We start from the raw sequence: 114,242 nt of genomic DNA on the forward strand, positions 1-114,242 counted from the left end.
CATGACGTTCTCGATCGAGGGCGACGCCAACGACTACGTCGGCAAAGGCCTCTCCGGCGGCAAGATCGTCATCTATCCGCCGGCGAACGCTTCGTTCGATCCGTCGGAAAACATCATCGTCGGCAACGTCGCCCTCTACGGCGCCACCGCCGGTGAGCTCTACCTGAACGGTCGCGCCGGCGAGCGCTTCGCCGTCCGCAACTCCGGCGTCAACGCCGTCGTCGAGGGCGTGGGCGACCACGGCTGCGAATACATGACTGGCGGCCGCGTCGTCGTCCTCGGCAGCACCGGCCGCAATTTCGCGGCCGGCATGTCGGGCGGCGTCGCCTACGTGCTGGATGAAACCGGCCAGTTCAAGCAGGACGTGAATCCCGCGATGGTCGGCATCGAGTCGCTCGAATCTCCGACCGAGATCGCCGAGCTTCGCACGCTCATCGAAAACCACCTCACCTACGCGAAGAGCCCCCGCGCGAAACAGGTCCTCGACCAGTGGACCGCGATGGTCCCGAAGTTCGTGAAGATCCTGCCGAAGGACTACAAGCGCATGCTCGCCTGCATCGAACGCGCCCAGGCGCAGGGCCTCACCGGCGACGAAGCCATCATGGCCGCCTTCGAAGAAAACGCCCGCGACACGTCCCGCGTCGGCGGCAACTAAGCGGCCGGGCGCTCTGCGCCCGCCGCATTTCAAATCTCAAATTTCAAATCTCAAATCCCCCCATCCATGGGCAAACCCACTGGCTTCATCGAATACCTGCGCGAACTTCCCGTCGACCGCCCGCCGCTCGAGCGCGTCAAGGACTGGAAAGAGTTTCACCACCACATGGAGGAGAAGAAACTCCGCACGCAGGGCGCGCGCTGCATGGATTGCGGAGTTCCGTTCTGCCATACCGGCAAGCTCATCAGCGGCATGGCCTCCGGTTGCCCGATCAACAACCTGATCCCGGAGTGGAACGACCTCGTCTATCGCGGCCTCTGGAAGGAGGCGCTCGATCGTCTGCACAAGACGAACAATTTCCCCGAGTTCACCGGCCGCGTCTGCCCCGCGCCGTGCGAAGGTTCCTGCGTGCTCGGCATCAACAACCCGCCGGTCACGATCAAGAACATCGAGGCCGCCATCACCGACCGCGGCTGGGCCGAGGGCTGGGTCAATCCCGAACCGCCCAAGGTTCGCACCGGCAAGAAGGTCGCCGTCATCGGCTCCGGCCCCGCCGGCCTCGCCGCCGCAGAACAGCTCAATAAGGCCGGTCACACCGTCACCGTCTTCGAACGCGCCGACCGCCCCGGCGGCCTGCTCATGTATGGCATCCCCAACATGAAGCTCGATAAGAAGGAGGTCGTCCTCCGCCGCATCAAGTTGATGGAAGGGGCCGGCATCAAATTCATCTGCAACGCCAACGTCGGCGAAAACGTCGAGCCGCAGATCTTCCTCAAGGAATACGACGCCACCGTCATTTGCACCGGCGCCACCCAGCCGCGCGATCTCCCGATCGAGGGCCGCAACTTGAAGGGCGTGCACTTCGCGATGGAGTTGCTCACCGAGAACACCCGGGCCCTCCTCAACGGCGGCGCCGAACACTGCCCGATCCACGCGAAGGGCAAGGACGTCATCGTCATCGGCGGCGGCGACACCGGCACCGACTGCGTGGGCACCTCGATGCGTCATGGCGCCAAGAGCATCACGCAAATCGAAATCCTGCCGAAGCCGCCGATGGAGCGCGCCGCCGACAATCCCTGGCCCGAGTGGCCGAAGATCTACCGCATGGACTACGGCCAGGAAGAGGCCGCGGCGAAATTCGGCGCCGACCCGCGCGCCTACGTCACGACCGTGAAGAAGTTCGTCGGCGACGAAAACGGCGCCGTGAAGGAGCTCGTGACAGTCGAGATCAAGTGGGAGAAAAACGAGAAGGGCCAGTTCGTGCCGAAGGAAGTTCCCGGCACGGAAAAAACCCGCCCCGCCCAGCTCGTCCTTCTCGCGATGGGCTTTCTCGGACCCGAGCAGGCGCTCCTCAAGGAGCTCAATCTCGAGACCGACCCGCGCTCGAACATCAAGGCCGAGCACGAGAAATACACGACCAACATCAAGGGCGTGTTCGCCGCCGGCGACTGCCGCCGCGGTCAGAGTCTCGTCGTCTGGGCCATCAACGAGGGCCGCGGCGTCGCGCGCGAGTGCGACCGTTACCTGATGGGCACGACCGACCTGCCGTAAACGCCGCCGGGTGGTTCACATCTCCCTCGCTCTTCCGGGCCGGTCTCACGACCGGCCTTTTTATTGGCCTGAGTTGGCGACGCGCCGGCGTCACTCCGCCCGAAACACGACCGCTTCCTGCGTCGTCGTGTCCGCCCGCAAATAGACGTCGCCGACATCCGCGCAATCGATCACGCGCACCACGTGCTGCAGCGCTGCGCCTGACGGCTCGAGCTCGAGCAACCGGCTCGGCGCCGACTTGAACCATTCGATATCCAGCACGTTGCCCGTCTTCTTCGGAAAATACGCCAGATAGAGCACGTCGTGCTCCACGAGATCGTTGAAGAAATGCGTGCCCAGCGACACGTCCGGGATGAGCCGTTCGTGCATGGCCACGATCTCGCAGATCACCGACACGCGGCTGATCTCGCCGAAGCCCACGGGAATTCCCAGCGCGGGACTGTGTGTCCCCCAGCGGCCGGGACCGATCAGCATCAACCCGCGATCGCCCACCGGATGATGCGGATTCAACCGGCCGATCAATCGCGCCACCGCGTAGCGATCCTGCTCGCCGAGTTTCGCATATTCGTCCTGCACCACATACACGATGCGGGTGAGCTTCTGCTCCCGACTCACGCCGATCACCGCTCCGTTGGCCGCGAGCAACCGGTTCTGCGCCGCCGCCACCGCCGGCCGCGTCAGCGTGCTCTCCCGCCGCACCTGGAAGGTCCGGCATTGCAGCAAGTGAATCCGATACGTGCCGTCCGCGATGAAGTTCAGCGCAAATTCGATGTCGACCGGCTGCTCATACGCGGCCTCCAGCACCTGGAGCATCTGCCTCAAGTCCGACGCCACCGCCGTTTCGCGCAACAGCCGCTCGAACGTGAGACACGGATAACCTTCGGCCGTGTTCGTGACGTAATAATCGGCCGGAAAATCGACCGGCTCCGCCAGCACTTCCCCGAAGGGCTGCGACACGAATCTCCCGTCGATCAAGTCGAGACAGTCCATCCGCCGCTGCGAATGATCGCGCACCTCCTCGAAGCTCGCCTCCGGCCGCCGCGTCGGCGCATTCAACGCCACCAGTCGCGTATAGTCGTCGTCCGCCCGGTCCACCGCGCGTGTTCCCAAACCGAAGACCAGCCGCACGACGCCGGCATGCGGATCGATGTCGCGATGCCAGACGAAGGGATTGTAGGACAGCCCGACGCCCGCCGCCTGCGGATAATAATAACGTCCGTGCGCCGCGCCTGACACCCGCATGATCAGCAGCGCCATGCGCTCTTCGCTTTCCAGCAATCCGCGCCGGCGCCGGTAGCGCAGAGCCTCCTCGTCGAGCACGCTCGCATACACCCGTCGCACCGCCTCCAGCAGCTCGGCCATGCGTTCCTCGCGCGAGCCGCGGTTCACCACGAAGACGCTTTCGTATTTTCCGGAAAACGCATTTCCGCGCGCGTCCTCGAGGATCGAGCTCGATCGCACGATATACGGCGACTCGCCGAAGTAATCCAGCATGCCGCGAAACTGCTCGTTGATGTGCTCCGGAAATTTCCCCGCGAGCACCCGCCGGCGGCCTTCCTCCAAACCGGCCAGAAACGTCTCCGGATATTTCTGCTGCTCGCGCAACCACCACACGCCGTTCTGCACGAGGAAGGTGACGAACACTTCCGCCCCGACGAAAAACGAGTCGTGCGCCTCCAACCGGCTCGCGAGATCCGGATCCCGATCGCGCAGGATCGCGCGCGACACCAGCATCCCGAGCGTCTTCCCGCCCACCGAACCGATGCCGATCATCCGATCCCGCACCGCCAGCATGTCCTCGAGCGTGAGATAACGTCCCACCAGCGGCGCGATGCCCGAGCGATGCACGCGCAGCGCGGCGAACACCTTCTTCGTCATCTCCGTGCGGCGCTCCACCGTGCCGCGCTCCTCGCGCCACTCCTGCGCGACCTGCGCAGCCTCCTGAAACAGCCGCCGCCAATAGCCACTGCGCCGGTCGCTCTGCAAACGCGGCCACTGCGTGCGCGACAGGATCTGCGCCAGCACCGCGCTGTCCTTCACCGGCAGGAACTCCCCGCCGTGCTGCACGTGGATCGTATTCATCGCCTCGCGCGAGCGATGCTGCACCTTGACCGGCCGCACATAGAGGCGCAGGTCCAGCCGGAACACGTCGAGGAAGAACTGTGTCGTCTGGCGGATCGCCTCCAGCGCGTAAAGCGAATGCTTGTCCCGGTAGATCGCGAAGTAGGTGACCGTATCGAGATCCCGGAGACGCGGGCACGTCAGCATGAAGAAGTTGCCCAGGCTCTGGTCCGACATCCACCGGTCCGCCAGATGCGACAGGCAGTCGAAAACGTAGATCACCCGCGTGCCAGCCCGCTCGATCACGTCGTGCACCTGCCGCACGACGGCCTCGAATCCGGCCCCGGCATCCACCTCCCGGATCTCCGCCCCGTCGTGCTCCTCCACGAGCGCATGATGGTCGGCAAAACGGAAATAGATCACCGTTCTTCCCGCCGCCCGTGCCGCCGCCACATACGGCGTCACCAGCTCCTGATACTCCTCGATCGTGTCGACCTCCCACACGATGTTGTCGCCGGGCTCGATGCCGTGAAGCACCCGGTCGATGCCGACGAGACCGGTGGTCTCGCGCCGCGGGTGAGACCCGGCGTTTCCGCCGGGCTTTTGACCCGTCGCCGCCGTTTCAGACCGACGAGGGCGCCGGGCTCCGCCGTCGCGCTCCTCGTCGTCTGAAATCCGGCTCATCGCTGCTCCGCGTTACAACACGCCCTGCTCGATCATCGCGTCGGCCACTTTCGTGAAGCCTGCGATGTTCGCGCCCAGCACATAGTTGCCCGGCGCGCCGTAATCCTGCGCCGTCGCGCGGCAGCTCTCGTGAATGTTGACCATGATGCGGTGGAGCCGCTGGTCGACTTCCTCACGCGACCAGTTCAGGCGCATCGAATTCTGGGACATCTCGAGGCCTGACGTCGCGACGCCACCGGCGTTCGCCGCCTTGCCCGGACCGTAAAGGATCTTCGCCGCGAGATACGCGTGCACGGCGTCCGGCGTCGACGGCATGTTCGCGCCCTCCGACACCAGCTGGCAGCCGTTCTTCAGCAGGGCCTGCGCGTCGGCGCCGTCGATTTCGTTCTGCGTCGCACTGGGGAAGGCGCAGTCGCAGGGCACCGACCACGGGCGGCGTCCGGCCATGAACTCGCCGCCGAATTTTTCCGTGTATTCGCGGATTCGGCCACGACGGGCGTTCTTCAGCTGCATCACCCACGCCAGCTTTTCCGTGTCGATGCCCGCCGGATCGTAGATGCTGCCGTCGGAGTCGGACAACGTCACCGGCTTGGCGCCGAGTTGCAGAAGCTTCTCGATCGTATACTGCGCCACGTTGCCCGAACCGGAAACCGTGCAGACCTTCCCGGCCAGCGAATCGCCGCGGGTCTTCAGCATCTCCTCCGCGAAATAGACCGCACCATAGCCGGTCGCCTCCGGACGGATGAGCGAGCCGCCCCACTTGATGTTCTTGCCGGTGAAGACGCCCGTGAACTCGTTGCGCAGGCGCTTGTATTGGCCAAAAAGATACCCGATCTCGCGTCCGCCCACGCCGATGTCGCCCGCCGGCACGTCGGTGTCGGAACCGATGTGGCGGTAGAGCTCGGTCATGAAGCTCTGACAGAAGCGCATCACCTCGTTGTCCGACTTGCCCTTCGGATCGAAATCCGAGCCGCCTTTGCCGCCGCCCATCGGCAGCGTCGTGAGCGCGTTCTTGAAGATCTGCTCGAAGCCCAGGAACTTCAGGATGCCGAGGTTGACGCTGGGGTGAAAACGCAGGCCGCCCTTGTAGGGGCCGATCGCGCTGTTGAACTGCACGCGGAAACCGCGGTTCACCTGCACCCGGCCGGCGTCGTCCGTCCAGGCCACCCGAAACACCACCTGTCTTTCCGGCTCCACCACGCGCTCGAGAATGCGGGCGTCGCGGTATTTCTTCTGCCGGGCAATGACGGGGCTCAGCGATTCGAGCACCTCCTGCACGGCTTGCAGGAATTCCGGCTCGCCGGCATTGCGGCGGGCCACCAGGTCGAGGACTTCAGCGATGTAGGGCTCCATAAAAAACCGATTCGCGGGCGCGGTTTCGTTTCACCGGTCGTGCCGCCCGCCGCACAAAACGCGCCCATTACGGGCAACTCCGGCGCGGAGAACAATACGGAATCCCGTTTCGCGAAAAATCGTGCTTGCCCGCCCCGAGGCCAAACTTGCAAGTGGCTCGCCCCTCCGCGCGGCGCACCGCCTCAATCCGCGTCCGTGCCGTTGGAGTCGGACAAATGCCCGCTCAGGTAGGCGTCATACGCCGCGAGATCGAGCAACCCGTTGCCGCTGAGATTGAACACGAGCACGCGCTTCCGATCCTCCTCGCGGCACCGGATCGCCTCGTCGACGACCGCCGCGATCGCGTGCGCCGATTCCGGCGCCGGCACGAGCCCCTCGCTGCGCGCGAACAACACGCCCGCCTCGAACACCTTGGTCTGCGGCACCGCGACGGCCTCGATCAAGCCGAGCTTCTTGCAGTGGCTCACCATCGGCGCCATGCCGTGGTAGCGCAGCCCGCCCGCGTGGATGCTCGGCGGCATGAAGGCGTGCCCCAGCGTGTGCATCATCATCAGCGGCGTCGTCTGCGCCGTGTCGCCGAAATCGTAGCGCAGCTCGCCCTGCGTCAGCGACGGGCAGGATGCCGGCTCGACCGCGACGATGCGCGTCTTCTTTCCGTCCTTCAACTTGCCACGCACGAAGGGAAACGCGATGCCCGCGAAATTGCTGCCGCCGCCGGCGCAGCCGAACACCACGTCCGGCTCCTCGCCGGCGAGCGCCATCTGCCGGATGGTCTCCTCGCCGATCACCGTCTGGTGCAGGCACACATGGTTCAACACGCTCCCGAGCGCGTATTTGGTTCCTGGATGCGTGACGGTGTCCTCGATTGCCTCGCTGATCGCGATGCCCAGGCTGCCGTTGCTGTCCGGCGTTTCGCGCCGCACCTTCCGCCCGAACTCGGTCCGGTCGCTCGGGCTCGCGAACACGTTCGCCCCGTAGGTTTGCATCAGCAGCTTGCGATACGGCTTCTGGTGAAAACTGACCTTCACCATGTAGACCGTGCACTCGAGGCCGAACACCTGGCACGCCATCGACAGCGAGGAGCCCCACTGGCCGGCGCCGGTTTCGGTCGCGAGCCGTTTCGTCCCCGCGACCTTGTTGTAGTAGGCCTGCGGGATCGCCGTGTTGGGCTTGTGACTCCCCGCCGGGCTCACGCCTTCGTATTTGTAGTAAATGTGGGCGGGCGTCTGCAGCGCCTTTTCGAGCCGCACCGCCCGCAGGAGCGGAGTGGGACGATACAACGCGTAGACCTCGCGCACCTCGGCCGGAATCTCCACCTGCCGCTCCGCACCCATTTCCTGCGCGATAAGATTCTCCGGAAAAATCGCCGCCATGTCCTCCGGTTTCGCGGGCTCCCTCGTGCCGGGGTGCAGCGGTGGCGGCAGCGGCTCGGGAAAGTCGGCGAGAAGATTATACCAATGCGCCGGCATCTCGTCGGCACGCAACAGGAACTGAACAGGTTGGCTCATGGGGTGGAGGAGGGTAAACGCCCCTCAGAGCTAAGCTCCCCCAAAAGGCTTCGTCACGAGCGAATCGTCCGCCGGCCAAAACCCACGCGGATAATCGCAAAATGTGCACGCCTGCGCCGAACCTTCTTCCCTCGGCCGTCCCGCGGGCCGCTGAAGCGATACTCGCCGGCCCGTAATTTCCGGGCGGCCGACGCGTGCCTTGCACAAAGTCTGCTAGTCCACGGGCTGCCATGCTCAACGCTCCCGCTTCCCCGCTGCCCGACTTTCGCTCTGCCAGCGCGACCGCTTCCGACGACGCTCCCGCCCGGCTCGCCGCGATCGCGCGCGCCTCGATCGACTTGGGCGCGCTCGGGCCGCAACTCGCCCGCCTCGCCGCCGAAATCGAGTCCCGCGCACAAGCCCAGGCCCGCCACGCCGCGGAGGTGGCGGCGACGATGGACGCGCTCGCCCGCGACCTCGCCGGCGCCGTCGCGGAGCTGCGGGCCTCGTCCGGTCAGATGCACGGCGCACTCGCAACCGTCGAGCGCATCGCCGATCACACGCGCCTCCTTTCGGTCAACGCCAGCATCGAGGCCGCTCGCGCCGGCGAAGCCGGACGGGCGTTCGCCGTCGTAGTCGACGAGGTGAAACGGCTCGCCGACACCTCCGCGGAATCCACGCATCTCATCGCCGACCGCATGCAGGAGATCGACATCAGCGTGACGCGCGTCGCCTCGGTCGCCGCCGATTCCGCGGCGGAACCCGCCGGCGGCCGCACCGTCTCCGCCGTCAACCGCGACATCCGCGATATCGCCGGCCACGCCGCCGCCCAGCTCGACACGGCCAGATCCGTCCACGGGCTCGGCGGCCGGATCAACGCGCTCACCGACCTGCTCCTGGTCACCGTGGGCCGGTTCCGTTTCGACGCGCATGCGCGCGCCCGCGAGGATGCCGACCGGCTCCGACCCGAGCTCGCCGCCGCGATCGGCAGCCGCCCGCAGCTCGAACGGCTCCTCGAGCGCTGGCTCGGCCGGCACCGGTATTTTGAACTCGGATACGTCACCGATGCCCAGGGCCGCCAGCTCGTCGACAATCTGGTCTGCCGCGACGGCAAGATCACGCGCGATCCCGCGGGCCTGGGCCGCCGCTGGGGCGAGCGCGCGTGGTTTCGCGACGCGCTCCGCGCGCGCGCAACCGTCTGCAGCGATCTCTACCGTTCGAGCGCCACCGACGATTTCTGTTTCACCGTTTCCACCCCGCTCTGCGACACGGCGGGCCGGATCGTCGGCGTGTTCGCGTCGGACGTGAACTTTCAGCGGCTCGTCGCCGCCTGATCGTCCGCCGGCACCAGGCGCACGATCCGGCCCGGCTTCCCGATCAGCTCGAGCGCGAGGTAAATGAGGCCGTCCGGGCCGGTTTTGATGTCGCGAATGCGTCCAAGTTTGTTGAATACCTCCTCGCGGTGCACGACGCGGCCGCCATCGACCACCACGCGGAGGAACTTCTGCTGCGCGAGCGAGCCCACGAAGAGGTTTCCCTTCCAGCGGGGAAAGCGGTCGCCGCGGTAGAATTCGATCTGGCTCACCGCGATCGACGGCGTCCAGTCGATCACCGGCTGCTCCAAACCCGGCGCCTCCGTTCGATCCGAGAGCGGCCGGCCGTCATAGCGCATGCCGCGGGTGATCACCGGCCAGCCGTAATTCCGGCCGCGCTCGATCCGGTTGAGCTCGTCGCCTCCGCGCGGACCGTGCTCCGTCTCCCAGAGCCCGCCGTCCGCCGGATTGACCGCCAGGCCCTGCGGATTGCGCACGCCGAGCGCCCAGATGCTCCCGCACCAGCCGGGGATGTCCGCATACGGATTGTCCGGCGGCACGCGGCCGTCGTGAAACACCCGGTGAATTTTTCCGTTCGGCACCGTCGGATCCTGCGCCTGGCCCGTGGTGCCTTCCTCCATTCCCCGCTCGCCGACGCTGATGAACAGGTAATCGCCCTGGAACACCAGTCGTCCGCCGAACAGCACGGAGCTCGGTTGATAGCACTCCGGCGGCATCGCGAACACCACCTGCTCGTCGACCCAGCGGCCGTCGCGAATGCGTCCGCGCACGACCTTCGTCATCGCCGTGTCGCCCGGTCCGGGATCGCTAAACGAAAGATAAATCCAACCGTTCTTCGCGAAGTCCGGATGCGCGACGACCGACATCAAGCCCGCTTCGTCACGCACCAGCGCGCGGGGAATTCCTTCCACCGCGTCCGGCCGGAGCTGCCCGTGCTCGATCACCCGCAGGCGGCCGACCCGTTCGGTCACGAGCATGCGACCATCGGGCAGAAACGCGAACGACCACGGGACGTCGAACCCTTCCGCCACGTTCTCGATCCGGAACGCATGCTCCTCGCTCTGCAGCACTGCGCGCGGCAGCGGCAACTCCTGTTGCGGCATGGGTTCGCGACGGCGCGTCGCGAGCTCATGGATGTAATTGGTCAGCGCGCCGATCTCGCTTTCCGTGAGCGTCGCGGCGAAGGCGGGCATCCCGCTCTCCGGATAACCCTGGCGAATGCTCCGGCGCAAGCTGCGGTCGTCCCCCCCATGCTTCCAACTTTCGTCGATCAGACTGCCAGCCTTGCCGCCTTCCATCTGCGCCCCGTGGCAGCCGCTGCAAAATTCGGCATACACCGCCGTCACGTCGCGCGCCACCGTCGCATTTTCGGCGGCGGCCGTCGCGCCGGGCAGCGCGACCGCGGCCGCCAGCAGACTACGGGAAATTTTCAATCGCATGGAGAAGACGAGTCGGGCGCGCGCTCGGACCACGAGCACCGCCGGGCGTTCCCCGGAGCGAACGTTGACGCACCGGCGCGGGCACGAACACTCCCCGTCATGCCTTCCAAGCCCATTCCCGGTTCGTCCGGCGATGTCCTCACGTGCCTGCCTTCTCCCTACGAAGCGCACCCGCGAACGGGCCTGCTTTACCTGCCCCGTTTTCTCGCCAAATGCCGCTACGTGAAACAGCACGGCGCGCTGCCGCCGAGCTATGCGAAGAATTACAAACGCGGCATCGACCGCTTCCTCTGCCTTCACCTCGGCATCGATCCCGCCGCGGTGGAGAAAATCGTGTTCGAATCCAACACCGACGAAGAGGTCGAAACCAAACTCCAGACGCTGCTGCCCGCGGACGTTCGCGCCGCCAAATGGAATCGCGAGCTGGCGCAAAAAGGCATGACCGACGCGGGTCAAGACTTCATCAAATCCGCGCTGACCGCGATGGGTTGCGCCGACCGCGTGGACGAGATCAAAAGCGTCCCCGACCTGATCGATTTCGACGAAGGCCGGATCGATTGATCCGCCGCGCGAGAAACGCCGCCGGGTGGCGTTTCCCATGGCCGTCGTGAGACGTCGGATAAAATCGTCGAAAAAACATCGGGGCGGAGCGCAAAGGCTTCCCCGAGGGTTGAATCGGCGTCGCCAACACGCACACTTCTCACATGGTCAAAGGCCAGAAAGTCGTCTGCATTAACGACACCTTCACTCCCGTCATCCTCGCGCTCTACAAGCAGCTGCCGAAGAAGGGCGACGTGTATACGATTCGCGAGGTGTTTCTCGGTCGCGAAAAAATCGTTCGTGGCGGAGACAGCGCGACGGTTGGCCTCCTGCTCGAGGAGCTGAAGAATCCGCCGGATCCGTTCCACCAGGGAAAGCAGGAACTCGGTTTTTCCTCGGAACGTTTCGCCCCGCTCGAGGAACTGCCGGCCGAGGAAGCCCAAGCCGAGGAAGTCGTCGCCGTGGGCGCGTGGGCTCCGGCCTGAAGCGAATCTTTTTCAACCTGCAGACGACAGGCGGCGGCAACCCCTCATGAAACTCCTCGCCCGCTGCCTCCTGTTTCTCGCCACCGCGTTCAGCCTCTTCGCCGCCGACGCCCGCGTCTTCGAACTGCGCACCTACACCTCGCCTCCTGGCAAACGCGAGACGCTGCTTGAGCGCTTTGCCGGTCATACTCTCGCGCTGTTCGAGAAGCACGGGATGACCAACATCGCCTACTGGCTGCCGGTCGATGCCGCGGACGGCGCCGACGACAAGATCGTTTACCTGCTCGCGCACGCGAGCCGGGACGCGGCGAAAGCGTCGTGGGCGGCGTTCAACGCCGATCCCGAATGGCGCGAGGTCGCCAAGGCGAGCGAAGCGAATGGCCGCATCGTCAGCCGCGTCGAATCGACCTTCCTCACCGCCACGGACTACTCGCCCGCACTCACCCCCAGCGTCGCCCATCCCCCGCGCATGTTCGAGCTGCGCACCTACACCACGCCCGAGGGAAAACTCGCCGAACTCGACGCGCGTTTCGGCGGCGGCGAAACCGATCTGTTCGCGAAAGCCGGCATGACCGGCATCGGCTATTTCCATCCGCTCGATGCCGACAAAGGCGCCGGACATACCTTGGTTTACATCCTCGCGCACAAGGACCGCGACGCGGCGAAGGCCTCGTGGAAGGCCTTTTCGCAGGATCCGGAGTGGGTGAAGATGAAAGCGACGACCGAGGCCAATGGACGGCTCACCAGCAAAATCCAGTCGGTCTTTCTGACGCCGACGGAGTTTTCGCCGCTGAAGTAACGCCGCCCGTCCGGCGCGCCGCGGCCGCTCAGGCCACGCCGGCGATCTTCTCCAGCGGCGCCGGCGCGCCCGGCCCGATCCGGCGACGGATCGACTCGAGATTCTCGCGCACCAGCGCGCCCATCGACTCGCATTTCAAATAGCTGCCCCGCTGGAAATGCTCCGCGAGGCTCGCGCGCAACTCGTGAACCTTGTCGATCGGCGCGATCGGATCGCGCGCCATCTCCTCCAGCAAATAAATCAACCGGTCGGCGATGATGCCGGCGCGCTGCAGCATCACCGCATGCTCCTCGCGCTGGTATTGCCACGCGGTCTGCGGATTCAGGTGCGTGATGCAAAACTGGGCGAGGGGAGCGTTATCGAGGAAGAACTGCGGCAGGTAAAAATTCTTCCGGCCACTGTAGGATTGCTGGTCGAAATCCATCGCGCGAATTCGCAGCTGCGCCTCCTCGAAATCCGGCGTGATCACCGCCACGAAGTTGTAGGAGCGCATGTCGCCGAGCAGCCGGATGAAGCAGCGCTCGTTGAACTTCACCAGTTCCTTCGCGATCCGGATCGGCTTGATCTGCCCCGCGTGCAGGTGCTTCGCGATGAACACGTCGCCGGGAATCCCCACGATGTGCTCCTCGATCAGCGTGTTGCCGAAGGTGAAATAGTTGATGCGGTTCGGCGACAACAGGTGCTCGAGCTCGAGCCCGTAGACGCGCGACGCGTCCGCCTTTTTCACGTAAAAATAGTCCTGGTTGTCGTTGAACGCATTGACAATCCGGATACGAAACGGCGTGGAGTTGCCAAAGCTGCAGAAATCCACGCGGTCCACATAAAGGTGCTGCATCACGCTCAGGTCGCCGTCGACGCGCAGCAACGCGTAGATCCGTTTCAGCCCTTCGTAGAGATCGCTCATCTCCTCCGCGCGGTAGATCACGCTGTCCCACAGCGTGGGTTTGCCCTGCGCGTCGTTCAGCGGCACCGCCTCGATGAAGTCGAGCAGCCGTTCGTAAGTGACGGGCAGCTCGCGATCCCGTCGGTAGCGCCGCAGATAGCCGCGCAATCCGCTGCGCACCGGATAGCTGGGCTTCTTCGGCGTCGGCGGATGATGGATCTGCGTCGGGTCCACGCGAGCAACGTAGCCCGCGGCCTCGTTCGCGCGAGCCCCTTTCGCAGCTAGGCGCCCGGCACCTCGAACCAGAACACGCTGCCGCCGCCCGTCGGAAACTCCGCTCCGACCGCGCCGCCCTGCGACTCGATCAGCTGCTTCACGATCGCGAGCCCCACACCATGGCTGGCCTCGCCGGCCGTCGGTCGCGGCGAGAGCCGCGCCCGCTCGCAGAACAATCGCTCGCGCTCGGCCACCGGCACGCCCGGCCCGGAATCGGACACCTCCACGCGCACGCACCGCCCCGCCGCCTGCGCTCGCAAGGATACGCGGCCGCCGGCTGGTGTGAATTTCAACGCATTGCTCACGAGATTCGTCAGCGCCTGAAAGAGGAAACCCGCATCGCCGGCCGCGAGCGCATCTCCCTCGTTCTCGTCCGCCGCCAGGACGATCTCCTTGTGCTCGGCGGCAAGCGTATGTTGCCGCAACACCGCGGCGATCAGCATGCGCACATCCACGCGCCCCGTTTCCCCCGCGCCGCGCAACTCGAGAAACGTGTCGATGATCCGCCGCATCTCCACCGCGGATTCGAGGATGTTGTCCAGACACAGCCGCACCTTCTCGGACAGCGATTCCTCGCGCCGCGCTACGCCGCACGAGATCATCATCAGGCAGAGCGGACTGCGCAGGTCGTGTCCCGCGATCCGCATGAAACGCTCCTTCAACGCGAGCTGCGCCTCGCGTTCGCGCTGCAGGCGCCGGAGCGCCAGGTGCGTGCGCACGCGCGCGAGCGCCTCCTCGTGCTCGATCGGCTTCGTGATGTAATCCACTCCGCCCGCCGCAAACGCCCGCACCTTGTCGGCCGTCTCGCCCAGCGCCGTCATGAACAACACCGGCACGTCGCGCGTCGCCTCGCGGCCTTTCAGCCGCCGGCAGGTTTCGAAGCCGTCGATGCCGGGCATCATCACATCGAGGAGGATCAAATCCGGCAGCGTCTGCTCCGTCTGCGCGAGCGCTTCCTCGCCGTCCTCGGCCACCATGAGCCGGTAGCCCGCGGCACCGAGCGTTTCCACCAGCACGCCGAGATTCGCCGGCGTGTCGTCGACCATCAAAATCGTCTCAGGCATGTTCGCTCGAAGTTGGAGGTTCGCGAAGGCCCGCCCACGCACCGACGCCACGGCGACGCCCGTTCATGCGCGCTCCTTCGAGGTTGAAGGTTTCCGATCGAGATACCGTTCCACGAACTGCCGGATCGCTTTCATCTTAAACCGCCCCGCCAACTCGAGCACGCCTTGCGCGAACAGCTGGTAGCTCGCGTCACGCTCGACCAGCGCCTGCGCCCGCGCGCGGATGCCGACCACATCGCCTTTCGCCGCGAGATCGTAAATGGCCTGCGCCTCCTCCACGGGCGGCGGTTCCACCGCAAACGGAAACGGCGTGCGCGTGTCCTCCGCCTCGGTCGTCCGCCACGAAAGCCCCAACACGCGTCCCATCACCGCCCACAGCGCTTCCTCGTTGAACGGCTTCGCGAGAAACGCATCGCAGCCCGCCGCCAGACACTCCGCGCGATCCAGATCGTAGGCGCTCGCCGACACCGCGACGATCGCGCGCCGCGGCGCCCCGATGGCCTGTTCCCGCGCCCGCAGCCGACGCGTCGCCTCCAATCCATCCATCCCGCCGGGCAGCCGCAGGTCCATCAACACGAGATCCGGCGAGAACCGCTCCGCCTCCTGCACCGCCGCCAAACCATCCGCCGCTTCCGCCAGCTCGAAACCGAGCGGCGCGAGCAACTCCAGCAGCAGCGAACGGTTCGTCAGGTTGTCGTCGACAATCAGCACGCGACGCCGCGGACCGTCGTAACCCGTCACGCGGCGCATTCCGCTGCTGACGCCCGGAGCCGACGCCGGCGCGACGATAGGCAGGTCCACGACGAACCAGAACCGGCTGCCCCAGCCCGGCTGGCTCTCCACCTGCAGCTTGCCGCCCATGCGCTCCACCAGACTCCGGCTGATCGCCAGCCCGAGGCCCGTGCCACCCGCACAATGCGAGCCCACCTGGGTAAACGGTTCGAACAAACGCCCGAGATCCTCCGGCGCGATGCCCGGTCCGGAATCGCTGACGGAAAACCGCCAGCCGCCCGTCGGCTCCCGCTGCAGCGACAATACCACGCCGCCGCGCTCGGTGAACTTCACCGCATTCGCCACCAGATTGTAGACGATCTGCCGCAGCCGGGCCTCGTCGCCGCGCACCCAGTGCGCCTCGCCCGCGTCCACCTGCGTCTCGAGCATCAGTCCTTTTTCCCGCGCCCGCGGAACGAACACCCGCTCGACGCCCGCCATGAAGTCGACCACATCGAAGTCCACCGGCTGCAGTTCGATCCGGCCCGCCTCGATCTTCGAAAGGTCCAGCATGTCGTTGATCAACACGAGCAGGTGCTCGGCCGATTCGTGGATCACGCGCACGCCCTTGCGCTGCTTCTCGCCCAGCTCGGGATCCCGGCGCAGGATCTGCGTGTATCCAAGAATCCCATTCAACGGCGTCCGCAGCTCGTGGCTCACGCTGGCGAGGAAGTAGCTCTTCGCGCGGCTCGCGGCATCGGCCGCGTCCTTCGCGGCCTGCAACGCCAGCGCCGCCTCCCGCTGCTGCGTGATCTCCACCGCCACACCTTCGAAATGGCTGACGCCGCCCTGCGAATCGCGGATGACGCGCACCGATTCCGCGATCCAGATGCGCGAGCCGTCGCGCCGGTTGATCTCGGATTTGAAATCCGTCACCTCGTCCCGCTGCTCGATCATCCGCATGAACTCCGCCCGGCGGCCGCGCTTCACGTAGAGCTGGTGCTCGATGTCGTTGACGCTCTGGATCAGCTCGGTCGGCGACGCATAACCGAACATCCGCGCCAGTGCGGGGTTCACCCGGAGGAACCGGCCGTCCGGCGTGCTTTGATAAAGTCCTTCCAGCGCGTTTTCGAAGATCCCGCGATACTGCAGCTCGGCGCGCCGTAACGCCTCCTCCGCATTCCGCCGGCGCACCGCCGCCGCCGCCTGGTCGGCGACGAACATCAGCAGCCGCTTGTCCTCTTCCGTATAGGCGCGCGGGTTGCGGTAATCCTGCAACGCGATCACGCCGATCGCCCGACCGTCGATGCACAACGGCGCCCCAAGCCGCTGCGCCGCCGGCCGCGGCAGCTTTTGGTAATAGCCGCGCCGCGCGAGCAGCACCGGAATCTCCTCGGCCGTCGCCAGCAACGGCGCCGCCGTTTCCAGAATGTATTCGCTGAAGCCGTTGCCGCGCGGCCGGGGCGGCGGTGGCGGCACGAACTCGTCGAGGAAGAAAGGAAACGACACCTGCGTGCCGTCGGCGCTGAGCAGCGCGATGTAGAAATTCCGCGCCGACATCAGCCGGCCGATGATCGCGTGGATCTCCTTGAACAAGGTTCCGAGATCGCCGCCGGCGAGGACCACCTGCGAGATCCGGTAGGTCGCCTCCTGCACGCGTTCGCGCCGGCGCCGCTCCGTGATGTCGATCCCGACCGTCAGCATGCACGGCGGTCCGTCGATCTCGATCACGTCCGCATTGAGCAGCAGCGTGCGCACCTCGCCGGACTTCGCGCGAAAGTTCGCCTCGAAGTCGCGGACCACACCCTGCGCCTGCATGCGCCGCAGAAACTCGTCCCGCTCGTCGCGTCGCTCCCACAGCTTGAGCTCGAGCGTCGACCGGCCGAGCGCCTCCTCGCGCGAATAACCCGACCCGCGCACGAACGCCGGGTTCACCTCGAGCAGACAGCCGTCGGCGATCCGCGCGATCGTCATGAACGCCGGATTCGCCTCGAAGCTCTTCTCGAAAAACGTCCGCGATTCGCGCCGGCCCGCCTCGCTCACGCGCAACGCCTCTTGCACGCGCGCCAGTTCCGCGTGCGCCGAGTCGGACGCATGCGGCGGATCGGGGAGCGGATCGGGCCCGGCCATGGGGAAGGCCAAGGCGATAAACAGAAACCGCAGGCAGGCAACGGCGAACCTCGCCATCGCCCGCCTGCGGGTGAGGTTGGGTGTTACTTAGCGATCGAGCGTGCGCAGGTAGGCGATCACCGCCCGTGCGTCGGACTCGGAGAAACGATAGGGTGGCATCGGCGGCCGCGGGTTCGACCCGTCCGGTCGCACCCCGGTCGTGAGAAACACGAGCGCCTGCTCGTCGTTCATCGACGGCAGTCCCGCGATCGGCGGCGCCGCCTCAGCCCACGGCATCGGGAACTTCGGCGCGAACCCGATCGGCGCACCCTGCAACCAGAGCGCGGAGAGCAGTTCGCCCTTTTCGCCCCGCGGCGTGTGGCAGTCGGCGCACAGGCCGACGTGATCGACGAGGTAGCGGCCGCGTTCGATCAGGAGTCCATTCGCGTGCTCGGCCACGCGAGCCACCGTCGGCTCGTTTGCACGCAGATTGAAGGCAAACACCAGCGCCGCCGCGAGCACGCAGCCGGCGAGGGCGAGGGATGTGAGTTGGGTTTTCATGGGAGGGGAAAGGGGGTTCAAGCCACGGCCGCCAGCGCCGCCACCGTCACGGCGGTCAACGCGAGCGAGAAACCGAGTTGGGCAAGACGGGCATTCATGGAGGATCGGCCACGAGGTGGGCTCAGGCCGCAAGGCCCAGACGCTCACGGGTCTTCGTGCGCCGCACCGGGCTGGCGGCCAGCGGCGTCCGCCGGCGGTAATCCGTGCTCAACAACACCAGCAGTCCGGAGACGGCGATCGGCGACACGGCCGCTTCGAAGCTCAGCGGCAACGCGAGCAGCGCAAAGAAGCTCGCGGCAAACAGGATCAGGAGAAAGGGCGGTTTCATGGGAAGGAAATGACGTGAGGCCGCATCTTGCCGGAAAATCGCGCCCAGCGGTATGGGCCGGCCGGGGATGGGCCAACCGGCCCACTCCAGGCCACCCCCGCGGCATGACCGTGCGCCGGCTTTACTTCCCCGCGCCTTCCCCCACGCTCGCCGCCGTGAAGCGGATCCTCGTGATCGACGACGAACCCCGGCTGCGCAAGCAGTTCGCCGCCCTGCTCGCGGCGGAGGGATTCGGCGTGATCGAGGCACGCAACGGCCGCGAGGGCGTCGAGCTCGCGCGGAGCGAACGACCCGACCTCGTCGTCTGCGACATCACCATGCCCGAGATGAACGGGCACCGTGTATTGGAAACCCTGCGACACGAGGCCGCCACCGCGCACCTCCCGTTCATCTTTCTCACCGGCTGGAGCGAGAAAGGCGATATCCGCACCGGGATGAATCTCGGCGCCGACGACTACCTCGTGAAACCTGTCGATCCGGACGACCTGATCGCCGCCGTCCACGCCCGCATGCGCCGGGCCGGCGCCGCCGTGCCCCGGCTCGCCGCCAACGTGGCGAATGCAGGTCCGGAAAAACTGCTCCTGCTGGGACTCACGCCGCGGGAGGCCGAAATCCTCCTTTGGGTTTCCCGGGGGAAAACCAACCCGGAAATCGCCACGATTCTCGACATCGGCCTCACGACCGTGAAGAAGCACCTCGAATCGATCTTCGGAAAACTGGGCGTCGAGAACCGCACCTCCGCCGCCGCGCTCGCGCTCGAGCAACTCGGCTCCGCCTGAGCAGCCGCCTTATTTTTCCGGCGGCATCACCTTCGCCGGCGACTGCAGCGAGAGCTGAAACTTGCCATACTGCAGGAGCTCACCCGGCACCGCCGCGGTGTAGGTGCCGCGGAAATCGCGCGCATTGCACGCGCCGCGAAACTCGATCGCGAAACCTTCCTCCAGCTGGCCTTTCAACTCACACCAGCCGCCGATCAGCCTTCCCTCGAGCCGGCCCGAACCCGCGAGCGGCGCTTCCGTCTGCATCTGGCCGACCACTTTTTCGCCATCGATCGCCAGCACCAGCAACACATTGGCCGACGCCTCCGCCGTCGTGTTCGTCGCCAGTCCATAAAACACCCGCACCTCCGGCTCGGCCGCGCGCAGCGCCCCCGCCAGACCTGCGAGCAGAAATAAGATTGCGCTGACCCGCCTCACGACTTCCCTCCGCCCGGCTTCGCCGGCTTCAGCTTGTTCACTTGGTTTTGAACCTGGCGCATTAGAAAACCCCACGTGCCTTTCGAGCCCACGACCGCCTTTGCCAGCAGGTCATACAACGGCCGCGTGTCCGGCTCGCCGGCCTTGCCGCCGAGCACGAAGGTCTCCCGCAACGGCCGATAACCGTCCGCCCGCGGCTTCTTCTCGATCAGGCTCATGCCGCCGAGGATCACCGCCATCTCGTCCTTCGCCGCGAGATCGATCGACAGCTCCAGCGGCCGGTTCATCAACGGCTCGCCCGGCACCGCCGGGATGCGCCCCCGCGCACTCAGCCGCGCCTGCGGCGAATCGATCCGCAACTCGCTCAGCTCCACCTCGCCGGTCGCGGTGCGCTGGCCGGCAAGGCGAATCTGGTCGACCGGCATCTCCGCAAATTTCTTCAACAGCCGCCCGAGCGCGCGCAGCTCCGGCGACAACAAGATCGTCCCGCCAAACACCGCCGCCGTCGCCGCGAGTTCCTGTTTCGGCACCTTCAACCGCACCACGCCGCCGGACCCTTCGGCCGTAAATTCGCCTTCCGTTCGTTCGATCAACTCCACCAGCGCATTGCCGCGACTGCGCACCGTCGACCGCACGTCGATCTTCGCGTCGAGTGTCGACAGCTCCTCCGGAAACACGGTCTGCACGACGCGCGCCGAATCGAATTGCTCGATCCGAAACTCACCCGCCAGCGCATGGTCGCCGGCCTGATTCTCCGGCTGATAATCGATTCGCACCCGACCGCCCCAGCGCCCCGCAAACATCGACCCGCTGAGATGGCTCAGCTCCAGTTCGCGGTCGCGCAACTCGAGCCGGCCGCCGACGCGCTCGATCCGATACGGCGCAAACTGCAGCGTGCCGATATCGAGGTCGAAATGGCCGCGCAGGGTCGACCAGAACGGCACGCCCAGCTGCGCGTAACGCGATCCGCCCTCCGCCCGCGGCGTCGCGCCGTCCGGATCCTTCACCGGCTCCGTCGTTCTCGGCTGAAAGGCTCGCAGCATTTCGAGCGCCTCCCCCGCATCGAGAAAAGCACTACGAAACGCCGACGCGATCTCGAGATTCCCTTCGCGCAGGTTCAGTCCCAGTTCGAACTTCGCCTCCGTCGGCCGGGGAGTTGTCTCCAGTTGCACGGCGACATCCGCCGTGAAGCTCTGCGTCAGCGAAACTTTGCCATGCGCTCCGATTTCCAATGCGGGCAGCACGCGCGAGCCGTCGGCAGCCGGCACCCCATCGACCCGCGTCCAGAATTCGATCGGCTCGTTGCCCAGCATGTCGCCGTTCACCCGGGCGACGATCGTCCCGTGGGTCGGCAGACCCCGGCCCGCCAGCGCCGGCGTGTCGCGCAACGCCGCCAGCTCCACGCGGGTCGTCAGTTCGATTCCGCTCGGCAGCAGCGCGCGATCGTTGCCGAGGAACGAAAAGGCCGCATCGAGATCGAGCGCATGACGCCCGGCGATCTCCAGCGCTCCACGGGTGACGTGCGCCGTGCCGGACAACGCGAGTTGGAACTCCGGCAACGGGATGCAGATCAGCGTCAGGTCTAGTCCCGGGTGAAACGAAAACTCCGTTTCACGGACCAGGTCGCGGTCTTCCCAACGCGCAGCGAGGTCGCGCACGTGCACCGGCTTGACCGGACGCACCTGAAACTTCGTCAGCTGCGCCGCCGCCACAAACTCCGCCGGCTGCAAGGTGCCCTCCAGCTCCAGCCCGGCCGACCAGGGACGCAGCCAGGCGAGCGGAATCTCACCGGTGCGCAGCGCGAGCGGCGCGATCGTGCCGACCGTGAACATGCCGCTGTTCGAAAAACCAAAGAGAAACGGCTGCGGCGCCTCGACCGCGAACAACTCGCGCCCGGCGCTGCGCACCTGCACCGCCAGTTCGTCCATCACCACGATCTTGTCCGTCTCGTTGTGCGCCTTCGCGCGGATGTCCGCGTCCAGCGCACCGAACGTTCCTTCGCTGTGCGGCAACGCCGGCAGCGAAGCCGCCAGCGTGAGAGCCGCGGTGACCTTCCGCTCCGCGATCTCCGCCGACAACTCCACGTCGCCCGCGACGCGATTGCCGGCCTGATCCTCGCCGGAAAACTCCGCGAGCGTCGCCGCGACACGGTTCTCCGCGAGCTCCGCCCGCGGCGCAAAACGCATCCGTCCTTGCGCGAGCTGACGCCCGCCGACCGTCAGCCCCGCGTCGTCGATCGTCCACGGAGTCTGCGTCGAGAAGGTCAGTTTTCCTTCCGCATCGGCGCGAAGTACGGACACGCCGCCGGCAAGCGTGCCGTCGATCGCCACGTCACCGCTCCATCGCGAAATCCAGCCGAGCGGCAGGCGGTCGAAGCTCAGCCGCATCAGCTCGGCCCCGCCGGACGCGACCGGCACTGTCAACTTTTCCAAATCGATTGTCGTCGGCCGGAGGAGCGCGAGTCGCACGGCCGGATTCGTCGCGTCCGGCGCGCGGGCTTCGAGCGAGAATTCGTTCAATGCGAGCGTTTGTCCCGCCAGTTTCGCGGTCCAATCCGCGGAGACGACAAATGGGAGCGTCGGCACGACGCCCTCGAAATGCCCGTGCGAACCGAGCGCTCCGCTCGTAAAATCGTAGTTCGCCGCCAGCCGCGCCATCATCCGTTCGCCGGCTTTCGATTCCGCCAGAAAGTCTGGCACGTCGAGCGTCACCCCCGTCTCCGAAAGCTCGATACGCGGACTGAACGCGAACCGCCCCGGCGGCAGCGGCGAGGGCGTGAAGATCACCGGCTCGATCACGCACGCGCGCACCGGCGAGAGCACGAGTTTCCTCTTGTCCGCGAGCGCAACCTGCCATTCGCCCCCGAACTCCGCGGGCTCGAGCTGCACGCCCGCCGCGACGAGCCATGGATTCGCCCACGCGATCGGCAGATGCGCCAACACGAGCTTCGCCAATGGCGACGACGACGACAGGTCCGTCACATCCACCGGTGCCAGCGAATCAAGCCGGATCGTCGGTCGGTCGGGCTCCGCGCGATTCGCCGCGAGCTCGAAATCGAAATGCTGCGCGACGATCGCGTCGCCTGCTTTCACGAACTTGGCCCCGAAGCGCCCTTTGAACGCGTCCACGCCGGCGAGCTCCGGCTGCAGACGCCCAAAATCCCGCACGTCGAACTCGCCGCCCGCGTCGGCGCGAAGCGTATTGGCATCGAGGCCGATCTCGAAATCGACCGAGCTCGTCGCCGTCACGTGCGGCAGCGGCGAACCGAGCGTCGCCGAAAGTAGGTCTCCCTCCTCGACTCCCAGCGTCAGCCGTCCGCCCAGCCGCTTCGCCGCCGCGTCGAGCGCGGCGTGCAATTCGCCCGCGACCGCGGTTCCCAGCTTCACATCTCCGCGATACTCTTCGCCCTTTTCGGTGGCGACGACTGCGAACGAGAACCGCCCCGCCGGCAGTGCGAGCGCACCATACCGCGGCAGCGTCAGATCGCCCGCGATCTCGATTCTCGCGACGCCGTGGCGCCGGTTTTGCGTCAGGCGAATCGTGCCCCGGCTGCGGACCTTGTTATCGGGCCCGAGCGGCAGCAGCGCGGAGTTCACCGTCAGCTCGTAGGTGAATTCGCCGGGCGTGGTCGCCGACAGCTGGCCGCCCTCGAGTTTGAACGAGCCCACCACGACCGCCGTGTCGCCATCGCGCACCGCGATCTCGCCGTCGATCCGCGCTTCGTCGAGGAGCCACGGGAGCGGCGATTGCAGCAGTGTGAGCAAGCCGGTGAACGGTTCCGCCGAGTCGCCGGACGCGAGCTGTGCCGGAGTGATCGTGACGCGCACCTTCTGCGCTTCGACGCGCTCGATCTGCAGCTCGCGTTTGGTCAGGAGCCGACCCGGTGCGATCCGCACCGCGAGCGGTTCGGCCTGCGCCTGGAGTCCCGGCATCGCAAACTCGAGCCCACGCGCTTGGACGCCGGTCGGCGCAATCCCGAACGTTTCGAAATTCAGCCGCCAGCCGGGCTGCGTCGCGATCATGCGCCGCAACAACCAGCCCTGCACCGGCGGCGCGAACAACAGGCCCGCGGCCACGCCGCTGCCGCCGAGAAACCCGACGACCAACCACGGCCAGCGCCGACGTTTCGCCTTTGGGGGATTTTCCTGTGAAGCCGGACCGCTCACGAAAGAGCGAAGGCTGCCGGCTCCGCTGTATCCGCCAAGCGGAAACACACGCATCCGCTCCGTCGCAGGCCGTTTGCCAAGCGGCCGCGGGCTTGCGGCCGGTCGACGCCGGACGATGATATCGGCGCATGTCCGTGCAGAGCGCGTCCGCCGTCGAAGTCCTTTCCGAGCCCGTCTGGCGGGCCCGGCAGGCGGCGCATGAGGCGCGGGTGCGACGGTGGACGGATCCCCAGCAAGCGCGCGCGGCGCGAGGCGAGAAGCACCCGGTTTACGATTTCCTTTTCAACTATTACGCCTTCCGCCCCGCGTGGTTGCGACGCTGGCATCCGGGTCCGGACATCGCGCTCGCTGGCGACAGCGCACGAGACTTTCTGCGCTGGCCGGAATACGCGGAAACACCGCTCGGCGTGGCGATCGACGCCGCCGCGCTCCCGGCCCACCGGCGCGAGTTTGTGAGCTGGTTGCGCGATCTGCTCGCGGGCATGCGCGACCGACCGGCGTTCTTCGGCTGCTTCGGGTTGCACGAATGGGCGATGGTTTACCGCCAGTCGCCTGAGGAGATCCGGCACCATGCGTATCCGCTGCGTTTTTCGCCGGACGAGATTGCGCGGATTGTCGAGGGCAACGCGATCTGCTGTTCGCATTTCGACGCGTTTCGTTTTTTCACCGCACCCGCCCGGCCGCTGAACCGGCACCAGCCGACGCGCGCCGCGGCGCTGCAGCTGGAGCAGCGCGGCTGCCTGCACGCGAACATGGATCTCTACAAGTGGGCGTTCAAACTCGCGCCGTTCACGCCCGCCGACCTGGTCGCCGACTGCTTCGAACTCGCCCGCGATATCCGCGAGATCGACATGCGCGCCAGTCCGTATGATTTGCGCGCGCTTGGTTTTGCTCCGATCCCGATCGAGACCGTCGCGGGTCGCGCGGAGTATGAGCAACACCAGCGCAGCTTCAGCCGCCGCGGCGAGCCGGTGCGTGCGCGCCTGATCGCGGTGTGCGAGCGGTTGCTCGCGGCCGCGCGCGCGGACTGACGTCGCGCGCGCCGACGCCTGGGCCGATCGGCCCACTCCCGGCCGGCCCGTGGCCGTAGCGGCGATTCCGTGGCAGAATCCGCTCACGCCACCGATCTCCTCCGCGTGGCGCATCCCGTCGCTTCAACCGTGAACCAGCTCGAAATCTTCCTCGTCAAAAACTCCTTCCGGCGCGTCGCGCCCATCGCCGATCAGGCCGCCGCGCTGTTCTATGCGCGCTTGTTCGACCTCGATCCTTCGCTGCGGCCGCTTTTTCGCGGCGACCTCGTGGAGCAGGGCCGCAAGCTCATGCACCTGATCGGAATCGCGGTCGGGACACTCGACGAGTTCAACGTCATCCTGCCCACCCTCCGCCGGCTGGGCGCGCGACAGGCCGCCTCCGGCGTGCGCGAGGACCACTACGCCACGATCGGCGCGGCGTTGCTGTGGACGCTGGAAAAAGGCCTCGGTCCGTCGTTCACGCCCGAGGTCAAGGCAGCGTGGTCGACCAGCTACGCAACGGTGGCAAACGCCATGATCGAGGGTTCCCGGCAATCGGAGCTCACACCCTCGACCCGCTAACCGATTTCTTCGCGCCCTCTGACTCCAACGGCAAATGCGACGCGTAAACCCAGTCACCATGAAACTCGTGCCCGCTCCCTTGCCCAAGAGCCGTCTCCGCCCACTCCCGGCAAACGCCCCCGCCGGCGAAGGGGCGGAAGACTCATCGCTGTTCGTCCGCGTCATCGATATCCGGACGGAGCGCGCGTCCGGCACGCCCGCCACGGACCGCAAGCTCGCGCGCCGCCCCGCCGCAGCGCCGCCGCGCGCCGAAGCAGCGGGCAACACCGGGATCATCCTGCTGCACCTCTGACACGATCCGGCACCTGTCCCGTGAAGTCCATTTCTCGCTTCGTCTCCGTGAGCGCGCGGCTCGTGGCGCTCGGTTGCACCGCCGCCGCGCTCACCGTCAGTGCCCGTGCCGCCAATCAACCGGCACCGATCCGGCTCTACGAACTTCCGGTAGTGAAGTTCATCACCGTCGACGGAGCCCACCGGCTCCAGACCGGACATCTCATCGCCACCGGCGGCTTCCGCCTCGAAAGCGAGCGTTCGACCGCGACGGCCGCGCCTGTGGCCTACCGCGACAAGCCGCTCATCTACACGGAGGCCTGGACGGCGTTTCAATCCCTGAGCGTCGATGCGGTCGCGAACTTCGAATTGCGCAGCGGTGCGATCACGATCGCGGGTCTGATCTACTTCGAAGTCGGTGCGCGCGAGGACGCGATCTACAACGTCGGCAAACTCGTCAACCTCTCCGCGCGCAGCCTCGTCAGCGCGAACGAGCCGCTCATCGCCGGCTTCGTGATCGACGAATCGCATCGTCGCGTGCTCATCCGCGCGCTCGGTCCGTCGCTCGTCGCCGGCGGTGTCGCGAATCCGCTGCCCGATCCCTACCTGACGATCTACCACGGCAACATGGCCTATTTCTACAACGACAATTGGGGCGAACGCCCTGACGCGAACGAGATTGTGGAAGCGTCCGCCCGCGTTGGCGCGTCTCCGCTGCCCGCGAATTCGAAAGAATCCGTGCTCCTGGTCGAACTGCCGCCGGGAATCTACACCGCGCACGTCCAGCCCGCCGCCGGGGAGGGCGGCGTGGCGCTCGTCGAATTCTACGTCGTGCCGGAATGATCGCTGGCGCTCAGCGAAAATACGCTCGCCCGCGTCGCAGCGCTTCCGCCGCGAAGTAGACGATCACCGCCATCGCTGCGCCCACGATATGCGCGAGCGGCACAGCCCGGACCGCGGTGTCGTCGAAGCTCACGAAGAGCGGCGTCTGCCACGCGCTCTCCACGATCATTTTCACGAACACCACCGCGAGCACGCCACGCCACAGCACCGTGTCGGCTTCGGGTCGCCCGAGCTGCACGATCGCCAGCAGCGTCAACACGCTCGTCGAAATCCCCGACAAACCGGCGAAGCGCACCAGCGCCGCATCGATCGCGAGCACCGTGAGACTGATCGCCGGCGGCGCAAGGACGAGGAGAGCGCGAAAGCGGCCCCGCGCCAGCCGCTCGCACCATACGCCCGCCGGCACGAACACCGCGAGATTCCACAGCAGATGACCGGCACCGAAATGCACCAGATGCGCGGTCCACAACCGCCAGAATTCGCCGCGATCCAGCGCCGAGCGTTCGAGCTCGAGGTCGGCGCCGAGCGAGGGCGTCGCCCGCACCGCCACGATCACAAAGGTCACCGCGAGCGTGGCCCACGGCACCGGTGCGGAGACCGAACGATTTATTTTCGCCGCCACAACCACCGGCCGAAGCCGAGCAGCGCCAGCAGCCCGACCAGCACGCCGTCCATCGCCCCACCGCCGGTGTAGCCAGGCTTGTGTTCGATCTGCACCTCGCCCGGTGCGTTCTTCACACGCTCCCGAAACGCATCCAGCTGCGTCTTCAGATTCGCGATCAACTCGCCCGTCGCCACTTCGAAGCCATGGCCGCTGTCGTCGCGGAGGCTCTTGTCCAGATACATCGCCTGCGAATTGGCCTGGACGCGGCTGATGCCCGGCGCGCGAAACAGCAGGTGCCGGCTCGGGATGTCGTAGACCGCCGCCTCCATCATCGTCTGTGTATCGTTCTTGTTCCCCTGGAAAATATACGCGCCGACGATCGTCCAGTAGCTGAGCGAAAGAAAATTCTCGTCGGTGAACTGCACCTGGTCGTAAGCGACGAGCGCGATCACATCGATGCCAAGCATCGTGCGCACCTGATCGAGATTCGTGAAGCCGCCCTGCGCTCGGAGATACGTCGACGGAATCACCTCGATGGATTGCACGAACGGATACGCCCGGAACTCGCCCGCGACGCGCTCCAGCAACGCGAGTTTTTGTGCTTCGCTCATGCCGCGGCCGCCCGACGACGGCACGAACGCAACGCCGACCCGCAGCGGCAGCCGCAGCACCGGGATCGTCGTCGGCGGGAGCGGGTTGGCTTCATTTGGATAGAGGAAACTCACCACGCTGCTGGAACGGTCCGTGCGCTCGCGATTGAAGACCGTGCAGCCGCTGCCGAACAACGCAGCGAAGGTGGCGAACGCAACGAGCACGCAAACCGGAAGGCGAAGCGGGAGCATGCCGCGATCCTCTTCAACGGCTGCCGCGACTCAACTGCATTTTGGTCGCGACCGCTCGCGCTCAGCCCGCGGGCGGCGGCAGGTTCTCCGGCGTCACGCCCGCGCGCACCGCGATCGTCGCGCACACCTTCGGCACATACATGCGCGTCTCCGACGGCAGCGCCGGCGCGATGTCCGCAAACGTGCGCCCGCCGCGTTTCTCCAGCAGCCGCCGCACGCGCCCTTCGCCGGCATTGTAGGCGGCAAACGCGAGCGGCCACTCGCCGAACTTGCCGTGCAGCTCGCGCAGATGCTGCGCCGCCGCGCGCGCGGATTTTTGCGGATTCGTCCGCTCGTCCGGCATGAACGTGCTCAAGCCCAGTCCCTTCGCGGTCTGCGGCATGAATTGAAACAAACCTTTCGCGCCCGCCGGACTGCGCGCGTCGGGATTGAAGGTCGACTCCGCCTCGGCGAGCCACGCGATCTCCTTCGGCACGCCCTCGGCCTCGAACGCCGCCTGCACCGTCGGCAACAGTTTCGATGCGCCCGCGGGCACCGGTCGCTCGATCATGCGCTCCAGCCAGAGTTCGTAGTAGGGCACGAGCGCCGGCCCTTTCGCCGGTTCGCCTTTTTGCACCGGCGCCGGCGGTGGCGGCGCGGCCTTCGTCTGATCGGCCGCCTCGATGTAGTCGATCCGCTCCTGGAGCCAGTCTGCGTAATCCTCATAACCGGGCAACGCCCGCAACGCCGCGAGCGCCGAACGCGCCTCGGGCAGATAGCCGGCGAGCTGACTGAGGTCCTCGCTTTCGAGCGCCTGCTGCAGCCGCAGCGCAAACGCGTCCCACTGCTCCTTCGACGGAAACTCGAACTGCTCCTTGATCTCCGGCGGTGCGAACTGATCGAACAGCGCCTTGCCCCTTTCGTAGAGCTGATCGAGCGACGGCGTTTCGGCCGCGTCGTCCGTTTTCGGCGTCGACGTCTGCGCCGCCCCGCTGGCGGCGAGGCTCAACGCCAGCAGCCCCGACAGGCTTGAGGAAAAACGTAAACGCCGCGCGCGGTTCATCGTGACAGAGCCTCCGCGACAATCGTCTTCACGCGCAGTTCCGGACGTTCCGCAAACGCGAGCTCCGCACTGCCGAAATAACGCAGCCGGTTGCGCGCGCCCCAATCCGTGGTCGCGATCCGATAACGCTGCTGCGGGAGGATTTCGTTCAACCGACTCGCCCCGAAAAGGAATTCGCCGCGCCGCGCTTCGAACGGCGTCGTCTCATTCTGGTTCGCCGCCGCGAGCCAAGCCTGCAGCTGCGCACCGGTCACCTCCGCGACGAACAGCGTGCCGTCGAAACGCACGCAGGCGTCGAGCGCCGACCGGCTGATCTCTCCCGCCGGCAAGCCGTCGCCAAACGTCGTGTTGCCGACGAACGCCGCATCGACGTCCGCCGCCGCGCGCAAGGCCTCGACGACGAACTTCGCCGCCTCGTCGCGCGGCAACGCGTGCGCCAGCCGGCCCACGTGCGCGGCGTCCTCCGGCGTGCGTTGCTGCTGCGTCACGCGCGCCACCACATCGGCAAGTTCGGGATCCGCCGGATCCGTGTCGCGGAGCGGTTGCTGCTCCACGCTCCAGGCCACCCCGTGCGCCTCGCGCCGCAGCCGCACTATGGAAACGTGCGAATTCCACGATCCCGACTGCACGTAAACCGTGCGGCCCAGCCGGTGCACGTAGCGCGTGTGATCGTGCGCGCCGAGATAGAGCGTGCCATCCGGCACAAAGCGGAAGATCTCCCGGTCGTGGCGCAGGCCGGCGTGGCTCATGACGATCGCGACGGGCGCGGAGGCGAGCAGCGTGGGGAAATTCCGTTCCGCCCACACCTCGGGATTTGTGAGGTCGAGCAGCCGCCGCACCGCCGCGCGATATTGCGCGAGCACGTCGATGGTGAGCCCCGCGATCACGATCTCCTCGCGGCCGAGTCGCAGCCGCGTCGACGCCGGCGCGAAAAGTTTACCGGAGGTCGCGTGCGCGAGATTTCCGATCACCGTCACGCCCGTGGCGGCGATGCGTTGCACGGTGGTCGCGGGATCGTAGAACTCCGGCTCGTGATTACCGAGGTTGAGCACGGTCGTACCGCGACGGGCGAGGGCGGCGAACATCGCGAACTCGATTTCACCTCCGCTCCGCAGCGCGATCCCGTTGCCCAGCTCGAACGAGTCGCCGTTGAGCAGCACCGCCACGGGCACGCCGGGATTCTCCGCCCGCACGCGATCCACGCGCGCCACGAACTGCGCCGCGCGCGCGTAGGCGGAGTGCTGATCGCCGGTGACGACAAAAATCGCTTCCGCCGCTTCGCCGGCCCGGACGGCACCGGTCAGCAGCAACCCGCTGAGAATCAGGAAGAGGCCGCGCATGCGGCGGAGAAACTGCCTCGTGCCCGCCGATCCGCAAGCCTGCCGGGCGCGGCCGGAGCCGTTTCCCGCGTTGACCCTCGCCGCGTGGCGATTACCTAGGACCGCTCCGCCTTTGAACCGCGTCCACATCAAAACCTACGGCTGCCAGATGAACGAGCGCGACAGCGAGGCTGTCGCGGCGATGTTGCGCGCGCGTGGCTATCGGATCGTGACGGACGAGCACGATTGCGACATCCTGTTGCTCAACACCTGCAGCGTGCGCGATGCCGCCGAGCAGAAGGCGATCGGCAAGGCGGGCTACCTGCAGCACCGCAAGAAGAAGCAGCCTGATTTCGTCCTCGGGATTCTCGGCTGCATGGCGCAGAACCGCGGTGCGTCGCTGCTCGACCAGTTGCCCGACGTCGACCTGATCGTCGGCACGCAGAAGTTTCACCAGGTCCCCGATTACCTCGACAATCTCCGCGCCGCCCGCGAGGCCGGCGTGCCGGTCGGCGAGACGATCGTCGACATCGCGGAGGAAGCCGGTTCGCAGAACACGATCAAGGACCACCTCCTCCCGCAGGACCTCGCGGCAGCAAATCCCGGCTCTGAGTTCTCGGCTCTGGGCTCTCAGCTCGGCGACGCCACCTCCGTGGCGGCGCCGCCGCCACAAGTCACCGCCTTCGTCTCGATCCAGCAAGGCTGCAACATGGATTGCGCGTTCTGCATCGTGCCAAAGACCCGCGGCGACGAACGGTCGCGGCCGATGGACGACATCGTGCGCGAGTGCGAGCAACTCGCCGCGCGCGGTGTGAAGGAAATCACGCTGCTCGGCCAGATCGTCACGAGTTACGGCCGACGCGATTACGTTCACACCGGCGGCATCTCGCCGTTTGTGCAATTGATCGAGCGCGTGCACGCGATCGACGGGATCGAGCGCATCCGGTTCACGTCGCCGCATCCGCGCGGTTTCAAGGACGACCTCGTGCAAGCCTACACGCGGCTGCCGAAACTTTGTCCTTACGTGCACCTGCCGATGCAGAGCGGCAGCAACCGGATCCTCCGCGCGATGAACCGGCCCTACACGCGCGAGCGTTACCGCGAGATCGTCGACGCGCTCCGCGCCGCGCAGCCCGAAATGTATTTCTCGACCGACGTGATCGTCGGTTTCCCGGGCGAGACCGACGAGGATTTCGAGCAAACGCGCGCGCTCTTCGAGGCCTGCAACTACGACATGGCCTACATCTTCAAATACTCGATCCGCACCGGCACGCCCGCCGCGACCTTGGACGCGCAAGTGAGCGAAGACGTGAAGGAGCAGCGCAACCAGATCCTGCTCGAGATCCTGCGCCGCAATTCGGAACGCCGCACCGCGACGCTCGTCGGCACGGTCGAAGAGGTGCTGGTTGAAGGACCGGACAAAAGCGGCGCGCGTTTCACGGGCCGCACGCGCGGTAACCGCGTATGCGTCTTCGACGCCGACCCGCGCCTGATCGGCCAGCTCGTGCCGCTGAAAATCACCCGCGCCAGCGTGAGCACGCTGTATGGGGAGCTGGTACTGGAAGGAGTTGAGAGCTGAGAGTTGAGGGTTGAGAGACCGCCCCTTTTTCCGCGCTGACTGGACACTCAACTCTCAACGCTCAACTCTCAACGTCCACCGATGTCCCTCACGCTCGCCACGCTCTTGCCCGGTTTGTTTCTCCTCGCCCTCGGCGTGCCGCTGCTGCTCAACAGCTCGCGGGCGATCGCGGCGTTGCGCGCGATGCCGCGTTCCACCAACGCCGCCTATGTGTTCTTCGGCGTCGGTGCCATCTGGTTTCTCTACAACGTCTGGCATCTTTCGCCGGCGGACTTCGGCGATTATCGCGTGCTGCTGACGATCGGGTTCGGCGCCGTGGCGGTGTTCGCGTTCAAGTGCGTGCCGGACTTTCTCGCCGTGCGCGGTTTGTGCGTGCTCACGCTTTTGTCCGCCTCGCCGCTGCTCGGCGCCGCTTACATGGAATACGAGCGGCCGCAGCGCTTGTTCATGGTGACGCTGGTTTACGTGTTCATCGCGCTCGCGATCTGGCTGGGGGCGTCGCCGTTCCGGCTGCGCGACTTTTTCCAGTGGCTGTTCGCGCGTCCGTCGCGCTCGCGAGGACTCGGCGCGGCACTTGCCGGCTACGGCCTGCTGCTCGCAATCGCGGCCTTCACATATTGAACGCGTTTTGCCGCCGATGAGCGTCCCCCCGACTCCGCCTCCCGTGCTGCTCGTCCTCGCCGGTCCCGCCGGTTCCGGCAAGAGCACGCTGTGCGACCGTCTCGTGGCCGAGCTGCCGGAATTTTCGCGCGTGATCACGACTACGACACGCGCCCCGCGGCCGGGTGAGGTCAACGGTGTGCACTACCATTTTTTCACGCCGCAGGAATTCGACCAGAAGGTCGCGGCCGGCGAATTTCTCGAGTGGGCCTGGGTGCACAGCGATCCGAAGTCTGGCATCGACCGGCGCTACGGCACGTTGAAATCGAGCGTCCTCGAGCCGCTCAGTCGCGGACAAAACCTCGTGATGAGCGTCGACGTCCAGGGCGTGGAAAGCTTCCGCCGCGCCGCCCGGGCGAATCCGCTGCTCGCCCGGCACATGACGACGATCTTCATCGTGGTCGATCACGACCGGCTCGTCGCCCGCATGCGGGCGCGTTCGCAGGATGGAGAAGACGAGATCCGGCGTCGCATGATCACCGCCGAGGCTGAGTTGCGCGAGGCGCACAAGTTCGACTTCCGGATCGAGAGCCGCACGCGCGACGAAGACTTCGCGGCGCTGCTCGCCATCCTGGAGAAGGCGCGCGAGAAAGCCCTGGCGCCCCGCTGAGGGGCACCCGATCCCTTTTCCGGGCGTCCGACGGGGGCCAGGCGCGAACCGCTTCTGACGTTCGTGGTCTGGAGTGCATGGAACTCACCGTCGCCGGCATCCAGATCGATCGTCGCAAAATTATCGCCGGCATCGTCATCGTGCTCGCCTGCATCGGTCTCGCGCTGCTCTACCGGCAGGTCGACGTCGAGGCGCTGCACGAGCGCGCGAAGGGTCTGAACGGAGGCCTGATCTTCGCGCTGGTCACCCTGCTGCCGCTGGTAGGGTTCCCGGTCAGCGTGCTGCACGCGATCATCGGGGTGCGTTTCGGCATCGGACTCGGGTTGCTGCTGGTGTCGGTCTCCATCGTGCTGCAGACGCTGTTGAGTTACGCGATCGTGCGCAGCGCGCCCCAGTTCTTCGGCCGCCGTCTCCAGCCGGTCCGCGACCGGCTGCCCGATGCGGCCCACACGCCGCTGACGCAGTTCACGACCCTGCTGCCGGGCGTGCCGTATTTCCTGCAAAACTACGTGCTCCCCCTGGTCAACGTGCCGGTGAGGACCGCGCTGCTCTGGGCCGTGCCGATCCACATCCTGCGTTCGATCATCGGCATTGTGTTTGGCGAGATGAGCGCCGACCTCACGCCGCTGCGCGTGGCCGGCTTTGTCCTCTACGCGATCGCGATCACCGTCACCTGCGCGTGGGCGTTTCGGCGGCTGCAGGCACGAATACGAGATCAGCGACCAAAGGCAGGTGGTCGGAGGCGACGCGCGTCAGCTCGCTCCGGGGCACGACCACGTTCGCGACGTCGAACCGACGCGACATGAAGATGTGATCCAGCCGCGCGAACGGCCGGAGCGAGCTGAAGGTGTTGAGCGGACGATGCCCCTGCCGTGCGGCTTGGGCGTCGCGCAAGCGCTGCGCCATCAGGCCATATGGCCGGCTGCCCGGCGTGAGGTTGAAATCGCCGCAGACGATGATCGCCTCGTCGTCCCGCAGCCGGCCGAGCCACTCCTCGCTCAACAACGTGTGCATCTGCAACAGCCGCTCGCGTCGGCCGAGGCCCAGGTGCGTCGTGATGAGATTCACCGGCGTGCCGTCGACCCACACTTTCACCCAGAGCGCGGCGCGCGGCTCCTTCCACCAGCCCTTCGGGTCGTGCGGCAACAGCGCGCGTTTCACGATCTCGATCGGCCAGCGACTGAACAGCGCGTGACCGTAGTGCTCCTGACCGCGCGTGATCGTCGGACAAAACACCGAATGCATGCCGAGCTGCCGGCCGATCAGCGCCGCCTGGTCCTCGGTCCGCGAGCGTCGCCGCCCCAGATCGATCTCCTGCAGCGCGACGATGTCCGGCGCCTGCGCGGCGATCACACGCGCGACGCGGCGCGGCGACACGCGTCCATCCATCCCGCCGCAACCGTGCACGTTGTAAGTCATCAACCGGATCTGCGTGAACGGCCGCGGCGTCGACGCGACCGGCGGCAGCGGTTCGCGGCCGAGATAGTTCAACGCCGCCGCCCGCAACGCCGCAGGCCGCACGAAGCCGTCGCAACCGTCCGGCAGCGCCGTGCCCGGCGGTAGCATGAGAAAACCCTGCGCCTCCGCGGGCCCGAAACCACCGTGCGCGCCGCGTTCGGGCGCGAAACTCCACGCGCCGTCGCGCGGGCTCCAGCCCAGCAGGATCAGATCGCCCGCGTCGGGGATGTTGCAGAAACGCACGAGGTCCCGCGCGATCTCCTCGCGCAACGCTTCCGGGTGCGTCTCCCGCAGCAGGGCCGGCACTTCGTCCGGCACGTGGCTTTCGCCGTCGCTGTGGATCCAGGTGATGCGGCCGCCGTCCGTGCGCACGAGCGCACCAGGCACGCTGCCTTGTTTCACGAGCCGGCGAGCCAGTGCCAGGCGCTGCTCGTCCGTCATCGGCGTGGCGAAATACGCATGACCCACGGGGCCCATCGCGGCGACGACCACACTTTTCTGCTCCTCGAGCGTGATCTCCTCGTCGGCTTGCTGCCGCGCGATGTGTTTCTGCACGCGCTCGCTGCGGGTGAGCCAGCCCGAGGCGGTCACCGGCCGCCGTTGCGAGCGGGCGTGCCACGCCGGATCGCGCTGCTTCGCGTCTTCGAGACACGCATGCAACACGCCTTCGAGACCGCCCTCGGCTTTGTCGTCGAACGCGCGCGTGCCTTCCTGCCCGTGATCGGAAAACACCCACACCGAGTAATCGCGCCGCCGCGAACGATGCGCGGTTCGCACGATCTTGCGGATCGCGTGATCGATGCCGCGCAAGCCGTAATGCGCGAGCCGCGAGCCCGGGCCGCGCACGTGCGCGTGTTCGTCGTAACCGACGAAGTTGATGTGCACGATCGGCAGGCCGCGCGTCACATCGATCTGGCCGCTGATCGTCAGCAGCTCGCGCAGGCCGACGCCCACGAACACGCGCGAGAGCAGCAGCATCAGCTCGAGCTTCGGCTTGCGCCCGCGCGCGATCGCCTGCGCCGCATCGCTCACGGCGACGCCGAGCTCGACCAGCAAACGCCAGAGGATCCGCACCGCCGCCGGCAACTGCAGCAGAATGAAGACAAAGATGTTCCGGATCTTGCCCGTGCGCCACATGTCGCCGAGCCCGATGCTCGCCGCACAGAAATGGCTTTCCTCCTGGCCGGCGCCGCCCGTGTAGATGTTGGACCAGGAGCTACCGCCTTTGAGGAGGCCCTCGGCCTGCGTCGACAACATTGCCTCTCGCGCCTTCGCCCACTCGGGATCCCACATCCGTCCGAGCTTTTTCAATCCGCGGTCGAAGAAGCTGAAGGCCGGAACCGCCGACCGCACGCCGTAGTAGAGCTCCGCCTGCACGGCCGGCGTCGTCGACGGCAGCCCCGGATAGAAGGTCCGCAACCCGTAGCCGTCGCGCTCCATCAATCGCCGCAGGAACGGCATTCGCCCCGCCGCGACAGCCGCTTCGAACTGCTTGCGCGCGAGTCCGTCGATCTGGATCAGCAGCAGGCCCGGCTCCTCGCTCGTGCCTTCGGACGGCGTGAGGCCGAGGTGCCGCACGGCCCACTCGTTGCGGCTCAACCGCCGCCGGACGCGATGAACGATGGCTTCGATGCCCGCAAACATCCGTTTAAATCGCGACAAGCGCAGCCGGCTCCGGCCGCGCGAAATTTTCTGCTTCGGCTGTCTTCAGCAGAGCGCGCATCAGCGTCCTCCCACCGCTTCGGCCACGGCCTGCGCTTTTTCGGTGAACAGCGCCCACTCCACATTGAGCCGCTCGATCAACGTGCCCCACGGGCTCCGTTCGATCTTCAGCCGCTCGCGTCGCGTCATCCGCCGCACATCCTCGTAAAAATCGAGCGCGAGTTGCGCGCAGCGTTCCTTGCCAAACAGCTTCGCTGTTTCCTTCGCCTCGCGCGCCAACGCCTCGCGCCGCGCCGGGTCGTCGTGGAGCTTCTGGAGCGCCGTGGCGAAGCGTTCCGCGGAGGCATTTTTAGCGAGCATGAAACCGTTCTTCTCGTGCCGCATCACTTCGCGGACGCCGGACGCGTTCAACGCCACCACCGGCAACCCCGCGGCCATCGCCTCCGACAGCACCATGCCCTGCGTCTCCGTGAAGGAGGCAAACGCAAAAACATCCATCGCCGCATACGCATCGGCCAGCGAGCGCCCGGTATGTTTTCCTGCGAGCACGAGCCGCTCGCCGACGCCTTTGCTCGCGAGCACTTCGCGCATTTTTTCCTCCGACGGTCCGCCACCGACGACGAGAAACCTGGCTTCCGGCGTGCGCTTCAGGAATTCGCCGACCGCGAGCGAGAGGTATTCGAGGTTCTTTTCCGGCGCGAGGCGGCCCAGATGGCCGACCACGAACGCGTTTTCAGGCACGCCGAATTTTTTTCGGAAGCGCCCGCCGTTGCCACCGGCAAACGCCGCCAGATCGATCCCCGTCGGCACCACCCGGATCGGCACCTCCACGCCGCGGCGGCGGATCAATCGCGCGATGCTTTCGCTCGGCGCGATCACGCCGTCGCAGAGATTCGCGAAATGGGTGGAGAGGTTGATCGCCACCTCCTTCAACGCCGGCGAATCGAACGGCACATAATGGGTGTAGTCTTCGTAACGCGTGTGATGCGTAAAAATGACCGGCGCGTTTTTCGTCGCCGCCACCCGCAAGGCCGTGTCGCCCAGGAGAAACGGATGATGCGCGTGGATGATGTCCGCCGCGAATCCATCCAGCCGCGGCGTGACGCCCACCAGCGGCAGCTTCACCGAAAAATCGCTGCCGTTGAATTTCTGGATCGCGGGCACTCGCTCCACGATCGCGGCCGCGCGCGGCGGGAGCGGTTTTCCTTCGAACTCGGGCGCGATGACGAGCACGCGATGTTTCAAGCGGCGATACTCCTCCGCGAAGGTGCTAACCGAACGCGCCACGCCGCCGACGTGCGGCAGGTAGGTGTTCGTCATCATGCAAATGTTCATGGGATCAGCTCGGTGAGCCGCCCACTGACAGCATCCGGAGCGAAAAGTCTTTCGTGTCGTCGCCTGCCAGCACGATCTGCGGTTCACAACCGGGGAGACGCAGCTCGCGACGCGGCGCACCGGCGCGCCATTGCGCGTTGAGAGTCAACTGCACCCCGCCGTCGCCGGCCCGCATCACGCGCACCGCCACCGGACCGTGCGGCGTCTGCGTCGGACCGAATTCGACGTCGCCCGCGGCGAGCCAATCCGGCCGCACGCCCGCGCCGATCACGAGCGCGTCCGCCTCCTCGCGGACGAACAGGTTGCGCACGAACATCAACCACTCCGCCGCCGCCCAGATGTGCTGTCCGTCGCCCATGCAACCGCCCAGCGTGAGCGGATGAATCGCCTCGGGCCACTGGCCGGTCGGCGAGGCGAGGGAGATCACGCTTTCCATCAGCGCCCACGCCGCCGGCGCATCGCCGGCGCGCAACCGCACCTGCGCGAGATGCAGCGTCAGGTAGGCGTTGATCCCCGAATGGATCATGTTCTGGAAAAAGCCGCCCGCATGCAGGCAGTTGTTGCAAAGATAATCGGCCGTGCGCGCGATCCACCGGTCGCCGGGATCGAACAGTTGCAGAGGATAATCCGCGACCAGCGATCCGACCGCGCCTGAATCCATGCGGCGATGCGGCGACGCCGGGATCGCGCCGGGAAACCGCCGATGCGGCCCGACCGGAAACGAGCGCCGGATGGTCGCGAGAAATTCGTCCGCTTCGTGCGCGCACCGTTCGGCGGCCTTCGGATCCGTCGCCGCCAGCAGCTTCGCCGCGCTCCGCAGCCCGGCGACCGCCCAGAAGTCGTCCCAATAATAAAAATCGTTCGGCCCGAGATGTTCGGCACTGAAACCCGCCGGCAGCAACCCGGCCTCCGGCCGCACCGGCGTGAGCGGCAGGCGCTTGCGGGAAATCCAGCGCGCGCCCTTCGCGACCGCCCGCCGCCACTCCTCGGGCAGCGTCTCGCCCGTGAGCTCGGCGAAGCGATGATAGAACCACAGCGCTTCGCCATTGCTGTCCCACTCGCCCTCCTGCGAAAGAAAATAGCCGTCCATCCGCTGCCGCGGCGCAAATTCGCGCAGCGCCTTGCGCGTGCGTTCGACGCCGCCGAGCGAGAGCAGCGCATTCAGGATGAACACGGCGTCGCGAAACCAGAAGCGCTTGTAGGTATACGGCCCCGGATAAACCTCCCGCGGCGCGTGGAGCACGAGGTTCGTCACCGCCAGATCGTAGAGCCGCTGCATCCGCTCATCGGATACGCGCAACCGCGCCAGCGGCGCGAGCGCTTCCGGCCAGGACTGCGTCCGCTCGAACACCGGTCGTTTTCGCGGCTCCAGTTCGTCGTAGATCGGCACCGACACCTCGCACACCGCGTCCTCGCCGCCGCGCACCGGAAACAACGCGACCGCCGTCGCCATGCTCACGGGACACGCGACCTTTCGCGCCGCGATCGCCTGGTCGAGCCGCAACAGGACGTCGCCGTCCGCATAGGTCGACAACAGGTGCTTCGCCGGCAGGCGGTCGAAGCGCACCTCGTTGCGATCGTTCACCCGCCAGCCCTGTTTGCCGGAGTCGACGGCAATCTCCTTCACGAAACTGACGCCCTCGGGATTGTAGGGCCGCAGCGCCACGGCGACCGAGCCCGAGGCCGCGCCGTGCACCCGGATGCGGACGCGGCATTGCGGCTCGCCGCCGTCCAGCAACAGCGTCACCACGCTCTCCAAGGCGACGCCATCGATTTCCCCTCCGTTCCGGTCCTGCGGTCCGCGCGACGCGACGGTGCGCAGCTGGAGCGCGTCATCGAGCAACACCTGTTGTTCGACCTCGGCGAGTTTCGAAGGCAGCAGCACCGGGCCTTTCTCCGGCACGAACCAGAAATCGAGCGACCAGCCGTCGAAGAGCGGAGTGACCAGGCCGCGCGGATCCACGATCGGATAAAACGGCACGTCCGGCACGCCCACGGCGGTCCAGTTGCGATGCGTGAGGTTGATATGACTGAACGAAAACGCGCGGGGAATGAACGACGGATCCGACGGATTGAACTGCCGCTCGACCCAATAAGGCCAGACCCAGTCGAGATTGTTCTGGATCGCCTTCGTGTTCACCAGGCCGCGGGCGTGGAACAACATTCCCGCGCGCAGCAACTCGATCGGTTCGGCGACCTCCGACGGCTTCGCGAAGCCGCGCAGATGCGCGAGCAGCGCCACCGGATCGAGAAATCCGTAGGCGCGCGCCACCCGGGTGATCAGAAAACGAACTGGTCTCGAGCGCAGGATCATAGGGTCTGAACCGGAGTCCGAACCCAATTGTCCCGAGTTATTCCAGAAAGTGCCGGGATGCGGACGAAGTTTCCGCCGCACCCGGGCGCGCCCCCATGGTCACTCGCCGTCGACGATGTAGTGGCAGCCCTTGCTCCGCGGATTCAACGCGGCCGCGTGCACCACGAGGAGCGCCGTCTGCACCGCGTTGCGCAGCTCCAGCAGCGGCCGCGTCACGCGGCAGTCGCGATAGAAACTTTGAATCTCCTCGCGCAACTCGAGCAGGATGCGACGCGCGCGGGTCAATCGCTTCGGGGAACGCAGGATGCCCGCGTAATTCCACATCGTGCTTTGCAGCAGCTGCATGTCCTGGCGGATCAGCGTCGGATCCGCCTCCCGCGCCGGGCTCGTCCATTCGCGCGGTTCCGGCACGCGAAACTCGTTCTGCTCGAGTTCACGGATGTCCGCGAGCGCCGCCATCTTCGCGCTCGTGAGGCACTCGAGGAGCGACGTGCTCGCGAGGCGGTTCGCGCCGTGCAGGCCGGTGCAGCCGGTCTCGCCGATGGCGTTGAGATGACGGACGTTGGTGCGGCCCTGCAGGTCGGTGTGCACGCCGCCGCAGGAGAAATGCGCCGCGGGCACGATCGGCACCGGCTCGCGCGTGACATCGACGCCAAACTCCGCGCAACGCGCCGTGATCGTCGGGAAATGCTCGCGGATGAACGCCGCCGACATGGCGGTGAGATCCAGGAACACGCACGTCTCGCCGCTCGCCGCGAGCTCCTGGTGAACCGCCCGGGCCACGATGTCGCGCGGCGCAAGCGAGCCCAGCGGATGCACCGTATCCAAAATCCGCTCGCCGCGGCTGTTCACGATCACCGCGCCCTCGCCGCGCAGCGCCTCGGTCACGAGAAAGCGCGGGGCGTTCTTCTTGAAGAAGACGGTCGGGTGAAACTGGACGTATTCGAGATCGATCAGGCGTGCGCCGACGCGGTAGGCCATCGCCACACCGTGGCCGACGCTGCCCGGCTGATTCGTGCTGTGCAGGAAGATCTGCCCGAGTCCGCCGGTCGCGAGGATCGTCTTCTTCGCCAAAATCGCGCGCACCTCGCCGCTCTCCGTATCCAGAACGTAAGCACCGAAGCAGGTGAGCGGCGCGTAGCGGTCGGCGATGTGATCGGTGTTGTGGGAGAGCGTGAGCAGGTCGACCGCGACCCAGCCGAGCCGGCGGCGGATGTGCGCCGTCTGGTCCACCCGGTCCGCGACCGCGGAGAGGATCGCGTGACCGGTCGTGTCCTTGGCGTGAATGATGCGTCGCGCGCTGTGGCCGCCCTCACGGGTGAAATCGAGTTCACCGGCGGCGCCGCGGTCGAAAGGGATGTCCAGCTCGTCGAGCAGCAGCTCCTTCACCGCGACCGGCCCCTCGCGGACGAGTTGCTCCACCGCGGCGGGGTTCGCGGTCTCGTCGCTCGCCGCAAAGATGTCGCGCGCCAGCTGGTCCGGATCGCCCGGCGCCTGATAAACGATTCCGCCCTGCGCCCAGTCGCTGTTGGCCGCGAGCCGGCCGTCGAGCGAAAGCAGGTCCACCGTCAATCCCGCGCGGGCGGCGCGCAGCGCGTAGGCGCAGCCGGCCAGCCCGGCTCCGATCACGAGACAATCGGTGCGGAGAATTTGCATGGTCGAAGCGGAGTTGAAGGCGCCGTTACTTCCGGCGCGCGGGCAGCACGGTGAGACTCAGGTCGGCGGCCGGCGCGGAGTGGGTGAGGGCGCCGACACTGATCACGTCGACGCCGTCGACCGCATAATCGCGCAACGTTTCATAGCGCACGCCGCCGGACACCTCGACGACCGCCCCGCCGCCGATCAACCCGACCGCCTCGCGCACGCGCGCGGGGCTCATGTTGTCGAGCAGGATCACTTCCGCGCCCGCGCGCAGCGCCTCGCGAACTTCCGCCAAAGTCTTGGCCTCCACCTCGATCTTCGCGAGGTGCGGCGCGGCGGCGCGGGCGAGTGCCACCGCTTTCATGAGCGAGCCGGCGGCGGCGATGTGGTTGTCCTTGATCAGCACGTGCTCGCCGAGCGACGAGCGGTGATTCACGCAACCGCCGCAGCGCACCGCGTATTTTTCCAGCGCGCGCCAGCCGGGCGTGGTCTTGCGGGTATCCACGATTCGGACACCGGTGCCGTCCACCGCCGCGGCGAACTTGCGCGCGAGCGTGGCGACGCCCGACAGCCGCTGGAGGAAATTCAACGCCGTGCGTTCCGCCGTGAGCAGCGCCGCCGTCGGGCCTTCGACCGTCAGAACCTTCCCGCCGGCTTTCACGCGCGCACCGTCGCGGACGAGGAGCTTCACCTTCAGCGCCGGATCGACGCGCACGAACACCCGCGCCGCCACCTCGAGCCCGCAGATCACCAGATCCTGCCCCGCGGCAATGAACCCGCGCGAACGGTGGTGCGCCGGGAAGATGCCGCGGCTCGTCACGTCGCCGAGGCCGGCGTCTTCTTCGAGGGCGAGGTCGATCAGGTGTTCGGTGCGAGGCGTAAGCATGGGCTGGATACAGATCGGATCTGGCGGCACGTTAATTCTTCGGCGCAAGCTCGAACATCCGCTCGATGCACCGCGCCGCGCGGCGCCGCAGGTCCTCGTCGAGGGTGATGATCTGCTCGGGCCGCGGCGCGAGCAGCGCGTCGCGCACCTTCTCGAGCGTGTTCATCTTCATGTAGGGGCACAGCCGGCAGCCGCCGATGAAGTTCTTCTCCGGATCCTCGACCTGCAGCCGGCCGACCAGGCCGCACTCGGTCAGCATCAGGTAATACGGCGCCGGCGTGCTCTTCACATATTTCATCATCGCACCGGTGCTGCCCACGAAATCGGCCACGGCGGCGACTTCCGGCGTGCATTCCGGGTGGACGACAACCTTCAGGCCGGGGAACTGTTCGCGCGCCTCGGCGATCTGCGCCGCCGTAAACTGGTCGTGCACGACGCAGGTGCCGTCGGACGAAACGATCTCCTTGTCGATGCCGCGGCGCTTCATCTCGGCGCGGACGTTTTCCGCCATCAGCCGGTCCGGCACGAAGAGCACGCGCTTCGTCGGCAGGTTCGCGACGATGTCGTAGACATTGCTCGAGGTGACGCACACGTCGCACTCGGCCTTCACCTCGGCGGTGCTGTTGATGTAGCAAACCACGGTCGCGTCGGGGTAGAGCGCCTTCAACCGCCGCAGCCCCTCGCCGTCGATCGAGTCCGCGAGCGAGCAGCCGGAGTTCCGGTCGGGCACGACCACGAGCGACTCCGGCGAAAGGATCTTCGCGGTCTCGGCCATGAACACGACGCCGGCGAAAACGATGACCTTCGCGCGGGCGTCACGGGCTTTCTCGCTGAGGAAGTAGGAGTCGCCCTTGAAGTCGCCAACGCCGTAGATGATCTCCGGCTCGACGTAGGAATGGGTGAGGATGACAGCGTCCTTCTCCTTCTTAAGCCGGTTGATCTCGAGTGTGAGGGGCGCCAGCTCGCGGCAAGTATCCAGATTCCACTGCCGGCCGTGCGGATCGCAGTCCACGTGCATCAGCGCGCGAAAAAGCCGCTCGGCCTCCTGTTCGATCTCCAAGTCGGTGACGGTCATGAGAGCAAAATGTGCAGCGGGCGTCGGGCGTCAAAATCCCTCACGGCTCCACGATGTCGCGGTCGCTCGCTTTCAGGGGTTGGTTGCCGGGCCCGACAAGCACGACGCGCGGCTTGAACGCCGCGATCTCGTCCGGCGCCAGCGCCGCGTAGGCGGCCACGATCACGAGGTCGCCCGCGCTGACGAGGTGCGCCGCGGCGCCATTGATCTGGAGCTCGCCCGGTCCGCCGTAAATCACGTAGGTGGTGAGGCGTGCGCCGTTGGTGATGTCGTAGACGTCGACCTGTTCGTATTCGAGCAGACCCGCCGCCCGGCAGAGCGCTCGATCGATGGAGATCGAGCCCTCGTAGTTGACATCCGCCGACGTGATGGTGGCGCGGTGGATCTTGGAACGGAGGAAGGTTCTGAACATGGTCGTGGACGCAGCGAAGTTGCGCCGGCAGATCGGTCAAATTGCCCCTGCAGTGCCGCCCGGTAAAGCGCTTTTCCCGTCCAAATGACAGCCGTTCGCTTTCCAACGTTTCCCATCCGCTCGGCCGCGTCCGCTAATCGTCCAAACTCCGTTGCTCCACCGTCCGTCGTTTCTCCCTAAAACCATCTGCCGCGGAGTCATGAGCGATCAACTTGGTTCTGGCGGCCGGCAAAAACCGCCAGCCCGCGCAACACCAGATCCGGCACGACCGCCTCGAAAATACCTTCACGCTCGAACGCGGCCGCGCCACCCCCGGTGCCGAGCACGACCGCCGCCGCCCGCCCGAACGCCTCGCGCCGCACGCGCGCCACGACCTCCTTGATCGCGCCGAGCTGGCCGAAATAACAGCCGCTGGCGATCCCCTCCCGCGGCGAGCGTCCGAGCGCCGCGCGCGGTCGGTGCACGTTCGCCGCCGGCAATTGCGCCGTGCCGCGCGCCAGCGACTCCGCCGCCAGCTTGAGTCCCGGGAAAATCGCCCCGCCCGCAACCGTTCCATCGGCGCACAACGCCGTCACGGTGGTCGCCGTGCCGCAATCCACGACGATGACGTGCCGCCGCGGATACAACGTCCGCGCCCCCAGCGCCGCCGCCACGCGATCCGCGCCGAGTTGCCCGGGCATGCGGTAGCCGATTTTCAAACCGTGCGCCGCCGTCGCCGTGAGCACCGCCGGCTCGACCGCCCAGGTGCGCCGGATCAAACGCAACACCGCCGGCGTGAGCCCCGGCACAACCGAGCTCACTGCCGCCCGTTCGATCCGGCCTCGCACCCGGGCCGGCAGTCGCACGCTCGCGTCAACCGCCAGCCGGAAAACCCTCGGCGCCCGCTCCTCAGCGAACACGCCGCAGAACAGCGAGGTATTCCCCACATTGACGACGAGGGTTGCCATTCGCACTCAGGCGCTGCGGCCCAGCATCGCGAGAATCTGCGTCGCGATCGATTCGGGCTCGGGCAACCGGCCCGCGCCGGCCTCTCCGCACGCGTGCATCCCCTCCGCCGGCTCGATCAAGCGCACGCCCCAGCCGCGCAACCGCCCCAGCGACGCCGCCGTCGCGGGATGTTCCCACATCATCGCATTCATCGCGGGTGCGACGACCCAGGGCTTGGTCTTGAGCTCCCAGGCCAGAAACAGCGTTCCCACCGCATCGTCGGCGATACCGGCCGCGAGCCGGTTGAGCGTATTCGCGGTGGCAGGACAGACGAGCGCGAGATCCGCCGCGCGCGCCAGCTCGATGTGATCCAGCGCGCGACCCGGCGCAAAGACATCGGTGAATACCGGCCGTCCGCTCAGCCCCTCGAGCGTGGCCGCGCCGACAAACTGGAGCGCCGACGGCGTCGCAACGGTCTGCACCGTTACGCCCGCCTGCGTGAGCCGGGAAATCGCGGTGCACGCCTTGTAGCAGGCGATCGAACCGGTGAGCAGGAAAAGGACGTGGGGATTCTGCGCCATGGGAAGATCAGCGGACGACATTGTCGATCAACCGGGTGGAGCCGAGCCGCACGGCACCGAAACGCCGGCCCGGCCGGTCCTCGACGTAATCCACGTCGAAACCTTCGCGCGCCAGCTGCGCGCGGGCCGCCTCCGCGGTCGGCGCCGACGCCAGCACGGCCGGGAAGCGCGGGGCGAGCGCACGCTCGGCCGGCGACAGCCGGCGGTTGCGCGAGCTCATCGCCAGACCGTCGTCCTCGCGCACGGTCGGACAGGCCACGATCTCGGTGCGCAGGAAAAACGCCTCGACCATGCCGCGCACGAGCTGGAGCTGTTGATAATCCTTCTCGCCGAAATACGCGCGATCCGCCTCCGCGATCTGCAGCAGCTTCATCACCACCGTCAGCACGCCGGTGAAATGCCCCGGACGGTGCGCGCCGCACAGTTCGCGGCTGAACGACGCCTCCTGCACCGTGTAGTCGGTCCCGTTCGGATACATCTCCGCCGCGGACGGCGCGAACACCGCGTCGACGCCCGCCGGCTCCATCAGCGCGCAATCCGCGTCCAAGGTCCTTGGATACTTCTCGAAATCCTGCGCCTCGTCGAACTGAGTCGGATTGACGAAGACCGACGCGAGCACCACGTCGCACTCGCGCCGCGCGGCCTCGAAGAGCGAGGCGTGTCCGCGGTGCAGCGCGCCCATGGTCGGCACGAAGCCGATCGTCCTGCCCTCCGCCTTGTATCCGGCGCGCAGCGCGCGCCATTCCGCCACGGTGTGGACACGTTTCATGCGAAGCTCTCCGCTTCGGAGGGAAACTCGCCGGTGCGCACCGCCTCCGCAAACCGGGTCACGCCCGTCTGCACCGTCTCGGCGCCCGGCGCAAAGTGGCGCACGAAACGCGGTTTGAACTGCAGGTTGAGCCCGAGCAGGTCCTGCAACACGAGCACCTGGCCGTCGCAGTCGGGCCCGGCGCCGATGCCGATGGTCGGGATGCGCAGCGCCGCGGTGATCTCCGCCGCCAGCGCCCGCGGCACGCATTCCAGCACGAGCGCAAACACGCCCGCGTCCGCGAGCAGCGCGGCCTCCTCGCGAATTTCCTGCGCCGCGGCCGCAGCGCGGCCCTGCACGGTGTAGCCCCCGAGCGCGCGGACGTTCTGCGGCTGGAGACCGAGATGGCCCATCACCGGAATCCCGGATTCCACGAGGTGCCTGATCGTATCGATGTGCCCGCGTGCGCCCTCGACCTTCACGGCGTGCGCACCGGCGCGCAGCAACTCGGCCGCGCAATCGAGGGCGGCCGGAATCCCTTTGCGCGCCGCGAGAAAGGGGAAATCGGCGACAATGAACTTGTCGCCGGCGCCTTTGGCGACCGCCCGGGTGTGCAGCGCCATGATTTCGGTCGTCGCCCCGAGCGTATCGTCCGCACCATGCACGACCATCATCACGCTGTCGCCAACCAGCAGGCAATCCACCGGGGTCTGCGCCAGCAGGCGCGCGAACGTGGCGTCGTAAGCGGTGGCGACGACGATCTTGCGACCTTCACTTTTCGCGGCGGCGAAGTCCCGGATGTTACTCATACGTGCGTGCCTTCATTCAACACACGATTCGCGCGCATACAAGGGCAGCCCGCGTCAGTCCGAGCCGAGCGCTATTCGCTAGACAGCTGATTTCTTGGGACACACCCGGGCCAGCGCCTCGTCCAGCAGCTGCACGCGCAACGGCTTCGTCAAATGAATCACGAAACCCGCCTCGTAGCTGCGGGCGATGTCGCTTTCCATGCCGTAGCCGGTCAGCGCGATGCCGCTCAGGTTGTGGCTCGCGCGCAGCTCCGCCATCAGGTCGTAGGCGTTTCCGTCCGGCAGACCGATGTCCGAAATCACAAAATCGACCTTTTCGGTGCGCATCAGATAACGCGCCTCCGCAATGGTGCCGGCGGCGATCACCTCGTAATGGCGCCTCATTAACAACTGCTGCAGGGTCGAGCGGGTGGGGGCGTGGTCCTCGACGAGCAGCACGCGTCCGCGCAGCACCTGCTGCGCCGGCGGCAACGTGGGCACGACCGGCGCGATCGCGACGGGGGTCTCGAGCGGCGATCGCGAGCCGCCGCGCCACAGCGGCAATTCGACACTGAACGTGGCGCCGCGCCCCCGACCTTCGCTCGCGGCGCGGATCACGCCGTGATGCAGCTCGACGATCATGCGCGAGATCGCGAGGCCGAGGCCGACGCCGCCGAAGCGGTGCGACCCGGTCGGGCCGGCGTGATCGCCCTGCGAAAACGCGTCGAATATCCGCTCGATCTCCGCCGGCTCCAGGCCGATGCCGGTGTCGATCACCTCGACCCGCAGGCGTTCCCCGTCCTCGCTGATCCGGGTCGCCATCGTGATCGCGCCGCCCTCGGGCGTGAACTTCACCGCGTTCTTGAGCACGTTCCAGAAGATCTGCTGGAGCCGGACCGCGTCGCCCTGAACGACGGCGGCCGAGGGCGCGAGGCGGACGGTGAGCGCGATGCGCTTCGCCTGCAGGTCGGCGCGCACCGTCTTCAACGCGTCCTGCACGATCGAGTTCACGTCGTGCGGCCGCATGTCGAGGAGCAGCTTGCCCCGCGTGATCCGGGTGAGGTCCAGCAGGTCGTCAATCAGCCGGGCCTCGAGTTCGACGTTCTTGCGGATCGTGTCGAAATCGGCGCGGGCACGTTCCGGGAGCGCCGGATCTTCGGCCGCTTCGCTCGCGAGCAGCAGCACGGGATTCAGCGGCGTGCGCAACTCGTGCGAGAGCGCGGCCAGAAAATCGTCCTTCGCGCGCGAGGCGGCCAGCGCCTCGTCGCGGGCGCGCTCGAGTTCCTTGGCGGTCCGTTTCGAACCCGTGACGTCGTCGGCCACGGTCAAGGCCGACTCGACGACGCCGTGAGCGTTGCGGATGAAAGCCACGCTGTTGCGGACCCAGACAAAGCCGCCCGTGGGCCGGTCGTAGCGCGTCTCCGCCAAAAACGAGGTGCCCTCGCGCGCGGCACTCTCCATCAGGAACGAGTAATGGCCTAGATCCGCCGCGTGGACGATGTCCTGGATGCGGCGCTGCAGCAGTTCCGCGCGCGAACGTCCGACGATCTCGCAATAGCGGTCGTTGACCATGAGGAATTGTCCGCGCAAATCGGTCTGCGCGATCCCCGCGCCCGCCTGTTGAAACACCGCCGAGAGCCGCTCCTCGCTCGCCCGCAGCGCCGAGTGACTTTCCTGGATCTGGTTCAGCATCGAGTTGAACGCCTCGGTGAAGCCCCCGATCTCGTCGTTGCTCAGCTTCGGCGCGCGCACCGCGTAGTCGCGTTTCTCCGACACGACGCGAGCCGTGTGCGCGAGGCCCACGATCGGCTCGGAGATCAGACGCTGGAAGAATTGCGACAGCAGCCACGCGATCACCGTCGCGATCGCCAGCACGCCCAGCAGCACGAGGCCGTAAACGCCCAGCCGCCGATACATGCCGGTGAGATCGCCGCGCAAATACAACGTCCCGACGCGCTGGCTACCCTCGACGATCGGTTCGAAGACGGTCACGTCGCGCAGGTGAAACTCGATGCCGTCGTGGCCCGGGCGACGCGGCAGCTCGAGGTCGCGGCCGATGCGGACGTTGTCCTGCACGAATGTGACGTAGCGGCTGCCGTTGCGGTCATAGAGCGCCGCCGCCGCGATTTCCGGCTCGGCCCGCAGACCGCCGAGGATCTCCGCGGCCAGCTTTTGATCGTCGTAGATCAGCACCGCGGTGCTGTTGGACGCGATCAGCTGCGCGATCGTCTTCAGGCTGCGGCGCGTGGTGGTCTTGTAGCTATAAAGCTCGTAACTCAGCAGCACGACAGACGCCACCGCCAGCACCACGAAGCTCGTGAGGAGAATGCCGGCGATCAGCTTCCGTTTGATGGGGAGATCGCGAAATCGCATCGTTCGAATGGACTCGGAGCCACGCGTCGAACTCCACCCGAAGCAATTTGGTCACGCGGGTCAAGTGAAGCGGCCGGGCCGGAAAGAGTTGCCCCCGCCGCGGCGACGGCGCCGCGCCCCCTCCGAACGCCCGCCGCAGGCCGGCGGGACCTCAATACCTCCAGGTCACCCCGACGGCCCCGCTGGGTTTCACGAATTGATTCAGGCTGTCGGGCGTCACCAGCTCCTGGTGCGGACCGTTGAACAGATTCCGCCCGATCAACGACACTTCCCACGTTTCGTTGGGCCTCCAGCCCAGTCGCAGATCGGCGGCCGTTTGGGCGGCGGTCGCAGGATTCGGCCGTTCGCTGACGTGTCGCAGCGCGGCATCGAATTCGAGCGACCACGGCAGCTCCACGTGTGCGCTCAACGTGAACAGATGCCGCGGATCGTTGCCCTCGAAAATGCCGTGCGCTGTGTCGCGGGTGCCCGGTCGCTCGAGGAAATCGAGATCGAGGTAGCGGTAGCTCACCTTGAAGAACAGCCGCGACACCGGTTGATACATCGCCGTGACTTCCGCGCCGGCGGACCGCGCGCGCAGGCCGTTCTTGTAGGTCAACGGCACCGCCGCCGCCCCGAGCGGCTCGATCGTGCGCAGCCGGTCATAGTCGTTGTAGAATGTCGCCAGATCCAGCGTCGCATCGCCGAAGCGCTGGCGCCAGCCCGCCTCGTAAGCGATCACCGTCTCCGCCGCATAATCCCCGGTGGCCTCAAACACCGGCGTGTTGCCAAGCTCGAATCGCAGGTCCTGGTCGATGCGCACCGGCGCGCGCACCGCCCGCGACACCGCGCCCCAGAACGTCGTGCGTCCCGTCGGCGTGTAGCCGGCGCGCACCGACGGGGCGAATTCCACGCCCGAGAAATTGTTGTGCTCGACCTTCGCTCCACCGGTCAGCGCCAGCCGCCCGGGCACGAGCGCCAGCGTATCCTGCACAAACATACCCGCCGTGTGCGTGGTGCGCCGCGGCGGGTCCATCGTCGCGATCGACTGCTGCGCGATGTCGTCGCGCGACACGACGGCGTCCACGCCCACGAGCCAGTCGTGCGAGCCCTTTTGTTGACGAAACTTTGCACTCAAGCCGCCCGTGCGCCGCTTCTCCTCCCACGTCCCGGGAATCAAGCGATGCGTGTAATCGACATACGTCATCGCTTCCAGCTCGGCGGATCCGCCGAGCGTGCGCCGCAGCCGGCCGAGCACGTTGGCCCCGGAGATCTCGATCTGCGGATGATCGAGGGGCAGGCCCTTGTTCGTGTAGGCATCGCCCTGCAGCGTCAGAGCCGTGTCGGCATCGAGCCGCGTATCGGTTCGAAATCCCGCCTGACCGAAATCCGTCTGCGGCCCGCCACTGCTGCCGTCGGCGAGATACGTCCAGTCGCTCTGGAAATATTTTGCGTAAGCGCGGTAGTAGGTCGCGCGGCCGATGCGACCGCCGTGACGCGCCGAGACAAACACCGGATCCGCCGTGCCCGTGCCCGTACTGACCAGCGTGCCCTGCGTGTCCTCGGCGGACTTCGTCACGACCTGGATGAAGCCGTTGACGGCAAACGAACCCCACAATGCGCCCACCGGTCCGCGCACCACCTCGATGCGGTCGATGTCCTGCATCAACGTGTCCTGCGCGTCCCACTGCACGCCGGAAAAAAACGGCGTGAACAGGCTGCGACCGTCCATCAGCACCGAAATTTTGTTCGCCGCGAGCACGTTGAAGCCGCGGGTGCTGATCGCCCAGCCGCGGGCAAACGGCTGCGTCACGTCCACGCCGGTCGCGAGCCGCAGCGCTTCCGGCAGATTGCGCGCCCCCGAACGGCGGATCTCCTCCTGCGTCAGCACCTCGATCGCCCCGGGCGCCTTCCACCACAGCTCCTCCTTGCGCGACATCGTCGTGACCTGAACGTCGAGCAATTCCTCGAGCGACATGCTCTTCATCGCATCGATCGAGCGAAGTTCCGCCTGCGCGGCGAGCGGGAGCAACGTGACGGCCGGCAGAATCCACCGGCGGGAAAACAGGCGAAAAGTCATGAGACGGTGAATGTCATCGGATTCCGGCGGAAAAGCCCAAGGCTCGATTTCGAGAAACTCAAACGCGACTCCCTTCGCCCAGCAGCGACGCGAGCGCGCGATCGAGCGCCTCCATGCGCACGGGCTTCGTCAGGTGCACGTCAAATCCCGCCCGACGGCTGCGCGACACATCCTCCTCCATCCCGTAGCCCGTGAGCGCGATCCCGCGCACGCCGCGGGCGCCAAACTCGCTCATCAGATCGTAGCCGCTGCCGTCCGGCAGGCCGATGTCCGAAATCAACAACGCAAACGTCTCCTCGCGCCCCAGCGCCCGCGCCTCCGCGGCCGTCGCCGCCGCGCGGACCCGATAGTTGCGCCGGAGCAGCAGACGTTCGATCGCCTGGCGCGTCGGACCGTGATCCTCCACCAGCAGGATGGCGGGGCTCGCTCGCGCCGGGCCCGCCGCACCGACGGGCGCCGGATCGGCGCGGAGGTCGTGCGCGTGTTCCGCGCGGCCGGCGACCACCGTCTCCACCGGCAGCTCGACGCGAAAGGTCGCGCCGCGATCGCGCCCGGCGCTCTCCGCTTCGATCCGGCCGCCGTGCAGCTCGATCACGCGCCGCGAAATCGCCAGGCCCAGCCCGAGGCCGCCGAACCGGTGCGAGCCGCTGCCGGCGGCATGGTCGCCCTGCGAGAACGCCTCGAACACCCGCGCCAGTTCCCCGGCCGTGATGCCGATCCCCGTATCCGTAATTTCAACACACACCCGGTCCGGCGCCTCCAGCCGGCTGCGCACCGACACCCGGCCCCCGGCCGGCGTGAACTTCACCGCGTTCTTGAGGATGTTCCAGAAGACCTGCTGCAGCCGCACCGGGTCGGCCTGCACCCGCGCGCCCGGCGCGCCGGGCTCCAGCCGCAGCTCGATGCGTTTCGCGGAAAATTCCGCCCGCACGGTTTCCAGCGCGTCGCCCAGGACCGCATCGACGTCCACCCGCCGCATTTCCAGCGGCAGCTTGTTGCGCGTGATTCGCGTCAGATCGAGGAGGTCGTCGATCAGCCGCGCCTCGAGCTCGATGCTCTTGCGCACGGTGGCGAAATCCTCGCGCACCTTGGGCGGGAGCGAAGGATCCGTCGCCGCTTCGCTCGCGAGCAGCAACACCGGGCTGAGCGGTGTGCGCAGCTCGTGCGACAAGGCCGCGAGAAAATCGTCCTTCGCCCGCGAGGCCGCCACCGCCTCGTCGCGGGCGCGCTCGAGTTCCTTCTCGCTCAGGCGGCGGTCCGTGATGTCGACGCTCGAGCCGATGAAGCCGAGGAATTCCGCGTTCGCATACCGCGGCACCGCCTGCTCCAGCATCCAGCGATATTCGCCATCCCGGCGCCGCAACCGGTATTCGATCGTGAACGGCTCCCGTGTCTCCGCCGCCTGCGCGAGCGCTCCGATGAAAGCCGCGCGATCCTCGGGATGCACGCTGTCCTCCCAGCCGCGATCGCGCTCTTCCTCCAGGGTGCGACCGACAAAATCGCGCCAGGGCTTGTTGACCCACGTGCAGCGTTGCCGCCGGTCCGCCATCCAGATCAGCACCGGCGCGTGATCCGCCGCCAGGCGGAAACGCTCCTCCGACTCGCGCGACTCCGCCTCGGCGCGCTTGCGTTCGGTGATGTCCACGACGATCCCGAGCCCTCGCGCCGGCCGGCCCGTCGCGTCGAGGATCAGCGTCGCGAACACATCCACCCAGCCAAACGAGCCGTCCTTCCGCCGGCAGCGCCGCTCCGAGCGCACGGACTCCTCACGGCCCGCGCGCAACTGCGCCGCCAGATCCTCGCCGGCGTTCCGTTCGTCCACCGCCACCAGGTCGCGCCAGTTCATCCGACGCAGTTCGTCCGCGGTAAAGCCCACGATCCGGCTGAGCGCCGGATTCGTGCGCACGATGCGGCCGCCCAGCTCGCATTCGAAAATGCCCACCGAGGCCTGCTGAAATACCGCCCGATACCGGCCTTCGGTCTCGCGCAGCGCCTCGCGCGCCTGCCACTCCTCCGTGGCGTCGAGGAAGACGTTGATCGCGCCGTTGATCCGGCCGCGTCCGTCGAAGGTCGGGCTGATGCTGCAGCTCGCGAGAAACCGGGATCCGTCCGGGCGTTCGATCCAGAGCTCGACGTTGGCAAACGAGCGGCCGTCGCGCCGCGCCAGCGTCATGTGGCGCTCGCCCGTCGGCACCAGCGTGCCATCCATCCGCCGCACCGTGAAAATCGCGGTGAATTCCTCGTAGGACTGCCCGACTCGCGGCGCAGCCCGCCAGATCTCCGCGGCCCGGCGGTTCGCATAAATCACGCGACCCTCCGCGTCGCACGCGATCAGCCCCGCCGGCATGATCGACACGAGTTGCTCGAACCTCGCTTCGCTGGCGCTGACTTGCGCCGCTGCCTCGCGCCGCAGCTCGGCCAGATGCACGTGCGATTCGACGCGAGCGAGCAGTTCCCGCGCGCTGAACGGTTTGGTCAGATAATCGTCGGCCCCGGCATCGACACCTTCGACGCGCGCCTCCTCGCCCGCGCGCGCGGAGAGCAGGACGATCGGCACGGTTTTCGTCCGCGGATCCGCGCGCAGCTCGCGCACCAGGGCGAACCCGTCGAGCCGCGGCATCATCACGTCGGCCAGCACCAGATGCGGTTGCCACGCGCGCGCGATCTCCAGCGCCACCGCTCCATCCGCGGCCTGCCGCACCTCGAAGCGGCCGCGCAACAGCCGCCGCACGTAGTCGCGCATGTCCGAGTTGTCATCGGCCACGAGCACCCGCGCGGCGTTTTCTCCGACTGCAGGTTTGTCGTCTTCCTCCGTTGCGGCGGGCAGCCAGCGCAGCGATTCCTCCACGAAGGCCCGGGCTTGGATCGCCGTCGAAGCCAGCTGGGCCGGCACGTTGACGCGCTCCGGCGGCAGGTGAGCCGGCCCGCGGGGAATGCGCACGATGAAGGTCGAGCCTTCGCCGGGCGTGCTCTCGAGCGTCACGGTGCCGCCGTGCAACCGCGTGAGTTCGTCGACGAGCGCAAGCCCGATGCCGGTGCCTTCGTGCGTGCGGCTGAAGCGACTGGCGACGCGATGAAAACGCCGAAACACCTCCGCCTGATGCTCCGGTGCGATGCCGGCGCCCGTGTCTCGCACGCGCAACTCGAACGCGTCCGCCTGCAGCTCCAGCGCGACCACGATCTCGCCGCGCTCGGTGAATTTGTAGGCGTTGGAAAGGAGGTTGAAGACGATCTTTTCCCACAGCTCGCGATCGACATAGGCCGGCTCCCGCACCGGCTGGCAGGCCACGATCAGGCGCAGCCCGGCCTTTTCGATCGCGGCGCGAAACATTGACGCCAGTTCGCCGGTGAGCGCGGCGAGGTCCACCGGCGCAAAATTTGCCTGGATCCGGCCCGCCTCCAGCCGCGAGAAGTCGAGCAGCGAGTTGACGAGTTTGAGCAGCCGCAGGCTGTTGCGGTGCACGACGGTCAGCCCTTCGCGCGTCTCGCTGGCCAGCTCTCGTTGCAGCATGTCCTCCAGCGGACCGAGCATCAGCGTGAGCGGGGTGCGGAACTCGTGGCTGACGTTGCTGAAAAATTCCGTCTTCGCGCGGTCGAGCTGCGCCAGGGCCTCGGCCCGCCGGCGTTCCTCGGCATAAGCCCGGGCGTTCGCGACCGCGGTCGCCACCTGGCCCGCGACGAGGCCAAGGAAACTCTGATAATCGGAATCGAGCGCTCGCCGCGGGCTCACTCCGCACACGAGCACCCCATAGGGAACAGTTTCGCCTGGCCGCGCGATCGGAAGCACCACCGCCGTGTGGACCGGCTCGGGCCAGGGTCCCAGGTGCAACGGTCCGAACCGCGCCTCGAGATCGGTGTGCACCGTCGTCTGGCCCTGCGCGACCACGGAGCGAAAATCCCACGGATCCGTTCCGTCGCGGAGCGACACCACCGCCGGCGCCGCCGCGGTCCCCGGCTCAAGACCGATATGCTCGAGCAAACGGGCCTGCTCAGCGCGTTCGTCGAGCAGATAGAAAAGCGCGAACGGCACATCGAGCCGGTTCGACGCAAGCACCTCCGCCGAAATCGCGCAGGCCTGCTCGGTGGAGCGCGCCGCCGGCGCACGCACGCCCAAGTCGCGCAACGTCCGCAGCCGACGCTCACCAACGACCTGCGAGGTCGTCTCCGTAATCGCGGTGAAAACGCCGCCGACGCTGCCGTCCTCAACGCGGATCGGCGCGAACGAAAACGCGAAGTAACATTCCTCGTTGAAGCCATGCCGGTGCAGCACGAGCAGCAAGTCGTCCGCCCAGGAGGCTTCGCCCGTCGCCTCGACGCGTTCGAGAATCGGACGGATCACCGTATCCCAGATCTCGGGCCAGACCGTGATGTAGCTTTCGCCCAACGCCCACGGGTGTTTGGAACCGACGATCGGCGCGTAGGCGTCGTTATAAAGGTAGAGCCGGTCGGGGCCCCACAGGATGCAAATCGGATGCCGCGATGCCAGGCAGATGCTCAGCGCCGTCCGGAGGCTTTGCGGCCAGCCCGCGACCGGGCCGATCGGTTTGGCCGTCCAGTCGATCGCCCGCAGCCGCGCCCCCGCCTCGCCGCCACCTGCAAAGGGATCGTTCGCGGCCCCTCCGGCGTTCGCGTCGTGGCGTTGCTGCTTGCTCTCGCCCATGGCCGGATCTCTGCGGCCGCGACTCAGTTGGCGAGTGACGGCAGGGTGAAATAATATTCCGTTCCACCTTCCCCCGGAACGTCAAAACCGCAGCGTCCGCCCTCCAGCTCGACCAGCCGCCGGACGATCGCGAGCCCCAGCCCGCGCGGCGCGCCCATCTCATGCAGCCGCTCGAACGGGAAAAACAACAGCGCCCGCTTCTCCTCCGGCACGGTGCCGCCGTGACGCACGAAAAATCGATACTCCCCGCCTTCATCGCTCCAGCCGACCGCGATGGTCCCGCCGGGGCCGCCAAATCGAAGCGCGTTCTGCAACAGATTGTGCCAGACAACCTGCAGCCACGCGGGACGTCCCACGACTTCCGGCCACTCGCGCGGCAGCGGCGCGATCGTCGCGCCGGCCTTCAACGCCGCACCTTCGATCTGTTGAAACGCATCCCAAAACGCCTGCTCCATGGAGAAGCGGCGCGGCACTTCGCGGCCCGCCGGCAGCTTGGCCACAAAGCTCATGCGCTCGATCAGCTTCACGAGCTCGTCCGCCGAATCGAGGATCGGCTGCGCCAGCTGCGCATCCTCCGGATTCGTCTCTGCCACGATCTCACGCAGCATTTCGGCCGTCGTCGTGATCCCGCCCAACGGGGTCCGCAAATCGTGCGCGATGCGATGGCCAAACGTCAGCAGGTCTCCGCGCAGGCGGGCGTTTTCCTTCGCCAGTTCATGATTCTCCAGCGCCGCACGCAACACCCGCCCGATCGCGGGGGTGTTCCACTCCTCCCGCGGCAGCGCCTGTGACGCGGGAAAGCCCGATACCCGCGGCGCTTCTCCGAGCACGACCACCGCCCAGCGGGGCAGCCCGGAAAGATCGCGCCCGCCGACCGCCTGGCCCAGCTCCTCGGCCGTGGGTTCGAAAAGGATCAGCAGCTCGGCCGGCTGGCCCGGTCGCGCCAGCGCCTCGGCCACACTCGGCAGAGACTGCAGCTTCACCTCCGGAAACGCCGCCGCGGAGGCGGTCGTCACCGTCGTCGCAAACTCCGCATCGTCGCCGACGGTGAGGAGGGACAGGGTAGGCTGGACGGTCGACACATTCATGCTGCTAGGTTTCGTGCCCGACAGACGCAACGGCGAATGGCGTCAACGCCGCGGCGATGCGATGCGGCCACACCGCCGCCCGTCTCCGCCGCAAGAATACCCTGCGCTCCCGGATATTCATCCCGTGCCGAACTGCTCGCGGATGATTTGCAGCGCCGGCTCGTCGAGGCCGGTCGAACTCCAGCACAACTCCCGCTCGACGTGGCAATCGATGCCCGCATCGAAAAGCGAAAACACCACGCCGATCACGCACGCGTCCGTGTCGACGCCGCATACCAGCGCCTTCTTCACACCCACGGCCTTGATCCGGTCGATCTGCTCGGTCGTGAGCCCGTAGCCGCGTTTCTCCAGCACGAGATCCTCCGGCGTCGTCGCCAGCACCAGTTCCGTTTCCGGCAACCCCGGCGCGCAGCTCGTGCGCTTCAGCTTCGTGCGAAAAAGGGAGTCGGGTTCGTTGATGAATTTCGTGAAGATCCGCAGAGGAAACTCCCGCGAACGCGCTTCGATCTTGTCGATCAAATCGGCCGGAATCGGAAAAGCTTTCTGCAGGTCAACGATCAGGATGGCGTCCATGGGCAAGAAAAGCCTGAAGGCAGTTCAGGCGGGAGCGGGGCGTTGGGCGGTCATAGACCCGCCGCATCCGGGAAGTTCCCAACCTCCGGCCCTCGCCGCGAACAACCTTGCGCGCGCCCTGTCCCGGCGCACGCCGCTCGTTCGCCGACCTCCCGCTGCGCCTTCGTCATGCCCTCGCCGCCGTCGCCATCCTCTTCGCTGTTCGATGTCTGCATCGTCGGCGCGGGACCCGCCGGACTCAACGCCGCTCTCGTCCTCGGCCGCTGCGGCCGCAACGTCCTCGTGTTCGACTCCGGCCAGCCGCGGAACATCCGTTCGCGCGCGCTTCACGGTTTTTTGACCCGCGACGGCACCCATCCGGTCGAACTCCGCGCGCTCGGCCGCGCCGAGCTCGCCGCCTATCCGACCGTGCAACTCCACGACGTGGAGGTGGTTCGCGCCCGCCGCATCGAGGGACACTTCGAAATCGAGCTGGTCAACGGCAGCTGCTTCGCCACGCGCGTCCTTCTGCTCGCCACCGGCCGCTACGACCGGATTCCGGAACCGCCGGGCTTCGAGCGCTTCTACGGCCGCGACGTTCATCACTGTCCGTATTGCGACGGCTGGGAGCATCGCGGGGAGACGCTCGTGGTCCACGGTCGCGGCCCCGACGGCTATCGTGAGGCGCTGCTTTTGCTCACCTGGAGTCACGCCGTCACCTTGTGCACCGACGGTCCCGACGGACTCGACGAACGCCAGCGCCAGCGGCTGCGCGACAACGGCATCGCCGTCATCGAAAACCGCATCGCCACGCTCGCGGGCGGAGGCGGCGATGACGACCGGCTGACCGCCGTGACGTTTCACGATCGCGCACCGCTCCCGTGCGGCGCCGTGTTCTTTTGCGGCGATTGCGTGCAACATTCCGCGTTGCCGCGGGAGCTGGGTTGCGAATTCGACGCCGACGGCAACGTCCGCTGCGACGGGCACGCCGCGACCAACGTCCCCGGCCTCTATGTCGCCGGCAATGTCCGGGGCGGCGTGCATCTCGCAATCGTCGCCGCGGCCGAAGGCGCCGAAGCCGCCATCGCCATCAACCGCGCCCTCCACGCCGCGCGACTGCGAGAGTAGGGCGGGGCAGCGAACGGGTTGTCGTGTAGGGCGAGTTCTCCCCCTACACTTGCGCTTCCCTCAGAACCGCACGACCGCGTGAAGGAAATAACCTGACACGCTGTCCGCGGTCCGTCTCGTTGAGGTTCATCCTCCGCACCATGTCTCCGCGTCTGCTGCCGTCTCTCTGCCTCGCCACCACCGCCTTGTGCTTCGGATCCATGTCCGCAGTCGCCGCCGACGTGACGCAACTCGCTCCGGTATCGGTCACCGCCACGCGGTCGCACGACACGCTCGCGGGCGAGCCATTTTCCGGCGTCGCGCTCGACGGCGACGCCGTTCGCTCGTCCGCAAATCTCACGCTCGACGGCGCGCTCCGCGGGCTCGCGGGTTTCAGCCTGTTCCGCCGCACCGACAGCTTTGCCGCGCATCCGACCGCGCAGGGCGTGTCGCTCCGCGGCATCGGCCCGAGCGGCGCCAGCCGTTCGCTCGTGCTGCTCGACGGCGTGCCGCTCAACGATCCGTTCGGCGGCTGGATCGTCTGGAACAAGGTCCCGCGCGAGTCGCTCGCCCGCATCGAGATCGTGCCCGGCGCCGGCGGCACCGCATGGGGCAACGCCGCGCTCGGCGGCGTCGTGCAGCTCTTCACCGAACCGCCGCTCGCCGCGCGTCAGCGGCTGGCCACGCGCATCGGAAGTTTCGATACACACGATGTCGAAGCGCAGTTCGCCGCGCCCGCCGGCTCCGGCACGCTGCAGATCCTCGGCCGCGATTTCTCAACCGATGGTTACGTCACCGTCGCCCCCGACCGCCGCGGGCCGATCGACACGCCCGCCGGCAGCCGCGCCCGCTGGGGCACGCTGCGCTGGCGCCAGCCGCTCGGTCGCGAGGGCTCCGCGACGCTCACCGTCCGTCGTTTCTCCGAGGATCGAAACAACGGCACGCCCTACCAGCGCAACGCCACCGACGAGACCTTCGGCTCGCTCCAGATCGAAACCCGCGCCTCCGCCACGCTGCGCTGGCAGGCCGTCGTTTACGATCAGAGCCAGGAGTTCGCGAGCACCTTCAGCTCGGTCAATGCCAACCGCACCGCCGAAACGCCCGCGAGCCATCAGTTCGCCGTGCCCGCGACCGCTCTCGGACTTTCCTGGGTCGGGGAATGGACGCCGACCACGTCGGCAATCACCACCTTCGGCGCCGACCTGCGCGATGTCCGCGGCGAAACGCGGGAGGACTCCGCCTTCTCGGGCAACGCGTTCACGCGCCGCCGCTTCGCCGGTGGACGCCAGACGATCGCCGGCGTCTTCGCCCTGCACCAGCAAACGCTGCCCGGCGACGCCCGCCTCGCCGCCGGACTGCGGCTCGACGGCTGGCGCGAGTCCGACGGCCATCGCCGCGATTATCTCGCCGGCGCGCCCGCCGGCGACGAACGGTATCCACAGATCGACGACATCGAGCTCAGCCCGAGTCTCGGCCTCAGCTGGCCGGCGAGTCAGGCCGTGCGGCTGCACGCGAACGTCCAGCAATCCTTGCGCCGGCCCACGCTCAACGAGCTGTATCGCCCGTTCCGCGTCGGCAACGTGATCACCGATGCAAATCCGGCGTTGAAGACCGAACGCGTCACCAGCGCCGAACTCGGCGCACAGGCGCGGCTGGGCGCGTGGCAGTTCGCCGCCGCCGTATTTCACAACGAACTGCGCGACGCGGTCGGCAACGTCACCATCGCCCGCGGCCCCGGCACGTTTCCCGGCATCGGTTTCGTGCCGGCCGGCGGCGAGGGGCGGCGGCGCCTGAACCTCGATCGCGTGCGCGTGCAGGGAATTTCGCTCGAGAGCACGTGGACGGTGTCGCCGCACCTGTCGATCAGCGCTCAGTATCTTTACGATCGCGCGAGGGTGCGGCGGGCGACCGTCTCCCCCTCGCTCGCGGGTCTGCGGCTCGCGCAGGTCCCGGAACACGCCGCGTCGCTCGCGATTAATTGGCGCGCGGGCCGCTGGTCGTTTTCGCCGCGCGTGCGTTATCTCGGGGCGCAGTTTGAAGACGATCAGAACACGCTGCGGCTCGCGCCGGCGGCGGTGGTCGATGCCGGTCTTTCGTTTCAGCTCAACGCCGCGGCGGAGTTGTTTACCGCCGTCGAAAATGCATTCAGCGAGCGGATTGAAACCGGACGCTCCGCGGACGGGCTCGTGAATCTCGGCACGCCGCGGCTGTGGCTGGTGGGCGTGCGCCTCTCGCGATGAAGCGGAGCCCGGCGACCCCTCGCCGGACTCCGCCGCTCAACCTGCCGGTCACGCCCGGAGTGATCTCCTGGGCTCCGGGCGTGACCGGGTTCCTTCCCGATCACCGGCGCAGCGGACGATGGATGTGCTCCGCGGCGGCGGCATGGGAGTGAACGATAGCCCGGCTTCGCGCCGTTCGGTAGGGGAGCAGGCCTGCATCCGCGACTCGGGCCGGTCGCGCGCGCCTCATCGGACTTTTTCGCGTCCGCGTGGGGCCGCCCGGGGAGCCCCGCGTGCGCACGCCCACCGCGGTTCAGGTGGGAAACCCGCCGGATGGCGGCGCGCCCGCGAGGGAATAGAGTGCCCGGTCGCCGAAGCAGCGGCGTGGAAATCGGAGCCATTCATGCGATCGCCCACTTCTTTTGTCGTCGCCCCCGGCGTGACCGGGCTGCGCACCGTCATGGTGAACGCCTATTTCATCGCCACCGCACCCGAGCCGGGCGGCTGGGTGCTCGTGGACGCCGGCCTGCCCGGATCCGGCCCGCAGATCGCGCGCGAGGCGGAGAAACGTTTCGGTCTGCACAATCCACCGATCGCGATCGTGCTCACGCACGGGCATTTCGACCACATTGGCGGGCTCTCGTGGTTGTTGCGCCGGTGGACTGTGCCCGTGTTCGCCCATGCCGAGGAGCTTCCTTTTCTGAATGATCGCCGGCACTATCCGCCGCCCGATCCGTTCGTCGGCGGCGCGATGCCGCTCGTCTCGCCGCTTTATCCGCGACAGCCGCCGCGATTGCCCAACGCGATCTCGGCACTTCCCGCCGATGGCTCGCTGCCGATGCTGCCGGGCTGGCGCTGGATCGGCACTCCGGGACATACGCCCGGACACGTGTCGCTGTGGCGGGAGTCGGATCGCGTGCTACTGGCCGGCGACGCGCTCACGACCACGCGCCAGGAATCGCTCGTGAATGTCTGGCGCCAGACCGAAGTCGTGCGGCCGCCGCCAGCGTATTTCACACCGAACTGGCGCGCCGCGTTTCGCTCACTGGTTCATTTGCGCACGCTCTCGCCGGAGACGCTTGCGACCGGACACGGACAGCCGATGCGCGGGCGGACGATGCGCGACGAGCTCGACTGGCTGATCGCGGATTTCCCTCATCGCGGCCTGCCGTGGCACGGTCGCTACGTGCCGCAGTCCTGGGCCGAGCCCGTGCGTGCATGATCGCTCCGCCCTCCACGAAATCGCATCGCGCCGGGTCCACCGCGCCAACCGCCGAGCCCGCGAACCCGTCCACCGCGACGCGTCTCACTCGCTGGCTCGCGTTGGCGCACGGCGCGTTCTACGTCCTCTCCGGACTTTGGCCCGTGGTGCACCTGCGCAGTTTCTATTTCGTCACCGGCCCGAAAACCGATGGCTGGCTGGTGCAGACGGTCGGGGCGTTGCTCGCGGTGTTCGGCGCGGCGCTCGTCAGCGCCGGGCGACGTCAGCGGTTTTCGCCCGAGATGATCTTCCTGGCGATCGCGATGCCGCTCGTGCTCGCCGCGGTCGACGTGATCTTTGTTTCCCGCGGCGTGATTCCGCCGATCTACCTCGCGGATGCGGCGGGAGAGACGCTGCTCGCGTTGGCATGGATCGCCGTCGCCGTCGGGCGCCGGCTGAAATCCTCCCTTTCCTGATCGCCGCGAACGGGAGCTCGCACTTCCAGGGAAGCGGGACACGCTCGTGCGTCTCATGCGCTTCGAACATTTCGCCCTCAATGTCTCCGACGCTCGCGCCCAAAGCCGCTGGTATGTCCAGCACCTCGGTTTCACGATCGCGCGCCAGCGGGAGGACGCGCCTTACACGCATTTCCTCGCCGACGATTCCGGCCGCGTGATCGTCGAGCTCTACACGAATCCGTCGGCCGCGATTCCGGATTACGCCGCGACCCATCCGCTGTGTTTTCACTTCGCCGTGGTGTCGGCCGACGCCGCGGCCGATCGCACGCGCCTCGAGCAGGCCGGCGCCACCTTCGCTGCGGAAGACCGCCTGCCGGACGGCTCGCATCTCGTGATGCTGCGCGATCCGTGGGGTGTGGCGTTGCAGCTCTGCCAGCGGGCGACGCCGTTGCCCCGAGGCTGATCCCACCCGCACAGTCGGCGCACGAATCGAAGGTTCACCGCACAATCGGATTGGCCGCCGCCGGCCAAATCCGCATGTTGGGCAAACATGTCCACCGATCCGCACCGCTACGCGAGCCGCATGCAGCAACTGCGTCCGTCGACCATCCGGGAAATCCTGAAGGTCACCGCGCAGCCCGAGATCATTTCGTTTGCCGGAGGACTGCCCGCACCGGAGCTGTTTCCGGTCGACGCGATCAGCCGGGTCGCGCAAGCCCTGCTCGCCGCCGATGGCGCGCAGGCACTCCAATACGGCCCGAGCGAAGGTTATCTGCCGCTCCGCGAATGGATCGCCGCCGAGATGACGCGCCGCGGCGCGCGCACGTCCGCCAGCGAAGTGCTCGTGACCAGCGGTTCGCAGCAGGTGCTCGATCTTGCGGGGAAACTTTTTCTCAACCGGGGCGACGTGGTGCTGACGGAGAACCCCACGTATCTCGCCGCGATCCAGGCGTTCCAGACGATGGAAGCGCGCTTTGTGCCGGTGCCGACCGACGAGCAGGGCTTGATCCCGGATGCGTTGCCCGAACTGATCCGGCAGCATCAGCCGAAGTTTCTCTACACGATTCCGAATTTCCAGAATCCCACCGGCGTCACGCTCGCCGCCGACCGGCGCGAACGTCTCGCGCGCCTCGCCGCGGAACATAAGCTCACGATTCTCGAGGACGATCCCTACGGCCAGCTACGCTACCGCGGCACGGCCATCCCGCCGGTGAAGCACTGGGACACAGCCGGCCGCGTGCTTTACGCGAGCACGTTCTCGAAAGTGATCGCGCCGGGTTTGCGCACCGGCTGGGTCGTGGCGCCGCCGGAGATCTTTGCGAAGCTGCTGATGTTGAAACAGGCGTCGGACCTGCACACCTCGAGCCTCGATCAGCGGATCGCGCATCGCTTCCTGACGGAGAACGACGTCGAGGCGCACCTCGCACGCATTCGCCACGCCTACGGCGAGCGCTTCGCGGTGATGGACGAAACCCTCCGCGCGGAAATGCCCGCCGGCTATCGCTGGACGCATCCTGAAGGCGGCATGTTTCTGTGGATCACCGGCCCTGCGCACCTCGATGGCATGGCGCTGCTCGAGCGCGCGATCCAGCGGCAGGTCGCCTTCGTGCCGGGGCGGGATTTTTTCCCCGGCGACAGCGGCCAGAATTTTCTCCGGTTGAACTTCTCGAACTCGTCGCCCGAACGCATCCGCGAAGGCGTGAAACGCCTCGCCGCGCTCTGTCGCGATCTGGAGGCGCAGGCGTAAGTAGGTTTCGGATACAGCACTCCACTCGCCACCGCCTCCCGCACGGCCCGCCCACCACCCCGCGGAACACAGCAAACCTGTTAACCGGAAAGTGTCATATAATGTATGACACTTTCCGGTTAACGCTTTCGGCTCCGCGCTGAAATCAGCATCAGACCAAAAAAAATGCGGAGCCGGGTGGCTCCGCATCAAAAGGTTCGCGCGAGAAAGGTGAGCGCGAGACGAAACTTCGGCTTTACGCCTGGAGCTGCGGGCGGGTCGGCTCGGGCCAGTCCACGTGGAAGAACTTGCCCCGCGGCTGGTCGACGCGCTCGTAGGTGTGCGCGCCGAAGTAGTCGCGCTGCGCCTGCAGCAGGTTCGCCGGCAGGCGGGCAGAACGATAGCTGTCGTAGTAGGCGAGGGCCGAGGCAAAGGTCGGCGCCGGCACGCCGCATTCGGCGGCGAGCGACACGACCTTGCGCCAGTTTTCCTGCGCGTTCTTCACCATCTTGTTGAAATACGGGTCGAGCAGCAGGTTCGCGAGGTTCGGATTCCGCGCGTAGGCCTCGGTGATCTTCTGGAGAAATGCCGCGCGGATGATGCAGCCGCCGCGCCAGATCTGCGCGATCTCGCCGAAGTTCAGCTTCCAGTTGAACTCCTTCTGCGCCTGGCGCATGAGCTGGAAGCCCTGCGCATACGAGCAGATCTTCGAGCAGTAGAGCGCGTCGTGGATCGCGGCGATCAGCGCCTTCTTCGAGCCGCGGTATTTCTTGCCCGGGCCCTTCAGGATCTTCGACGCGGCGACGCGCTCGTCCTTGATCGCGGAGATGCAACGCGCGAAGACCGCCTCGGCGATCGTCGGCGCCGGCACGCCCATATCGAGCGCGTTGGTCGAGGTCCATTTGCCGGTGCCTTTCTGGCCGGCGGTATCGAGGACGATGTCGACAAACGCCTTCCGCTTCGTCTGCGGATCCTTCTGCTTCAAAATGTCGGCCGTGATCTCGATCAGGAAGCTGTCGAGGATGCCCTGATTCCACTCGGAGAAAATCTCACCCATCTCCGCCGGCTTGAGGTCGAGCAGGCCCGACATCAGCGCGTAGGCCTCACAGATCATCTGCATGTCGCCATACTCGATGCCGTTGTGAATCATCTTCACATAGTGGCCGGCGCCGTTTTCGCCGATGTAGGTCGTGCAGGGCACGCCGCCGACGACGGGTTTGCCGGGAGCGGCGCCGACGAGCGGCTTGCCCGTCTTCGCGTCGACCTTCGCGGCGATCGCCTGCCAGATCGGCTTCAATTCCTTCCAGGCGCCCTTCTCGCCGCCGGGCATGAGCGACGGACCGAAACGCGCACCTTCCTCGCCGCCGGACACGCCGGAGCCGATGAAACGCAGGCCTTTTTCGCGGAGCGCCTTTTCGCGGCGGATCGTGTCGGTCCACAGCGCGTTGCCGCCGTCGATCACGATGTCGCCCTGCTCGAGCAGCGGGACCAGGCCGTCGATAACGGCGTCGGTGCCCTTGCCGGCCTGGACGAGGATCACGATCTTGCGCGGCTTCGCGAGCGATTGGACGAACTCCTCGAGGGTTTTGGTGCCGACGACACCGCCAGGCGTGTTAGGATTCTCGGCGACGAACTTCTCCATCTTTTCCGTCGTGCGGTTGTAAACCGAGATCTGGAAGCCGTGGTCGGCGATGTTGAGCGCGAGATTCTGGCCCATCACGGCCAGGCCAATGAGGCCAATATCGGAATGAGATTTGGGCATAAGCAAAGGGAGAGACGTAATTACGCTTACAGCCGGCTAAAAACCACCTCGATTTTGCCGGGCGGTCATAAATTCCATGCTCGTTGTTGCGCGAACGGGGATCTCCCCCGCGAAAAAAGCCCATCCTCGCGGATGGGCCCGGAGTTTTCCCGCGATGCGGAGGCGCTCACGCCACCGCGCGGCGTCGCCACAATCCTACGCCGAGCAGCGCCGACGCCCCGAACACCAAGGCATAGGTGGAAGGTTCCGGAATCGGCGACCCGCCCGCCGCCACGGAGCCCAGCGTGATGTCATCGAAGCCGATCTTATCGGCCGCTCCGCCAAACGAGACGGAGTATGCCAGACCCGTGAATTCGACGCCGATCGGGTCCCAGCCCAGAACGGACTCTCCGAAGACAGTCCGCGGAAGATCGAAACTCCCCAGCACGGTGCCCGTGGCATTCGAGCCCGAGTAAACCGTCACCGTGCCGGGCTCGAACGCCGCGTAATAAAACGAGAAACCCGTCGTGAACCCCGCGGCCACATTCATCACCGCCGAACCGCCATCGACGAAGAACGCAATGGTGGTGCCGGATGAACCACGGGCAAAGTTTCCCCCTCCGCCAGCCTCTTGGCTGATAAGCGCCAACGCCCCAGGCATGAAAGAAATGCCGTAGTCGCCGCCACCGCCTCCGTTATAGTAGTCGCCGATCTCCTGATTGTCCTGGAGGCCTTCGAAGGTCAGCACCGTGACCTGTGACCAGCCAGTCATGGCCCAACCAATCAGCATTACCCCCAGGGTGAGGGTTCTCGTGAATTTACAAGTGAACATCGCGCGGGACAATCGCGCGACATCTCCGTAACTAAAGTAAAATCAACTAAATGCCAAATGGTAGCTGTCGCTATTGCGATTGCCTTGTAGCATAGGCGCCTTTACTCGGAAAAAACCCCGCCAGCCACTCGACCACCGGCGTCGCCCAGGCCGGTTCGTTGCGTTCATAGATCCAACTGAATCCGACCGCGCTGAAGACCACCACCAGCACCACGCCGAGCACGACTTTGTTCACCTGCGCGAGCTTCCGCAGGATCACCACCACCGCGATCACCGCGGCGATCGCGATGCCGACCTTCAGCCAGAAAGCCGGCGGCACGTGCTTCAATTTCTCGAGCGCAGAGGTGTTGTTCGCGGCGACAGCCAGGACAGCGAGCAAAGACATGGCGGGAAAACGTGCGGCCCGTTGTCGCCCGACACGAGCCGGTTCGCAATCCCGCGGTCGATTTACCGGATTTTACGCGGGGTCTCCCAACGAATGTTGGCGCGCGCCCTCGTTACCGCCGGTAACTTTCAACTTTCGCCGCGTCCGCCACGCCTCTCAAAACACCCGCAGCAGCGCCGACGGCGCCACGCCCAGCGCGATCAGCAGCAGCGCCGCCAGCACGAGCGTGAAACCCACGTCCAACGGCACCGCGATCCGCGCCACGGGCTTCGCGGGCGAGGCGACCACCGCCTGTTTCAACAGCACGAGATAATAGTAAAGCGCCACCGCGCTCAGCGCGATCGCCGCCAGGGACAACACGCCCGTTGAGGTCGCCAGTCCGCCGATCTTCAAGCCCGCGGCGAACACCGCGAATTTCCCAAAAAATCCCGCGAGCGGCGGCACGCCCGCCAGCGACAGCACATAAACGAACAAACATCCCGCCAGCAGGGGCGAGCGCCGGTGCAGCCCCGCCAGATCCGTGAGGTTCTGGCATCCGCCCGCGCGCTCCAGCACGCCGATCACGCCAAACGCGCCGACCGTCGCCAGACCGTAAGTCGTCGCATAATAAAACAGCGGCCCCACGCCGGCGCGTCCCGCGACCATCACCGCGATCAACATCACGCCGGCGTGCGCAATCGCCGAATACGCCAGCAGGCGGCGGACGTTCGACTGCGCCAGCGCGACGAGATTGCCGAGCAACAGCGCCGCGCCCGACAGCACCGCGACAATCGTCAGCCAGCCCGGATCCTGCAGCGGCGCGAAGAAATCGCCCGACGCATCGCCGAGCGTGCTCCACAACAGCCGCACGAACACCGTGGCGCCCGCCAGCTTCGACGCCGACGCGATCAGCGCCGACGCGGCCGACGGCGCGCCTTGATACACATCGGGCGCCCACAGATGAAACGGCGCCGCAGCGGCCTTGAAGCCAAACGCCACCAGCACCATCGCGAGCGCCACCGCCAGCAACGGCCCGCCCGCGCCCGCCGCCAGCGCGCGCGCGATCGCCGGCAGCTCGATCGAACCGGTCAGCCCGTAAATCAAACTGAACCCGAACAGCAGGAACGCCGCGGCCATCCCGCCAAAGAGGAAATATTTCAAGCCCGCCTCCGCCGACTCCGGCCGGCGTTTATCGAAACCCGCGAGGATATACAGCGACAGGCTCGCCAGTTCGATCGCGAGAAAGACCAGCAGCAACTGCTGCGCGACCGCCATCAGCGTGAAACCCGTCGTCGCAAACAGCAGCGTCGCCGTGAACTCCGCCGGATGCCGCACGCGTTCGCTCCCCGGCGCCAGGCAAAGCGTGAACAACGCCAGCAGCAGCACGCCCAGCCGCGTCATCAATCCCAGCGTGTCGAGCGTCAGCACCAATCCGAACACCGGTCCGCCCCGTCCGGCCTGCACCGTTTGCCACGCGGCGAACAACACCGCCACGCCACCCAGCGAAACCGACGCGCGCAACCGGTCGTCCACCGTCCGGCCCTTGCCGCGCCACAAATCGTAGCCGAGCACGATCAGCGCGCCGAGCACCAGCGCGAGTTCCGGGCCGAGCGCCCGCACGAGTTCACCGTAATTGAGCATCATGACGCGCCTCCGTTCAGCACCGCCTGAAACAGCGGCGAGCGCAGCGCCGGCTCGATCCAGTTCAACAACACATCCGGCCGCAGACCCACATACACCGTCGCCGCCACCAGTAATCCGGCGCCCGCTTTTTCCGCCCACGTGATCGGTTCGAGATGCAGCGCCGACTGCGCCGCCGGTTCGTTCTCAGCCCGCCCGAAAAACGCGAGCTGCATCACGCGTAACGTAAACGCCGCCGCCACCAGCACACCGATCGCCGCGGCGAACGCCCACAGCGGCGCGACTTTCCACGCCCCGATCAGAATCGTGAGCTCCGACGGAAACCCCGAAAATCCCGGCATTCCCATCGACGCCAGCCCCGCGATCACAAACGTCGTCGCCGCAAACGGCATCCATCGGAAGAGCGGCCAGCGCCGCAGGTCCGCGAGCTGGCGCGTGTGCGTGCGATCGTAAACCATCCGGCCGACCACGGCGAACAGCAGCCCCGCGATCACCCCGTGCGAAAACATCTGCAGCACCGCACCGCTCGCGCCGCGGACGTTCATCGTCGCCAGCCCGAGCAGCACGAAGCCCATGTGGCTCACACTCGAGTAGGCGATAACGAACTTGAAATCCTCCTGCACCAGCGCGACGAAGCCGGCGTAAAGAATCCCCGCGATCGCGAGCCACGCGATCGCCGGCTGCCAGAACAGCATCGCCTCCGGAAACAGCGGCATCGCCACGCGCAGACAGCCATACGCGCCGAGCTTCATCACCACGCCCGCCAGCAACATCGACGCCGCGGTCGGCGCCGCCACGTGTCCGGTCGGCGCCCAGGTGTGCAGCGGAAACATACCCGCCAGCGTCGCGAATCCGAAAAAGATCAGCGCGAAGATCGCGATCTGCTCGCCCGGCGCGATGCCCCGCGCCGCCGCCGCGAGCTCGCTCAACGCGAAGCCTTCCGCATTCCCCGCCGCGTAAGTCCACAACAGTCCGCCGAGCACCAGCGCGCTGCCCGCGAACGAGTAGAGCACGAGCTTCATCGCGCCATATTCGCGCCGCGTGGAGCCCCAGTTCGCGATCAGGAAATACTTCGGCACGATCGCGATCTCGTAGAACACGAAGAACGCAAACGCGTCCGTGCTGAGAAACACGCCGTAGACGCCGCCGATCAGCGTCAGATAAAGCGCGAAGAACTCGCCCACGCGCTCGGTCACGTTCCACGAAAACAGAATCCCCGCCGTCGCCGCGATGCCCGTCAGCACCACCAGCGTCAGGCTGATCCCGTCGGCCCCGAGCTGATAACGAATTCCGAGCTGCGGTATCCAGGAAACGTCGACGAGCGTCTGCACGCCCGCCGTCGGCGTGAACGTGGCCGCCGCGAAGAGCGTCAGCCCGCAACCGGCGACCGCCGTGACGAGCGCGATCCACCGCGCAGCCGCCGCCGAGCGGACGCCCGCCACCAGCGCGAGCAGCGCGCCAAGGAAGGAAACGTAGATCGTGCAGGGCAGCGCGTTCATGAAGCGAAAAGAAGGGTAGGGGCGCCTCGCCGAGGCGTCCGCGACCAGGCGGATTCCACTGGCGACCAGCCTGGAGCGCCGGCTCCACCTTCGCCTTGACGAACCACGACGGGCTTTTTCATCGCAACGCCTCCACCCAGCTCGTCACGAGCGGATTGAAAATCCAGATGACGAGCTGCGGCATTACACCGAGCGCGAACATCAAGCCGATGCCCGGAATCAACAGCGCGATTTCGCGATTCGAAACATCTTTGTAGGTCGACACCGCGCCGCGCTGCGGTCCGTGAAACACGCGCTGCCAGAACGTCAGCAGGAACAGCGCGGTCGCCAGCAGGCCGATCGTCGCCGTCGCCGCCGCCCACGGGGCGAGCCCGAACACGCCGCGGAAAATCAGGAACTCGCCCACGAAGCCGTTCAAGCCCGGCAGCCCGAGCGACGAAAACATCGCGATCCCGCACAGCCCCGCGAACACCGGCATCGCCGTCCGCACGCCGCCGAAATCGTCCAGGCCCCGCTTCCCGCCGCTGCGCGCCTCGAGCACGCCGACGCAGAAGAACAACGCCGACGCCGACAACCCGTGGTTGAACATCTGCAGCAGCGCGCCGCTCAACGCCGACGCCGCCGCGTCCGGCGAGGGCTGCGACGTCGCCGCGATCGCGAACAGCGCGAGCAGGCAGTAGCTCAGGTGGTTGACCGACGAATACGCGACGAGGCGTTTGAGATCCGTCTGCCGCAGCGCCGCCAGCGCACCGAACACCACGCCGCCGAGCGCGAGCCACAGCAACGGCGTCGCCCACGCCTGCAACTCGCCCGGAAACAGCGGCCACAGGATTCGCAGAAAACCGTAGACGCCCATCTTCGACATCACGCCTGTAAGAAACATCGACGTCCCCGTCGGTGCCTCGGCGTAAGCCGCCGGCAGCCAGGTGTGAAACGGAAACAGCGGCACCTTCACTGCGAGGCCGATGAACACGCCGAGGAACACCGCCGTCGTCCATCCGTCGCCCAGCCGCGCCGTCAGGGTGCCGTCCGCCCGGAGCGCCGCGAGCTGCGTGAAATCGAGCGTGCCCGCCGCCGCGTAAAGCGCGGCAAATCCCGCGAGCATGAACGCGCTGCCACCGATCGTGTAGATGACGAACTGATACGCTGCGCGCGCCGCGCCCGCGCCGCCCCAGAGTTTGATCAGGAAAAACGCCGGCACGAGGCTCAGTTCCCAGAACACGAACCAGTGAAAGAAATCGAGCGCGAGGAACACACCCAGCGCCGCGCCTTGCAGCAGCAGGAATAGAATCGCCGCAAACCGCACGTCGCGTGCATCGCGCCACGAAGCTGCCAGCGCCGCGGGCGCCACCAAACCGGTGAGCAGCACGAGCAGCAGACTCATGCCGTCCAAGCCGAGATGATACGACACGTGCAGCGACGGAATCCACGCGTGCTGCTCCGTGAATTGCAGCCCGGCGGAGGGATCGAACTGCGACGTGAGCCAAAGTCCCAGCGCCAGGGTGCTCAGACTGAAACCGAGCGCGAGCGGTCGCACCGCGCCGACCGCGAGCCGCGGCGACACCGCCAGCAGCGCCGCACCGACCCACGGCAGAAAAATCACCAGCGAGAGTAGCGGGAGCGAATTCATCGCCCACCTCCCCGGCGCCAGGTGCAGCCCGACGTCGCCGTCAGGCTTCGCGAAGCGCACTCACGAGCCAGCCCGACGGTGACGTCGGGTTTCACCTTCGAGATCGAGCTCACGGAAATTTTCATGCCGCACCTCCGATCACCAGCACCAGCACGAGCGCGACGAACGCCACCGCAATCGTCAGCAGGTAGCCGTGCGCATCGCCGCTCTGCCGCCGCGCATACGCGCGCCCGCTGCCGCGGAGTTTCTCGCTCGCGGCGTCGAAGCCCGCATTGATCGCCGACTCGTCCGCCTGCTGGTCCATCACGCCAAACACGCGCGCGAGCGCCGCGATCGCGCGAACCGCGCCGTCCCACACATAGCGGTCAAACGTATCCGCGAGCGCCGCCAGCGCACGGAACGCCCGGCCGACGGTCGCCGCGTAAAGTTCGTCGAAACCGAGCCGGTTCGCCAGCGCCGCAAAGACGCCCGGCATCGCCGCCTCGAGCGGATCCCGCGCCTCAGCCGTCACGCGCAAGCGCCGTCCGTAAATCCACGCGCCCGCGCCGATGCCCACGCCCACGAGCACGATCGAGAGCACCATCAGCCCACCGCCCTCAAAGAGCGAATGCCCGTGGACGTGCGTCTCGCCGAGCAGCTTTGTCTGCAGCCACGGCCACACCGGCGTGCCGAGAAATCCCAACACCACCGCGCAAATCGCGAGCAGCGTCAGCGGCACGGTCATCACCGGGGAACTTTCATGCGCGTGCTCCGCGGCGGTGGAGCGCGGCCGGCCGAAGAACACCTCCGCCATCAGCCGCGTCATGTAAAACGCCGTCAGCACCACCGCGATCAACCCGACTGCGAGCGGCAGGTGCGACACCGGCCACGCGTGCGCCGCGTGGAGAATCGCCTCCTTGCTCCAAAAACCGGAGAACAGGAACGGCACGCCGCTGAGCGCCATCATGCCGATGGAAAACGTTGCGAACGTGACCTTCATCTTCGGCGCGAGTCCGCCGAGTTGACGGATGTCCTGTTCGTGATGCGCCGCGTGGATCACCGAACCCGCGCCGAGGAAGAGCAGCGCCTTGAAAAACGCGTGCGTGAGCAAGTGGAAGATTGCCGCGACCCACGAGCCGACGCCGAGCGCGAGCATCATGTAGCCGAGCTGCGACACCGTCGAAAAAGCGAGGACGCGCTTGAGATCGTTCTGCGCGACCGCGATCGAGGCCCCGAGCAGCGCGGTGATCGCGCCGACGAACGCCACGACCGTCAACGCGTGCACCGGCACCGCCGTGAGTGCCTGGTCCGCGCTCATCAGCGGATACACCCGCGCGATGAGAAACACGCCCGCCGCCACCATTGTGGCCGCGTGGATCAGCGCCGACACCGGCGTCGGACCTTCCATCGCATCCGGCAGCCACACGTGCAGCGGAAACTGGCCGGACTTGCCGACCGCGCCGCTGAAAATCAGCAAGCCGATCGCGCTCGAAACCGCGAGACCGCAGCCCAGCGTCTGCGCCGACAAGGCGGCGAGCGACGCGTTCTCGAGCACGCCCGCGCCGCCATCGTAAAACAGCAGCGAGCCGCTCGCGTCGTAGAGCCAGACCATGCCGATCAGGAATCCGAGATCGCCGATGCGCGTCGTGATGAAGGCTTTCTTCGCCGCCGCGGCGGCCTCCGGTTTGTGAAACCAGAATCCAATCAGCAAATACGACGCGAGCCCGACCAGCTCCCAGCTCACGAACAACAGCAGCAGGCTGTTCGCGATCACGATCCCGAGCATCGCGGCCGCGAAGAGGCTGAGGAAACAGAAGAACCGCGTGAAGTTCGCGTCCTCCTTCATGTAGCCGAGGCTGAAGATGAAAATCAGCGCGCTTACGAAGGTCACCATCACGGCCATGAACGCCGTCAACGGATCGAGCACCCAGCCGAGCCGCACGGCGTCGATCCCGAGATCGAACCACGCGAAGTTGAACGTCTGGTGCACGGACGGATCCGCGAGCGCCGCGAACAGCGCGAAGATGGAGATGGCGAACGACGCCGAGATGCCCGTGATCGCGACGGCAGCCGCGAATCGCCGGCCGCTGCGCGGCGTCAGCGCGCCGAGCGCCGCCGCCACGAGCGGCAGCGCCGGTATGAGCCAGAGATACTGAACGCTGAAACTCATGGGGTGTAGCCGCAAAGAGGCGCAGAATTTCCTGCTGCGAAGGTGACACGCGAGGCGCCTAGAGGCGCCCGGCCGATCTTCGCCGGAGAGACAGATGAGACTTTGTGCGTTTCTGCGGCCATGGTCGCCTCAGCCTTTCAGCCGGTTGGCCTCCTGCAGCCGGATGTTTTTCTGGTGGCGGTAAACCGCGATCACCAGCGCGAGGCCGACGGCCGCTTCGGCCGCGGCGATCGCGATCGCAAAGAGAACGAAGATCACGCCCGTCGCAGGCGCCGGCGTCGGCCCGAACCGCCAGAACGCGATGAAATTCAAATTCGCCGCGTTCAACATCAGCTCGATGCCGAGCAGCACGAGAATCGTATTGCTGCGCGCGAGCGCGGCCGTGAGCCCGATTGCGAATAGCCCCGTCGAAAGCAGCAGGCAGAGCGTGAGCGGGTTCATCGTTTTTCCTCCGGCGGTGCACCGCGGGCATTGTCGTCGGATGCACGCCGCTCAGGCTCCGTCGACGCCAGGATGGTCGCGCCAATCAACGCCACCGTGAGCACCACGCCGGCCACCAAGAGCGACACGATTTGCGGGCCCATCAGTTGAAATCCGAGTTGTCGCACCTGGATCGCGGGCGCGCGTCCGTCTGGCAGATCGAACGGGGTCGCGAGCACCGCGTAACCGATCACGCCCGCGACCGCCGCGCCGGCGATCAACGCCGGGATCACGCGTCGCCGCGAATCCCGCGCGATCTCCGGCTCCTCACCGCGGCGCGTCAACAGCACCGCGAAGAGCACGATCATCGACACGGCGCCGACGTAGATCAGCACCTGGGCGAAAGCGATGAACTCTGCGCCTGCCCACAGATAAAACGCCGCGATCCCTGCCCAGGTAAAGATGAGCAGCAGCGCGCTGTGGATCAGATTGCGCCGCGACAGCGCAAGCGCGGCGCTGGCGAGCATGAGCGCGGCGATGATGGCGAGCGCGATCATGCGTAGTGATAGGTGCGCGGCCCGAGGCCGGCGCTCAGCCGGCGGCCGATCGAGATGAACGGCAGCACGACCAGCGCGATCGAGATGCCCCAGCGCGCGATCTGGCCGGGCCAGGGGAGATCCGCCGAGACGAACCAGAAGGCGGCGTTGAGAAGATTGATGAGCGCGAGCGGCACGAGGAATTTCCACGAGAGCCGCGTGAGCTGGTCGATCCGCAGGCGCAGCAGCGTGCCGCGAATCCAGATCAGCACGAGCACGAGCGCGAAGAGTTTCACGCCGAACCAGACATACGATGGAATGAACTGCAGGAACTCGCACGGCGCCTGCCAGCCGCCGAGAAAGAGCGTCACGCCGAGGCCGCACAGCGCCGTCATCCCGAAATACTCCGCCATGAAGAACAGCGCGTATTTGAAACCTGAATATTCGGTGAGATGACCCGCGATCAGCTCGCTCTCCGCCTCCGGCAGGTCGAACGGCGACCGGTTCGTCTCGGCCAGCGTCGCGATCAGGAAGATAACGAAGCCGAGCGCGCCCCACGGCGTGAGAATATTCCAGTGCGGAATGACGCCGAAGGTCCAGCCCTCCTGCGCGAGCACGATGTGCTGCGTCGAGAGCGTCCCGGCGAGCATCACCACCGGAATCACCGTCAACAGCAGCGGCAACTCGTAGCTGATCAGCTGCGCGAGCGCGCGCATTGCGGCGAGCAGCGAGTATTTGTTCCGGCTGGACCAGCCCGCCATGAAGATCGCGAGCTCGGTGGCCGCGCCGGCGGCGAAGAAATACAGCACCGCGGCATCGAGCTCGACCGGGATGAGTTCGCGGCCGAACGGGATCACGGCGAACGTCATCAGTGCGAACGTGCACACCACCACCGGGGCGAGGAAATGGAGCAGCTTGTCGGCCCGCGCGGGCACGATGTCCTCCTTCGTCAGCGCCTTCACCGCGTCGGCAAACGGCTGGAGCAGGCCGAAGGGCCCGGTGCGGTTGGGACCGTAGCGATTCTGGATGCGTCCGAGGAGCTTGCGCTCGACGACGGTGAGAAACGCAAAGAACAGGCCGAACACAGCGAGCACCCCGACGATCGTGATCAGATGATGCACGAGCCACTGCAATGGTGCCGGAAAAATGGATACAACCCAGTCGCGCGCGGCGAGCGGAGCGTGTTCGAGGAAGCTGGAGGACCCGGCGCTCATCGGCGGCTCCTTGTTTGTCGGGCGGGGTCCGTGGCGTGGCGCGCGTTCATGCGGCGGGCGGAGGAGGCTTCGGGGCTTCCGCGCTCGGCGCGTCAGACGGTTTCGGCGTGGGCGTCGCGGTTGCTGCCGGTGTCGGAGCCGGCTTGGCTTGCGCGGCTTTGGCGGCCGCGGCCGCCGCGGCGGCTTTCGCTTTTTCCTCCGCGGCCTTGCGGTCCGCGGCGAGACGCGCGTCGACCTCGGCGGCGTCGGTCGGATGAATCTGATGAAAATAGCTGTTGGGCTTCGCGAGCTGCTCGCGGTGCAGCAGGAGATCCGTGAAGCGGTTCGACGCGGCGATCTCGAAGACCTGATCCATCTTGATCGCGTCGAAGGGACAGACCTCGACGCAGATCTGGCAGCTCATGCAGACGGAGGTGTCGATGTCGAAGATTGCCGGATACAGCTGCAGCTTGCCGGCGGCGTCGGGTTTCTTGTCCTTGCTCTTCTCGATGTAGATGCACTGCGGCGGGCATTCCTTTTCGCAGATCTGGCACGCGACGCAGCGCAGCGTGCCCATCGGGTCCTCGGCGTTTTCCGAGACGAGGAAGGGGAAATTGCGATACGCCTCCGGCAGCGGCAGCCGCTTCTCCGGATATTCCACCGTCACCAGGCGTTCGGGATCGTGATAACTCCCGACGAGATTTTTCGCCGTGACCGCGAGTCCCTTGAGTATGCCAGAGCCAAGCATTGTCGGAGATCGGAGTTGGGAGATGGGAGATCGGGTTCGGCGGGCGCGTCAGCGGTCCACTTCGCCGAGGACGATGTCGATGCTGCCGAGGATCACGACGGCATCGGCGATGGTGTGGCCGAGGCACATGTCCTCGAGCACGGTGAGGTTGACGAACGAGGGCGGCCGCACGCGGTAACGATACGGATTCGGGCTGCCGTCGCTGATGAGATAGAAACCGATTTCGCCCTTCGGGCCCTCGATTCGTCCGTAAGCCTCGCCGGCCTTCGGACGAAAGCCGCGGAGCTTCGCCTTCGGGTCCATGATCGGACCGGCCGGCAGATCGCGCAGCGCCTGCTGGAGGATTCCGACCGACTCGCGCATCTCGAGGATGCGCATCATGTAGCGGTCGTAGGTGTCGCCGTGCTCGCCGAGCGGCACGCGGAATTCGAAACGTGGATACAGGCCGTAACCGTCGACCTTGCGGATGTCGTAGTTGACGCCGCTCGCACGCAGCATCGGGCCGGTGATGCCCGCGCTGACGGCCAACTCGGGCGCGAGCCGGCCGACGCCTTGCGTGCGCGCGAGGAGGATCTCGTTGCCCGTGAGCAGCTGTTCGTATTCGTCGAGAAACCGCGGAAAGCCGTCGACGATTTTGCCCACCGCCGCGAGCCACTCCGGCGTCGGGTCGACACGGCAGCCGCCGAAACGCTGGTAGTTGCACATCATCCGCGAGCCGCTGAGCGATTCGAAGAGATCGAGGATCTTTTCGCGCTCGCGGAAGGCGTAGAGGAGCGGCGTGAACGAGGTGCCGAGGTCGTTGAAGAGAAACCCGACGAGGCAGGCGTGATTCACCAGGCGCGTGAGCTCGCCGAGGATGATCCGCAGATATTCGGCGCGCTCGGGCACGGCCTGGCCGGCGAGCTTCTCGACGGCGAGCGCATAGGCCCAGTTGTTCGTCATCGAGCAGAGGTAGTCGAGACGATCGGTGTAGGGCATCGACGCGAGATACGTGGTGTTCTCGCCGAGCTTCTCGTGATTGCGGTGCAGGTAGCCGAACACCGGCTTTAGCTTCACGATCTTCTCGCCATCGAGCGTCGCGACCATGCGGAACACACCGTGCGTCGACGGATGCTGCGGCCCCATCGACACCTCGAGCAGATCGCCGTGAAACTCGTCGTGGACGGCGCGCACGGTGGGACCGGACGGCGCGCCGGAAAGCCACGAGCCGGTGGCGAGCGAAGCGTTGAGCGGCGACAGGCCGGCGCTTTCGAAGCTCATACGGCGCCTCCTTCCTGCGGCGGCGGGGCGGGGTAGTGCGCTTTCGCGCGCTCGAGCACCTCGCCGTGCGGCGTGGGCTCCCACTCGAAATCGTCGGGCGCGACGTAGTCCTTCCGCATCGGGTGGTCCTTGAACTCGTCCCACATCAAAATGCGGCGGAGATCGGGATGTCCCTCGAACACGATGCCGAACAAATCGTAGGCCTCGCGTTCCTGAAACTCGCACGAGCGCCAGATCGGCGTCAGCGACGGCACGGCGTTGCGGTCGGTGCGGTTCGCGGTGCGCAAGCGCAGGATCACCGGACCGTGTTTCAACTCCATCGAGTAAAGGTGATACACCGCCTCGAGGTATCCGGGCTGCACGCGCTTGGTCTTTTGCTCAACGACCTTCGGCGGGCCGCCCGCGGGATCCGGCACGGTGGTTTTCGTCGTTTCGACGATTTCCTTTTCCGGCCAGTCGATGCCGGTCACGTTGGAGCAATAATCGAACCGCAGGCCGGAGGCGTCGCGCAGAAAGCGGGCGGCTTCGACGGCGTGCGCCGCATCCAAAAGCAGCGAAGGCTGCGCGGCCGGACCGGGATTCGCCACGAGGGCGATCTGCGCCCCGGGGAAGCGGGCCAGCAACCGGTCGCGGAGTTGTTCGGGCGTGTCCATCGCGTCAGGCCTTGCGCGGCAGCGGCGGCGCCGGTTGCCACACGGCATCGTTTTTCGGCGGCACGAGGTCGCGCTCGCCGAATTCAGGAATTGGATACTCGCTGGGTTCCTCCGGCCGCGTCTGGCGGGCGGCATCGGGGCCGGCGAGGCGCTCGGCGCGGATTTTCTTCTGCAGCTCCATCAGGCCGTTGAGCAGCGCCTCCGGGCGCGGCGGGCAGCCGGGAATGTAGATGTCGACGGGGATGTAGCGATCGATGCCCTTGAGGACGTTGTAGCCCTGCTTGAACGGGCCGCCGGAAATCGCGCACGCGCCCATCGCGATGCAGTATTTCGGCTCGGGCATCTGGTTCCAGAGTCGCACGACCTGCGGCGCCATTTTCTTCGTGACCGTGCCGGACACGATCATGAGGTCGGCTTGCCGGGGCGAAGGGCGGAAGATCTCGGCGCCGAAACGCGCGATGTCGAAGCGCGCGGTCGCGGTGGCGATCATCTCGATCGCGCAGCAGGCGAGGCCGAATTGCAGGGGCCAGATCGAGTTGCTGCGGCCCCAGTTGTAGAGCTCCTCGAGGCTCGTCAGGAGGATGCCGTGACGCCGCAGCTCGTCGCGCTCGGCGTCGGTGATCGCGGGAGGAACGTGGTCGGGCGCGTCGCTCATTTCCATTCGAGATGGCCGCGATGCCAGGCCCACACGAGGCCCTCGGCGAGCAGCAGCAGGAAGACTAACATCGCGAGCACCGCTTCCGCCGGCAGGCCGGTGAACGCGACCGCGAACGGCAGGAGGAACAGCACCTCGACGTCGAAGATCAGGAAGAAGATCGCGTAGAGATAGTAGTGCGCCTTGAACTGGATCCACGAATCGCCCGTCGAAGGCAGGCCGCATTCGTAGGTCGCGTTCTTCAGGTCACCCGATTTCGGCGGCTGGAAAAACTGCGCCCACGCCTTCGCGACGCCCAGCATCACCAGCGGGAAGGCGACCGCGACCCCGAGAAACAGGGCAAGAAACGCATAGGGGTGACTGGTCATAAAATGCGCAGGCGAGGGTTCCCACGATGAAAACCGCGGTCGAAAGCTCAACGTCGAAGCGCCGCCCTTTTTTGGCCAACGCTGCGCGTTTGTTGGTGCCCGCCGTTTCGCGCCTTATGACCCGCCCAGCGCTGCGGATACGCGTTCAGTCCGCGTGGTCGCCGCGCGTCGCGCCGTTGATCCACTCGCTCGCGCCGTCCGCGTAATGTTCTTTTTTCCAGATCGGCACGCGCGCTTTCGCCTCGTCGATCACGTAGCGGCAGGCGTCGAACGCCGCGCCGCGATGCGCCGCCACGACTCCGACCCAGACCGCGAGATCGCCGATCTGCAGCGCGCCGACGCGGTGCACGGCATGAATCGCGAGCACGCCGAACTTCGCGTGCGCTTCGGCCACGATCCGCGTGCCCTCGCGTTCCGCGAGTTCGCCGAACGCCTCGTAATCGAGCGCGCGCACGGCGCGCCCGTCGTTGTGATCGCGCACCCAGCCCTCGAACGTCACACACGCCCCCGCGCGCGGATCGAGCAACGCGAGTTTCAGCGCCGCGGGGTCGAGGGGTTGGTTGGAAAGGGAGAACATGTTCGCGCGAGAGGCTTCGACGGCTCGCGGCGGCGTCAACCGCCCGCCACCGGCGGGATGAAGACGACTTGGTCGTCGGGGCGGAGGGGAGCGTCGGCGGCGACGAAGTCGCCGTTGACGGCGGCGCGCACGCGGTTGGCCGGCAGCGTAAATCCGTGGCGCGCGCGCAGCTCTTCATACAACGCGGCGGGCGTGGGCGCATTCGTTTCCAGCTGCTCCTCGGTCAGGCCGCGTTGCTCGCGCAACAGGGCGAAATACTGGATGGAAATCCTGGGCATGCGTGAAAGAGAAATGTCCGCTGCGGCTCAGGTCGCGCGATAATCGCTTTTGCCGCCGGTCTTTTCCACGAGGCGCACCTCGCGGATCGTGATGCCGTGCGACACGGCCTTGCCCATGTCGTAGAGCGTGAGCGCAGCGATGGTCGCGCCGGTGAGCGCTTCCATTTCCACGCCGGTCTTGGCGTAGGTTTGCACGCGGCAGTGGATCGCGACTTCACGGTGCGAGGCGTCGGGTTTGATTTCGATCTGGCAGTCGTCGAGCGGAAGCGGATGGCAGAGCGGAATCAACTCGCTCGTGCGTTTCGCTCCCATCACGCCGGCCAGCACGGCCGCGTGAAAAATCGGGCCTTTCTTCGTGTGAATCTCGCCGTCCTTCAGCAGCGCCGCCAGATCGGCGGGCAGCGTCACGACCGCGACCGCGTGCGCCGTCCGGTGCGTGACCGGTTTCTGCCCGACGTCGACCATCGCGGGCTGACCCTTGGCATCGAGATGGGAAAGCATACCAGCACTCTCGGCGCGCGCCGCCCAACTCTCAACCCCGATTCAGGTCCATGGCCAAAACGCGGCGATGTAGCCGGCGGGAAACATCTCCACGTCCGCCGGCAACTCGACAAATCCGTCGGAGCCGAGCAGGCCCGCAAAATCCCCGGATGTGTTCACCGCCATCGGAGTGGCGAGCAGCTGCGCCTGCGGACCGCTCGCGAGGTTCACGGGCAGCAGATACGCGAGCGACGGCTTGAACGACACCGGCTCGGCGAGAGCCACGCGACGCGGTTCGCGCGGCGGCAAACCGCTCGCCTGCGCCAGCGCCGGCAGCACGTAACGATGCAGGCACGTGTAGGCCGACACGGGATTGCCGGGCAACGCGAACACCGGCGTGCGCCGCGCGGTGAGGCCGAACCAGAACGGCTTGCCCGGGCGTTGCGCGACGCCGTGAAAGACTTTGTGCACGCCCTGCGCTTCCAGCGCCGCGGGCAGGAAATCGTATTTTCCCTTCGAGACGCCGCCCGTGATCAGCACCACGTCGTATTCGGCGACGATGTGCCACAGCAGGTGTTCGATTTCGTGGCGCACGTCGCGCAGATGGTAACGTTCCACGCGCGGATAACCCGCGGCGATCAGGCCAGCGCGCAGCGCGTAGTCGTTGCTCCGCCGGATCTGGTGCAGCGCGACCGGCGCGTCGACTTCGACGAGCTCGTCGCCCGTGGCGAGAATCGCAATCTTCGGCTGGCTGCTCACCGTCAGCGTCGTGGCGCCCACGGCCGCCGCGATCGCGATTTCGCGACCGGTGAGCTTCGTGCCCGCCGGCACGACCACGTCGCCCGCCGGATGATCGCTGCCGCGACGATGAATCGACAACCCGGCCTGAACGGCCACGGGGCGCTGCAGGGTAATGAGTTTTTCACTACGGGTGACGTCCTCGAGCGGCACGACGCAGTCCGCGCCGTCCGGCAGGACCGCGCCGGTCATGATTTCGACGCACGCATCGCCGGCTTCGCCGAGCCGGAGCGGACGCATGCCGGCCGCCTGCGTGCCTTGCACGCGAAACGAAGTCACCCCCGCGGCCACAGACGCGGATCGCAGGGCAAAGCCGTCCATCGTCACGCGATCGAACGGCGGGAGGTCACGATCAGCGCGCAGATCCTCGCGAAGGACTCGTCCGTGCGCGGCGGCGAGCGGGCAATCCTCGCGCAGAAAAAGCGGCAGGTGGCCGAGGATGCGTTGTTCGGCGTCAGCGGGGGTGAGCATGAGAAAAGTCGAAGCCTGCTTGCAGGCCGCCAGCCGCGCGGCTAACTCGACCCGACGAGCCTGCCAGCAAGCAGGCGCCACCATGCAGAGTCCCACCGATCAATTCAATCGCCCGCTGCGCGATCTGCGCATTTCGGTGACAGACCGCTGCAACTTCCGCTGTCCCTACTGCATGCCGAAGGAGGTGTTCGGGCCGGCGCACGCGTTTCTGCGCGATCCGCAGCTGATGTCGCTCGACGAGATGGTGCGCATCGTCCGGTCGTTTCGCGCCCTCGGGGTCGAGAAGGTCCGGCTTACGGGCGGCGAGCCGCTGTTGCGCAATGACCTCGCTGAGTTTATCCAGGTTCTGAAGACCGGGCTGCGGATTCCCGAAGTGGCGCTCACCACCAACGGTTGGCTGCTGGAAAAATATGCGCCGGCGCTGCGCGACGCGGGACTCGATCGCGTCAACGTTTCCGTGGATTCGCTCGACGATGCCACCGCCGGCCGGATGAACGGCCTCGGTTTCAAGGTGGAGCGCGTGTTGCGCGGGATCGAGGCCGCGGACGCGCTGGGGCTGCCGGTGAAAATCAACTGCGTGGTCCAGCGCGGCGTGAACGACGGCGAATTGCTGGAGCTTTGCGCGTATTTTCGCGAGCGCGGACATCCGCTGCGCTTCATCGAGTTCATGGACGTCGGCAACACGAACCACTGGACTGGCGAACGCGTGGTGCCGGCGAAGGAGATCGTGGCCCGCATCGACGCCCGCTGGCCGCTGGAACCCTGCGGGCCGACTTATCGCGGTGAGGTCGCGGCGCGTTATCGTTATCGCGACGGACGCGGCGAGATCGGATTGATCAGTTCGGTGACGGAGCCGTTTTGCCGGGATTGTCACCGCGCGCGGCTGTCGGCGGACGGACGGCTTTACACGTGCCTGTTCGCGTCGCTCGGCTGGGATGTGCTGGGCTGTTTGCGGGCGGGCGCGGACGACGCCGAGCTGCAGCGGTTTCTTGCCCGAATCTGGCGCGGGCGGCTCGATCGCTACAGCGACGAACGCGCGGAGGTCATCGCCGCGGGCGAGGTCCGCGAAAAAATCGAGATGAGCTATATCGGCGGCTGAGTGGCCGCGGCGCGTCACTCGTAGCGCATCGCGCGTCCGAGGTAGTTGAGCATCCAGATCTCCTTCCAGACGCGATAGCGGCCCTCGTGCGTGATCTTGCCGTGGTCCTCGCGCTCCGGCGGATGATGGAGGAAACCGAGCTCGGTGTTCACGCGATCCAGCTCCTGTTGCGTGGTGTTGATGTCGGTCAGCGGATCGTCGGTGAACGGCACCAGCGTGGCGCCGGCGCGCGAGATGCGGGCGCGGTGTCGCGCGAGCAACCGCGCGAGCGAACGCCGCCAGGGAGCGCGTTCCACGAACCAGTGTTCGGGATAAAAGCCGGCGAACGGCACGTAGAGGTTATCGGTGACGTAGCGCGCACCGTCTGCGGTCAGCGAGCTGAGGGCAAAACACACGGTGATCGCACCGCTCGCCTGCGGGATGAACGTCACCTGCACGCGGATGGTGGCGTCGGCGTTTTGGTAAAACGAGATGCGCAGGAAGATGCCGCCGCCAATCTCGGACTTGAGCGCCTGCACCTGGCGAAAATCCTGCGCGCGCAGCCACTCGCGCAATTTCAGCAGGCGCGGCTGGATCGGCCACTCGTCACCGTCCGCGTTGGCCTCGTAGCGCGGAAACAGCGGCAGCGGGCTGACGCTCAGTGCGTGGATGCGGAGCCAGTTGAGCAGTGTTTCGCCGAGAAACCAGAGGATGAAAAACAACGCCACGATCACCCAGTAGGGCCGGTCGATCAGGTCGAACTCGACCGCGATTTGCGCGCCGCCAAAGGCAAACACGAGCCAGCGCAGCCAGCGGTCGACGATCGACAGCAACGGCGACGCCACCCGCTGATTGATCTGCATCACGACGAGCGAGACGACGACGGCGGCAACGATGGCGTAGGGCAACTGCATGCGAGGAAGGTTGAGCAGGACTATACTCCGGGAATCGCAGGGCTCAAAGCGCGAAGCCCGACTTGCGGTCGGGCTTCGAAAACACCGGCGAAGGAGCCCGGAATCAGCTCAGCCGCACGGGCATGATGACGCAGAGGAAGCTGTCGAGGGTCTTGAACACACCCGGGCTGACGTCGTCCTTCAGCTCGAAGAAGATCTCGTCCTTGTTCAGCGCGCGGAGCGGATCCATCACGAACGTCGGGTTGAACGCGACCTGCAGTTCCGGTCCGCTGTAGCCGATCGCCATCGATTCGTGGGCCTCGCCGAAATCGGGGCTTTGCGCGGTGATCTCGAGCAGGTTGCTGCTGAGCTTGATCTTCACCGAATTCGATTTCTCGGAGCAGACGAGCGCGGCGCGATGGACGCATTGCAGGAAGAGCTCGCGCTCGAGCTTGATGCGCTGGTGCGTCTCCTTCGGGATGACTTGCTGGTAGTTCGGGTAGTTGCCCTCGACCACCTTCGAGTAGAGATAGATGCTGTCGACGAGGCCGCTGTTGTCCTTGTCGGTCGCGATCTGGAACGCCGCGCGACGTTCGTTGAAGTTGATCTTCAACTTTTCGCCCTTGTCGAGGAGGCGGGTGAGTTCGCCGACCGTCTTGGCGGGCAGGATGATCGCGCCGGCGCTGGTGTCGGGAACGTCCATTTCCTTCGAGACGAGCGCGAGCCGGCGGCCGTCGGTGGCGACGAGCGACAGCTTCCCGTCCTTGAAATTAAAATACACGCCGTTGAGGATGTAGCGCGTCTCGTCGGTCGACTGCGCATAGGCCACGCTCTTCAGCATCGTCGTGAGCTCGGCCTGCTCGAGGGTGAATGCCTTCTCGTCGCCGAACTCCGGCAGCGGCGGAAACTCTTCCTTGCCGATGCCCATGATGCGGAAATTGGAGCCGCCGGACGCCAGCTTCACCTGGTGATTGGGCGACGCGTCGAAGGTCACGTCGACGTTGGGCAATTCGCGCACGATCGTCGCGAGACGTTTCACCGGCAGCGTGACCGCGCCCGTTTCCTTCACGTCCGCCTTGATCTTGCAGCGGATGCCGAGGTCAAGGTTCGTGGTCGTGAGCGAGACCTGGTCCTTCTCGGCTTCGATCAGCACATTGCTGAGGATCGGCATCGTGGCCTTCGAGCCGACGACGTTGAGCACTTGGGCAAGGCCGCTGGCGAAATGGTCGCGATTGATTTTGAATTTCATGAAGGGGCGTCTGCAGCGTCTGAAGAAGCTAACAAAGGATAAAAGAAGGCAGGTTCAATAAGGAATTAGAACCGTATTCTTATTGGGCACCAACAACCCCACTAACTCGCGCTTTCTCCTCGGAAAACGGTCCCGGAACCGCTGTGAAAAACTCCCGTCGCGGCTTCCAATAACCATGCGGTTGTTCACACGGTCCCAGTTGTTGGAATGTCGTCCGCACTTTGCTCACACAGATTTTCCCAACGGGGCCTGAGCCACGCGCCGGGCGCGCCGCACATGGCGGACCAGGCCGTAGAAAATGTAGCCGAGGCAAACGCAGAGCACCGCGACTTCCTTCAACAGGATCACGAGTCCGCCGATCGCCAGGATGCCGACGAAGGTGCGCAGCTTCGTCTTGGTCTGCAGGTCGACGTTCTTGCCGCTCGGATAGCGGATGGTGCTCACCATCAGAAACGCGATCAACAGCATCAGGAATGGCAGCACGAGCGCGCCGCTTTTGAGCGAGCGATCGGTTTCGATGAGCTTCAGGAGGAAGAGCACCAGCGCGGCCACCGTGGCCGCCGCGGCGGGAACGGGGAGGCCGATGAAATCCTTGCTCAGTTCCTTCTGGCCGCGATGCAGCAGCGGATTCGTGATGACGTTGAAACGCGCGAGGCGAATGGCGGCGCACAACAGATAAACGAAGCCGACGAACCAGCCGATGTTGCGAAAAGCCTCGATGCCCTGCGTCGGCGACAGGATGAAGAAAAACATCAGCATCGCCGGGGCGAACCCGAACGACACGACGTCCGCGAGCGAATCGAATTCGGCGCCGAACAGCGACTCGCGTCCACCCATGCGCGCCAGCCGTCCGTCGAGCGTGTCGAACGCCGCCGCGCCCAGGATGAACCACACGGCAGCGCGGTAGTGTTCCGCCGGCGAAGACGCGAGATACTCGCCCATGGTCGCGGTCTCCGCGAGGCGCGCGTGGATGCAGCTGACGACGGCCATGAACCCGCAGAACAGGTTGCCGGCCGTCATCGCGTTCGGAAGAAAGTAGATCCGGCTCGCCTGGGTGACGTTGTAGGGATCTTCGCGCGCGCGAAAATCGGGTTGCGAATCGCTCATTTCGTGAGGCTTTCGAGGTATTTCCAGAACTTGGAATGTTGTTCGACCAGCTGCTGTTCGGTCACGGGCAGCTTGTTGCGCAGCAGGAAATCTTCGAGCGAGTTGCTATGCAGGATATAGTGCGTGTGGAGCGTGTCGCCGCGCACTTCGAAATACAGACGGTAATCGCCGGCCCGCAGTCGATAATACAGGCGGTCGCCGCGATGGAAGCGGCCGAGCGGTTCGCGCGGGTGGGCGAGATCGGCGGGCCGGAGCGAACTGATCGGCCCAATGATGTCGAGCTGCGCCAGCTTATCGAGCCGGTTCAGTTCGCGCATACTTTGTTCGGAAAAGGTTACCTGATACATCGGCGGAGCAGCGGCGGCCGCGGGCGCAAGCCCGGCGTTCGTCCTCGAATGGAAGTGGTCGTGCCCGCAATCGATCGCGAGCGCAGATAAGCTGTTTACGTTCGAGGCAATCACCCGCGAAGCAATGCTTTTCCCGCGACGTCGGCGGACTGGCAGCAGGCGCCGCGAGAACGTGCGCCGTCCTCTGTGCCCGGTCACGAAAGCGAGAGGCTGGCTTGGCGCCTGCGACTTGCTTGCAACCTGCACTTTCGTGCGCGCCGCACTTGCAGAATGCAGGTTCGGCGTCAGGCGCCGCCGGCGCCGATTTTAAGGCAAACACCTGATCATCAATGAAGAAATGCCCAGTGCCAAAATTGGCCCGGCCCTAGCTTGGTATCGGGGGAAGCCAGCAAGGGACGGACGACACTCGTCCGCCTCTTTCTTGCCCGCTCACCCACCTTCCCTTCTTTCCCATGTGCTCTCTCCCTGTTTTCGCCGACGCCGTTTCCCGGCTTCATGCCGACATTGCCATTGTTCGCCTGCTGCGAGCCGGGATTTCTCCGGAGCGCATCTCTGCCGTGTTTCCCCGCCGCCGGGCGCCCAACAGTGTGTGCTGCTGGATGAAGAACTTCCACCGTGTGCCGCTCCGGGCGGCGTTGCCCGTGGCCGCCGCTGGTCTGCTCGGACCGCTCCTGAAGCGGGACGTGCATTCCGCCAAAGCGGAACGCGATCTGGAATCGCTCGGCCTCAGCGCCGAGCAGGCGGAGCGCGTGCTCGAGAAAACCCGCGAAGGTCTGATTGTCCTGTGTGTCCACGCGCGCAACGAGAAGGAAGCGGCGATCGCATGGCATATCTTCCAGCATGTGGGTGCGGACAATGTCACCCCGCCTCACGAGGATTATCTGCCGGCCAGTGTGCGCGCGTCGCACCTGCTCTCCCCCTCCGCCGGGTTGGCTGCTGCCTGATCCGCCCATGTCCCTCCCTGCTTCTTCCGCTGAACCAACGTCGGGCGCGGAGCTCTCGCCCCGCCGCCGGGCCCGCTTGATCCGCCGGCTCCGCTCCACCCGGGCGGCGCTCGCGGAGTGGAGCGACTCGTTGCAGAGTCTCACCGCGGAACACACTCACGTCCCTACCGAGACGCGGTCGCTGCTCGCGTTGCTCGACGAAACGAAGGCCCATCTCGATCTTCGGCTGCAGCAATTGGGCGACGCGGCCGCGGTCGAGGCGGGCGTCCGCACGCGGCGGAAAGTCACAACCTCCACCGCCGGTTTCTGCCTGCGCGCCTGCCGCGCGTGTGGCAAAGCGCTCGGGACGGCCTTTCGCGATGCGCAGGCCGTCGCCGATGCGGCCACGGCGCGAATTCTTTATGGTTCGCTGCGGGCCATCGAGAAGCAGCTCTGGCTGCTCGATCCGCTCCGCGCCGGCCGCTGATTTTCCAAGCTTCAACTCACTGTTCCGCGACCATGGTGTGATCCCTTTATCTCGTCCGTCTCGCATCATCCTCCCTCCCGTTAAACGGAAGCCAGCCCGCGGTGCGCCGTATCGTCGGCGCGCCGCGGCCGCATCCGGCGTGGAGGCGGCAAAGCAGGAACGCCGATTGACAAATCCGGGATTCGCGCCCCGCTCTTGGAGTTCGACGCGTCGCTAGCCACCCAGGCCGTGCGGCGACGACATTCCTCATTCATGCGATTGTTCAGCCCACGGATCTACACCTATCTCGTGGCCGTCTGGATGGCCCTGTCGGTGGGCGGGATCGCGTTGGGTGTGATGGTCTGGTCGAAGCTGAGCCACAGTTTCGAAACGACGGTGCGGTCCACCGATTTCAAACGCTCGGCGCGCGAGGTGTTCTCGATGCTCCAGGATGCGGAGTCAGGCGAGCGCGGCTTTCTGCTGAGCGGTGACGAGGCGTATCTCGAACCGTTCAACCGCGCGAACGACGAGTTTCCATCCCGCTTCGAACGCCTCGCGCGTGAAGCGGCCGGACGGCCCGAGTTGATGGACGAAGTGCTCACGCTCAAGGGACTCGCCGAGCTGAAACTCGACGGGTTGCGGCGGGCGATCGCCGCGCGCCGGCAATCGAGCTGGTCGACCGCCTTCGACCGCTCCCGCGAGGAGGAAGGCCGGACGGTGATGGAGCAGATCCGGGTGCTGACCGCGCGGTTGGAAGGATTGCCACGCCCGGCGCGCGATGCTGCGGACGAGACGACCCGCCGCCGGATCCAGCAGGCGCTCGTCGCCACGCTGCTCGCCGGGAGTCTCGGGCTGGGCGCCGGTTTGATCGCGTTGTATCTCTCGCGGCTGGCGCTGCGCCAGGAGCGCAACGAACGCCTGCTCGCCGAACAGGCGATCCAGGCGGAGAGCGCGGCTCGCGAGAAAAGCACCTTTCTCGCGAACATGAGCCACGAGATTCGCACGCCGATGAATGCGATCCTCGGCTTCAGCGAGCTGCTGTATGCGGAGGTGCCGGCCGACGGCAAGGCCCGCCAGCGCGTGCAGGCGATCCGCGACAGCGCGATGTCGCTGCTGCAGCTGATCAACGACATCCTCGATCTCTCGAAACTCGACGCCGGCGCCGTCGAACTGCACCCAGAGCCAACCGACGTCCGCGAGGTGTGCCGGTTCATGAACACCGTCTTCGGACAGCAGGCCGCCCGCAAGAATCTGAAACTCGCCGTCGAGCTCGACCCGACCATTCCCGCGGCGCTGATCCTGGACGGGACGCGGCTGCGACACCTGCTCATCAACCTGATCAACAACGGCATCAAGTTCACCGATCACGGCAGCGTCACGCTCCGCGCGGGCTGGGAGAGCCGGCCGGAGCCCGGGCGCGGCGCCCTTCGCATCGAAGTTGTGGATACCGGCATCGGCATCCCGCCGGAAAAGCAGAAGGATATCTTCCAGCCGTTTGTTCAGGTGAATCCCCGCAGCGATCGCGAGCGGCAGGGCTCCGGCCTTGGCCTGAGCATCGTGAAGCGGTTCACCGAACGGATGGGCGGACGCGTGCAGTTCGAGAGCGAGCCCGGCCGCGGCACGCGTTTCGAGCTGTTCTTTCCCGACATTCCGATCTCCGTGCGGCTGCCCGACAGCGCGCGGGTGGCCAGCGTGGTCCCCGTCGATTTCAACGAGCTCCAGTCCGCCGACCTCCTGGTCGTCGACGACGATGCGTCGAACCGTGACGTCCTCGCCGGCTACCTCGAAAACACCGACCATCGCGTGCGATTCGCGGCGAACGGACGCGAGGCGTTGGAACAGGTGCGCGATCGCCGGCCTGACGTCGTGCTGATGGACATCCGGATGCCGGAGATGGACGGCGCAACGGCGGTGGCCGAGCTGCGCAAGCTCGCGGGTCACGAACTTCTGCCGGTGATCGCGGTCACGGCGTCGGCCATGATGGACGAAGAAACCGCCCGGTCGGGCCAGTTTGCCGGCTGCCTGCGCAAGCCTTTCACGCGCGAGGCGCTGTTCCGCGAACTGGCGTCGTTCGTGCCGCGCCGCACCCCCGCGGCCCCGGCGTCCGCCGCGGTCGGCGCCGTCGCGCAGCCCCCGCCTCCCGCCGCCGCGGCAAGCTACGCGCAAGTCCTGCCCGCGCTGCATCAGCTGCAGGCGACGCTCTGGCGCGACGCCGTCGAGAGCGGATCGAACAGCGACATCAAGGAACTGATCCGCCGGCTCCGGCAGATCGGCGGCGAGGGACGCTGTCCGCCGATGGAAGACTACGCGTCGGCGCTTGAGCGCGACGTCGACGATTATGCGCTCTTGCGTGTGGAGGAACGTCTGAAAGATTTTCCCGCTTTGGTCCGCACGCTCGAGACCCCGGTCGTTGTGCCCGCCACGTCGAAGTCCACGTAGCCTTCCTTCCGCCCACCCATGTCCCGCGAAACGCCGTCCGCCCGCATTCTGGTCGTCGATGATCAGGAAACCAATCTGCGCGTCCTCGGCGACATGCTCGGCCATCTCGGCTATGACATCGTGCCGGCGCTCGACGGCGAGCAGGCGCTGCGGCGGCTCGCGGCGCGACCCGTCGATCTCATCCTCCTCGACGTGCTGATGCCGGGCCTCGACGGGTTCGAAGTGTGCCGGCGGATACGGGCGAACATCGCGTGGATCGACATCCCGATCATCTTTCTCTCCGCGGCGGACGACAAGACGCTCATTGTGCGTGCGCTGGAGAGCGGCGGCGTCGACTACGTCACGAAACCGTTCAACGCCTCCGAGCTGCTTTCGCGCGTGCGCACGCACCTCGCGTTGAAAACCGCCCGCGACCGGCTGCGCCAGCTCGCCGAGGACAAGGACGAGCTGCTTGGCATTCTCGCGCACGACCTGAAAAATCACCTCGGCGGCATGCTGATGAGCGTCCAGTTGCTCAACGAGAAGGCGAAGTCGATCAACGACCAGCGCTTCCAGCGGATGGGCGCGAACATCCTGCGAGCCACCGATCAGATGCTCTCGTTCGTGAAGGAATTTTTGGCGAACTCCGAGGTGGATCACGGCCGCCCGATGAAGTTTCAGCCGGTTTACCTGCACGATGTCGCGAGCAACGTCGTGCAGCGCCACTCCGAACACGCGCAGCGCAAGGGCATCACGCTCCAGCTCGAACAGCGCGAGGAAGGCGTGCTCGTGGAGGCGGATCGCGCGGCGTTCGAGCAGGTGCTCGATAATCTGGTGTCGAACGCGTTGAAGTTCTCGCCGTCGGGCAAGGCGGTGAAACTCATCATCGGGCTCACGCCGGACCAGCGGGGCGAGTGCCGCGTCGTCGACGAAGGCCCCGGTTTCACCGAGAGCGACAAACAGCAGATTTTCCGCCGCTACCGCCGGCTGAGCGCGCGTCCGACGGGCGGCGAGCCGTCCACCGGCCTCGGCTTGAGCATCGTGAAAAAGCTGATGCAGGACATGCGCGCGGACCTGCGGCTGGAAAGCACGGCGGGGCAGGGCGCGACGTTCGTCCTGGTGTTTCCGCCCGCGCCCGTGCCGGTGTAGTCGGCGAACGCGTTTCTTTTTCCATGGATTTTCTTGTTGTAGACGATGACCAGATCTTTCGCGAAGCCACCTGTCTCCTGATCGAGGAGGAAGGTCATTTCGCCACCAGTGCTTCGAACGGCGACGTCGCGCTCGAACGCGTGCGCGAAGACAAGTTCGACGCGGTGCTGCTCGACCTGCACCTCGGCCGGCAAAACGGGCTGCAGCTGCTGCCGATGCTCCTGAAAGTGCGGCCGAACCTGCCGATCGTGATGTTTTCCGCGCAGGGCACGGTGAAGACCGCGGTGCAGGCGCTGCATCAGGGCGCGGTCGATTTCCTCGAAAAACCGTTCACCCGCGACCAGTTTCACGCGGTGCTCGCGCGGTTGCGCCGCATCAGCGAAATGGGCCAGAAGATCGAGCGGCTCGAGCAGGAGGTGAAGGAGGTCCAGTCGCAGAGTCCCGAGCCGCTGATCGATTTCGAGACGCCGGTGATGCGCGCGGTGATGGACGTGCTGCAACGGGCCGCGAAGAGCACGGCGTCAGTTTTGATTCTCGGCGAGAGCGGCACGGGCAAGAGCGTGGCCGCGCGTTCGCTGCACGAGCAGAGTCACCTGCACGACAAGCCGTTCGTGACGGTGAGTTGCCCGGCGTTGTCGAAGGAACTGCTCGAGAGCCAGCTCTTCGGTCACGTGCGCGGGGCGTTCACCGGCGCGATGCGCGATCACTGGGGCAAGGTCAAAGCCGCGGAAGGCGGCACGCTGTTTCTCGACGAGATCGGCGACCTGCCGCTCGAGATCCAGCCGAAGCTGCTGCGCCTGTTGCAGGAAAAGGAATACGAACGGCTCGGCGAGACGGTGACGCGTCGCTCGGACGTGCGCATCGTGGCGGCGACGAATCGGGATTTGAAGAAGCGTGTCGCGGAGGGCGCGTTTCGCGAGGACCTGTATTACCGGCTTAATGTGATCACGGTCGAGATGCCGCCGCTGCGGGCGCGACCGCGCGACGTGCTGCGTTTCGCGGAGCATTACGTGCAGCACTGTGCGCGTCAGTTCGGCCGCAAGGTCGAAGGGTTCACCGACGAGGCGGCGGAATGCATCCGGCGTTACAGCTGGCCGGGCAACCTGCGCGAGCTGCGCAACACGATCGAGCGCGCGGTGATTCTCGCGCCGGAGCGGCGGATCGGACTCAGCGACCTGCCGATCGAGATCCGGCAGAATGAAACCGGCGCCGGTCTGACCGGCGACACGCCGCTCCACACCGGCGCGATGGTGACCTTGCAGGCGTTGGAGGAGCAGCACATCAAGCGCGTGCTGGAGGTCACCTCGAGCATGAACGAAGCCGCCGACATCCTCGGCATCGACCAGGCGACATTGTATCGGAAGCGGAAGAAGATGGGGTTGAAGTAGGGAGGACGGGGGGGGATTTTGCTGTCGCCGATCGGCGAGGTCGTAAGGTTCCGCGCGAGCCTGCTGCGCCGATGCGTTTCGTTCCCCGCAAGACTCTGAATCACGACTGCCCTTCCTGGGCCGAAACCGGCGCGCTCTATTTCGTAACGATCAACGCTGCACCGCGCGGCACATCGGACCTGGTGCAACCCGATTCCACGGCGAGCCTGCTCGAAAGTGCGGCGCATTATCATCGCCAAGGACGCTGGTTTGCGCGGCTGTTTCTATTGATGCACGATCATGTTCACGCGCTTCTGGCGTTTCCACCGGTTGAGGCCATGCGCACGGTGATTTGCGATTGGAAACGCTACACGGCGCGAGTGCATGCGGCCCGCTGGCAGCGGGATTTTTTCGATCACCGGCTTCGTTCCAACGAAAGCTGGGAGCTGAAAGCCGACTACATCCGGCAAAATCCCGTGCGAAAAGGTCTGGTCCAACAGGCCACAGACTGGCCGTGGAGTCTGGAGGCATGACTCCGTCGGCCAAAGATCAAAAGGTGGGGGCGGCTGTCCCCAGCCGCCCTGAGTTTTGGCCACGCTGCCGGCGAGCGCACGCAAAACTCAGGGCGCGTGGGGACACGCGCCCCTACCTCTGCCTCCTCTTCGTTCTCTGTTTCCTCCCCCTCCGCGCCACCACGCTCGACATCCCCATCTTCGCGGGCGGTTACGGGACGGCATTCTACGAGGAAACGGCGCGGCAGTTCGAAGCCCTGCGGCCGGGTGTGACCGTGCGCATCTACGGCGATCCGCGCATCGCGGACAAGCTGCGCGTCCGCATGATCGACGGCCATCTGCCCGACGCCGCGCTACCGCGCGACCTGCTCATCCCTGCGCTCGCGCGCGCCGGCAAACTCCGCGATCTCACGCCGTATCTCGACGGCCCCAACTGGGAAGGCGACGCGCGCTGGCGCGACACGTTTCTCCCCGGCGCCCTCGATTCCTGGCTGATCGACGGCCACCCCTACGGGCTGCCGCTCAGCTACGCGGCGTGGACGATCTTCTACGACCGCGCGCTGTTTCGCGAACACGGCTGGACCGTGCCGCACACCTGGGACGCCTTCTTCGCCCTCTGCGAGCGCATCCAGGCTGCCGGGATCGCGCCGGTGAGCGTGAGCGGCGTTTACAGCGCGTATCCCGACGCGTTCCTCCGCGCCGCGTATTACAATCTCGCCGGCGCCGACGGCTGGCGCGCGCTCAACGCCCTCGCCCCCGGCGCATTCGTCGACCCGCGCTACGTCCGCGCCGCAGGGGTGCTCCAGCGGATCACGCAGGACTACACGCTGCGCGGCTGGGAAGGCGCGACGCACACCGCGGCGCAGCTCGCGTTCGTCGAGGGTCGGGCCGCGACGACCGTATCCGGATCGTGGATGCTCTACGAGATGGGCGACAAGATCCCGCGCGAGTTCGAGATCGGCGTGATGAACTTTCCCGTGTTTTCCGACGGCATCGCCGATCCGACGACGATCCAGGCCGGCGCGGACAGTTTCTTCGCATTCGCCACGGGCGACGCCGAACGCGAGCGGCTGACGATCGACTTTCTGCGCTTCCTGACCTCGCGGACGCGGGCCGCCGCGTTCGTGCGCGAAACCGATTCGCCGGTGGCGGTGCGCGGAATTCCGCTGGCGGCGTTTTCGCCGGCGATGCGGCCGGTCGCGGAGATGATCGCGAGCGCACGCGAGGCGTTCAACATGCCGCAACGCATGATGCAGCCGCCGGCGATCCGACAGGCGCTCGTCGACGGACGCAGTGCGCTGATGACCGGCAGGATCACGCCGCAGGAATATGGCGAGCGCATCGAGGCCGCCGCCGCGACCGACCGCGCCCGCGCCGCCGCCCCGAACGCCATCGAGATCCGGCATCCTTTTTCCGGCACGCTGCTGCTCGCGCTGCTCGGCGGCCTCGCGCTCTGGCTCGCCTGGAGAAAAAAGCAGAAAACGGTAGGGACGGTTGTCCCCAGCCGTCCTGGGGTCAACGCCACGTCACCCGCTTTGGATCCCAGCGATTCCTACTTCGGTCGTCTGCGCGTGCCCGTTGCCGCCGGATTCGTCGGACCGGCGCTCGCCCTCTACGCGGCGCTCGTGATCGGACCGGCGCTCGTCGCTTTTGGCTGGGCGTTCGTGCGCTGGGATGGACTTGGCGCGAGCGAGTGGGCGGGATGGTTCAACTTCAAATGGCTGCTCTTCGAGAGCGACCTGTTCTGGTTGGCGCTGCGGAACAACCTTTTCCTGATGATCGTGCCGGCGGCGATCGTGCTGCCGCTGGCGCTGCTCTTTGCGTATCTGCTCCACCGCGGCGTATGGGGCGCGTCGGCGTTTCGCGCGATCTTTCTGTTTCCCAACCTGCTCGGCGGCATCGCGGCGACGCTGCTGTGGCTCGGTGCCTACGAATCGCACGGCGGGCTCGTGAACGCCGCGCTGGTGCGGCTGGGCGATCTCGTGGGCTCGGATTGGTTGCGCGGTTTCGACGGTTATCCGTGGCTCGCGCAGGCGAATCTTTATCCGGCGCTGATCCCGATCTACGTGTGGATGGCGTGCGGTTTTAATCTCGTGCTTTATCTCGCCGCGATGGAGGGCGTGGATCCGCAGCTTTACGAGGCGGCGGAGCTCGATGGCGCGCCGCGCTGGCGACAGTTCTTCTCCGTCACGCTGCCGCTGATCTGGGAAGTGGTGGTGATCTCGGCGGTGTTTCTCGTGATCGGCGGCTTGAACGCGTTCGAGATGATCTGGCTGCTGACGTCGCAGGATCCGGACAGCTCCACGCACACGCTCGGGACGCTGATGGTGACGTCGATGTTCAAGGAGTTCCAAGTCGGTCGCGCGACGGCGATCGCGGTGACGCTGTTCGTGCTCGTGCTCGCCGCCAGCGCGGCGCTGATGCGCGGCTTGAAACGCGAAAGCGTGGAACGCTGAACCCGCGGCGCATCATGGAAATGGATACCACGCGTCCGACCGATCCTTCCACTCCGTCCCGGCGGCCGGTGTCGCTTTCGCGGGGTCTGATCTTCGCCGTCCTTGCGGGCTACGCCGCGTGGGTGCTGTTCCCGATGCTGTGGGTCGCGTATTCGTCGCTGAAATCCGACGCGGCGATTTTCCGCGACGCGTTCGCGCTGCCTGGGTGGGGCGAGTGGCAGACGGAGAACTACGCCGGTGCGTGGCGTGAGGCGCGGTTCAGCGAATATTTTTTCAACAGCGTGCTCGTGACGGCGGCGTCGGTGACGCTGATCGTGTCGCTCGGCGCGATGGCGGCATATGCGCTGGCGCGGTTTTACCATCCGCTCGGGCGGGCGGTGTTCTGGCTGTTTCTCGCGGGCCTGATGATTCCGGCGCAGCTGGCGGTGGTGCCGTTATTCTTCGAGTTGCGCGAACTCGGCCTGCTGAATTCGCGGGTCGGGCTGGTGCTGGTTTACACGGCGAACGGGCTGCCGTTCGCGATCTTCATCCTCGCGGGCTTTTTCCGGTCGCTGCCGCGGGCGTTGTATGAGGCGGCGGTGATCGACGGTTGCGGCGAGTGGACGGCGTTCTGGCGCGTGCTGTTGCCGCTGGCGCGACCGGGACTCGTGACGGTCGCGATCTTCCAGTTCATCGGCGTATGGAAGGAATATTTCTTCGCGTTCATGTTGATGAGCGGCGACGTGGAAGGCGGGGCGCGGACGCTGCCGCTGGGGCTGGCGAATCTGGCGATCACGGCGCAATACCGGAGCAATTACGGCATGCTGTTCGCCGGCATCGTGCTGGTGACGGTGCCGATCCTGATCGTTTACTTGTTGATGCAGCGGCAGATCGTGAAAGGCGTGGCGGCGGGGGCGTTGAAAGGCTGAGCGGGGCGCGGCGCAGGTTCGTTTCTCACCGGGTGTTGACCTGAACGCCTCCGAGTGAAGCGGCGCGCGAATGTGCCGATACAGGGCGCTGATGCCCACTGCCACGATGTTGCATCCCCGCCTGCCGAGGCGGGGAGCCACGCCGGGCCGTCGACCGACGACGGCCGCGGGTCGCCGCATCCTTGGTTCCCGGCGGGGGCGTTCGGCACGAGGTGGCCCGTGATGCGTTTCGTCCACGATCTTCCGATCCGGCGGAAGCTGGCGCTGATCAACGTGGTCACCACGGCGGCGGCGCTCATGCTGGCTTGTGCGGCGTTCGTGGGCTACGAGCAGGTGACTTTCCGGCAGACGCTGACGCGCAACCTCGCGATTACGGCCCAGATGATCGCGATCAACACGAGCTCGGCGCTCGCGTTCGAGGACACGGGTTCGGCGGAGCAGGTGTTGAAGGCGCTCGCCGCGCAGCCGCACATCGTGGCGGCGTGCGTTTACGACGGACGCGGCGCGGTGTTTGCCCAGTATCGGCGCGATGCCGTCCAGCCGGCGCAATGGCCGGTGCCGCAGGGCAACAGCGAGGCGTTCGACGCCGAGTCGCTCCAGATTTTTCGTCGGATCACCCTCGCGGGCGAAAACATCGGCACGATCTACGTGCAGTCCGATCTGACCGAGCTTGGCGCGCGCTGGCGGCGGTATGCCTTGATCGCGGGGACGGTGCTGGCGGTCGCGATTCTCGTGGCGCTGCTGGTGGGTCCGCGGCTGCAACGTTTGATTTCCCAACCGATCTCGTCGCTCGTCGAAGCGATGGCGGGCGTATCGGCGAAGGAGAGCCGTTATTCGGTGCGGGTGGCGAAGCGCGGCAATGACGAGCTGGGCCAGCTGATCGACGGCTTCAACGGCATGCTCGAGCAGATCCAGTCGCGCGATGCGGAACTGCGCCGCGCGCAGGTGGAATTGGAAACGCGGGTGGAGGAGCGCACGAAGGAGCTCCTCGTGCAGATCGCGGAGCGGCAGCGCACCGAAGAGGAGCGCGACCGGTTCTTCACGTTGTCGCTGGATTTGTTGTGCATCGTCGGCTTCGACGGCTCGATGCGCCGCACGAATCCCGCCTTCCACGCGGTGCTCGGCTATCACGTGCGGGAGCTGCGCAAGCGGTCGTATCTCGACATGGTGCATCCCGACGACCGCGCGCTGGCGATCGGGGAGATCGAGCAATTAAAACGGGGGAAGTCGGTCTTGAATTACGAGACTCGCGTGTGCGGCCGCGACGGCGAGTATCGCTGGATCGCCTGGAGTGCGAAAGCCGTCCCGGAGGGCGGATGCTTTTACGCCTATGGCCGCGACATCACCGAGCGGAAACGCGCCGAGACGGAGCGGGAGACACTCACCCGGCAGCTCCTCGATATCTCGCGCCAGGCCGGCATGGCCGAGGTTGCGACCAGCGTGCTGCACAACGTCGGCAACGTGCTGAACAGCGTGAACGTTTCCGCGACCCTCGTGCTGGACGAGGTGAAGAACTCCAAGGTGTCCGTCATCGCGCAGCTCGGCGGCCTGCTCCGGGAACACGCCACGGATCTCGGGGCGTTCCTGACGGACGACTCGCGCGGCCGGCAGATCCCGAATTTTCTGCAGACGCTGGCCGAGCACCTGGCCGCGGAACAAGCCACGATCCTCCGCGAGGTCGAGTCGTTGCGAAAGAACATCGAACACATCAAGGACATCGTCTCGATGCAGCAGAGCTATGCGCGCATCTCGGGCGTGGTCGAAACCGTCGCGGTCGCCGAACTCGTCGAGGACGCGATCCAGATGAACACCGGGGCGTTGCAGCGGCACGGCGTCACGCTCACCCGCGATTATCGCGACCGTCCGAGCATCACCGTGGAAAAGCACAAGGTCCTGCAGATCCTGGTGAACCTCATCCGCAACGCGAAGTATGCCTGCGACGAATCGGGCCGCGCGGAGAAACGCATCACCTTGCAGATCGCCGCGGGCGAAAGGAGCGTGCGGATCAGCGTCGCGGACAACGGCGTCGGCATCCCGGCGGAAAACCTCACGCGGATCTTCAATCACGGTTTCACCACGCGCTCGCACGGCCACGGTTTCGGGCTGCACAGCGGGGCGCTCACCGCGCAGGAACTGGGCGGTGCGATTCACGCCGCCAGCGACGGTCCGGGGCACGGCGCCACCTTTACGGTTGAGCTGCCGTACCGCCCCAAGGAAGTATCAGCCGCATGAGCACAGAAATCGTCGACAAGAATCTCCGCGTGCTCGTGGTCGACGACAACGAGGCCATCCACGCCGATTTCCGGAAGATCCTGGAGAAACCGGGTCGGACGGCCGACGCGCTCGCGGCAGCGGCGGCGGAATTGTTCGGCGACTTTGCGCCGCAGGCGCCGGTGCCCACGCCCGTGTTCGAAATGGAGTCGGCCTTTCAGGGCCAGGAGGGACTCGACTTTGTGCAGCGCGCGAAAGCCGCCGGTCGGCCCTACGCGATGGCGTTCGTCGACGTGCGCATGCCGCCGGGCTGGGACGGCGTCGAAACCGTCGTGCGCATGTGGCAGGTGCAGCCGGACCTGCAGATCGTGATTTGCACGGCGTATTCCGACTACTCATGGGACGAACTCTTCCGAAAGCTCGGGCATTCGGACCGGCTCGTGATCCTCAAAAAGCCGTTCGACAACATCGAGGTGCAGCAGCTCGCGACCGCGTTGACCGAGAAGTGGCGGCTGACGCAGCAGGCGCAGTTGAAAATCGAGGACCTCGAGCGCCGGGTGCAGCAACGTGCGACGGAGCTCGAAACCACGCTCGAACAGCTCGCCCACGCGCGCAAGATGGAGGCGGTCGGCCAGCTCGCCGGCGGCATTGCCCACGACTACAACAACATCCTCACCGCGACGCTGATGCAGCTCGGCCTGCTCGCCACGCATCCGGAGGCGACGCCGGCGATCCGAGCGGGGGTGGACGAGCTCGAGAAAATGGCGCAGCGCTCGGCCAGCCTGACACGGCAATTGCTGACCTTCAGCCGCCGCCAGGTGGTGCAGATCAAGGTCTTCGATCTCAACGAGAGCATCGACAACCTCGTCAAAATGCTGCGCCGGCTGCTCGGCGAACATATCGAGCTGACCCTCGCCAAATCCGCGCGGCCGATGTGGATCGAGGGCGATCCCGGCATGGTCGAGCAGGTGGTCACGAATCTGTGCGTCAACGCGCGCGACGCCATGATGCCGCGCGGCGGCCGGCTTTCGCTGGCGACCGAAGCGGTCACGCTCGACGCGAGTGCCCCGGCCGCCAACCCCGAATCCCGCCCCGGATCGTTTATCCGGCTCACCGTCGAGGACACTGGCTGCGGCATGGATGCGATGACCATCGAGCACATCTTCGAGCCGTTCTTCACCACCAAGGAGCTGGGCAAGGGCACCGGACTCGGCCTGGCGACAGTGTACGGCATCGCGAAGCAGCATCACGGCTGGGTGGAGGTCAGCAGCGAGCCCGAGCGAGGCAGCCGGTTTCGGGTCTATTTTCCAGTGGCCGCAAAGGTGGTGCCGCTGCCGGCGCCGACCGCGCCGGTCGATGCCCGCCGGCACACCGGATGTGTGCTGATCGTGGAGGACGAGGAAACGGTGCGGTTCATCGCGTCGCGGGCGCTGCAGCGCAGCGGTTATCGCGTGCTCGAGGCGATCGACGGTCCCGATGCGATCCGCCTCTGGTCGCGCCACGCGACGGAAATCGACCTGCTGTTTTCGGACATGGTGATGCCGAACGGTCTTTCCGGGGTGGATCTCGCGCGACGGTTCCGCGCCGAAAGGCCGGAGCTGAAGGTCGTGATCACGAGCGGCTATAGCATGAATCTCGCGAAGGAAGGGCTGCCCGCCGGCCCGGATATCGCGTATCTGGCCAAACCCTACGAAGTGGCCGGCCTGACCCGCCTCATGCACCAGACGCTGGAAGGCGAGCCCCGCTCAGCCTGAGCCGAAGATGGCGGCGGCGGCCGCGCGGGTATCCCACGCCGCGACACAGGAACGACGAAACCGGGCGGCGGCTTGACACGGCGAATTTTTGAGTGAACCGATATTCATTCAAAAATGCCGAGGACACCCCGACAGTTCGAAACCATCCGGCGGCGCACGCGGGCGCGCATCGTCCGCGCGGCTGCCGCGCTCTTCGTGGAGCAGGGCATCCATGCGACCACGGTGGCCGACATCGCGCGTCGCGCCGGCGTCGCGGTCGGGCTGCTGTATCGTCATTTCGAAACCAAGGAGGAGTTGCTGGCCACCATCGTCGCCGACTCGCGGGATCATCTGGAAACGACGATCGATGCCCTGGTCGCGGGCGGACCGCATCTCGCGGAATTCGCGGATGCCCTGCTCTCCGCGCTGAAGGCGAACCGGAAGCGCTGGCGGATGCTGCTCGCGGTCCTGCTGCAACCGCAGGCCCGGAAGGTGTTGCCCAAGGCGCGCTGGGAGTTCGAGGCGCGCCTCGCCGACGCCGTGAGCCGGCTCGCGCCGATGCCATCGGCGCACCCGGCGGTGGCGGCCGGCGATGTCCCGCGCTTCCTGCACGCTGTCGTGATGGCCTATCTCGTCACCGAAAACGAAGCCCTGGCCCGCGACCTCGCCGCGGCGCTGTTCCGACGATCATGAAACCGCTTTCCCCCTCGCTGTGGGCGACACTCGCCTTGTATCTCGTGACCGTGGTCCACCATGCCTACGGCGCCGCGGTCTACGACACCCCGTGGCGGCTGCATGTCGTCGGAATCGGCGCCGTGGCTTTGCTGCCGATTGTCCTGCTCGCGGCGTGGGCGGCGAAATCGCGCCGCCGTGGACCGCTGGTTGCCTATGCGCTGGCGAGCTTCCTCCTGTTCGGCTTGCCCATCGGATTCTTCGAAGGCGGCTACAATCATGTGGTGAAGAACGTCGCGTTCCTGGCGGGCGCCGGTCGCGAAACCCTGGATACGCTGTATTTCTTCGCCGTGGGCGCCTACGAAATTCCGAACGACTGGATTTTCGAAGTGTCGGGCGGGTTGCAACTCGTCGTGGGACTGGTGCAGGCCCGGCTGCTCTGGCGGTTGGGCGCAGTCCCGGACGTCGAAGGCGCCGAAGGCGAACGCCGGCGGCTGACGCCGGGCGAAATGATCGCTCCCTTTGCGGCCATGACCATTTGCGGCGAAAGCGTGCCGGTGCCCGATCCCGCGGGGCGCTGGGTGCATCTTCATTTTCGCCGGTTTGCGGGCTGTCCGATCTGTATCACGCACCTGCGGGCGATGGCGCGGCAGCACGAGGAGATCGTCCGCGCCGGCGTGCGTCAGGTGGTGTTCTTTCATTCTTCGGCGGCTGAAGTGGAGAAGCACGAAGGCGGATTGCCGTTCGATCTGGTGGCGGACGTGAGCAAGACATTTTACCGGCGTTTCGCCGTCGAGCAGTCGTGGTCCGCCTTTCTGCATCCGCGGGCGCTCGGCGCGGCGTTGCGCAGTGCGGTGCGTGGCCGCGGCGGGTTCAAGGTGGAGAATGGCCGCCGCGGATTGCCGGCGGATTTTCTGCTCGATGCGAGCGGCCGTGTGGTCGCCGTCCACTACGGCACGCATGCGTTCGATCAATGGGACGCCGGCACGCTGCTCGCGCTGGTCGCCGGTGCGACCCCACCTCAACGCGTCACGCGCCCGGCTTAGCTTGCGGCGGTCGCTTCCTGCACGAGTGCGGCGATCCCCGGCGGCAACGCCAGGCCGTGGGCGAGTTCCTGCGCGCGCGGCGACATCTTGCGCCAGGTTTTCCGCAGGATATCGATGAACTTCTCCCGCGGATAATCCGCGTGCTGGGCGGCGAACGCACCGATCTCGTTTTCCAGAAAAACGAGGCACGCCGCATCCTCGAGCGCCTGCGTGCCGGGATTGGTTTTCAGGCCGCTTTTGGAAACCCACGTCGCGACTTCGGCGGCTTCCTCGGCGGGCACGCCGGCTTCGAGCAGGAGCGCGCGAGCGCGTTCCGCTTGTTTCGTGTAAAGCGAGCGGCGCCACGTGAGATAACCGGCTTTGCCCTCGGGAAAACTCGCGCGTGGCACCGACCAGCGTTCGAGGTGCTGACAGCGCGCGGCGAGCCGCAGGAGCGGCGTGGGCTCCGCGGCGACGCGCGCGACCCACGCCTCCATGCGCTCGGCATAAACGAGTTCGGCGGGACGCCCGTCCGCGGAAACATTCGGGTCGGCGGCATGGGCAGCGTCGATCAGGGCGCGGGCGCGGTCGTAGGAGTCCATTGGATCGCAGTCGAAACCGTTGCTTTTGATGCGGCAAGCTGCAGATTTCGCGCCGTGCACGCGCCGTCACGCCCACGTCCGCGGGAGAAATGCTCTCCCGGCGGTCGCCGTTTCGACGCGTGGCTCCGGGCCTGAGGGCTCCGGTTGCATGCATGCTCCCGACGATTGCCGAAGTTGCGGGGTCTGCTGTTTTTCGCGGCTCGAGGCGTATGTGCGCGTGACGGGGGAGGATTGGGCGCGATTGGAGCCGGACGCGGATCGCCTCGCGCACTTCATCGGGAATCGCGCGTTCCTGCGGATGACGGAGGGGCATTGCGCGGCACTGGAGATTCGGCACCGGCCCGACGGACAGTCCGACCATTTTTGCACGATTTATGAACAACGGCCGCAGATCTGTCGCGATCTCGCCCGCGGTTCACCCGAGTGCCTCGGCGAAATCGCCACCAAGGCGATGCGGCCGGTGGAATCCCGGATTCGGTAGCGGGTTGCTCAATCTTCCGTTGCGTTCGAAGGCACCCATCGTAGAAACGCCGTTTCCCACTTTCCCACGATGCCCACTGCCGAAGTCCCCGCCCCCGCGGCCATTCGTCCCGTCAAGAAGCTCATGGCTGCCAACCGCAGCGAAATCGCCGTGCGTATTTTTCGCGCCGGGACGGAGCTTGGATTGCGGACGGTCGCGGTATTTGCCCACGAAGACCGTTTGAGCATCCACCGCTACAAGGCGGACGAGGCGTATCAGGTGGGCGAAGGGAAAGGGCCGGTCGCTGCCTATCTCGACATCGAGAGCATCGTCGACATCGCGAAGGCGAAGGGCGTCGACGCGATTCACCCGGGCTACGGTTTTCTTTCCGAAAACGCCGACTTCGCCCGCGCCTGCGCCAAGGCCGGTCTGATCTTTGTCGGTCCGCGCCCCGAACTGCTCGAGATGATGGGCGACAAGACCGCCGCCCGCGCCCTGGCGAAACGCATCCACGTGCCCGTGCTGCCGGGCACCGAGGAGCCGATCACCGATCGCGAGGAAGCGCTGAAGACGGCGAAGTCGATCGGCTTTCCGCTTATTATCAAGGCGGCCTTCGGCGGCGGCGGCCGCGGCATGCGCGTCGTCCAAAAGGCTTCCGATCTCGCCGGCCTGCTCGATGAAGCGCAGGCGGAGGCGGGCCGCGCGTTCGGCAATCCGGCGGTGTTTCTCGAGAAATACATCCCGCGCGCGAAGCACATCGAGGTGCAGATCCTCGGCGACCAGCACGGCAATGTCATCCATCTCCACGAGCGCGACTGCTCCGTGCAGCGCCGGCACCAGAAGGTGATCGAGGTCGCGCCGAGCTACGGGCTCCCGGAAAAAGTCGTGTCCGAGTTGTGCGAGGCCGCGGCCCGCATGGCGCGCGAGATCCGCTACGACAACGCCGGCACAATCGAATTCCTCTACGATCTCGACCGCCACGAGTGGTTCTTCATCGAGATGAACCCGCGTATCCAGGTTGAGCACACGGTCACCGAGGTGATCACCGGCCTCGACCTCGTCCGCGCGCAGATCCTGATCGCGCAGGGCTACTCGCTGCATTCGCCGGAGGTCGGCATGCCGCCGCAGGACCAGGTGCCGCGCAACGGCTACGCGATCCAGTGCCGCATCACGACGGAGGATCCGGAAAACAAGTTCATCCCCGACTACGGCCGGCTGCTCGCGTATCGCTCGCCCGGCGGCTTCGGCGTGCGCCTCGACGGCGCGATGGGCTTCGCCGGCGCGGTGATCACGCCGTTCTACGACTCGCTGCTCGTGAAGTGCATCACCAGCGGCCACACCTACGACATCGCGCTCAACCGCTCGCGCCGCGTCCTCAGCGAGTTCCGGATCCGCGGCGTCAAGACGAACATCCCGTTCCTCGAAAACGTCATCGCGCATCCGACCTTCCGCAGCGGCGCGGCGACGACCACGCTGATCGACACGACGCCGGAGCTGTTCAAGTTCAAGCCCCGCCGCGACCGCGCGACGAAGCTGCTCAACTTCCTCGGCAACGTCATCGTCAACGGCAACCCCCACGCCAAGGGTTTCCGTCCGGAGAAATCCTTCACGCCCGCGCTGCCGCTTGCGTCCGGCCACGGTGAGGCGCCCCGCGGCACCCGCCAGCTCCTCCTCGAACTCGGGCCGCGCAAGTTCGCCGAGTGGACGCTCAAGCAGAAGCGTCTCCTGATCACGGATACGACGTTCCGCGACGCGCACCAGTCGCTGATGGCGACGCGCGTCCGCACCTACGACATGCTCGCCAGCGCCAGCGCCGTCGCGCACCACGCGCCGGGCCTGTTCTCGCTCGAGATGTGGGGCGGCGCGACCTTCGACACCGCGATGCGCTTCCTCAACGAGGATCCGTGGGAGCGCCTCCGGCAGCTCCGCGCGCGCGTGCCGAACATCTGTTTCCAGATGCTGTTCCGCGGCGCCAACGCCGTCGGTTACACGAATTATCCCGACCACGTCGTCGCCGGTTTCGTGAAGCATGCGGCCGCGAGCGGCATGGACATCTTCCGCATCTTCGACTCGCTCAACTACCTGCCGAACCTCCGCGTCGGCATGGAAGCGGTGCAGGGCACGCACGCGATCTGCGAGGCGGCGATCTGCTACACGGGCGACATCCTCGACGACCGCCGCGACAAGTTCTCGCTGAAGTATTACGTGAAGCTCGCGCAGGAGCTGGAGCGCATGGGCGCGCATTTCCTCGCGATCAAGGACATGGCGGGCCTCTGCCGGCCGTATGCGGCGCATAAGCTCGTGAAGGCGCTGCGCGAGGAGATCGGCCTGCCGATCCATTTCCACACGCACGACACGAGCGGCATCGCCGCCGCCTCGATCCTGCGCGCGAGCGATGCCGGCGTGAACGTCGTCGATCTCGCGCTCGCCGCGATGAGCGGCAGCACGGCGCAGCCGAATCTCAATTCGATCGTCGCCGCGCTCCAGCACACGCCGCGCGACACCGGTCTCGATCTGGATCGGTTGAACACGTTCTCCGATTACTGGGAGCACGTGCGCGAATTCTATCGTCCGTTCGACACCGCGCCGAAGACCGGATCCGCCGAGGTCTATCTGCACGAAATGCCGGGCGGCCAGTATACGAATCTCAAGGAGCAGGCCGCCGCGATGGGCGTCTCGCAGCGCTGGCCGGAAATCGCGCGCACCTACGCCGAGGTCAACGCGCTCTTTGGCGACATCGTGAAGGTCACGCCGTCTTCGAAGGTCGTCGGCGACATGGCGCTCTTCCTCTTCTCGCGCGGCATCAAGCCCGCCGACGTGGTCAACCTCGAGCCCGGCGCCACGCCGTTCCCCGAGAGCGTGATCGACATGATGATGGGCGGACTCGGCTGGCCCGAGGGCGGCTGGCCGGAGCCCGTCTGGCGCGCGATCCTCGGCGAGAAACGTTTCAAGGAAGCGAAGGCCAAATACACGGCCGACACCGCGAAGAAGGCGAAAGCCGCGAAGAAGGCTGCTGTGTCGAATGCGGATCTCGTCGTCATTCGCGCGGAGCTGGCCGACAAGCTCCGCCACGAGCCGTCGGACGACGAACTCTACTCGCACCTCATGTATCCGGGCGTGTTCGCGGACTTCGTGAAACACCAGCGCGAATACGGCGATGTGAGCGTGCTGCCGACGCCGGCGTTCTTCTACGGGTTGAAGCCCGGCGAGGAAATTTCGGTCGAGATCGAAGAGGGCAAGGTCCTCATCATCCGCCTGATCTCCGTCGGCGCGCCCGACAAGGACGGCCGCCGCACGCTGAGCTACGAGCTCAACGGCATCGCGCGTGAAGCGTTCATCGTCGACAAGAGCGTGGCGCCAAAGGTGAAGGCGCGCGTGAAGGCCGATCTCGCCGACCCGATGCAGGTCGCGGCGCCGATCCCCGGTTTGATCGTCCTCATGTCGGCTTCGGTCGGAGCGAAAGTCGCGAAGGGTGACAAGCTCTTCATGATGGAAGCGATGAAGATGCAGACCACGGTGTATGCGCAGGCCGACGGCGTGGTCGCGGAGGTCAACGCCGCGATCGGCGATACGGTCGAGGCCAAGGACCTCATCGTGAAGCTCCGCTCCGCGGGCTGAGTCGGCGCTTTTCGCCGCCGTGGAAAAAATAGATCGCGGTGCGACCGTTGCCGGTTGCACCGCTTCCGCGCGGCGTGGCGGCGTTCGGAACGAGACGCGCTTATCTTTAGCCTGTCGGTTGTTCTGTCGCGTCGTGCGCAAGCGGAGGCGCTGCTTTTCGACGTCTCAGGGATTCACCTACACCGCGGCCGGGAAATGAATGGTAACTATGATTGGCAGACTGAATTTCGATTTCTCAGTAATGTCTTGGGATGCCTGATCGTGCCGCCCGACTCCAACGACGCTTCGGCCAGGTCTTGCGCGCCGAGAGAACCGCGCGATCGCTTACCCAGCAAGATGTTGCATTCGAGGCGGAGCTGAGCCTCACCTACGTCGGGGAAGTGGAGCGCGGGGAGCGAATGATTTCGTTGGATACGCTTTCGCGGGTGGCGCACGCATTGGACATGGCGCCATCGGAACTGCTGGCGAAGGTGGAAGCGCTCGCGGCGGTGGAGGAGCGGGATCGCGTCGAGCCGGCGCCGGGTGGAAAAGGCGCGGGGAGCCCGAATGGGGCGCCGATTCTCATCGCCGAGGACGATCAGGACGATCTGTCGCTGGTGCGCCATTTTCTCGGCATCGCCGGCATCAAGCGCCCGCTCGTCACGGTGGGCAACGGCGAGCAGCTGATCGATTACCTGCGCCCGCTCTGTGACGGCACGGGCAACCCGACCGGTGCCCTCAAGCCGTGCTTGCTCTTCCTCGACATCAACATGCCGAAGGTCGACGGGTTCGAAGCCTTGGAATGGATCCGCGCGCAGCCGGTGTTGAAGGAGATGCCGGTCGTCGCGCTTTCGAGCTCGATCGAGCCCCACGACATCAAACGCGCGGCCAAACTCGGCGTCACGCGGTTCATGACGAAATACCCCCGTCCGCAGGTGTTTGCGGAGATCGTCGACAGCTATTGCAGCATCGGTTGATCCCGCGACGGGGCCGAGAAGGCGCGTTTCTGGAGGTGGCGCGGCGCGCTTCAAGCCGGGCCGGTCGTTCCGAACGGCATCGACGGCGTGCCTCCCGCCACCAGGATCGTCCGTCGTGCGGCGCGCCGCATGAGCCATATCCTGGTTTACACTACGAAGGTCGATCGCGCGAAAGTCGCCGCCGCAGGTATCCACAAAAACGATGCGAACCTGACACCCGGCGGAAGTTTCACTTGCGGAGCGGGTGACGGGGCATAGTTGTTGCCCGCCACTTGCGATGAATCCGCCCCACCAGGAACTTGCGTCCGCCTTTCGGCTCATCGTGGCCGTGCAGGAGCTGTCGCTCGCCCGCAGCATGCAGCGCGTGCAGGAAATCGTGCGGCGCACGGCGCGGGAGCTGACCGGCGCGGACGGGGCGACCTTCGTCCTGCGGGAGGGGGGCAACTGCTATTATGCGGACGAAGACGCGATCGGGCCGCTGTGGAAGGGCCGGCGTTTCCCCCTGGAAAGCTGTGTCAGCGGCTGGGTGATGCGGCGAGGCGAGCCGCTCGTGATCGCGGACATCTATGCGGACCCGCGTGTGCCGCTCGATGCCTATCGCCCGACTTTCGTGAAAAGCCTCGCGATGGTGCCGATCCGACGGGAGGCGCCGATCGGCGCCATCGGCAACTACTGGGCCTCGCACCGCGTGGCTTCGCCGACGGAGTTGCAGCTGCTCCAAGCCCTGGCCGACAGCACGTCGGTCGCCCTGGAAAACGTGCAGGTCTACGCGGAGCTCGAGCAGCGCGTGAAGGAGCGGACGATGGAGCTGGAGCGCGCGAACCGGGAACTGGAATCCTTTTCGTATACGGTCTCGCACGACCTGCGCGCGCCGATCCGCCACATCAACGGGTTCGCCACGATGCTGGGCAAGCATCCCGACTGCGGTCAGGAGGCGCTCGGCCTGGTGACCCGGATCCAGAAATCGTCGCTGCGGATGAATCAGCTCATCGACGACATGATGAAGCTGGCGCGGATCTCGCGGATGGCCTTGCAGCGCGAGCGGGTCGATTTTTCGACGCTCGCCGCCGAGATCCTGGCGGCGAGCCGGGTGGGCGATCCCGACCGCGACGTCGAGCTGGCGATTGCCCCCGGGCTGGTGGCGGACGGCGACCCTGGACTGCTGCGCATCGCGCTCGAAAACCTCCTCGGCAACGCGTGGAAGTTTACCGCCAGGACGCCGCGCGCACGCATCGAGTTCGGCGCGACGAGCGGCTCCCCGCGGGAATTTTTCGTCCGCGACAACGGCCCGGGCTTCAAGATGGAGCACGCGAAGAAACTGTTTCAGCCGTTCTCGCGCCTGCATTCGGAGCACGAATTTCCGGGCAGCGGCATCGGCCTCGCGACCGTTCACCGCATCGTGGAGAAACACGGCGGCGCCATGCGCGTAGAAGCAGGGCTCGATCAAGGCGCCACTTTCTATTTTACTCTGGGATAAACCCCAACCCCAAGCAGCGAGGCGATCATGACGCGACGCGACTTCTTGAAAACCCTGTCCGTGGCCGCGGGGGCTGCCGCTGCAGGCAAGTTACGGGCGGAGACGTCCGTCACGCCGGCGCCGAGCGCCGCGAAACTCCCGCGCTGGCGCGGGTTCAACCTCCTCGAGAAATTTATCGCGCGCGTGGAGAACGCGCCGTTCCGCGAGGAGGATTTCGCCTGCATCGCCGAGTGGGGTTTCGATTTCGTGCGCCTGCCGATGTCGTATCACTGCTGGTCGAGCCCGCGGGACTGGCGCCAGATCCGCGAGCCGGTGATGAAGGAGGTCGATGCCGCCGTCGCGCTGGGCCGCCGCTACGGCGTGCACGTGTGTCTCAACTTTCACCGCGCGCCGGGCTACTCCGTCGATCGCTCCGAGCAGGAACCGTTCAACCTTTGGACCGACGGCGAGGCGCTGGAGGCGTGCGCGTATCACTGGCGGCACTTCGCCGAGCGCTACCGCGACGTGCCGAGCGCGGCGTTGAGTTTCGATCTGTTGAACGAGCCCGGGATGAAAAACGACGCCGAGCTGCTCGACGACGCCACGTATGCGCGCGTGGTGCGGACGCTCGTCGAGACAATCCGCGCGGAAAGTCCGGAGCGGTTGATCATCGCGGACGGCTTGTCGTGGGGCCGGATCCCGTGTCCCGCGCTCGCGTCGCTCGGCATCGCGCAAAGTACGCGCGGCTACGAGCCGATGCCCGTGAGCCACTGGAAGGCGAGCTGGGTGAGCGGCGCCGACCGCTGGCCGGAGCCCACGTGGCCGTTGCCCGCCACCGACGCGTCGGTCGCCGCGGATCGCGGGCAGATCGAGACGTTCAAGAACGTGTTTCGCGAGAATCCGATCGTGATGCGCCACATCGACGATCCGATCTTCGTCGCCGACTGGAATCGCGAGCGCATCCAGGCACAGCTGATCCGGCCGTGGCAGGATCTGGAGCGGAGTGGCGTCGGCGTGCACGTCGGCGAATTCGGCGCGCATCAGTTCACGCCGCACGGTGTCGTGCTTTCGTGGATGCGCGACCTGCTCGCCGCGTGGAAGGACGCCGGCTGGGGCTGGGCGCTGTGGAATCTCCGCGGCTCGTTCGGCGTCCTCGACAGCGAGCGCGCGGACGTGCGCTACGAAGCGTTTCGCGGGCACCAGCTCGATCGCCACATGCTCGAGCTGTTGCGCGCAGGCTGAGGCAAGCTCGCCCGCGACCGTGTGCGGGACGAGGCTTATTTCGCGCCCGGCGCAGCGTGCATCGTGCGGATGAAGTCCTCGGATTCGCGGATGGACGCCTCCATGTCGGCGATGAGCCGCGAGATGTCGGCCTCGAGCTCGCGATTGGTCGACGTGAGCGACGCGAGCGCGCGGGCGTTGAGATTGTGCTTCAGGAAAAGCACCTGGTCGCGAAACGTCGCGAGCACCGGATCCATGCGATCCGCTGCGCGGCGCATGACCTTGATCAGGTCGTCGTAGCGCCGGCGGGTGAGATCCAGCTCGCGCTCGCTTTCGCGGCGAAGCGAGGCGTTGGAATATTGTTTCAACTCGTCCTTCCATTCGCGGAAGAGCGCTTCGGCCACATCCTCGACGGCGGCGATCCGCTCGCGCACTTCCTTCGCCCGCGCTTCGCTGCGCTGGAACTCGCGGTTGAGCGAATCGTATTTCCGCTGCAGTTCGCCGCCGTCGACTTTCGTGACGGCGAGGAATTCCTCGAGCGCGCTGGCAAACTGTTCCTTGGCCTTGTTCTGCGCGTCGCGCGTGGACTCGACGCGATCGACGAGGATTTCGCGCTTCGCGAAGCCGAACTTCTCCATCGTGTTGTAGTAGGTCGAGGAGCACCCGGCGAAGCCGAGCCCCAGGACGAGGATGAGCGGCAGGAAAGCGCGTGATGTCATGGCTCCTTCGACCGCGATCGCGCCTCCCAGTGCCTCGTCAGCCGGCAGAGGCGGATCGGGTCCAGAAATCCGCCTGCACGAGCCCCCATTCGAATGCGCGCCGTGCTTGCAGTGCGAAACCATGGGCGCGCAGCAACGCGTCGGGCGGCGTCACGCGCCGGGCGCGCACGCGGGTCACGGGGCGGAAAAACGCATACATGAGCGCGTGAATCGCGCGGGCGCGCTGGCGTTTCCATCCGCGCGCCGGCACGGTAAAATCCGTGACCAGCCAACGCGCTTCAGGGCGCGCCGCGGCCGCAAGAAGACCGATCACCTCGCGGAGCTCGGCCGGCGGAAAGCAATCGAGGAAGAAATGCGTCACGACCGCGTCGAAACTTTCAGGCGGTGACGTCCACGCCGGCAGCGTGGCGTGGACAAAGCGGACGTTCGCGGCCGCGGAGCCGAGACGCTGGCGCGCGGCGGCGAGCATGCGGGCAGAGGCGTCGATACAGACGAGTTCCGATTTCGGAAAGCGGCGGGCACATGCCGGCACGAACGGGCCGTGTCCAACGCCGGCGACGAGGATGCGCTGCGCGCCGGCGAGACGGTCGAGCCAGGCGAGCCGCGCGCGTTGCAGCCGGCGGCCGGCGAGCACCGCTTCCATCCACGTGTAGTGCGGCGCCAGCCGGTCGAAGCTCATGGCAGCGGGACGAGTTGCCACCAACAGCCGGCGGCGATGGCGCCCGCGGCGTAGGCGATCACGTCGCGCCAGTCGCCCGTCGCGTGCGCACTAAGGTGGGGCATGATCGCTTCGGCGATGATGGCCCACGCGCAGAGATGCAGTGCGATCTCGCGCCAGCGCGGGCGGGCATCGTCGCCGCGAACGCCGAGTTTGCGCTGGAGCCAGAGCACCAGCGGCAGCGCGGCGGGAATCAGCAGGAGATCGTTGAAATAACCGTGGAGAAACGTGCCGCCCACCTGGCCGCGCCACCAGAAGCGGTTGAGCGCATACAGCGCGCAGGCCGCCAGGCACAACGGATCCAAGGCATAGGCGAAACGCTTCACAGAAGCGCGGCGATCAAAACCCCGCTGCCGAGCGCAATCAGCAGGCGGAGAGCAAACGGGGGGAGGTAAGGCGGAAGGGAATTCATCGGGAATGACAAGAAACCCTCCTGCGCGCCACAGGCAAGCGGCGGAAATCCGGCAGTGCTCGGTCGAATCCGTCGGATTAGCGCGAACGATGTAAGTCCAGCCGCTGGATGGGGAGTAGGGCGGGGTCTTTTACCCGCCCCACTAAAGGGCGCTGAAGGACAGATCGTGAGCGAGAATGTCTACCGCTGCGTCCGCCGGCTCAGCACCGATTTAAGCTTTTCCAGGTCGGTGCGGACCATGGCGATATCGCGCTCAAACGCCTCATCGTTCATGCCGTCCTGGCGATAAACGGTGAACAAAACCTCGGCACCGTCGTCGTTTTTCACGACGCGCATCGGCACGTGAACGGTGAGGCTCTCATTGACCGTCACATCATGGTCGAGCACGCCGAAGACGTTGCGCGGCGAGAAGCGGATATGCACGTCGCCTTGCGACGTGGTGGCGCGCCAGCCGTCGCCCTCGGGCCGGACTGCGGTGATGAATTCGCTCCACTCCGGGAGGTGCTGCGGATCTGCGAGATAAGCGTAGACGGCGACGGGCGGGTGTGGAATGGAAACGCTGGCGGTGTGGGCGGGCTTCATGGTAATTCGGAGAATAGTGGAAGAAGCGGGCGTATCCGAAGTCTGGATAAACGGCTCGGTCAAGCAGACCGCGGCAGGGTGACGATCGCGCTGTCGTATTTTTCCATCACCGCCGCGTGTTGCGCGATTGGCGTTTGGTGCAGCTCCTGGATCATCCGGCCGAGTTTCGGCGTGAGGATCAGAAGATAGCGCGAGTTGCCGAGTGGGTCGAAGTAGGTGTGAGCGACACCGGCGGGGACGACGACCGTCGTGCCGGGAAGCGCTTCGCGTTCCCCATCGGCGAAACGAAACACGAGCTTCCCCTCGAGCACGTGCCACGCCTCGTCGTCGGCGTGGTGAACGTGGACGTAAGCGGGACCGCTGCCGGTTCCTTCGTGG

98 protein-coding genes (2 of these 98 only partly in view) are annotated in these 114,242 nt (G+C 66.3%); 38 read left to right on the forward strand and 60 right to left on the reverse strand.

The window, feature by feature from the left end:
- Window positions 1–655 carry the final stretch of a glutamate synthase large subunit gene (gene gltB / locus AC6RV7_RS17845; protein WP_500095661.1) on the forward strand. It extends 4,010 nt beyond the left edge of the window, so the window shows 655 of its 4,665 coding nt (coding positions 4,011–4,665); its start codon lies off the left edge, out of view; it ends in the stop codon at window positions 653–655.
- Between the two features lie 66 nt (window positions 656–721).
- The gene (locus AC6RV7_RS17850; RefSeq protein ID WP_500095422.1) at window positions 722–2,206 is read left to right on the forward strand and encodes a glutamate synthase subunit beta; all 1,485 of its coding nucleotides are present in this window, start codon (window positions 722–724) and stop codon (window positions 2,204–2,206) included.
- A gap of 90 nt (window positions 2,207–2,296) precedes the next feature.
- On the opposite strand, the gene AC6RV7_RS17855 is transcribed toward AC6RV7_RS17850, so the two are convergent.
- The 3 genes from AC6RV7_RS17855 to AC6RV7_RS17865 form a co-directional block, all read right to left on the reverse strand.
- On the reverse strand, window positions 2,297–4,951 hold the full coding sequence (locus AC6RV7_RS17855; RefSeq protein WP_500095424.1) for a PEP/pyruvate-binding domain-containing protein: 2,655 nt from the start codon (window positions 4,949–4,951) through the stop codon (window positions 2,297–2,299).
- 12 nt (window positions 4,952–4,963) lie between these two features.
- Window positions 4,964–6,304 (reverse strand): NADP-specific glutamate dehydrogenase, encoded by a 1,341-nt coding sequence (gene gdhA / locus AC6RV7_RS17860; protein WP_500095427.1) that lies wholly within the window; start codon window positions 6,302–6,304, stop codon window positions 4,964–4,966.
- A 182-nt stretch (window positions 6,305–6,486) separates the two neighbouring features.
- Window positions 6,487–7,812 (reverse strand): TrpB-like pyridoxal phosphate-dependent enzyme, encoded by a 1,326-nt coding sequence (locus AC6RV7_RS17865; RefSeq protein ID WP_500095429.1) that lies wholly within the window; start codon window positions 7,810–7,812, stop codon window positions 6,487–6,489.
- A gap of 230 nt (window positions 7,813–8,042) precedes the next feature.
- Here AC6RV7_RS17865 and AC6RV7_RS17870 point away from each other — a divergent pair, with 230 nt between their 5' ends.
- The gene (locus AC6RV7_RS17870) at window positions 8,043–9,125 is read left to right on the forward strand and encodes a methyl-accepting chemotaxis protein (protein WP_500095432.1); all 1,083 of its coding nucleotides are present in this window, start codon (window positions 8,043–8,045) and stop codon (window positions 9,123–9,125) included.
- Here AC6RV7_RS17870 and AC6RV7_RS17875 read toward each other — a convergent pair.
- Complete coding sequence (locus AC6RV7_RS17875) at window positions 9,104–10,564, reverse strand: PQQ-dependent sugar dehydrogenase (RefSeq protein ID WP_500095434.1); 1,461 nt, start codon at window positions 10,562–10,564, stop codon at window positions 9,104–9,106. The two genes, AC6RV7_RS17870 and AC6RV7_RS17875, sit on opposite strands and share 22 nt — an antisense overlap.
- Window positions 10,565–10,663: 99 nt before the next feature.
- On the opposite strand from AC6RV7_RS17875, the gene AC6RV7_RS17880 reads away from it, so the two are divergent.
- From AC6RV7_RS17880 to AC6RV7_RS17890, 3 genes are all read left to right on the forward strand, one after another.
- The gene (locus tag AC6RV7_RS17880; RefSeq protein ID WP_500095436.1) at window positions 10,664–11,125 is read left to right on the forward strand and encodes a DUF5069 domain-containing protein; all 462 of its coding nucleotides are present in this window, start codon (window positions 10,664–10,666) and stop codon (window positions 11,123–11,125) included.
- A gap of 143 nt (window positions 11,126–11,268) precedes the next feature.
- Window positions 11,269–11,589 carry a hypothetical protein gene (locus tag AC6RV7_RS17885; RefSeq protein WP_500095438.1) on the forward strand — a complete coding sequence of 107 codons (321 nt, stop codon included), beginning with the start codon at window positions 11,269–11,271 and terminating at the stop codon, window positions 11,587–11,589.
- A gap of 46 nt (window positions 11,590–11,635) precedes the next feature.
- Window positions 11,636–12,388, forward strand: coding sequence for an NIPSNAP family protein (locus AC6RV7_RS17890; RefSeq protein WP_500095440.1), 753 nt, complete (start codon window positions 11,636–11,638; stop codon window positions 12,386–12,388).
- 28 nt (window positions 12,389–12,416) lie between these two features.
- Here AC6RV7_RS17890 and AC6RV7_RS17895 read toward each other — a convergent pair whose 3' ends face one another.
- The 5 genes from AC6RV7_RS17895 to AC6RV7_RS17915 all read right to left on the reverse strand — a co-directional run bounded on the left by AC6RV7_RS17895 (window position 12,417) and on the right by AC6RV7_RS17915 (window position 18,320).
- Window positions 12,417–13,505: a hypothetical protein gene (locus AC6RV7_RS17895; protein WP_500095443.1), complete on the reverse strand. Its 1,089-nt coding sequence runs from the start codon at window positions 13,503–13,505 to the stop codon at window positions 12,417–12,419.
- Between the two features lie 47 nt (window positions 13,506–13,552).
- Window positions 13,553–14,611 (reverse strand): hybrid sensor histidine kinase/response regulator, encoded by a 1,059-nt coding sequence (locus AC6RV7_RS17900; protein ID WP_500095445.1) that lies wholly within the window; start codon window positions 14,609–14,611, stop codon window positions 13,553–13,555.
- A 63-nt stretch (window positions 14,612–14,674) separates the two neighbouring features.
- Entirely contained in the window at window positions 14,675–17,452 is a 2,778-nt protein-coding gene (locus AC6RV7_RS17905) for a hybrid sensor histidine kinase/response regulator (RefSeq protein ID WP_500095448.1), read from the reverse strand.
- Window positions 17,453–17,539: 87 nt separating this feature from the next.
- Window positions 17,540–17,992, reverse strand: coding sequence for a c-type cytochrome (locus tag AC6RV7_RS17910; RefSeq protein ID WP_500095450.1), 453 nt, complete (start codon window positions 17,990–17,992; stop codon window positions 17,540–17,542).
- A gap of 121 nt (window positions 17,993–18,113) precedes the next feature.
- Window positions 18,114–18,320, reverse strand: coding sequence for a hypothetical protein (locus AC6RV7_RS17915; RefSeq protein WP_500095453.1), 207 nt, complete (start codon window positions 18,318–18,320; stop codon window positions 18,114–18,116).
- 104 nt (window positions 18,321–18,424) lie between these two features.
- Here AC6RV7_RS17915 and AC6RV7_RS17920 point away from each other — a divergent pair, with 104 nt between their 5' ends.
- The gene (locus AC6RV7_RS17920; protein WP_500095455.1) at window positions 18,425–19,099 is read left to right on the forward strand and encodes a response regulator; all 675 of its coding nucleotides are present in this window, start codon (window positions 18,425–18,427) and stop codon (window positions 19,097–19,099) included.
- A 9-nt stretch (window positions 19,100–19,108) separates the two neighbouring features.
- Here the strand turns inward: AC6RV7_RS17920 and AC6RV7_RS17925 are convergent, their stop codons facing one another.
- Together AC6RV7_RS17925 and AC6RV7_RS17930 are read right to left on the reverse strand one after the other, a co-directional pair.
- Window positions 19,109–19,516, reverse strand: coding sequence for a hypothetical protein (locus AC6RV7_RS17925; protein WP_500095457.1), 408 nt, complete (start codon window positions 19,514–19,516; stop codon window positions 19,109–19,111).
- On the reverse strand, window positions 19,513–23,682 hold the full coding sequence (locus AC6RV7_RS17930; protein WP_500095459.1) for a hypothetical protein: 4,170 nt from the start codon (window positions 23,680–23,682) through the stop codon (window positions 19,513–19,515). Before AC6RV7_RS17930 ends, AC6RV7_RS17925 begins: the two co-directional genes overlap by 4 nt.
- A gap of 128 nt (window positions 23,683–23,810) precedes the next feature.
- Here AC6RV7_RS17930 and AC6RV7_RS17935 point away from each other — a divergent pair, with 128 nt between their 5' ends.
- From AC6RV7_RS17935 to AC6RV7_RS17950, 4 genes are all read left to right on the forward strand, one after another.
- Complete coding sequence (locus AC6RV7_RS17935; RefSeq protein WP_500095461.1) at window positions 23,811–24,713, forward strand: 3-methyladenine DNA glycosylase; 903 nt, start codon at window positions 23,811–23,813, stop codon at window positions 24,711–24,713.
- Window positions 24,714–24,782: 69 nt separating this feature from the next.
- Window positions 24,783–25,274: a globin family protein gene (locus AC6RV7_RS17940; protein ID WP_500095464.1), complete on the forward strand. Its 492-nt coding sequence runs from the start codon at window positions 24,783–24,785 to the stop codon at window positions 25,272–25,274.
- A gap of 58 nt (window positions 25,275–25,332) precedes the next feature.
- Complete coding sequence (locus AC6RV7_RS17945; protein WP_500095467.1) at window positions 25,333–25,566, forward strand: hypothetical protein; 234 nt, start codon at window positions 25,333–25,335, stop codon at window positions 25,564–25,566.
- A gap of 20 nt (window positions 25,567–25,586) precedes the next feature.
- On the forward strand, window positions 25,587–26,387 hold the full coding sequence (locus AC6RV7_RS17950) for a hypothetical protein (protein WP_500095469.1): 801 nt from the start codon (window positions 25,587–25,589) through the stop codon (window positions 26,385–26,387).
- A 10-nt stretch (window positions 26,388–26,397) separates the two neighbouring features.
- Here AC6RV7_RS17950 and rrtA read toward each other — a convergent pair whose 3' ends face one another.
- The 4 genes from rrtA to AC6RV7_RS17970 all read right to left on the reverse strand — a co-directional run bounded on the left by rrtA (window position 26,398) and on the right by AC6RV7_RS17970 (window position 30,215).
- Window positions 26,398–26,973, reverse strand: a complete 576-nt coding sequence (gene rrtA, locus AC6RV7_RS17955) for a rhombosortase (protein ID WP_500095471.1) — start codon at window positions 26,971–26,973, stop codon at window positions 26,398–26,400.
- Window positions 26,974–26,993: 20 nt separating this feature from the next.
- Complete coding sequence (gene rhlP, locus AC6RV7_RS17960) at window positions 26,994–27,833, reverse strand: rhombotarget lipoprotein (protein WP_500095473.1); 840 nt, start codon at window positions 27,831–27,833, stop codon at window positions 26,994–26,996.
- Between the two features lie 61 nt (window positions 27,834–27,894).
- The gene (locus AC6RV7_RS17965; RefSeq protein WP_500095475.1) at window positions 27,895–28,875 is read right to left on the reverse strand and encodes a lytic transglycosylase domain-containing protein; all 981 of its coding nucleotides are present in this window, start codon (window positions 28,873–28,875) and stop codon (window positions 27,895–27,897) included.
- A complete protein-coding gene (locus tag AC6RV7_RS17970) occupies window positions 28,872–30,215 on the reverse strand; it encodes a 5'-nucleotidase C-terminal domain-containing protein (protein WP_500095477.1) in 1,344 nt (447 codons plus the stop codon). The genes AC6RV7_RS17965 and AC6RV7_RS17970 overlap by 4 nt, the downstream gene beginning before the upstream one ends.
- Before the next feature lie 112 nt (window positions 30,216–30,327).
- Here AC6RV7_RS17970 and AC6RV7_RS17975 point away from each other — a divergent pair, with 112 nt between their 5' ends.
- From AC6RV7_RS17975 to AC6RV7_RS17985, 3 genes are all read left to right on the forward strand, one after another.
- Window positions 30,328–31,773: a MiaB/RimO family radical SAM methylthiotransferase gene (locus AC6RV7_RS17975; protein WP_500095479.1), complete on the forward strand. Its 1,446-nt coding sequence runs from the start codon at window positions 30,328–30,330 to the stop codon at window positions 31,771–31,773.
- A gap of 81 nt (window positions 31,774–31,854) precedes the next feature.
- Window positions 31,855–32,394: a hypothetical protein gene (locus tag AC6RV7_RS17980; RefSeq protein WP_500095481.1), complete on the forward strand. Its 540-nt coding sequence runs from the start codon at window positions 31,855–31,857 to the stop codon at window positions 32,392–32,394.
- Between the two features lie 16 nt (window positions 32,395–32,410).
- Window positions 32,411–33,043, forward strand: a complete 633-nt coding sequence (locus AC6RV7_RS17985) for a guanylate kinase (protein ID WP_500095483.1) — start codon at window positions 32,411–32,413, stop codon at window positions 33,041–33,043.
- Window positions 33,044–33,712: 669 nt separating this feature from the next.
- Here AC6RV7_RS17985 and AC6RV7_RS17990 read toward each other — a convergent pair.
- The 16 genes from AC6RV7_RS17990 to AC6RV7_RS18065 form a co-directional block, all read right to left on the reverse strand.
- Complete coding sequence (locus AC6RV7_RS17990) at window positions 33,713–36,145, reverse strand: endonuclease/exonuclease/phosphatase family protein (RefSeq protein ID WP_500095485.1); 2,433 nt, start codon at window positions 36,143–36,145, stop codon at window positions 33,713–33,715.
- A 78-nt stretch (window positions 36,146–36,223) separates the two neighbouring features.
- Entirely contained in the window at window positions 36,224–37,498 is a 1,275-nt protein-coding gene (locus AC6RV7_RS17995; protein ID WP_500095487.1) for a glycosyltransferase, read from the reverse strand.
- 4 nt (window positions 37,499–37,502) lie between these two features.
- Window positions 37,503–39,812, reverse strand: coding sequence for a hypothetical protein (locus tag AC6RV7_RS18000; protein ID WP_500095489.1), 2,310 nt, complete (start codon window positions 39,810–39,812; stop codon window positions 37,503–37,505).
- Between the two features lie 99 nt (window positions 39,813–39,911).
- On the reverse strand, window positions 39,912–41,468 hold the full coding sequence (locus AC6RV7_RS18005) for an L-aspartate oxidase (RefSeq protein ID WP_500095491.1): 1,557 nt from the start codon (window positions 41,466–41,468) through the stop codon (window positions 39,912–39,914).
- A gap of 25 nt (window positions 41,469–41,493) precedes the next feature.
- Window positions 41,494–42,339 carry a carboxylating nicotinate-nucleotide diphosphorylase gene (nadC, locus tag AC6RV7_RS18010; RefSeq protein WP_500095493.1) on the reverse strand — a complete coding sequence of 282 codons (846 nt, stop codon included), beginning with the start codon at window positions 42,337–42,339 and terminating at the stop codon, window positions 41,494–41,496.
- 31 nt (window positions 42,340–42,370) lie between these two features.
- Window positions 42,371–43,414 carry a quinolinate synthase NadA gene (nadA, locus tag AC6RV7_RS18015; RefSeq protein WP_500095496.1) on the reverse strand — a complete coding sequence of 348 codons (1,044 nt, stop codon included), beginning with the start codon at window positions 43,412–43,414 and terminating at the stop codon, window positions 42,371–42,373.
- A 40-nt stretch (window positions 43,415–43,454) separates the two neighbouring features.
- Window positions 43,455–43,826: an aspartate 1-decarboxylase gene (gene panD / locus AC6RV7_RS18020; protein ID WP_500095499.1), complete on the reverse strand. Its 372-nt coding sequence runs from the start codon at window positions 43,824–43,826 to the stop codon at window positions 43,455–43,457.
- A gap of 197 nt (window positions 43,827–44,023) precedes the next feature.
- Window positions 44,024–44,773, reverse strand: a complete 750-nt coding sequence (locus AC6RV7_RS18025) for a type III pantothenate kinase (protein ID WP_500095502.1) — start codon at window positions 44,771–44,773, stop codon at window positions 44,024–44,026.
- A gap of 6 nt (window positions 44,774–44,779) precedes the next feature.
- Window positions 44,780–45,334, reverse strand: coding sequence for a flavoprotein (locus AC6RV7_RS18030; protein ID WP_500095505.1), 555 nt, complete (start codon window positions 45,332–45,334; stop codon window positions 44,780–44,782).
- Between the two features lie 7 nt (window positions 45,335–45,341).
- A complete protein-coding gene (gene panC / locus AC6RV7_RS18035) occupies window positions 45,342–46,103 on the reverse strand; it encodes a pantoate--beta-alanine ligase (RefSeq protein WP_500095507.1) in 762 nt (253 codons plus the stop codon).
- Window positions 46,100–46,891, reverse strand: a complete 792-nt coding sequence (gene panB, locus AC6RV7_RS18040) for a 3-methyl-2-oxobutanoate hydroxymethyltransferase (protein WP_500095510.1) — start codon at window positions 46,889–46,891, stop codon at window positions 46,100–46,102. The genes panC and panB overlap by 4 nt, the downstream gene beginning before the upstream one ends.
- A gap of 78 nt (window positions 46,892–46,969) precedes the next feature.
- Complete coding sequence (locus AC6RV7_RS18045; RefSeq protein WP_500095513.1) at window positions 46,970–49,243, reverse strand: sensor histidine kinase, YfiR-like protein-associated; 2,274 nt, start codon at window positions 49,241–49,243, stop codon at window positions 46,970–46,972.
- A gap of 151 nt (window positions 49,244–49,394) precedes the next feature.
- Window positions 49,395–51,302, reverse strand: coding sequence for a TonB-dependent receptor plug domain-containing protein (locus tag AC6RV7_RS18050; protein WP_500095515.1), 1,908 nt, complete (start codon window positions 51,300–51,302; stop codon window positions 49,395–49,397).
- A 58-nt stretch (window positions 51,303–51,360) separates the two neighbouring features.
- Window positions 51,361–55,962 carry a PAS domain S-box protein gene (locus AC6RV7_RS18055; protein WP_500095517.1) on the reverse strand — a complete coding sequence of 1,534 codons (4,602 nt, stop codon included), beginning with the start codon at window positions 55,960–55,962 and terminating at the stop codon, window positions 51,361–51,363.
- A gap of 23 nt (window positions 55,963–55,985) precedes the next feature.
- Window positions 55,986–57,050 carry a sensor histidine kinase gene (locus tag AC6RV7_RS18060; RefSeq protein WP_500095519.1) on the reverse strand — a complete coding sequence of 355 codons (1,065 nt, stop codon included), beginning with the start codon at window positions 57,048–57,050 and terminating at the stop codon, window positions 55,986–55,988.
- A gap of 117 nt (window positions 57,051–57,167) precedes the next feature.
- The gene (locus tag AC6RV7_RS18065) at window positions 57,168–57,623 is read right to left on the reverse strand and encodes a cysteine hydrolase family protein (protein WP_500095521.1); all 456 of its coding nucleotides are present in this window, start codon (window positions 57,621–57,623) and stop codon (window positions 57,168–57,170) included.
- A gap of 168 nt (window positions 57,624–57,791) precedes the next feature.
- Between AC6RV7_RS18065 and AC6RV7_RS18070 the strand changes: the two genes are divergently transcribed.
- From AC6RV7_RS18070 to AC6RV7_RS18095, 6 genes are all read left to right on the forward strand, one after another.
- Window positions 57,792–58,730 (forward strand): NAD(P)/FAD-dependent oxidoreductase, encoded by a 939-nt coding sequence (locus AC6RV7_RS18070; RefSeq protein ID WP_500095524.1) that lies wholly within the window; start codon window positions 57,792–57,794, stop codon window positions 58,728–58,730.
- Between the two features lie 140 nt (window positions 58,731–58,870).
- Window positions 58,871–60,949 (forward strand): TonB-dependent receptor, encoded by a 2,079-nt coding sequence (locus tag AC6RV7_RS18075; RefSeq protein WP_500095527.1) that lies wholly within the window; start codon window positions 58,871–58,873, stop codon window positions 60,947–60,949.
- Between the two features lie 382 nt (window positions 60,950–61,331).
- Complete coding sequence (locus AC6RV7_RS18080; protein WP_500095529.1) at window positions 61,332–62,150, forward strand: MBL fold metallo-hydrolase; 819 nt, start codon at window positions 61,332–61,334, stop codon at window positions 62,148–62,150.
- Window positions 62,147–62,605, forward strand: a complete 459-nt coding sequence (locus tag AC6RV7_RS18085; protein ID WP_500095532.1) for a hypothetical protein — start codon at window positions 62,147–62,149, stop codon at window positions 62,603–62,605. Before AC6RV7_RS18080 ends, AC6RV7_RS18085 begins: the two co-directional genes overlap by 4 nt.
- Window positions 62,606–62,660: 55 nt before the next feature.
- Window positions 62,661–63,050 (forward strand): VOC family protein, encoded by a 390-nt coding sequence (locus AC6RV7_RS18090; RefSeq protein WP_500095534.1) that lies wholly within the window; start codon window positions 62,661–62,663, stop codon window positions 63,048–63,050.
- 87 nt (window positions 63,051–63,137) lie between these two features.
- Window positions 63,138–64,334 (forward strand): aminotransferase-like domain-containing protein, encoded by a 1,197-nt coding sequence (locus AC6RV7_RS18095; protein WP_500095536.1) that lies wholly within the window; start codon window positions 63,138–63,140, stop codon window positions 64,332–64,334.
- Window positions 64,335–64,569: 235 nt separating this feature from the next.
- On the opposite strand, the gene gnd is transcribed toward AC6RV7_RS18095, so the two are convergent.
- The 19 genes from gnd to AC6RV7_RS18190 all read right to left on the reverse strand — a co-directional run bounded on the left by gnd (window position 64,570) and on the right by AC6RV7_RS18190 (window position 82,606).
- A complete protein-coding gene (gene gnd / locus AC6RV7_RS18100) occupies window positions 64,570–66,075 on the reverse strand; it encodes an NADP-dependent phosphogluconate dehydrogenase (protein ID WP_500095539.1) in 1,506 nt (501 codons plus the stop codon).
- Window positions 66,076–66,241: 166 nt separating this feature from the next.
- Window positions 66,242–66,844 (reverse strand): PEP-CTERM sorting domain-containing protein, encoded by a 603-nt coding sequence (locus tag AC6RV7_RS18105; protein ID WP_500095541.1) that lies wholly within the window; start codon window positions 66,842–66,844, stop codon window positions 66,242–66,244.
- A gap of 112 nt (window positions 66,845–66,956) precedes the next feature.
- The gene (locus AC6RV7_RS18110; RefSeq protein ID WP_500095544.1) at window positions 66,957–67,271 is read right to left on the reverse strand and encodes a hypothetical protein; all 315 of its coding nucleotides are present in this window, start codon (window positions 67,269–67,271) and stop codon (window positions 66,957–66,959) included.
- A 156-nt stretch (window positions 67,272–67,427) separates the two neighbouring features.
- Complete coding sequence (locus AC6RV7_RS18115; protein WP_500095547.1) at window positions 67,428–68,894, reverse strand: NADH-quinone oxidoreductase subunit N; 1,467 nt, start codon at window positions 68,892–68,894, stop codon at window positions 67,428–67,430.
- On the reverse strand, window positions 68,891–70,390 hold the full coding sequence (locus tag AC6RV7_RS18120; protein WP_500095549.1) for a complex I subunit 4 family protein: 1,500 nt from the start codon (window positions 70,388–70,390) through the stop codon (window positions 68,891–68,893). Before AC6RV7_RS18120 ends, AC6RV7_RS18115 begins: the two co-directional genes overlap by 4 nt.
- A gap of 118 nt (window positions 70,391–70,508) precedes the next feature.
- Window positions 70,509–72,020 (reverse strand): complex I subunit 4 family protein, encoded by a 1,512-nt coding sequence (locus AC6RV7_RS18125; RefSeq protein WP_500095551.1) that lies wholly within the window; start codon window positions 72,018–72,020, stop codon window positions 70,509–70,511.
- A gap of 121 nt (window positions 72,021–72,141) precedes the next feature.
- Window positions 72,142–74,169, reverse strand: a complete 2,028-nt coding sequence (nuoL, locus tag AC6RV7_RS18130) for an NADH-quinone oxidoreductase subunit L (RefSeq protein ID WP_500095553.1) — start codon at window positions 74,167–74,169, stop codon at window positions 72,142–72,144.
- 129 nt (window positions 74,170–74,298) lie between these two features.
- Window positions 74,299–74,610: an NADH-quinone oxidoreductase subunit NuoK gene (gene nuoK, locus AC6RV7_RS18135; RefSeq protein ID WP_500095555.1), complete on the reverse strand. Its 312-nt coding sequence runs from the start codon at window positions 74,608–74,610 to the stop codon at window positions 74,299–74,301.
- Complete coding sequence (locus AC6RV7_RS18140; protein WP_500095557.1) at window positions 74,607–75,146, reverse strand: NADH-quinone oxidoreductase subunit J family protein; 540 nt, start codon at window positions 75,144–75,146, stop codon at window positions 74,607–74,609. The genes nuoK and AC6RV7_RS18140 overlap by 4 nt, the downstream gene beginning before the upstream one ends.
- On the reverse strand, window positions 75,143–76,339 hold the full coding sequence (gene nuoH, locus AC6RV7_RS18145; protein ID WP_500095559.1) for an NADH-quinone oxidoreductase subunit NuoH: 1,197 nt from the start codon (window positions 76,337–76,339) through the stop codon (window positions 75,143–75,145). Before nuoH ends, AC6RV7_RS18140 begins: the two co-directional genes overlap by 4 nt.
- 46 nt (window positions 76,340–76,385) lie before the next feature.
- Window positions 76,386–77,066, reverse strand: coding sequence for a 4Fe-4S dicluster domain-containing protein (locus AC6RV7_RS18150; protein ID WP_500095561.1), 681 nt, complete (start codon window positions 77,064–77,066; stop codon window positions 76,386–76,388).
- A 48-nt stretch (window positions 77,067–77,114) separates the two neighbouring features.
- Window positions 77,115–78,191 carry an NADH-quinone oxidoreductase subunit D gene (locus AC6RV7_RS18155; protein ID WP_500095662.1) on the reverse strand — a complete coding sequence of 359 codons (1,077 nt, stop codon included), beginning with the start codon at window positions 78,189–78,191 and terminating at the stop codon, window positions 77,115–77,117.
- Between the two features lie 131 nt (window positions 78,192–78,322).
- A complete protein-coding gene (locus AC6RV7_RS18160; RefSeq protein ID WP_500095563.1) occupies window positions 78,323–78,979 on the reverse strand; it encodes an NADH-quinone oxidoreductase subunit C in 657 nt (218 codons plus the stop codon).
- Between the two features lie 4 nt (window positions 78,980–78,983).
- Entirely contained in the window at window positions 78,984–79,634 is a 651-nt protein-coding gene (locus tag AC6RV7_RS18165) for an NADH-quinone oxidoreductase subunit B (RefSeq protein ID WP_500095565.1), read from the reverse strand.
- Window positions 79,631–80,002, reverse strand: coding sequence for an NADH-quinone oxidoreductase subunit A (locus AC6RV7_RS18170; protein WP_500095567.1), 372 nt, complete (start codon window positions 80,000–80,002; stop codon window positions 79,631–79,633). The genes AC6RV7_RS18165 and AC6RV7_RS18170 overlap by 4 nt, the downstream gene beginning before the upstream one ends.
- A gap of 145 nt (window positions 80,003–80,147) precedes the next feature.
- Window positions 80,148–80,579 (reverse strand): molybdenum cofactor biosynthesis protein MoaE, encoded by a 432-nt coding sequence (locus AC6RV7_RS18175; protein ID WP_500095569.1) that lies wholly within the window; start codon window positions 80,577–80,579, stop codon window positions 80,148–80,150.
- Window positions 80,580–80,614: 35 nt separating this feature from the next.
- Entirely contained in the window at window positions 80,615–80,857 is a 243-nt protein-coding gene (locus tag AC6RV7_RS18180) for a MoaD/ThiS family protein (RefSeq protein ID WP_500095571.1), read from the reverse strand.
- A 27-nt stretch (window positions 80,858–80,884) separates the two neighbouring features.
- On the reverse strand, window positions 80,885–81,358 hold the full coding sequence (gene moaC / locus AC6RV7_RS18185; protein WP_500095573.1) for a cyclic pyranopterin monophosphate synthase MoaC: 474 nt from the start codon (window positions 81,356–81,358) through the stop codon (window positions 80,885–80,887).
- Window positions 81,359–81,400: 42 nt separating this feature from the next.
- Window positions 81,401–82,606: a molybdopterin molybdotransferase MoeA gene (locus AC6RV7_RS18190; RefSeq protein ID WP_500095576.1), complete on the reverse strand. Its 1,206-nt coding sequence runs from the start codon at window positions 82,604–82,606 to the stop codon at window positions 81,401–81,403.
- An 82-nt stretch (window positions 82,607–82,688) separates the two neighbouring features.
- On the opposite strand from AC6RV7_RS18190, the gene moaA reads away from it, so the two are divergent.
- Window positions 82,689–83,705, forward strand: a complete 1,017-nt coding sequence (gene moaA, locus AC6RV7_RS18195; protein WP_500095578.1) for a GTP 3',8-cyclase MoaA — start codon at window positions 82,689–82,691, stop codon at window positions 83,703–83,705.
- Between the two features lie 14 nt (window positions 83,706–83,719).
- Here the strand turns inward: moaA and AC6RV7_RS18200 are convergent, their stop codons facing one another.
- The 4 genes from AC6RV7_RS18200 to AC6RV7_RS18215 all read right to left on the reverse strand — a co-directional run bounded on the left by AC6RV7_RS18200 (window position 83,720) and on the right by AC6RV7_RS18215 (window position 87,250).
- Window positions 83,720–84,598 carry a hypothetical protein gene (locus tag AC6RV7_RS18200; RefSeq protein ID WP_500095581.1) on the reverse strand — a complete coding sequence of 293 codons (879 nt, stop codon included), beginning with the start codon at window positions 84,596–84,598 and terminating at the stop codon, window positions 83,720–83,722.
- 103 nt (window positions 84,599–84,701) lie between these two features.
- A complete protein-coding gene (gene dnaN / locus AC6RV7_RS18205) occupies window positions 84,702–85,826 on the reverse strand; it encodes a DNA polymerase III subunit beta (protein ID WP_500095583.1) in 1,125 nt (374 codons plus the stop codon).
- Window positions 85,827–86,051: 225 nt separating this feature from the next.
- Entirely contained in the window at window positions 86,052–86,933 is an 882-nt protein-coding gene (gene pssA, locus AC6RV7_RS18210; RefSeq protein ID WP_500095585.1) for a CDP-diacylglycerol--serine O-phosphatidyltransferase, read from the reverse strand.
- Entirely contained in the window at window positions 86,930–87,250 is a 321-nt protein-coding gene (locus AC6RV7_RS18215; protein WP_500095587.1) for a type II toxin-antitoxin system RelE family toxin, read from the reverse strand. The genes pssA and AC6RV7_RS18215 overlap by 4 nt, the downstream gene beginning before the upstream one ends.
- A gap of 482 nt (window positions 87,251–87,732) precedes the next feature.
- Here AC6RV7_RS18215 and AC6RV7_RS18220 point away from each other — a divergent pair, with 482 nt between their 5' ends.
- The 12 genes from AC6RV7_RS18220 to AC6RV7_RS18275 all read left to right on the forward strand — a co-directional run bounded on the left by AC6RV7_RS18220 (window position 87,733) and on the right by AC6RV7_RS18275 (window position 103,141).
- Window positions 87,733–88,224, forward strand: a complete 492-nt coding sequence (locus tag AC6RV7_RS18220; protein WP_500095589.1) for a hypothetical protein — start codon at window positions 87,733–87,735, stop codon at window positions 88,222–88,224.
- Window positions 88,225–88,231: 7 nt separating this feature from the next.
- Complete coding sequence (locus AC6RV7_RS18225) at window positions 88,232–88,690, forward strand: hypothetical protein (RefSeq protein ID WP_500095591.1); 459 nt, start codon at window positions 88,232–88,234, stop codon at window positions 88,688–88,690.
- 252 nt (window positions 88,691–88,942) lie between these two features.
- Window positions 88,943–91,108 carry an ATP-binding protein gene (locus tag AC6RV7_RS18230; protein WP_500095593.1) on the forward strand — a complete coding sequence of 722 codons (2,166 nt, stop codon included), beginning with the start codon at window positions 88,943–88,945 and terminating at the stop codon, window positions 91,106–91,108.
- Window positions 91,109–91,126: 18 nt separating this feature from the next.
- Window positions 91,127–92,236, forward strand: a complete 1,110-nt coding sequence (locus AC6RV7_RS18235) for a hybrid sensor histidine kinase/response regulator (RefSeq protein ID WP_500095595.1) — start codon at window positions 91,127–91,129, stop codon at window positions 92,234–92,236.
- Between the two features lie 23 nt (window positions 92,237–92,259).
- A complete protein-coding gene (locus tag AC6RV7_RS18240) occupies window positions 92,260–93,624 on the forward strand; it encodes a sigma-54-dependent transcriptional regulator (protein WP_500095597.1) in 1,365 nt (454 codons plus the stop codon).
- Window positions 93,625–93,695: 71 nt separating this feature from the next.
- Window positions 93,696–94,136, forward strand: a complete 441-nt coding sequence (locus AC6RV7_RS18245; RefSeq protein ID WP_500095599.1) for an REP-associated tyrosine transposase — start codon at window positions 93,696–93,698, stop codon at window positions 94,134–94,136.
- A complete protein-coding gene (locus tag AC6RV7_RS18250) occupies window positions 94,133–96,571 on the forward strand; it encodes an extracellular solute-binding protein (RefSeq protein WP_500095601.1) in 2,439 nt (812 codons plus the stop codon). Before AC6RV7_RS18245 ends, AC6RV7_RS18250 begins: the two co-directional genes overlap by 4 nt.
- A 14-nt stretch (window positions 96,572–96,585) precedes the next feature.
- On the forward strand, window positions 96,586–97,479 hold the full coding sequence (locus tag AC6RV7_RS18255) for a carbohydrate ABC transporter permease (RefSeq protein WP_500095603.1): 894 nt from the start codon (window positions 96,586–96,588) through the stop codon (window positions 97,477–97,479).
- Window positions 97,480–97,701: 222 nt separating this feature from the next.
- Window positions 97,702–99,711, forward strand: a complete 2,010-nt coding sequence (locus tag AC6RV7_RS18260; RefSeq protein WP_500095605.1) for a sensor histidine kinase, YfiR-like protein-associated — start codon at window positions 97,702–97,704, stop codon at window positions 99,709–99,711.
- Complete coding sequence (locus AC6RV7_RS18265; RefSeq protein WP_500095607.1) at window positions 99,708–101,444, forward strand: response regulator; 1,737 nt, start codon at window positions 99,708–99,710, stop codon at window positions 101,442–101,444. Before AC6RV7_RS18260 ends, AC6RV7_RS18265 begins: the two co-directional genes overlap by 4 nt.
- A 114-nt stretch (window positions 101,445–101,558) precedes the next feature.
- On the forward strand, window positions 101,559–102,116 hold the full coding sequence (locus tag AC6RV7_RS18270) for a TetR/AcrR family transcriptional regulator (RefSeq protein ID WP_500095609.1): 558 nt from the start codon (window positions 101,559–101,561) through the stop codon (window positions 102,114–102,116).
- Window positions 102,113–103,141, forward strand: coding sequence for a redoxin domain-containing protein (locus tag AC6RV7_RS18275; RefSeq protein ID WP_500095611.1), 1,029 nt, complete (start codon window positions 102,113–102,115; stop codon window positions 103,139–103,141). The genes AC6RV7_RS18270 and AC6RV7_RS18275 overlap by 4 nt, the downstream gene beginning before the upstream one ends.
- On the opposite strand, the gene AC6RV7_RS18280 is transcribed toward AC6RV7_RS18275, so the two are convergent.
- Entirely contained in the window at window positions 103,138–103,722 is a 585-nt protein-coding gene (locus tag AC6RV7_RS18280; protein ID WP_500095613.1) for a DUF4202 domain-containing protein, read from the reverse strand. The two genes, AC6RV7_RS18275 and AC6RV7_RS18280, sit on opposite strands and share 4 nt — an antisense overlap.
- A 148-nt stretch (window positions 103,723–103,870) precedes the next feature.
- Here AC6RV7_RS18280 and AC6RV7_RS18285 point away from each other — a divergent pair, with 148 nt between their 5' ends.
- The 5 genes from AC6RV7_RS18285 (at window position 103,871) to AC6RV7_RS18305 (ending at window position 111,454) form a co-directional block, all read left to right on the forward strand.
- A complete protein-coding gene (locus AC6RV7_RS18285; protein WP_500095615.1) occupies window positions 103,871–104,203 on the forward strand; it encodes a YkgJ family cysteine cluster protein in 333 nt (110 codons plus the stop codon).
- A gap of 69 nt (window positions 104,204–104,272) precedes the next feature.
- A complete protein-coding gene (locus tag AC6RV7_RS18290; RefSeq protein ID WP_500095617.1) occupies window positions 104,273–107,800 on the forward strand; it encodes a pyruvate carboxylase in 3,528 nt (1,175 codons plus the stop codon).
- A gap of 251 nt (window positions 107,801–108,051) precedes the next feature.
- A complete protein-coding gene (locus tag AC6RV7_RS18295) occupies window positions 108,052–108,756 on the forward strand; it encodes a response regulator (protein WP_500095619.1) in 705 nt (234 codons plus the stop codon).
- Between the two features lie 277 nt (window positions 108,757–109,033).
- Window positions 109,034–110,233, forward strand: coding sequence for a sensor histidine kinase (locus AC6RV7_RS18300; protein ID WP_500095622.1), 1,200 nt, complete (start codon window positions 109,034–109,036; stop codon window positions 110,231–110,233).
- Window positions 110,234–110,260: 27 nt separating this feature from the next.
- The gene (locus tag AC6RV7_RS18305; RefSeq protein ID WP_500095624.1) at window positions 110,261–111,454 is read left to right on the forward strand and encodes a glycoside hydrolase family 5 protein; all 1,194 of its coding nucleotides are present in this window, start codon (window positions 110,261–110,263) and stop codon (window positions 111,452–111,454) included.
- 35 nt (window positions 111,455–111,489) lie between these two features.
- Here AC6RV7_RS18305 and AC6RV7_RS18310 read toward each other — a convergent pair whose 3' ends face one another.
- The 5 genes from AC6RV7_RS18310 to AC6RV7_RS18330 form a co-directional block, all read right to left on the reverse strand.
- On the reverse strand, window positions 111,490–112,152 hold the full coding sequence (locus tag AC6RV7_RS18310) for a DUF2959 domain-containing protein (protein ID WP_500095626.1): 663 nt from the start codon (window positions 112,150–112,152) through the stop codon (window positions 111,490–111,492).
- Window positions 112,153–112,189: 37 nt separating this feature from the next.
- Window positions 112,190–112,831: a class I SAM-dependent methyltransferase gene (locus AC6RV7_RS18315; protein WP_500095628.1), complete on the reverse strand. Its 642-nt coding sequence runs from the start codon at window positions 112,829–112,831 to the stop codon at window positions 112,190–112,192.
- Window positions 112,828–113,196 carry a hypothetical protein gene (locus AC6RV7_RS18320; protein WP_500095630.1) on the reverse strand — a complete coding sequence of 123 codons (369 nt, stop codon included), beginning with the start codon at window positions 113,194–113,196 and terminating at the stop codon, window positions 112,828–112,830. The genes AC6RV7_RS18315 and AC6RV7_RS18320 overlap by 4 nt, the downstream gene beginning before the upstream one ends.
- Before the next feature lie 266 nt (window positions 113,197–113,462).
- Entirely contained in the window at window positions 113,463–113,927 is a 465-nt protein-coding gene (locus AC6RV7_RS18325; protein ID WP_500095632.1) for an SRPBCC family protein, read from the reverse strand.
- On the reverse strand, window positions 113,924–114,242 hold the 3' portion of the coding sequence (locus AC6RV7_RS18330) for a cupin domain-containing protein (RefSeq protein ID WP_500095633.1). 65 nt of this gene lie beyond the right edge of the window; 319 of the gene's 384 nt are visible here — the last part of the coding sequence; its start codon lies off the right edge, out of view; its stop codon occupies window positions 113,924–113,926. Before AC6RV7_RS18330 ends, AC6RV7_RS18325 begins: the two co-directional genes overlap by 4 nt.

The organism is Opitutus sp. sgz309028, from assembly GCF_059821195.1.

Bases quoted from the DNA above. Each gene is read 5' to 3' on its own strand.
- AC6RV7_RS18055 (WP_500095517.1), bottom strand. From the start codon at position 55,962: ATGGGCGAGAGCAAGCAGCAACGCCACGACGCGAACGCCGGAGGGGCC.
- AC6RV7_RS18300 (WP_500095622.1), top strand. From the start codon at position 109,034: ATGAATCCGCCCCACCAGGAACTTGCGTCCGCCTTTCGGCTCATCGTG.
- AC6RV7_RS17915 (WP_500095453.1), bottom strand. From the start codon at position 18,320: ATGAAACCGCCCTTTCTCCTGATCCTGTTTGCCGCGAGCTTCTTTGCG.
- AC6RV7_RS17870 (WP_500095432.1), top strand. From the start codon at position 8,043: ATGCTCAACGCTCCCGCTTCCCCGCTGCCCGACTTTCGCTCTGCCAGC.
- AC6RV7_RS17875 (WP_500095434.1), bottom strand. From the start codon at position 10,564: ATGCGATTGAAAATTTCCCGTAGTCTGCTGGCGGCCGCGGTCGCGCTG.
- AC6RV7_RS18260 (WP_500095605.1), top strand. From the start codon at position 97,702: ATGCGTTTCGTCCACGATCTTCCGATCCGGCGGAAGCTGGCGCTGATC.
- nuoL (WP_500095553.1), bottom strand. From the start codon at position 74,169: ATGAGTTTCAGCGTTCAGTATCTCTGGCTCATACCGGCGCTGCCGCTC.
- panC (WP_500095507.1), bottom strand. From the start codon at position 46,103: ATGAAACGTGTCCACACCGTGGCGGAATGGCGCGCGCTGCGCGCCGGA.
- dnaN (WP_500095583.1), bottom strand. From the start codon at position 85,826: ATGAAATTCAAAATCAATCGCGACCATTTCGCCAGCGGCCTTGCCCAA.
- AC6RV7_RS18140 (WP_500095557.1), bottom strand. From the start codon at position 75,146: ATGATCGCGCTCGCCATCATCGCCGCGCTCATGCTCGCCAGCGCCGCG.
- panB (WP_500095510.1), bottom strand. From the start codon at position 46,891: ATGAGTAACATCCGGGACTTCGCCGCCGCGAAAAGTGAAGGTCGCAAG.
- AC6RV7_RS18065 (WP_500095521.1), bottom strand. From the start codon at position 57,623: ATGGACGCCATCCTGATCGTTGACCTGCAGAAAGCTTTTCCGATTCCG.
- AC6RV7_RS17985 (WP_500095483.1), top strand. From the start codon at position 32,411: ATGAGCGTCCCCCCGACTCCGCCTCCCGTGCTGCTCGTCCTCGCCGGT.
- AC6RV7_RS18295 (WP_500095619.1), top strand. From the start codon at position 108,052: ATGCCTGATCGTGCCGCCCGACTCCAACGACGCTTCGGCCAGGTCTTG.
- AC6RV7_RS18080 (WP_500095529.1), top strand. From the start codon at position 61,332: ATGCGATCGCCCACTTCTTTTGTCGTCGCCCCCGGCGTGACCGGGCTG.
- AC6RV7_RS18305 (WP_500095624.1), top strand. From the start codon at position 110,261: ATGACGCGACGCGACTTCTTGAAAACCCTGTCCGTGGCCGCGGGGGCT.
- AC6RV7_RS18105 (WP_500095541.1), bottom strand. From the start codon at position 66,844: ATGCTGATTGGTTGGGCCATGACTGGCTGGTCACAGGTCACGGTGCTG.
- pssA (WP_500095585.1), bottom strand. From the start codon at position 86,933: ATGAGCGATTCGCAACCCGATTTTCGCGCGCGCGAAGATCCCTACAAC.
- AC6RV7_RS18285 (WP_500095615.1), top strand. From the start codon at position 103,871: ATGCATGCTCCCGACGATTGCCGAAGTTGCGGGGTCTGCTGTTTTTCG.
- AC6RV7_RS18165 (WP_500095565.1), bottom strand. From the start codon at position 79,634: ATGAGCGACGCGCCCGACCACGTTCCTCCCGCGATCACCGACGCCGAG.
- moaC (WP_500095573.1), bottom strand. From the start codon at position 81,358: ATGCTTTCCCATCTCGATGCCAAGGGTCAGCCCGCGATGGTCGACGTC.
- AC6RV7_RS17990 (WP_500095485.1), bottom strand. From the start codon at position 36,145: ATGTTTGCGGGCATCGAAGCCATCGTTCATCGCGTCCGGCGGCGGTTG.
- nadC (WP_500095493.1), bottom strand. From the start codon at position 42,339: ATGCTTACGCCTCGCACCGAACACCTGATCGACCTCGCCCTCGAAGAA.
- AC6RV7_RS18220 (WP_500095589.1), top strand. From the start codon at position 87,733: ATGTGCTCTCTCCCTGTTTTCGCCGACGCCGTTTCCCGGCTTCATGCC.
- AC6RV7_RS18125 (WP_500095551.1), bottom strand. From the start codon at position 72,020: ATGAATTCGCTCCCGCTACTCTCGCTGGTGATTTTTCTGCCGTGGGTC.
- AC6RV7_RS18045 (WP_500095513.1), bottom strand. From the start codon at position 49,243: ATGCGATTTCGCGATCTCCCCATCAAACGGAAGCTGATCGCCGGCATT.
- AC6RV7_RS18095 (WP_500095536.1), top strand. From the start codon at position 63,138: ATGTCCACCGATCCGCACCGCTACGCGAGCCGCATGCAGCAACTGCGT.
- AC6RV7_RS17905 (WP_500095448.1), bottom strand. From the start codon at position 17,452: ATGGCCGGGCCCGATCCGCTCCCCGATCCGCCGCATGCGTCCGACTCG.
- panD (WP_500095499.1), bottom strand. From the start codon at position 43,826: ATGTTCAGAACCTTCCTCCGTTCCAAGATCCACCGCGCCACCATCACG.
- AC6RV7_RS17880 (WP_500095436.1), top strand. From the start codon at position 10,664: ATGCCTTCCAAGCCCATTCCCGGTTCGTCCGGCGATGTCCTCACGTGC.
- AC6RV7_RS18175 (WP_500095569.1), bottom strand. From the start codon at position 80,579: ATGTTCTCCCTTTCCAACCAACCCCTCGACCCCGCGGCGCTGAAACTC.
- AC6RV7_RS18255 (WP_500095603.1), top strand. From the start codon at position 96,586: ATGGAAATGGATACCACGCGTCCGACCGATCCTTCCACTCCGTCCCGG.
- gnd (WP_500095539.1), bottom strand. From the start codon at position 66,075: ATGCCCAAATCTCATTCCGATATTGGCCTCATTGGCCTGGCCGTGATG.
- AC6RV7_RS18180 (WP_500095571.1), bottom strand. From the start codon at position 80,857: ATGCCCAGGATTTCCATCCAGTATTTCGCCCTGTTGCGCGAGCAACGC.
- AC6RV7_RS18030 (WP_500095505.1), bottom strand. From the start codon at position 45,334: ATGGCGCAGAATCCCCACGTCCTTTTCCTGCTCACCGGTTCGATCGCC.
- AC6RV7_RS18110 (WP_500095544.1), bottom strand. From the start codon at position 67,271: ATGTCTTTGCTCGCTGTCCTGGCTGTCGCCGCGAACAACACCTCTGCG.
- AC6RV7_RS17945 (WP_500095467.1), top strand. From the start codon at position 25,333: ATGAAACTCGTGCCCGCTCCCTTGCCCAAGAGCCGTCTCCGCCCACTC.
- AC6RV7_RS18000 (WP_500095489.1), bottom strand. From the start codon at position 39,812: ATGATCCTGCGCTCGAGACCAGTTCGTTTTCTGATCACCCGGGTGGCG.
- AC6RV7_RS17865 (WP_500095429.1), bottom strand. From the start codon at position 7,812: ATGAGCCAACCTGTTCAGTTCCTGTTGCGTGCCGACGAGATGCCGGCG.
- AC6RV7_RS18265 (WP_500095607.1), top strand. From the start codon at position 99,708: ATGAGCACAGAAATCGTCGACAAGAATCTCCGCGTGCTCGTGGTCGAC.
- AC6RV7_RS18170 (WP_500095567.1), bottom strand. From the start codon at position 80,002: ATGACCAGTCACCCCTATGCGTTTCTTGCCCTGTTTCTCGGGGTCGCG.
- AC6RV7_RS18085 (WP_500095532.1), top strand. From the start codon at position 62,147: ATGATCGCTCCGCCCTCCACGAAATCGCATCGCGCCGGGTCCACCGCG.
- AC6RV7_RS18150 (WP_500095561.1), bottom strand. From the start codon at position 77,066: ATGCTTGGCTCTGGCATACTCAAGGGACTCGCGGTCACGGCGAAAAAT.
- AC6RV7_RS17980 (WP_500095481.1), top strand. From the start codon at position 31,855: ATGTCCCTCACGCTCGCCACGCTCTTGCCCGGTTTGTTTCTCCTCGCC.
- nuoH (WP_500095559.1), bottom strand. From the start codon at position 76,339: ATGAGCGCCGGGTCCTCCAGCTTCCTCGAACACGCTCCGCTCGCCGCG.
- AC6RV7_RS17850 (WP_500095422.1), top strand. From the start codon at position 722: ATGGGCAAACCCACTGGCTTCATCGAATACCTGCGCGAACTTCCCGTC.
- AC6RV7_RS17920 (WP_500095455.1), top strand. From the start codon at position 18,425: ATGACCGTGCGCCGGCTTTACTTCCCCGCGCCTTCCCCCACGCTCGCC.
- rhlP (WP_500095473.1), bottom strand. From the start codon at position 27,833: ATGCTCCCGCTTCGCCTTCCGGTTTGCGTGCTCGTTGCGTTCGCCACC.
- AC6RV7_RS17900 (WP_500095445.1), bottom strand. From the start codon at position 14,611: ATGCCTGAGACGATTTTGATGGTCGACGACACGCCGGCGAATCTCGGC.
- AC6RV7_RS18215 (WP_500095587.1), bottom strand. From the start codon at position 87,250: ATGCGCGAACTGAACCGGCTCGATAAGCTGGCGCAGCTCGACATCATT.
- AC6RV7_RS18120 (WP_500095549.1), bottom strand. From the start codon at position 70,390: ATGAACGCGCTGCCCTGCACGATCTACGTTTCCTTCCTTGGCGCGCTG.
- AC6RV7_RS18115 (WP_500095547.1), bottom strand. From the start codon at position 68,894: ATGATGCTCAATTACGGTGAACTCGTGCGGGCGCTCGGCCCGGAACTC.
- AC6RV7_RS18070 (WP_500095524.1), top strand. From the start codon at position 57,792: ATGCCCTCGCCGCCGTCGCCATCCTCTTCGCTGTTCGATGTCTGCATC.
- AC6RV7_RS18250 (WP_500095601.1), top strand. From the start codon at position 94,133: ATGACTCCGTCGGCCAAAGATCAAAAGGTGGGGGCGGCTGTCCCCAGC.
- AC6RV7_RS18230 (WP_500095593.1), top strand. From the start codon at position 88,943: ATGCGATTGTTCAGCCCACGGATCTACACCTATCTCGTGGCCGTCTGG.
- AC6RV7_RS17890 (WP_500095440.1), top strand. From the start codon at position 11,636: ATGAAACTCCTCGCCCGCTGCCTCCTGTTTCTCGCCACCGCGTTCAGC.
- AC6RV7_RS17935 (WP_500095461.1), top strand. From the start codon at position 23,811: ATGTCCGTGCAGAGCGCGTCCGCCGTCGAAGTCCTTTCCGAGCCCGTC.
- nadA (WP_500095496.1), bottom strand. From the start codon at position 43,414: ATGACCGTCACCGACTTGGAGATCGAACAGGAGGCCGAGCGGCTTTTT.
- AC6RV7_RS18275 (WP_500095611.1), top strand. From the start codon at position 102,113: ATGAAACCGCTTTCCCCCTCGCTGTGGGCGACACTCGCCTTGTATCTC.
- AC6RV7_RS18200 (WP_500095581.1), bottom strand. From the start codon at position 84,598: ATGCAGTTGCCCTACGCCATCGTTGCCGCCGTCGTCGTCTCGCTCGTC.
- AC6RV7_RS18245 (WP_500095599.1), top strand. From the start codon at position 93,696: ATGCGTTTCGTTCCCCGCAAGACTCTGAATCACGACTGCCCTTCCTGG.
- AC6RV7_RS18270 (WP_500095609.1), top strand. From the start codon at position 101,559: ATGCCGAGGACACCCCGACAGTTCGAAACCATCCGGCGGCGCACGCGG.
- AC6RV7_RS17970 (WP_500095477.1), bottom strand. From the start codon at position 30,215: ATGCGCGGCCTCTTCCTGATTCTCAGCGGGTTGCTGCTGACCGGTGCC.
- AC6RV7_RS18050 (WP_500095515.1), bottom strand. From the start codon at position 51,302: ATGACTTTTCGCCTGTTTTCCCGCCGGTGGATTCTGCCGGCCGTCACG.
- AC6RV7_RS18240 (WP_500095597.1), top strand. From the start codon at position 92,260: ATGGATTTTCTTGTTGTAGACGATGACCAGATCTTTCGCGAAGCCACC.
- AC6RV7_RS18235 (WP_500095595.1), top strand. From the start codon at position 91,127: ATGTCCCGCGAAACGCCGTCCGCCCGCATTCTGGTCGTCGATGATCAG.
- AC6RV7_RS18225 (WP_500095591.1), top strand. From the start codon at position 88,232: ATGTCCCTCCCTGCTTCTTCCGCTGAACCAACGTCGGGCGCGGAGCTC.
- AC6RV7_RS17855 (WP_500095424.1), bottom strand. From the start codon at position 4,951: ATGAGCCGGATTTCAGACGACGAGGAGCGCGACGGCGGAGCCCGGCGC.
- AC6RV7_RS17885 (WP_500095438.1), top strand. From the start codon at position 11,269: ATGGTCAAAGGCCAGAAAGTCGTCTGCATTAACGACACCTTCACTCCC.
- AC6RV7_RS18290 (WP_500095617.1), top strand. From the start codon at position 104,273: ATGCCCACTGCCGAAGTCCCCGCCCCCGCGGCCATTCGTCCCGTCAAG.
- AC6RV7_RS18075 (WP_500095527.1), top strand. From the start codon at position 58,871: ATGTCTCCGCGTCTGCTGCCGTCTCTCTGCCTCGCCACCACCGCCTTG.
- AC6RV7_RS18025 (WP_500095502.1), bottom strand. From the start codon at position 44,773: ATGGCAACCCTCGTCGTCAATGTGGGGAATACCTCGCTGTTCTGCGGC.
- gdhA (WP_500095427.1), bottom strand. From the start codon at position 6,304: ATGGAGCCCTACATCGCTGAAGTCCTCGACCTGGTGGCCCGCCGCAAT.
- AC6RV7_RS18060 (WP_500095519.1), bottom strand. From the start codon at position 57,050: ATGAATGTGTCGACCGTCCAGCCTACCCTGTCCCTCCTCACCGTCGGC.
- AC6RV7_RS18280 (WP_500095613.1), bottom strand. From the start codon at position 103,722: ATGGACTCCTACGACCGCGCCCGCGCCCTGATCGACGCTGCCCATGCC.
- AC6RV7_RS18155 (WP_500095662.1), bottom strand. From the start codon at position 78,191: ATGGGGCCGCAGCATCCGTCGACGCACGGTGTGTTCCGCATGGTCGCG.
- AC6RV7_RS18090 (WP_500095534.1), top strand. From the start codon at position 62,661: ATGCGCTTCGAACATTTCGCCCTCAATGTCTCCGACGCTCGCGCCCAA.
- moaA (WP_500095578.1), top strand. From the start codon at position 82,689: ATGCAGAGTCCCACCGATCAATTCAATCGCCCGCTGCGCGATCTGCGC.
- AC6RV7_RS18005 (WP_500095491.1), bottom strand. From the start codon at position 41,468: ATGCAAATTCTCCGCACCGATTGTCTCGTGATCGGAGCCGGGCTGGCC.
- AC6RV7_RS18315 (WP_500095628.1), bottom strand. From the start codon at position 112,831: ATGAGCTTCGACCGGCTGGCGCCGCACTACACGTGGATGGAAGCGGTG.
- AC6RV7_RS17910 (WP_500095450.1), bottom strand. From the start codon at position 17,992: ATGAAAACCCAACTCACATCCCTCGCCCTCGCCGGCTGCGTGCTCGCG.
- AC6RV7_RS18310 (WP_500095626.1), bottom strand. From the start codon at position 112,152: ATGACATCACGCGCTTTCCTGCCGCTCATCCTCGTCCTGGGGCTCGGC.
- AC6RV7_RS17995 (WP_500095487.1), bottom strand. From the start codon at position 37,498: ATGAACATTTGCATGATGACGAACACCTACCTGCCGCACGTCGGCGGC.
- AC6RV7_RS18190 (WP_500095576.1), bottom strand. From the start codon at position 82,606: ATGCTCACCCCCGCTGACGCCGAACAACGCATCCTCGGCCACCTGCCG.
- AC6RV7_RS17965 (WP_500095475.1), bottom strand. From the start codon at position 28,875: ATGAACCGCGCGCGGCGTTTACGTTTTTCCTCAAGCCTGTCGGGGCTG.
- nuoK (WP_500095555.1), bottom strand. From the start codon at position 74,610: ATGAACCCGCTCACGCTCTGCCTGCTGCTTTCGACGGGGCTATTCGCA.
- AC6RV7_RS18160 (WP_500095563.1), bottom strand. From the start codon at position 78,979: ATGGACACGCCCGAACAACTCCGCGACCGGTTGCTGGCCCGCTTCCCC.